The sequence below is a fragment of the Bifidobacterium lemurum genome, assembly GCF_014898175.1.
In the GTDB taxonomy this organism is placed as follows: Bacteria; Actinomycetota; Actinomycetes; order Actinomycetales; family Bifidobacteriaceae; genus Bifidobacterium; species Bifidobacterium lemurum.
In genome coordinates this window covers 1,670,994-1,786,336 of sequence record NZ_CP062948.1, presented here as the reverse complement: position 1 = coordinate 1,786,336, position 115,343 = coordinate 1,670,994, and the positions used below count along the sequence as shown (strand labels likewise).

Here is a 115,343-nt window from a genome sequence, read left to right as displayed (position 1 = left end):
ACCAGCGGCTGTCCTTCCTCATGGGCCTGGCGGAACAGCTCACGCAGATACGGCCGCAACATCTCACGCACGCGAATGTATTTGGTCAGAATCCCCTCGACTTCGTCCCCATAACTCCACGGCTCATTATCCGCACCGGATTGCAGCCGAGATGACCCATCCGCAGCGATGATCGTCTCCTTGCCTTTCACGTCATGCAAGCTACGGTCGCCATGGTTGCGCATCACCGGCAGGAACGTGGAGAATTGACACCAACGAATCAGCAGTTCCCGAAATTCATCTGAGTCGATCACCCCGTTATGGAAGCCTCCCATATCGGTGGTGAACCAGGGAATACCGGCCATGCCCATATGGATCGCGCAGGTGATCTGCGTCTTCAGGTCGTCGAAGGTCGATCCCACGTCACCGGACCACACCAGCGCGCCATACCGCTGTGCCCCGGCCCATGCACACCGCGTGAGGTTCACAATGTCGCCCTCACTGCCCAGGGCAAGCTGCCCTTCATAGAACCCTCGATTGTAATCGACAGGATACAGATTACCGACCGTTTCCACCTCCCCAGCATGGTACGTATAGTTTTCGTAGGAGTAGGTGCTCCATTCGGGTTCCGCCTCGTCCAGCCAGAATGCGTCGATGCCGAGATCGGCGTAGTTGGCGCGGCATTTGTTCCACACGTAGCTCCGCGCCTCCGGATTCGTCGCATCGTAGAACTGGCAAGGCTCCACAAACATCATGCCCACGTCCACTCCATGTCGCGCCTTGACGAGCAGGTTGCGCTGCTTCATATCGAAATAGTTCTCGGAGTCGAGACTTACCTGAGGCCATACGGACACCATCACTTTGATGCCCATATCGTGCAGCTGGCGGCACATATCGGCCGGATCGGGCCAGAACTCCTTCTCGAAGCGGAAATCACCCATATGCGGCCAATGGAAGAAGTCGATGACGATCAAATCGAGAGGAATGCCTCGTTCCTTGAAGCCTCGCGCCACCTCCAGCACCTGATCCTGGTTCCAATATCTCAGCTTGCATTGCCAGAAACCCAGACCCCACTCAGGCATGACGGGCGCATGGCCTGTGGCATCGGCGTATTGACGTTCGATCTGTGCAGGAGTCGCGCCCGCGGTCACCCAATAGTCGATTCCATCCGTCGCGTCCGCGCGCCATGTCGTTCTATCCAAACCGAAGGTCGCCCGGCCAACAGCCGGATTATTCCACAGGAATCCGTACCCGCGTGACGATACGACGAAGGGAACCGACGCTTGGGAGTTGCGATGCGACAACTCGAAGGCATGGCCTTTGAGATCGGTAAGCGCTTGCTGGTATTCGCCCATGCCATGCAGATGCTCGTTCGGGTCGGTGTCGAAGGCCACCTCAACGGCGTATCTTCCTCCGGCGAGGCTGGTGAAATCACGAGCTTTGAGCAGCAGCGAGCCGCCGCGTCCAATCTCTTCGAACATCATTCGACCATCCGCGTCAAGGAAGCGCAGTCGACATGCGCAACGTCCTTCCTCGGGTTCATTGGTCTCGGTGGCCTCCACGGTGATAGCCCCGTTATGCAAAGTGGCCACACCTCCCGAAATATCAACAGTCGGACCATTCTCGATGGACGGAGCAGGCAGCAACGCCCAGTCCGATTCGAGATGGGGACGCATCAGGTGCGACCGCACCCGCACGCTATTGCTTCCCCACGCCTCGATGCGCAGATATTCGCCGTCGCCGGTCCAAATCAGCGTCGAGCCTTGGATGGAGAAACCGGAATATGTCTGATTGGTCATTGATATGTCCTTTACGTGGTGTTGTGTCATTTTCCACTTCCGGCCGCAAGCCCTGAGATGAACTGCTTTTGGAAGAGAAGATATACGATGAGCACTGGAATGATGGCGATGGAAGTCGCCGCGAACAGTCCGCCGTAATCGGTGCCGTACTGTCCGCTGAACAGTTTGAGTCCGACCGCAAGCAGTTGCTTGTCCTGATCATTGATCATGAGGAAAGGCCACAGATAGTCCTCCCAGTTCCACAGGAACACGAAGATGCCGATGGCGGACAGAGCGTTACGGCTCAGCGGCAGCATAATGCGATGAAAGATACGGAAATCGCTCGCGCCATCCACCCGGGCGGCCTCGATAATCTCGTCAGGGATGTCATCCATGGCCTGCTTGAGCATGAACACTCCGAATCCATTGACCATCGCCGGCAGGATCAACGCCCAATAGGAATCGAGCAGACCGAAATTCACCATCATGTCGTACTGGGGAATGATGGTTACCGCCCAAGGAATCATCATGGAGCTCAGAATCATGCCGAACAGAAAGCCACGACCGCGATACTTCAGTTTGGAGAAGATATACCCACCGACCGCACTGGTGTAGAGCACGATGGCCGTCTTCACCACACAGATGAACAGCGAGTTACCGAAGAAGCCCATGAAGTTGAAGGTCGACTGAATGTTCGCATAGTTATCCAGCGTGGAAGGTTTGGGGAACAGACTGTCGCTTATCGACACGATATCGGCGTTGGTCGCGAAAGATGAGATGAACATCCACACGAACGGCACGATGGTAACGACGGCGAACAACAACAGGATGGCGTTGAACACCACTATGGCCAGCGTTTTTTTCATGGCCTAGTCCTTTCTCGACGACAATCGCAGACTGACGAACGACAACACACCGGTGATGACGAACAGTACGACGGACATGGCCGACGCGGTGCCGAAGTCGTAGTTGACGAATGCCCTGTCATAGATCAGATAGCTGATGGTATAGGTCTTGTTGCCCGGGCCGCCCTCGGTCATCATCAGGATCTGCACATAGGCTTGGAAATAGGTGATCAGTGAGGTGATGAACACAAACATCGTTGTGGGCCGTATCAGCGGCATGATGATGTGCCAGAACCGCTGCCATCCGTTCGCCCCATCAATTTGGGACGCCTCGAGCACATCGACGGGAACATTCATCAGCGCGGCGAGATACAGTACGGTGGCGTAGCCGAAATCCTTCCATACCGTCATGATGATGATCGCAGGCAAAGCCCACTGCGGATCATTAAGCCAGTTGATATGCACGCCAAACAGCTTGTCAATCAGACCGAACTGCGGATCGTACATCCACACCCACACCAATGAGACGGCGACCAACGGAGTGATCGTGGGCATATAGAACAACGTACGGAACGCCGTTTTACATTTGGCCAACTGGGACCACAGCATCACGGCGATGCCAAGTCCGAGCGCGATGCGGAAGACCACCGCGAAGAAAGAGAAGTAGAACGTGTTCCACATGGATTGCCAGAACAACGGGTCCGTGAGGATGGATACGAAATTCTCCAGACCGACCCAGTCATAGGCACCGGTCATGGGGTTCCAGTAATGCAGGCTTCCCGCGAAGGCTTTAGCGATCGGATAAGCCAGGAACACCAGGAAATTGGCTACGAAGAAGAATACCGCAATGTTTTTGAAGCTCAGGATTCTTCCCAACCGTGATTTCATTGTCATGGTTCATTCCTTGGAATCATCGGCGCTCCTTAGGATGGAATGTCCGCATCGGCGGACGCCCATCCCAGAGGAGGCGCCAAGGCTCGTCATTTCAGTTCGTCGATGTACGCGTACTGCGACTCGACGGATTCGAAGTTGGATTTCTTCAGATCGCTCTGCATGGTCTTCTGACCACCCGTCACTGCATCATCCACGGACATACCGTTGTTGAACACATTCTGGAATACCGTTTTCGCTGTGTTCTCGATGGTGGAGGGCATCGGCCCAGGCCAAATCAGACGGTCGACGCGCGGTTTGACCAGACTGAAGATCGTCATCTGGGACAGTTCCTCGTCATCATTCAAAGAGATCTTCGCCGGGAAAGAGTTCATATTCTTGGACACCGACTTCACATACGTGTCGTCGGCAAGCATGAACCGCACAAGATCTTGGGCGACCTCTTGCTGTTCAGCACTGGCGTTCGCGTTGATACCGATGGTTGACTCGCCGTTGTAACGGTCATAGGCGAACGGAACCTCGTCGCTTGGAGTTGGCGTCGGGAAAATGCCGTATTCGATATCCGGATACTTGGTCGCCAGATCACCCTCGTAGTAACCCCATCGGTACACCATGGCGCTTTGCCCGTTGCCGAAGCTCTTGTCGCCGTCAGTGCCGAAGTCCGTCGAACATACCTGGTCCTCGGCGTACAGATCATGCAGCCATTCAAGGTTCTCTTTGGTGGTGTCATTATCGAAGTTGGCCTCCGTTCCATCTGATGAGAACAGCAGCTCACCCTTCTGGTAGTTCAGCCCCTCGAACATCGAACTGTAACCCGCATCGCCGTTCATGTTAAACCCGCATTGGGTGAGCGTCTCACCATCACGCTTGGTCAGTTTGATGGCGACCTGACGGAACTCGTCCCAAGTGGTCGGGATATCGTCCTCAGTCAGTCCAGCCTCGGCCCACAGCGTCGTGTTGTAGTAGATGTTGCCGGTATTGATGGCGGCGTCGATGTAACGCACGCTGCCGTCGGACACATGCGCCTCCACACCCACGTAGTCCGCTTTCAGATCGTCGACGTCGATATCGTAGGTGGCCAGATAGGGGCTGAGCACCTCGTCATAGGAGTTATGGATGGCAAACACGGCTGGACCATTCTTACCCTTAAGCAACATAGGTAGTTTGGTGAAGTAGTCGGCCCACGCCACATTGACGATGTCGAAGGTCACATTCGGATGAATCTCAGTGTATGCGTCGAAAGCATCAAGCGCGCCATCCGTATCCGGCATCCACGTGTAGTACTGCACGGTGATGGGTTTTCCTTCGTTGACCAGATGGTTCGGATCATAGGTGACGTTGTCCCCAAGCACCGCCAAACCCTTATCGGCCTGGGTGTCGATGGTCCCTTGCGTCTCGTTTGTTCCCGAACCACAAGCGGCCAATGTCAGCAACGCCGTCGCGGAGAGCAGCGCACACGCTTTACTGGCTTTTCCTGTCATGATGACTTCCTTTCCTCAATGCACCTCACCGTGCTGGTATCGGATCGACTTATTGAGTCGCCTCAAGACGTTGACACCATCGCCAAACGTTCCAATTACTTTATTGGACCGGTCCAATAAAGTCCATTGTATATTAGTTCATTCATTTAAGCAAATTGAGGGATCTCAAAGCCGGGCATCTTGGAAGACGCCCGTCGACATGACAGGCCGCTCAGCTCAGCGAGGCTCGATCACCGGAAACGCCACCAGCCTGCGCACCGGCTCCCGACCAGGATCCTCGATGCGAGACACCAAGGTATCAATAACCTCACCGGACAAGCGATCCACATCGGTCTGGATTGTGGCGAACGGCAGTGACATCGATAGACATATCCAACGTGGAGCCACAGCGATCACACCACGTTCATCACACATGCCACAACCCGACGTTGAGAACAGCCGCGGCGCGGCCATAACGACAGGCTCATTGAACAATGCCACCCCGTTGACGTCGCCATAAGTGCGCATCGCGCGTTCAACGACGGACAACGGGTCGGAATCCACCTGCTCCGGCGCCTCCACATGCACTCTCATGCCCAGCCTGCGCGCTTCACGCACGAACGCATCATTGAACCGTGTCACATATCCCATACGCTGTCGGACCAACTGTTCGGGCTTGGAGAACAACACCACATCGTGCCTCCCCAGCTCGTGCAGATACCTCACAGCATCCACGGCCTCACGTTCGTAATCGGAATCCACCACGTCCAGTCCGAGACAATCGTCGGGGCTGCCGAACACCACCGCAGGAACTCCCAATTCGAGTACCATATCGATGCGCGGGTCGTCATCGGACACGTCCATGACAACGACACCGTCGACCCTCTTGGACGCCACCGCCTCGCGGATAGACCGCGCTCCCCCGGCGGCATCCACGAACAGGGCTTCATAACCACGGTCGGAGGCATGCCTTGCCAGAGCGTACATATGCACGCCGGCAGCGGCCGAATAATAACCGCCGGCATCGGGAGCCACAGAGATGCCGATGGTCCACGTTCTAGAGGAGGACAACGAACGGGCCGCATGATTGACGGAATACCCCAACTCCTCGATCGCCCGGCGGACCTTCGCCTCGGTTGTCGCCGTAATCCGCGGATCGTTGTTAAGCACATAGGAGACCGTGGATTTGGAGACTCCCGCCGCCTTTGCGACATCCCTGATAGTGACCACGCCGCCTCCCGTTCCCGAACATCGTCTTCCCTCTTGAGCACCAGCATATCCTCATTCCCAAAGAGTCAGGAACATGCCGGCGGCGCTGTCCAGTCTTTCGGACGACGACGGGCGATATCACACAACGTCGTGGAAGCACCGAAGAGAGGCCCGCGTCACTCCCCCAGCTGTTCGGCGACCCAATCGACGATATGGGGCGCGACGGCCTCAATCTGGTCGATGGCCACCTCGAACTCGCGCATGCCGCCATACCAAGGATCCACCAGGTCGATGGAGTCCTCATGCCCCGGCTTGGGGGTGGGCAGGTTCGGATCGAAGCTGCGGTACATATGCACGCCGTCGCGCTTGTCGGCGGGCAGCTGGCGCAGCAGCGAACGCATATGCGAGGCGGTCATCGGCAGGAACAGGTCGGTGCGTTCGATCTCCTCGGCGGTGATGCGGTGCGCGAAATGGTCGCGCGGAATCTCGTCGCCGTAGCCGCGCTCACGCAGCACACGCACGGCGCGCGAGTCGATCGGATGGCTCCACTCCTCGTCGCTCACGCCGCTCGACTCCACGACCACGCGGTCGGATAGGCCGCGCTCGTCGAAGAAATGACGCAGGATGATCTCACCCATAGGGGAACGGCAGATATTGCCGGTGCATACGGTCATCACGGTGTAGGGACTGGTTTCGCTCATGGTTGGTCAAGCCTCTCGTTTCGTTGCTCGATGCGAGACGCTCCCCTTGTCGCAGACGAGACGACGGGGAGCGTTGCGATGGATGTCAGCGGTTCTTCGCGAAGATGGCGAATTTGTATCCGCTGATGCCGTTCTCAGGGTTCTTCGGTTCCAGCCACAGCGATTCCTCGACCACATGCCACGCGCCGTCCCCGACCAGCGCGGCCACGTCGGGCGCGTAGGTGTCGGCCTCGACCTGGGCGCGGATTTCCGTGACATACGCCTTGTCGGCGAACGGCAAGGCCTCGGCGAACAGCTGCGCGCCGCCGATGACCCAGATCTCGCTGCGGTCGAGCCCGTCGTCCGGAATGGCCTCCTGACGCGCCAGATCCAGCGCGTCCTCGAGGCTGGGAACGACCGTCGCTCCGGGCGCGTGATATTGCGGATCGTGGGAGACCACGATGTTGTCGCGGTTGGGCAGCGGGCGGTACTTGACCCCCAGCGATTCCCATGTGCGCCGTCCCATAATCACCGGATGGGATACGGTCAGTTCCTTGAAATGCTTCATGTCCTCGGCCAGATGCCAAGGCATGCCGCCTGAAAAGCCGATTGCGCCGGCGCAATCATCCTTGTCGCGGGCCTCGGCCCAGATGAGGTTCACCGAGAAGGTTTTGGGGAAGTCGTCGCCCCAGTCCTCGGTTTCGTCAAGCCCGGCGGATCCGGGCTCGGGTTCGTGATAGCCACTGCGGCTACTGTCATGCTCCATTTCATTCACTCCTTGGGCGTGTTTGCAATGCGTTTCAGTCTATTAGGCGGCGCAGACCTCTCGGGGAGGCCGATCAGACCGCCACCGGCGCCTTGATGGTGGGGTGGTGCCGGTAGTCGACGATTTCGAAATCCTCATAGTCGTAGTCGAACAGGGAGTCGGCCTTGCGGATGGCGATGCGCGGATACGGGTACGGCTCACGCCCCAGCTGTTCGAGCACCTGCTCGATGTGGTTGTCATACACATGGCAGTCGCCGCCGGTCCACACGAACTCCCCCGGCTCCAATCCGGCCTGCTGCGCGAGCATCAGCGTAAGCAGCGAGTAGGAGGCGATGTTGAACGGCACGCCGAGGAACATGTCGCACGAGCGCTGGTACAGCTGGCAGCTCAGGCGTCCGTCGGCCACGTAGAACTGGAACAGCGCGTGGCATGGCGGCAGGGCCATATGCTCCACTTCGGCCGGATTCCATGCGGAGACGACCATGCGGCGCGAGTCGGGGTTGTGCTTGACCAGGTCGACCACGTTGGCGATCTGGTCGATGGTGCGGTTTGGATCCTCGGGCGTGGGTGCGGGCCAGGAGCGCCACTGCGCGCCGTAGACGGGGCCGAGGTCGCCGTTCTCGTCCGCCCACTCGTCCCAGATGTGCACGTTGTGGTCGGTCAGGTATTGGATGTTCGTGGAGCCTTTGAGGAACCACAGCAGCTCGTAGGCCAGTCCTTTGAAGAACACGGTTTTGGTGGTGAGCAGGGGGAAGGATTCGGACAGGTCGAAGCGCATCTGCTGGCCGAACAGCGAGATGGTGCCGGTGCCGGTGCGGTCGGATTTGAGCGTGCCTTCGGTCAGGATCCTGCGCACCAGATCCTCATAGGGCATCGGAATATCGGTGTCGGGCCGCGCGGGGATGCGGGAGCGGACGTCGTCGAGCTGTTCTTGTGTCAAAGCCATGCGCTCCAGTCTAGAGCAGACCCGCGAGTGCCGCCATCCCGCAGTCCCGCAGCCCGCAGCCTTTCGAAACCCGAACGCGGCGGAATCAGGAGGATCCGCGGGGTCCCAAGCGAACACCCGTCTCACCGCAGGGCGGAATGCCGACGATTCTTCGCGAGGATGCGGTTAGATTGGAGAAGCGGCGCGTCCATACGCGCCACACACGCCAACACATCAAGGAGGCATTATGGGCAAGCGACTGTGGGTCGAGCGCAATAAGGACGGCAGCTGGGACGCGTTCAGCGACGACGGCGCGCATATCAAATTCGGCAAGGACCGCGGCCAGTTCACGCCGGGCGATCTGATGAAGATCGCGCTGGCCGGCTGCGCGGCGCTGTCCAGCCAGTTCGCCATCGAACACACGCTGGGCGAGGGCAAGGGCGCGAAAATCGTCGTGGACGGCACCTACGACGCCGACCATGACGCCTACATCAACTTCAACGAACAGCTGGTGGTCGACGCCACCGACGCCGATCTGAGCGACGAGGACGCCGCCAAGCTGGCCGAACGCATCACCCGCCATGTGGACAAGGGCTGCACCGTGAAGCACACCTATGTGCAGGAGACCCCCGTGCGCATGGATGTGACGGTTCGCCGCTAGCGGGATGCGCCCCGCATCCCGCTCGACGTGACCATCGTCATGCCGAGCGAAATCGAGGCATCTCATGACCGGTGGGCCGGTGGGCCGCAGATCCTTGCGCCTCGCCACGCTCCGCTCAGGATGACAGGTGAGGACATACGAGAAAGGGGCTTTCCGAACCACACAGTTCGGAAAGCCCCTTTCGTATGCGTATCGTACAGACTCAGCCCTGACGTTCGGGATCGATGGTGGTCTCGATTTCGACGACCGTCGCCGCATCGGCCTTGGCCACCGGCACCTCCTCGACGCCGGAGATGTCCTCCAGGGCCATCGTCGGAACCTCGGCGGGCGAGCTCGGCACGGTGTCGAGACGGGATTCCGCGGCCTCGACGTACTTGCGCGGCACCACATACACCGGGCCGACCGCATGCTGCAGCAGTCCCTGGCTGGTGGAGCCGAGCAGCAGGCCGGTGAAGCCGCCGCGTCCACGCGAGCCGACGACGACCACGTCATGGTCGTAGCTGGCCTTGGTCAGCGCGTTCACGGCCGGACCGGACACGATCTGCTTGTTGATGGTCAGATTGGGATGGCTCTCCTGCAGCGGCTTCAAGCGCACGGACAGATCCTCCATATAGGAGTCCATCACGCCTTCCTCGCCTTCGACGCCTTTCAGGTTCGGCACGGCGGAGAGCACGTCGAGCTCGGCGCCCCACACGTCGGCGAAGTCCGCGGCGATCTCAAGCGCCTTCAGGCCCCACTTGGATTCGTCGGAGCCCACCGCCACCTTGGTGATGGTGTTGTTCAGGTGCATCAGATTGCCGTCGTCGTCGGTGTAGGGCACGACCACGATCGGGCAGTACGCGTAGGCGGGCAGCGACGACGAGGTGGTGCCCAGCAGACGCTCGGCCAGGCCGCCCTTGCCTCGGTTACCGATCACGATGAGGTTGTAGTTGCGGCTCAGCTCCACGAACACGGAGGCGGGATCGCCGGTGACGATCAATGTGGCGGCTTCGACGCCCTGTTCGTCGGCGATGGCCTTGGCCTTCGAAAGAATCTCCTGCGCGTCGGAATGCGCGGCGTTATCGTCCCCCATGGCGGTATATGTGGCATCGAACGACACCGCTGCATAGCTCGGCAGCGAATACGCGCACACGATCTGCAGCGTCAGCCCGGCATGCTTGGCGTAGTTCGCGGCCCACCACGTGGCCTTATAACTGGCATGCGACCCGTCAACACCGACGAGAATGGCCTTGTCGTTGATCATGACGACCTCCTTCAATTATCGACGGCGAGAATGCCGTCCCCTTAGACAACAACAATACCGCCGATTCGTGGAGAAAAAACGCATATTGCGCTGAAAAAATAACGAGCGCCCTCTTTCGAAGGCGCTCGTCGACGAATATGGCGCGAATCCGCGGGTACCAGCGTGGAATTACAGCACTCGGATGTAATAGTAGCTGCTCGGAGTCACCGAAGCGACCGAGGAGATTCCGGTGCCCATCGAGGCGTTCATCGCGTGGATCATCAGGCCGTTGCCGAGATAGATGCCGGCATGGGACAGATCGGTGGAGATCATCAGGTCGCCGGGCTGCGGATCGGACACATGGGTGCCGGCGTTGACCTGGGCGTATGTGGTGCGGCCGATATCCTTGCCGAACTGGGCGAACACGTACTGCGTGAAGCCGGAGCAATCCCAGCCGGAGGGCGTGTTGCCGCCGTACACATACGGATAGCCGGCGAACTGCGAGGCATAGGAGGCCAGCGCGGAGGCGTCGGCGCTGGCGGGCACGGACGGCGTCGCGACCGTGGTGGTGGTCAGAGACTCACGCTGTTGGGAACGGTCGGCGGCCTGCGCTTGGGCGGCGGCCTCTTCCTCGGCCTGGGCCTGGGCTTCGGCGTCCTTCTCAGCCTGGGACTGGGTCTGCGGCACGTCGAGGGATTCGATGGAACCCCAATCGGAGTCCTCTTCCACAGTGGTGGAAACCGCTTCGGCGTAGAGATTCTTCTTCACCGCGGTGGCCTTCGGGAACGAACGGGCGGAAGTGACGGTTTCCGAATCGTCGGCCGTCGCGCTGGGAGCCACGAAGGCGAAAGAGACGCCGCACATCGCAACGGCGGCGCATATCGCTGCTACTTGTTTACTCTTCATCAGGGCACGACCCTACCACCGAAGGAATACACGGCCCACGCGTCGGAAGCGAAACAGTATGTCGTCACTGGCGACACGCCGAGGTCTACGGAATGCGGACGACGGCGGTCAATTTGTTGGTCATCGCGCTGGCCAACGCCACGGTGGAACCGTTCCAGCCGCCGTGAATGGCCTGCCCGTTGCCCACATACAGCGCCACATGATCGTAATGGGCGCCACCGTTCCAACCGCCGGTGTCGGCGTAGATGAGAATGTCGCCGGCCTGCAGGCTGCCGTCGGTGACCACATAGCCTCCGGGCACATTGAGGTAGTCCTCGGGCCAGCCTTGGAAGCTGATGCCGCGCGCGGCGAGGGCGGCGGTCACCAGAGCGGTGCAGTCCATACTCGCGCCGATCAGCGAATACGCGCGGTCGACCGCGGCAGCGGCACCTGACGAGCTGCTGCTGCCGGCGTCGGTCCACGACGATGAGGACAGCGATTCGCGGGAGCTGTTGCGGCTGGCGGCCTGCGCCTGTTCGGCGGCTTGGGCGGCGGCCTCGGCCTCTTCCTCGGCCTGGGCCTGGGCTTCGGCGTCCTTCTCGGCCTGGGACTGGGTCTGCGGCACGTCAAGGGATTCGATGGAGCCCCAATCGGCGTCCTCATCGACCTGCGTGGATGTGCTTTCCACCGTCAGGTCCTTGCGCACCGTGGTGATGGAGGGGAAGGAACGGGTGGAGGTGACGGTATCGTCCGAGGCGGTGGCCGTCGGCACGTAGGCGAAGAGGCAGGCGGCCGCGGCGCACGCGGCGATGGATGAGGAAATCGCAGAAGACTTCATAGAACCGTCACTCTAGCATGACGCGCCGCGCAAATATCCGGCGTCAGGATGTCGGAACAGCCAATCGCTCCTGTTTTGCCCGGCGTGTCGCGACCGGGGTCTCACGGCGGACCGAAGGCGAATCAGTAGTGGATGTAGGTGAACTGCGCCGCCTGTTCGGCGGTGAAGGTGCGGGTGGAAACCACTCCCAGGCCGTTGGCGTTCGATTCGCTGATCTCGATGGAACCGTCCGCGTTCACCTTCTCCACCACGGCCACATGGCCATAGTAGGAATCGGCGTTTTCCTGCCCCGGGGAGAACACCACGACGTCGCCGGTGTGGCGGGCGGTGTTGTCGACCCAATAGCCCAGCGAGGAGGCGGAGACTCCCCAGCTGCGGGCATCGCCGAAGGTGCCGCTGGTGGGAAGGCCGAGCTCGGCGCGGCGCTGGTAGACATACCAGGTGCACTGGCCCCACGGGTACTGGTTGCTTTCCGTGCCGACCGCATGGTTCGGGTCGAAACCGTCGGGCAGCAGGCCGTAGTCCCCGTCCATCAACGCTGCGACGACCGGATTGTTCGCCTGGGAGCGGGACATCAGACTGGTGTCGAGGGAGGACATGTCGCCTAGCTGCCAGTCGCCCTCATTCGAGGTCTGCTGGGTGGCGGCGGTGTCGGAGGACAGCGATTCACGGGCTTCGGAGCGGGAGACGGTGGACGAGGCGCTGGTGATGCGATTCATCTGCGTGGTGGTGGTCGAAGCGTCGGCCAGCAGGGTGTTGGTCTCGTCCGGGTTGGCGAATGCCATCGCGGTCGCCGCGGTGCCCACGAGAGCCGCCAGAGAGGCGGAGGACAGCATGATGTTGCGGCGTTCGGCGGCGCGGGCCGCCTCACGGATGGAACGACGGGTCAACGGAGCGACCTCGTTGAGCTTCTCCGCCACGGCGGGATCAAGCCCCAGCACCACGCCGCCGTTGGCGGCCTGCGCGGCGCGCACCCTACGCACGCAATGGAATCCCTTGCCGGAAGAGAACAGTGCCTTTGCGAAGCTGAACTGCTGGCGGGAACCTGCAGTTGCTTTATGCGCGGCATGCTTCATAGGTCAATCACTCCTTGGGATTTGGGTTCGGGATGCGCACAGCAGGGCGTCACCAAACTCTCTCAATTGGGTACTGTACAACGACCGTTTGTCATTTGTCTATTTCGCAGGGCCCGTCCACCATACCGCAAGGCCCGCCATACCGCGGCTTTCCGGCCGCCACACGGTTATCCACGACGATGCGGAAAGAGCCGTCCCGGCGGCCGTCCCACTCATCGCGACGCCTCCGCCGCGGACGGTGCGTCATCATCGGATCGGCCCGCGCCGACCGTCGCGCCGATCGCCCCAGACATGGCGGAATCTCGTTTTCCTTCCGCCTATCGAGCATCCTCCGCATTCTTCCGACGCGATGATTACCCTTGTTCGTATGCCTATCACAGTGAACATCCCCCAATCCATGCTTCCCGAGGACGGCCGCTTCGGCGCGGGCCCCAGCAAAATCCGTCCCGATCAGGTGGCGGCGCTCAACGACGGCGCCACCACGCTGCTGGGCACCTCGCATCGTCAAGCGCCGGTGAAGCGCGTCGTCGCCTCCATTCGCGAGGGATTGCAGGAGTTCTTCCAGCTGCCCGACGGCTATGAGATCGCGTTGGGCAACGGCGGTGCCAGCGCGTTCTGGGAGGTGGCCTGCGCTTCGCTGATCACCCGCAAGGCCGCGTTCGGCACCTACGGCTCGTTCAGCTCGAAATTCGCCAAATCCGCGGCTCTGGCACCGTTCCTGGAGAAGCCGGCCGTCTACGCGGGCGAGCCCGGCACCTACCGTCTGCCCGAACTCACCGACGAGGCGGACACCTACTGCTGGGCGCATAACGAAACCTCCACCGGCGTGGCGGCCCCCGTTCTCCACGTACCCGGCAGCCGCGAGCAGGGCGCGATCACCGTGATCGACGGCACCAGCGCCGCGGGCGCCCTGCGCGTCGACGCGAACGAATTCGACGTCTACTATTTCTCCCCGCAGAAAGCGTTCGGTTCCGACGGCGGCCTGTGGGTGGCGCTGCTCTCCCCCGCCGCCGTCGAGCGTGCGGCCTATGTGGAGCAAAGCGCCAAACTGGAGGGCTCCCGCCGCTGGGTGCCGCCTTTCCTTTCGCTCACCCAGGCGTTGGAGAACTCCCGCAAGGACCAGACCTTGAACACGCCGGCCGTGGCCACGCTGGTGATGATGGAGAACCAGATCCGTTGGATGAACGGCAACGGCGGATTGGACTGGTCCGCCACCCGTTGCGCGAAGTCGGCCTCCCTGCTGTATTCGTGGGCGGAACGCAGCGAGTACGCGCGTCCGTTCGTCGCCGATCCCGCGGCGCGTTCCAACGCCGTGGTGACCATCGACCTCGACGATACCGTCAATGCGAATCAGGTGGTGGGGCTGCTGCGCGACAACGGCATCGTGGACACCTCCGGATACCGCAAACTGGGCCGCAACCAGCTGCGCGTCGGCGTGTTCCCGTCCGTGGAGCCCGCGGATGTGATCGCGCTGACTCATTGCGTCGACTACATCGTCGAGCGACTCGTCTGACCGTCTGACTCGTCTGCCCCTGCGAGATAAGCTGTCCGCATGAAATTCGCCCCCATCATCGACCCGGCGGCGCGCAAGCCCGCGCCCAAGCCCGTGCGCGTGGATCTGCGCAAGGCCTTCGGCATCGGCACCGGACTGTGGATACTGGCGCTGCTGATCTGCCTGCTGCTGCGCACGCTCGGCATCGACACGCACGACCTCGTCTACGTGTGCGAGGCGGGCGTGGTGATCGGCATCCTTCTGCTGGTGTGGGAGTTCTTCGACCGTTGGGATTACCGCCGTCTGGGCAAGTAGACGACGGTCGGACTCGCCGACGGCGGCCGGCGACGGCGATCGGAACACCGGCAGCCGTCGGCATATACGCCAAAGCCCGCGTTCCACCCGTGAACCGCTTCCCAGTTCTCGGACGGGTTGATAAGCGGCCTGGGCCGCATGCGAACCGCCTCCCCTTGGACGCAAGAACATGGGGAGGCTCTTTTATAGATGGAAATGCCGTCTACGTGTCGGGTTGAGGAGGCGCGCCGTCGAGCTGTATGAAGAGGGACGTGGGTCTTCCGGCGGACCGGCCGGGCGGCTACCGGGCCAGGGGCAGGCTGAGGGTGAATGTGCTGCCGCTGCCGGGAACGCTCCACACCGCCACATCGCCGTGATGGGTGAGCGCCACATGTTTGACGATCGCCAAGCCCAGACCCACGCCGTTTTCCGTACGACTGGTCTGCTCGGTGCCGCGATAGAACCGCTCGAACACGCGCGACTGGTCCTCCTTGGCGATGCCGCGCCCCTGGTCGAGCACCCGCACCATCGCATGGTCGCCGGTTTTGGCGCGTGAAACCGCCACGGACACCGACTTGCCCTGGGGCGAATAGCCGATGGCGTTCTCCACCAGCTTGGTGATGGCGGTGCGAATCTGATCGACCTCGCCGTTGACTATCACGCCCTCGTCCCCATCGACATGCAGACCCACACCCGCCGCGACGGCTTGCGGACGAAGCTGATCGGCCACGTGGCGGACCTGTTCGAGCAGATCGAGACGGTTCGCCGACGACGGGGTGACAGGCTCCTGCGCTTTGATCAGCAGCAGCAGATCGGCGACCATATGGTTGAGTTTCTCGCATGAGTCGCGCACCTGTCGGGCATCCCGCGCGATCCGCTCCTCATCCGCTCCCCCACGCTCCAGATTGTCGGCCAACACCACCAGCGCCTCGGTGGGCCCCAGCAACTGTTCGGACACATTGGTGATGAAGGAGTCGCGCACCTGTCCGAACCGCACCGCATCGCTCACATCGTCGATCAGAACCACCACGAAACGTTCGTTGATGCGTCCAACCGTGACCTTCAGCCAATTCGGCCGGCGCACCGAAGCGGTCTCCACCACGCCCGTGGAGGCGGCGGCCTCGCTGGGCATGCTGATGAACCGTTCCGGCGTGCTGGTGGTCAGGTCGAACATGCGTCGCCCGCCGGCGGCCCGAACCTCATGGACGGCGCGCATCACCTCGTCGATGGCGATGGCGTCGTCCTGCACCACTCCCAAGCGGTAGGCGTCCGGACTGGAACGCACCACCTCGTCCTGCGCGTCGACCACAATCGAGGCCACCGTCAGCATGGACAGCAGCGTCGCCGTATCATCGGGAAGATCCTCCAGATTGTCCTCGTCATCCGGCCGACGCTGCGCCTTGAACCGGCGCATGCGTTGACTGGCGTATTCCGCGACGGAAGCGCCTTGAAGCGTGCGATCCACCAGCGGGCCGACAAGCTCCCATAGTTTCAGCGCAACGATGGCGAACACAGCCAACGCGAACAACGCGAACACGGCGAAGATCACGATGGACGAAAGCGACTGATCGGGCATGGCCTCCATTCTCCCACACTTCGCGCCCCCGTATGCGCGCACGGACGCGCATGATGCCGACACGCGACGGCCAACGTGAATGACGGGTGAACTTCCCGGTGAATATTGCGATAACTTGCGGTGGCTTTTGCTTTTCGGATTGCCGTGTGGGGCAAACGGCTAATACACTGGTACAGGTTGCATATTTTTCACAGCAGGAAAGGCACAAAAGAAATGCGCGTTATTTTCAACGAGGAGATGAAGCAGGTCGCGGACGACCTCGATCGCATGGCGCAGCGTGTGCGCAGCGCGATCAACGGCGCCGGCGAAGCGCTGCTCAAGCAGGACGTCGAGGCCGCGCAGGCCGTCATCGACGGCGACATCGAAATCGACGCGTTGGAATCCAGCGTGATCGACCAGTGCGTGAAGCTGCTCGCCAAGCAGAATCCCGTCGCCACCGATCTGCGCGTGGTGGTCTCCACGCTGCGTCTGGCCGCCACCTTCGAGCGTATGGGCGATCTGGCCCGCCATCTGGCCGAGGCCGCGCGACGCACCTATCCGGCTTCCCCGCTGCCCGCCGAGGCGCAGGACCTGTTCGCCCAGATGCAGGACTTCCTGAACGTCACCGCGGACCGTATGGTGACCATGCTTTCCGACCGCGACACCAAAACCGCCGAGCAGGTCATTATGGACGACGACCAGCTCGACGTGCTGCATCGCCAGACCTTCGCGCTGGCTTCGGATGAGAACACGCCGATGTCCCGACAGCAGGTGATCGACGTGATCCTGCTCGGCCGTTTCATGGAGCGTCTCGGCGACCATGCCGTCTCCGCCGCGCGTCGCGTGGTGTTCATCGTCTCCGGTTTCGATCCGAGCAAGGAGCCGACCCGCGACGAAGGCACCGACATCGACTGATCTCACCGACCGCTTACGGCACATTCCGACGGGGGTGTCACAGCAGGGCTCGTGAAACACCATCGCGCATAGTGTTTCACGAGCTCTTTTGACGTCTGATGTCGGAATGTGCCGTATGGCTGACGACATACGAAGAGGGCGCTCCCAATCGGGAGCGCCCTCTTATGCGTTGTTGGCTTCAGATCACTTCTGGCCCTGGGCGGCGACGGCGGCGGCACCGGCGGCGGCGGCCTCCGGATCCAGATACTCGCCACGCGGCTTGATCGGCTTGAAGTTCTCGTCCAGCTCGTACAGCAGCGGCATCGCGGTCGGGATGTTGACCTTGGCGATCTCCTCTTCGGTGAGGTCGTCAAGCATCTTCACGATGGCGCGCAGGCTGTTGCCGTGGGCGGCGATCAGCACGGTCTTGCCGGCCTTGAGCTCCGGGATGATGTCGGACTCGAAGTACGGCTTCACGCGCTCGACCACGTCGGCCAGGCACTCGGTCTCCGGAACCGGATCGCCCGCGTAGCGCGGATCGCCGTTCTGGGAGTACTGGTCGTTCGGGTCGATCTCCGGCGGCGGGGTCGCGTAGGAGCGGCGCCACAGCATGAACTTCTCGTCGCCGTACTCCTCGCGGATCTCGGTCTTGTTCTTGCCCTGCAGAGCGCCGTAATGACGCTCGTTGAGACGCCAGTTGCGCTTGACGGGGATCCACAGGCGATCGGCCTCATCCAGCGCGACGTTGGCGGTGTTGATGGCGCGACGCAGCATCGAGGTGAAGACGATGTCGGGAAGGACGTTCTTCTCCTTGAGCAGACGGCCGCCGTTCTTGGCTTCCTCGACACCCTGCTCGGTCAGCGGGACGTCGACCCAGCCGGTGAACTGATTGGTTTTATTCCATGCGCTCTGTCCGTGACGGAGCAGTACTAGTTTGTAAGACATGGCTTTAGTCTAGGCGACCTCGGAGACGAAACGCAACAGAATTCCGCCCTGTGGCGCAACGCATCCGTCGGATTCCATATGACAGGCACGAGCCATAGGGCCGGGCGCGCTCGTCATACCGTCAGGCATGTCAGGGCGTCGGTTCCGCGTCCAGCCGAATCGGCGTGTTCCGCCGCTCCACCAGGTTCACCATGACGCAAGGAATTGCGCGTATCCGATGAACACCACCACCCAGCACAGAGAGGAGAGCAACGCGTACATCCCGACCGCGCCCAAAGCCCTGCGATAGTCGCTTTTGCGCACACACATGCCGACATACACGGCATACGCGAGCGGCACCGCCAGCCATACACCGGACATCGTCACGTCGCCCCACCGCATCCGCATCGAGTTGAACGCCAGCAGACTGAGCAGAACGGACAGCGCCAGCACCATGTACAGCGACGTCGTCGCCTTGCCCAAGCCGACCCGCGCGGCGTAGGTGCGTTTGCCGGCGGCACGGTCGGCGGGGATGTCGCGGATATTGTTGATCATCAGCAGCGCCACCGCGTTCAGCCCGGCGACGATGGCACCGGTCCAGAGATGGTCGGCGACGATCGAGCCCGTAATGGCATAGCGGGTGCCCACCGTGGCGACCAAGCCGAAGAACACGAACACGAAGGCCTCGCCCCATCCGGCATACCCGTAGGGGTGTTTGCCGCCGGTGTAGAACCAGCCGGCGGCCAAGGCGGCGACGCCCACCGCCAGCAGCCACCAGTGCTGGCCCGCGATGATCACCACAAGTCCGGCCACGCAGGCCACGGCGGCGGCGATGCCGGCGGCCGCCAACACATGTTTGGGATTCACTCCCGACGCCACAAGACGGGCGGGGCCGACAGCCGAGGCGTTCCCACCGTTGCGATTGGTGGCGTCGTCCCGACCGTTCGCGTCGTTCCGGATACTCCCGTTATTGCCACCTTTGCCGCCGTTTCGACCATTCCCATCGATTCCGCCGCGCCCCGCATCCGTGCCGCGGATGCCGTCGGAGTAGTCGTTCGCGAAATTCACCGCGATCTGCAACGCCAGCGCCACAATCAGACATGCCACGAAGGCCATCCAGAACCATGCCGAAGGAGCGCCGTCGGCCACCGCGGCCGTATCGCAACCACCGGAGACCTCGACTGCGGCCAGCCCCACCACATCGCAATACCACCGCTGTTCCACCGAGCCCGACCAAGCCGCCGCCGCGCCCACCAGCACCGGTGCGATCGACGCCGGCAACGTGCGCGGCCGCATGCCGCGAATCCATATCGAAACGGCCATCTCTTCTTCCCCTTGTTGCATCGAAGCCATCATATACTTCACCGCAGGTCGGAAGCCGACTTCATTGACGCATCCAGCCTATTCCCAGTGTACTTAGGGGGGGGGATTGAATATCCATCCGCACCCGCATCCGCGTCTGTCATGATGATCGGCCGCGATATCCCGCGTATCGCAGCGGCGACGTTGCCGCGATGGACTTGCGATGGGCTCGCGACGGGCCCGCGATGAACTCGCAATCGGTTCTCGCGACGGGCCCGCAATGGGTCCGCGTTCAGCTTGCGACGGGTCACCGGCACCTCGCCACCCGCATAATCGTTCCGATGGAATATGAAAAAAGAGTTTGGTGTGTCGGATTTGCCTGACAAGGCTAATTCCTCACACCAAACTCGCAAATCAATCGTTGCATGTGAGCAATGCCGTCAGACCCAACACACCAAACTCTTGAGTACCGTGCCTATTGAGGCCGTCTAGGCGGTGGGGCGTTCGTCGGAAGGCTGATCGGACGCGGACTGGGCGGAATCCTCGGGCTGATCGCCAACCGATTGGGCTTGCTGAACCTGCTCGGGCTCAGTCTGGGCGTTCACCGGCTCGCTCTGCTGAACGGACTCGGACTCAGGCCGCTCGGACGCGGACTGGGCATCCTCCCGTTCGCTCTGCTGGGCATCCACGGACTCGGACCGCTCGGATGCAGGCTGCTGGGCGTTCACCTGCTCGGTCCGCTGAACCGATTCAGGCGCGGGCTGGACGTCCACCGGCTGGGCGGGCTGAGGCTGCATGGGCACAGTCTGGGCGAACGGCTGATTGGACTGCGGCTGGGCATACGGCGGTTGGGCCATCGGCTGCCCATACGGCTGCTGGGTGCCCATCGGCTGGACGGGGTATTGCTGACCATACGGCTGGGCGTAGGACTGCTGGGCGTAAGGCTGCTGGCCGTACTGCCGCCCCTGCTGCGGAGCGTACGCCTGCCCAGGCATCGGCTGACCAGGCATCGGCTGACCGGGCATCGGCTGACCATACGGCATAAAAGCCATGGGCGCGGGCTGAGGCTGCGACTTCTTACGCTTATAGTCGATGACGAACGCCGCCACGGTGCCGGCGAGCACGGCGATCGCGCCGATCACCAGCAGGTAGATACCTCCGCTCACATGGCCGAATCCAAGTTCGGAAACCCAGTTCATCACCACTCCGGCCGCATAGACGCTGGTCACGAACGAGACGATGCCGAACAGCATCGCGGCCAGATGCTTCTTGAACACCACCAGAACGGCCACCACCAATGCGAGCACGATAAGCACCCATCCGTCGCCGCCGCTCATCAGATTGAGACTGGCGGAGAATCCGTTCATCCGCAGGGACGCGGCGGGGAGGAAGCAGGCGAGAATCGTCAGCACGCATCCGACGAACGCGACGATGGCCGATACGCCGTACGAACGGCCCGCGATGGTCACCTCGGAGGTCTCCACCTTACGCATGAACGAGGATGCCTTGGAGCGCGCCGAAGACTGCTGGGCGGCACCCTGCGGATAAGGCTGGGCGGATTGATACTGCCGCTGGTCCTGCGCGGGAGACGACTGGGGTTGGGCGGACTGGGGCCGCTGATTCGTCGGCTGCGCGTTTTGCGCCGGCGTTTCAAACGGATTGATATTGGGATTGATATTGGGATCCATAATGACGGCTTCCTGATAGTGATCGTTTCGCTGTCCCCCATCCTACGACGAAAGCCCGGCGGAACCGGGCTTTCCCAGAAAGGTCACAGAAAGCTGACAGCGGTCTGCCATATTCCGAAGGAATATACAAGCAGACCGCGCGAGGCGGCCGAAGAGGAAGCCCAGTGGGCTTCCGCGCCGCCGGAGCCATCCTTATAGCAGAACGCAACCACCGACTGCCGGAATACCCGTGCACGATGGTTGCGTTTGGGTACACCTGCTAGCCGGTGGTTGCGTTTTGTTATAAGGATGGCTCCGGCGGGAAAACAGTCCACTGGACTGTTTTCTTTTCCGCCTCGCGTGAAGCCGATATGAACTAACTTGGCATCCCGCTTAGCGGGATTCCAAGTTAGTTCAGCGGCTTCACCAGCGGGAATGTGATCGTCTCACGGATGGTCGCGCCGGTGAGCGCGATCAGCAGACGGTCGATACCCATACCGGTGCCGCCCGCCGGGGGCATGCCCACGCCAAGCGCCTCCAGGAAGTCCTCGTCGATGTCGCAGGCCTCCTCGTCGCCCGCGAGCGCGGCCTTGGCCTGATCCACGAAGCGTTCGCGCTGCACGATCGGATCGTTGAGCTCGGAGTAGCCGGTGGCCAGCTCGAAGCCACGCACGTACAGATCCCACTTCTCCACCACGCCGGGCTTGGAACGGTGGCCCTTGACCAGCGGCGAGGTCTCCACGGGGAAGTCGCGCACGAAGGTCGGCTCGTAGAGCTTGTCCTCGTAGAAGTGCTCCCACAGGTGTTCGACGAGCTTGCCATGGTTCTCCACATCGTCGCGGTCCACGCCGAGCTTGTCGGCGATGGCACCGAGCTCCTCCACGGAGGTGCCGGGCGCGTCGGGTCCGCCGTTGGGGATGATCTCCTCGCCCAGCGCTTCGGACAGCGAATCGTACATGCTCATGGACTTCCATTCGCCGCCGAAGTCGTATTCGGTGCCGTCGAGCAGGGTCACCGTATACGAGCCGAACACGTCCATGGCCGTCTTCTGCACGAGCTCCTTGACGAGCGCGCCGATGGTGTTGTAGTTGCCGTACGCCTGATAGGCCTCGACCATGGTGAATTCGGGGGCGTGCGTGGCGTCGACGCCCTCGTTGCGGAAGTCGCGGTTGATTTCGAACACGCGGTCGATGCCGCCGACCAGGCAGCGCTTCAAAAACAGTTCCGGAGCGATGCGCAGATACAGGTCGAGGTCGAAGGCGTTCATATGCGTGGTGAACGGGCGTGCCGCGGCGCCGCCGTGCACGGTCTGCAGCATCGGGGTCTCCACCTCGATGAAGTCGTGGTCGTCGAAGGTGCGGCGCAGCGAGGCCACGGCCTTGGAACGGTTGCGCACCATGTTACGGATGTTGTCGTCCGCGATCATGCCGATATACGGCTTGCGGGTGCGGGTGTCTTCGTTCAGCTCCTTATGCAGGGCGGGCAGCGGCTGCAGCGCCTTGGCGGCGATGGCCCACTCGGTGGCGAACACGCTCAACTCGCCCGTCTTGGAGGAGATGACGCGGCCCTTGAGATACAGGTGGTCACCCAAGTCGACGAGCTGCTTGAACCGCTTGAGCGAGTCGGCGCCGACCTCCTTCTTGGAGATCATGCCCTGGATTTTGGTGCCGTCGCCGGCGGCGAGCTGCACGAAGTTCAAGCCGCCCGCGTTGCGGATGAAAAGCACGCGGCCGGCGACGCCCACCACATCCTCGGTTTCGGCGCCGGCTTCCAGCATGCCGTCGTATTTGGCGCGCAGACCCTCGATGGTGGTGGTGACGTCCAGCTCCACCGGATAGGGGTTGAGGCCTTCCTTCATCATGAGGGCGCGCTTGGCCACGCGCATCTGCACCTGCTCGGGATGCGCCAGCGGGCCGAATTCCTTGTTGCCCGGATCGATGGCCTCATCCAAGGTGGCGCCGTCGTCGATGCGCGCGCGAATGGCGGCATCCTGCGCCAGCAGCATTTCGGCGCGTTCGACGGTGGTCATCCGGGGCGCGGCGGATTCGTTCTCGACGCTCTCCAGCCCCTCGACGCCTTCTGTGTTTTCGGTGTTTTCGACAAGTTCAGACATAGAACGACAGTGTACGGCTTCAGGGTGACCGAAGCCGCCCGACGGCGGCCCACGGCGGCGCGGCGCGCCGATTTGTGTTTGTCTTCGGGTTCGTTGTATTATCTACGACGTTGTCTAACGGGCTGTAGCGCAGCTTGGTAGCGCGCTTCGTTCGGGACGAAGAGGCCGCGGGTTCAAATCCCGCCAGCCCGACAACTGGGTCGGATCCTTGCCTAGCAAAGGTCTGGCCCTTTTTCTTATCCCGTTTCGCCGCATACCCACACAATCCCACCCATATAGGAAAAGCCATGAAGAAAAGCCTGCTCGCGCTCGCTTCCGGCGCGTTCATCCTCGGTGCCGCCGAATTCGTGATGATGGGCATTCTGCCCCAGACGGCCGCCACGATGAACGTCGACATCCCCACCGCCGGCAATTACATCTCCGCGTATGCGATCGGCGTGTGCATCGGCACGCTGATGCTCGTGTTCGGCCGCAAGGTGCCGCCGAAGCGTCTGGTGATCCTGTTCATGCTGTTGGCGCTCACCGGCAATCTGCTGAGCACCGTGGCGGTGAACTCCCCGATGCTGCTGGCAGCCCGATTCATCTCCGGTCTGCCGCACGGCGCGTTCTTCGGCACCGCCACGTTGATCGCCAAAACGGTCGCCGACAAGGGCAAGGAGGCGCAGGCCGTCTCGCTGATGGTGACCGGACAGACCGTGGCGAATATGCTCGGCGTTCCCGCGGGCACGCTGATGGCCGAGCATCTCAGCTGGCGCCTGGCGTTCGGAGTGCTCGCCGCATGGGCCGCGATGACCATCGGCCTCGTGCTGGCGTGGGTGCCGAATGTGCCGCCGGTGAAGGACGTCGGTCTGGCCGGCCAGTTCCGCTTCCTGAAACGCCGCGGACCGTGGGTGATCCTCGCCGCCGTGTTCGTGGGCAACACCGGCGTGTTCTGCTGGTGGAGCTACGTCTCCCCCTGGCTGCAGCAGACCGGCGGATGGGGCTCCGACCTGGTGCCCGCGCTGATGATGCTCGCCGGATTCGGCATGGTGTTGGGTGGACTGATCGGCGGCCGCATCTGCGACCGTTGGCGCTCCGCCGGCACCGCCGCCCTCGGACAGTTCTTCTCCTGCATCGGCCTGCTGCTGGTGTTCCTGCTGCCCGGCAACCATGTCACCACATTTATTCTGACGTTCTGGATCGCGTTCGGACTGTTCTTCATCGCCTCCCCGCAGCAGCTGCTCATGGTGGAGGCCGGCCAGGGCGGCGGCGAGCTGATCGCCGGCGCGGCCGTGCAGGTAGCGTTCAACGCGGGCAACGCGGTCGGTTCGGCCGTCGGAGGCATGGCGCTGACCATGTCCGCCATGAACTACCATTCCACCGGTCTGGCCGGCATGCCGTTCGCCGCCGCGGCCGTGGCGCTGCTCGCCTTCTACTCGCTGCGCTGCGAGACGGATACCGACGCCATCCACCGCATGCGCGAAATCCACGTCTGATACGCCTGCATTCCAACATCATCCTGAGCGGAAGTAGGTTTTCCTGTCATCCCGTGGAGATGCTTCGACTCCGTTCCGCTTCGCTCAGCATGACGAATAATCATTATCAACGTCATCCTGAGCGGAGTGAGTGAAGCGAACGCAGTCGAAGGATCCCTAACGGTAATCGGTCTGAGATCCTTCGACTGCGGGCTGCGCCCTCCGCTCAGGATGACGTCGGGGAATCGGCAGATACCTATCGTTTGAGAGCAAGCTCACAGAGTATCGCCGCCTCCTCGCCGAACGAAACCAATAGACTGGTGGAAGTTCGACGAGGAGGTTGTGTTATGGCTGATGAGGAGACGCTGCTGGCCCGGTTCGCCGCGAGTTTCGCGCACGGGCCGGATGACGCGGACGACACCGATCCTCTCGCCGCCGCGGCGAACACCGCATGGCAAGGTACCCAGGCGTTCCTTGCGGGCCTCGACGCGATTTTCGACGCGCATGAGGCCTCCACCAAGGCCGGCCCATACTTGGAACAGGCGATGATCGACGCGGAGAACGCGGGCGACGAGGCCGGACTGCTCACCGTGCTCAACGAGACGATGGGATTCCACCGCTCGCAAGGCAGGCATCGGGAGAACCAATGGATCGTGCAGCGCACGATGGAACTCGCCGCGCGCATGGGCCTGCCGACAAGCAATCCCGAAGCATGGTCCACCACGCTGATCAACTGCGCCACGGCGATGCGCGCCGCCGGAGAATACCTCCAGTCCGAGGAACTGTACCGCATGGCGCTGCAATCCGCCGAAACCGCCTTCTCCCCCACCGACCGCCGGCTCGCCGCCCTGCATAACAATCTGTCGATGCTGTATTCCGAAACCTCGCGAGCGCCCGAGGCGCGACGCGAATTGGAAACGGCGCTGCATATCCTCGAATCCTCCAGCGTGAACCCAAACGAGGATATCGACGTGGCCTCCACCCACACGAACCTCGCACTCGCATTGCTCGCTTTGGCGCGCGACAACGGCGAACCGATTTCGTCCGACGCGCCATCCTCCGCCACCGCCCACATCGGCGATGGAGACTCCCTTCGCGGCACGAACAACGCCGACGTCCCCGACAACGTCGACTCTCGGAATGACACGAGCAACGCCTCCGACGGCCGTATACGGGTTGATGGACTGCTGGACGAGGCGGAGGCGCATGCCGCAACGGCATTGCGCATCTACCGCGACGGGCATCTGGAGCATTCCGCGCATTACGCTTCGGCGTTGGCCGGATACGCGCAGGTCGCTTGCGCGCGCGAACGCTATGGCGACGCGGCGGACCACTATCGCAAGGCGTTGGCGGTGATCGAGGAATGCTACGGCAAAGACACCGACTACTACCGCATCACCGAATCCAACCTGCGCCACACCGAGGATCTGGCCCGCGAACGCGCCGAGGCCGCCTCCGCCGTTCCAAGCACCGCCGCTCCCTCCACGCCGAACGCCGTATCCGTCATCTCGAGCGGCCCTTCCTCCGTCATGCTGAGCGGAGTCGAAGCATCTCAGAGATCCCTCGACTTCGCTCGGGATGACGAGGGGAGACGCAACCACGATGACGAGAGGACGCACATCCACAGTGAAGGAGAAACACACAACCACGATGGCGGCGGAACACGCATCCGCGGCCTCGAGCTCGCCCGCCAATACTGGCTGGCCTACGGCAAGCCGTTGATCGCCGAACGCTACCCCGAATACCAAGGCCGCATCGCCGCAGGACTTGTAGGCCACGGTTCGGAATGCTACGGCTTCGACGACGAACTCTCCCACGACCATGATTTCGGACCACGGTTCTGCCTGTGGCTCACCGACGAGGATTACGACGCCATCGGCGAGCGCCTGCAGGCCGATTACGACGCGCTTCCACAGGAGTTCTTGGGCTATGGCCCGCGCGAATCCACATCTCGCGCACAAGGTGCGGACCGCCGTGACGGCGTGTTCCGTATCGGCGATTTCTTCGAGTCGATCACCGGATACCGTCAGGCGCCGTCCGCCAGCGCCCCGCATGAATGGCTGATGCTCGACGAGGCGACGCTGGCCGCGGCCACCAACGGACAGGTGTTCGCGGACCCGCTGGGCGAATTCTCGAAAACCCGCCAAGGATTCAAGCTCATACCCGAAGATGTGCGGCTGGCGTTGATCTCCAAACGTCTTGGCATGATCGCGCAGGCGGGGCAATACAATCTGCCCCGCAGCTTGGCACGTGGCGATGGCGCGGCGGCGTGGCTGTCGATCCAGGAGTTCGTCGAGGCCGCAAGCTCGCTGGTGTTTTTGCTCAACGAGCCGGTTTCGGCGGGCTATATGCCGTATTACAAATGGCAATTCGCCGCATTACGGCGGCTCTCCTCCCGTATGGCGACACGATTGCCTGATATATGCGAGCAATTGGAATCGATTCTCCGACTTTCCTCCGCCGCTTGTTTCGGCGGCGCGGGATTCGGCGAAGGCGGCAAAGGCGCGGCGCCGGCCATCGAGACCATCAATGCCACGGTCGAACACATCTGCGGTCAGATCGTCGCGCAGCTGCGCCGCGAAGGACTCACCAACAGCGATGAGACCTTCCTGGAATGGCAACGCCCATACGTCGAGGAGCATATCGCCGATTCAAGTCCTTGTCTGCATAGCTTATAAACGGACCGCAGCCCGTGCCGGCTTGCCAATGCCGTCCGGTCAGTTCCCGGACAACAGGATCGGCCGAAGAAAAGGTCCATCATAAAACGTGAATCGCCTTCGCTTCGGCGAATACTCAGCAAACCGATAATCAACGGCCAAGGAGGAACGTTGAAGGAACTTATCGATACCGTTATCCAGCTGGAATGGAATCAGTTCCAACGCACCGACAACGAGGGCGGCCGCGCCGCCTGCCAAGGCAACTGGCCGGTGTTCCGCCAGATGCGCGCCAGCCAGTTCCTCACTTGGGAACTGCCGTTGTTGGAAAGCTACCGCGACGACCTGTTGGAGGCCGACCGCACGGGCCGCAATCTCATCACCGAGAAATACGGCCGCATGATGGCCTCGACCGCGCCCGCGGAATACCGGGAACGTATCGAACCGTATATCCCGCGCCTGTCTGAAGCCCGCGTGGCCACACAGGAGAGGATCATCGCCACGCAGGTGGCGTGGGCTGCCGATTTCCGCGAACGCCACCCCAAACTGGGACGGGCCATGCGCGTGCTCGCCACCGCCGAGGACACGCCTGAGGTCACGTCGTTCGAAACGTATCTGCGCGGCGAACTCGGCACGTACTCCGAACGCACGCTGGAACTCTACGAACGGATGGTCAATGAATACGAAACCGCCGGCCGCAACCTGACCGAGGAGACCATCCTCAATACCGTGCGGCTCGGCGGTTTCGCCGGCCTCGACGAGGCCGAAGCGGCTCAGTAGCGGCTACACGCCCGTCGCCGGGCTGTCGGAGTCTTCGCCGTCTTCCGCGCTCTGACGCTTGGATCGGACCAGTCCCGCCACGCCCCAAATGATGGCGATCAGCACCAATCCACCGCCGACGACGCCGAATATGGCACCGACCATCATGCGTGAATCGGCGACGAAATTCAGACTCAGAATCGGCGTTTCCATACCGAATGCGATGGCGATCACGCCCATTATCGCGAGCAACACGCCCAACACGATGGTGGCGACGCTCGGCCCGGTTTTATAAATCACCGGACGTTCCGCCACCGGCTGCGGCGCCACCTGCACGAAGGGCTGAGGGCCGGGTTGCGCCCAAGGATTGTCGCCCTGCGGCGCGGATCCGCCGCTCGCCGTCGAACCGCCGGACGGCGGCTGGGTGGAGTACAACGGCACCTGCGGAACCGTCTGGGTGTTCTGAGCATCCTGTTCGGATTTCTCCCGAGCCAATTCGTCAAGCGGCTTCGTCATATCGAGGTCGTCCACCTCAGCAGATTCCTCGACCGACTGAGATTCGTCAACCATATCGGCGGGCACGGCGTCGATGGCCTGCGTGCGCTCGCCATCCGAAGGGATCGGCATGGCTGTGGTTTCGGTTTCGTCGTTCATAGTCAGCTCTCCTTGGTATTGCTCGACGCCGCCGCGGCACCGGCCAGCGTGCTGTCGGATTCGTAGACGACGCGCACCTGCGCTTCGGTCGCGTTTTCCACATTGACGTGCAGATCGATCTCGTTCGCGACATAGCCCCCGTCGGACCGCAGCCACTGGTATTCGGAGTCGTAGCCGTCGATCCAGTATCCGGTGGAGGAGAAGCCGATGGACGCGCCCGTGCCGATGTCGGTCACGGCGGTGTATTTGCCGCCGAGCGCCGAAGTGCCGAGATGGTAGTAGTCGTCGCTCTCTCCCCACGTCCAGGTGCATCCGTCCGGAATCGTCACCTGCACCTGCGCTTTTTGGGCGCTGATGTTCAGCTGGCCCGTCGGACATCCCGACTCCACGGTGCGGCGTTCGCCGTCGACGTCCTGCGTCAGATCATGCGTGCCGTAGCGCTCCTCCCAGTCGGTCAGGTCGATGTTCACGACGCTGCTGTCATAGTCCTCGCCGCGGAACACCACGCCGTTGCGCAAGGCGCTCAGCTGCCGTTCACTGGAATCGAGAGTGCGCACGTCGGAGCCGAGATTCACGATTTCGTAGCCGTCCCTCGCCCACAACAGGCGCAGGTCGTCGTAGACGTACGAGTAGGCGGCGGAGAGGCACACCATGCAGAAGGCCAGGAACGCGGCGATCCACACGAATGGGTGCAGGCCTCCGGTGCGACGTCCGATCAGGCCGAGCGCGACGATCACCACGCCCAGCAGCGCGCACACCGCGCCGATCCAGATGGTGCCATAGCGGACCAGCTGTTCCAGACCGTCGACTCCGAAGGGAGCGACGAATCCGCCCATCAGCAGTGCCGCGGAGATGAGAATCAGTCCGAACAAGGTCAGCACCACGACGGGTCCGGCCGGCTTGCGGCGGGCGATACGCGGTTTGACCGGATGTGGCGCGACAGAGAGCGGCACGGCATAAGTCGCCGCCTGAGCCGGCGCATAGGCCGCGGCCGCGGGGCGTGGATCCGTCTGCGGTTGGTTCCGATATGCCGCCCCGCCCTGCGGCTGCGCTGGCATGCCGGACTGCGCTGGCATGCCAGGCTGCGTCGCATATCCGAATGATGCCGTAGGGGCAGGCTGCGTCGATGAGTCGGATTGAACCGGCGGCTCATAGTGATTCGATTGCGCCGACATAGGTCGCGTCGCAGGCTCGGCGGGACCATAGCCCATCGTCGAAGGACTGCCGGAATCGGCATAGGCGGTCCCTTGGGCGGCAGGTGCCGTGAATTGCGATGCGGTTCCGGCTACGCCAGATGGAGCGCCCATACCGGAAGCGCCCGCCGCGGATGGCGCGGAGGCACCGGGAGCACCCGCCTGCGGTGCGGGACCGTGATGGGCGAAGCCGTATCCCTCCTGCTGGCGGATGCCGCCTTGGGCGAGGATCCACAGTACCGCCAGAGCGATGGCCAGCCATCCCGCGCCGGGAATGCAGATCGCGAGCGCCAGGCAGGCGAACGCGCCAGCGCAGCTCCAATCCCAACGTCCGGCGATGAGTTCCTCGGCCAGGATGCGTCCGTCGCGATCGTCCGGCATCAGCATCCAGCCGATGGCGTACAGCGCCGCGCCGAAGCCGAAGAGCAGCACGGAGGCGAGCACCAGAGCCCGCACGAGGGTGGGGCTCCAGCCTAGGCGTCGGGCAAGTCCGCTGCACACGCCGCCGATCCAGCGGTCGTCGCCGCGCGTGATGGCGCTGGAGCGCGCCCATACGAAGAAGCGTTCGTCCACGCGCGGTCGGTGTTGGCCCGACTGGTTCGGGCCGTACTGGGCATACTGGCCGGCGTGGCCAGCCTGACCGGTGTGACTGGATTGGCCGGTCTGGCCCGATTGGCCGTACGGTCCCGATTGGCTCGACTGACCGGTTTGCCCGTACTGGCCGGCCGGTCCGTACTGGCCGGCTTGCCAGGTCTGGCCGGTCGGTCCGGACGCTCCGGCCTGGCCGCCTTGCGCGTATTGGGATTGACCGGAGCTCCCGCCTTGGCCGTTCGCTTCGGAAGAGTGATAAGGCCCGGCCTGCGGGCCGCCATACATATCGTTCATGCTTCCATTACACCAAGCCGGCGTGCGGAAAAGCGTCGGGGAACACCCTGATTGTTCCCTGAACCTTGGGGAAAAGCCCCGATTCCATCCCCGCAAGACGGCACAATGGAACCATGACCCGACCTGCGAACCCCATGCGACGATTCGGCGCGCGCCCCGACCGCATCGACCATGCGTCCCGATACGCCGACCGGTCGTATGCGGCACCCGAAACGACGGCACCTGAGACGGCATCGCTTGGCGCACCTCCGTATGCCGCGGCCACCGCCGATGGCCGGCAGTATCACGCCCCATACGCTCCCACTGCGATGGCACCGGCCAAACTGCCGCTGATGCGTCCCAAGCGGGGACGTTGGCTGACCGGCGTCTGCAAAGGCGTCAGCCTGCATCTGGGCGTTTCGGTCGTCTGGGTGCGTCTGGCGTTCCTTGCGGCCGCCTGCCTGTGGGGCACCGGCGTGGTCGCCTATCTGTTCTTATGGATTTTCACTCCGGTGGGCGATCCGGTCGAGGCCGCGCGCCGCCAGACGCGCGACGCGACGACGGAGGCACCGCTTTCGCGCGGCAATGCGGCGTTCCCCACCGGCCCCGCGCATGCGCCAGACGACGCCGATACCGCAGACGAGGATAACGCCCGATCCCCCGACGCCGGCTCGCAGGAAACCGTGGTCGACGCGTTGCGCCGCGCTCCCAAACCCGCTTTGGTGGCCTCGGTTGGCATGGTCCTGCTGATGCTGGCGGTGGTGATGTCGTACGCGCATCACCAGGAGCTGATTCTGCCGCTGCTGTTCGGCATATCCGGACTTCTGGTGGCGTGGGCGCGCTACGACGCCAGGGAGGGGCAGATGCCGACGATGGTCGGCGGCATCGCTTTGATCTTCCTCGCCTATGCGGCCTATGTGATCAACGTCATGTATGCCGATTGGGGTTCCGACCCGTTGAGCCTGATCGCCGCCGGATTGGCGATGCTCATCGGCGTGGGATTGGCGATCGTGCCGTGGGCCAATGCGATGATCCGCTCGCTCGCCGCCGAACGTGCGATGAAGGAACGCGAGGAGGAGCGCGCCGATATGACCGCGCATCTGCACGACGGCGTGCTGCAGACGCTGGCGCTGATCCAACTGCACGCCAAGGAGCCTGATACGGTGTTCACCCTGGCCCGCGGACAGGAGCGCGAGTTGCGCGAGTGGCTGTATCAGACGCGTTCCACCTCGGACCGTTCGGTGAACGCCGGATTGAAGCAGATCGCCGCAGCGATCGAAGACGAACATGGCAAGCCGATCGACGTGGTCACCGTGGGTGACGCGCGGCCCAGCGCGCAGACGGACGCGTTGCTCGACGCGACGCGCCAGGCGCTGGTGAACGCGGTCACGCACGGCGGCGAGCCCGTTTCCGTCTACTGCGAGGCGGGCGAAACCCAGGTGGAGGTGTTCGTGCGCGACCATGGCGACGGATTCGATATGGACGCGGTGCCCGCGGACCGATTGGGCATCCGCGAGTCGATCATCGGCCGCGTCCGCCGCCGCGGCGGTACAGTGGAGGTGGTGTCGAGGCCCGACTGGGGCACCGAAGTCCGTATGCGCATCCCGATCACCGGCGATACGCCACACACCGCCGCCGCGCCGAACACGAACGCCGGCCAGCGGCAAAGCGACCCCGCCGCCTGACATGAAGAAAACGCGCAAGAAGAACGCATAAGACGAACAGCGGCCCGCCACCGCTTTTGAGATGAGAAAGAACGCATTATGACCACGACGAAGCCCGAACCGCACACCGCCGCCGTTCCGCAACTCTCGCCTGGCCATGCGGACACGCCGGTCCGGGTGGCGGTCGTCGACGACCACGAGATGTTCCGCGCGGGAGTGATCGCCACCCTGCAGCCGCATTTCCGCATCGTCGGCCAGGCGGCCGATGTGGAGGGCTCGGTGGCGATGATCGCCGACACCCAGCCCGATGTGGTGCTGCTCGACGTGCATGTGCCCGGCGGCGAGGGTGGCGGCGGCGCGGAGATTCTGATGAGGTCGCGCGCCCTGGCCCCCGCGTCGGTGTTCCTCGCGCTTTCCGTCTCCGATTCCCCGCAGGATGTGGGTTCGGTGATCCGCGCCGGCGCGCGGGGCTATGTGACCAAAACGATCACCGGAGAGGATCTGATCTCCTCGATCAAACAGGTCAACGAGGGTTATGCGGTGTTCTCGCCCAAACTGGCGGGATTCGTGCTCTCCGCCTTCCAGGGTGCACCGTTGGCCGAGGATACGGGAGCGCCCGCGCGAGACGAGGAATTGGATCGGCTCTCGGCGCGCGAGCAGGAAGTGATGCGGCTGATCGCCCGCGGATACACCTATAAGGAGGTGGCGGCCGAATTGTTCATCTCCATCAAAACCGTGGAGACGCACGTCAGTTCGGTGCTGCGCAAACTCCAGCTGTCGAACCGCACCGAACTGACCCGATGGGCCGCCGACCGCCGCATCGTATGAGAAAGCCCCTCCCGTGGGAGGGGCTTCGCGGTAGCGCGACGATCAGGCGGTGCGGAACCCGTTGGGGTTCTTGGTCTGCCAGTTGAGCGACGAGGAGGCCATATCCTCCATGGTCAGCTCGGCCTTCCACTCCAGCTCCTTGGCGGCCTTGGAGGCGTCGGCGTAGCAGGCGTCGATGTCGCCGGGGCGGCGGTCCTTGAGCTCGTAGGGAATCGGGTGGCCGGCGGCCTGCTCGTAGGCCTTGATGACCTCCAGCACGGAGTAGCCGTGGCCGGTGCCGAGATTGTACACGTGCACGCCCGGCTCGTCGATGTGGTCCACGACGGCCACATGGCCCTTGGCCAGATCGACCACGTGGATGTAGTCGCGCACGCCGGTGCCGTCCGGAGTGTTGTAGTCGGTGCCGTACACCTGCACGGCGGCGAGCTCGCCGACCGCGACCTTGGCCACATACGGCGTGAGGTTCGCGGGGATGCCCTTGGGGTCCTCGCCCAGCAGGCCGGACTCGTGCGCGCCCACCGGGTTGAAGTAGCGCAGCAGCACCATGGTCCATTCCGGATCGGAGACGACCACGTCGCGCAGGATCTGCTCCTGGAAGAGCTTGGAGGTGCCGTAGGGGTTCGTGGTGCCGCCGGTGGGGGTGGTCTCCAGAATCGGCAGCTCCGCCGGATCGCCGTACACGGTGGCGGAGGACGAGAAGATGAGCTTCTTCACGTTGTGGGCGCGCATCACCTTGAGCAGCACCAGCGTCGAATAGAGGTTGTTGTCGTAGTATTCGATCGGCTTGGCCACGGATTCGCCCACGGCCTTGAGGCCTGCGAAGTGGATCACCCAGTCGATCGGGTTCTCGTCGAAGATGCGGTTCATCAGCGCCTCGTCGCGCACGTCGCCGTCGTAGCGCTTCACCGTTTTGCCGGTGATCTCCTCGACGCGCCGCAGCGCCTCGGGCGAGGAATTGCCGTAGTTGTCGACCGACACCACGTCATAGCCCTTGTTGAGCAGTTCGATGTCGGTATGGGTGGCGATGTAGCCGGCGCCGCCGGTCACCAGAATTGTGGTCATGATATTCTCCTTTTCCAGTCTGTATTATCCTCTTCCTCACCGCGGAAGGGAAGCGCGAACCGTAACGGTGGAGTGAACAATCGTCGACGATCGCCCTCCACCGCCACGGTCCGCTTGGTTTCGCACGGTACGTATCTGTTGCCGAAGCCGCGTGTCGGGCCCGTACGCCACGACACGCGGCCCGCCCGTCATGCGGCGCGCATTCCGAGCGAGGCGAGGAATTCGAACGTGAGTTCGGGGGTTTTGAACACGGCCGTGTTGCGCAGGATGCGGTAGCAGACGCTGCCGAGCTCGTCTTGGATGGCGGCACGGATGTCGTCGCGGTCGCGCGAGCCGTCGAGCTGCTTCGTCAGCTCGTCCCATTCCAGGGTGAACTCGCGTTCCGCTTCGGGCAGGTCTTCGCCCGCCGCCAGCGCGTCCTCGATATGCCCCAGCTGCTCGACCAGACGGCCGGGCAGGATGAACAGGCCCTGCGCCTCGATCAGGCCGATCGGCTCCTGCTTGACCGGATAGAACTCCGGATGCGCGTGGAAGATGCCGTCCGGATATTCCTCGCTGACACCGTTGTTGCGGAAGATCAGGCTCATCTCGTAGCCGCGTTCGGTGACGATCGCGCTGGGCGAGAGGGCCGAGCGCCTGCCGTCCTCGCCTTCGCACACGATGTCGAGGTCGGGATTCGAATAGTTCACCCAGCCTTCGCGGATCAGATCGCATACGTCGATCAGGCTCTGGCGCGACTTGGAGACGACGCGCACCGCGGTGCCGGGCCAGTCGAGCATCTCCACGGCCACGTCGGGGAACGCCTCCAGGCGCAGTTCGCGCAGCACGGGCGCGGTGTGCATCGGCAGCAGTTCGCCGCCGCCCTGGAAGTGGTCGTGGGCGAGCACGGAGCCGCCGATGCGGGGCAGGGCGGCGTTGCATCCGAGGAAGTATCCGGGGAAGCGGTCCACGAAGTCGAGCAGCATGCCGAAGGTGTCGCGGTCGACGTGCATCGGCGTGTGCGTGGTGTTCACGCAGATACCGTGCTGGTCGAAGTAGCCGTATGGCGAGAACTGCCAGAACCACGACTCGTCGCCGAGTTCGACAGGCAGGGTCCGCAGCGTGCGCTTGTTTCGCCCGGCGAAGCCCTCGTTCTCATGGCAGATGGTGCACTGCGGATATCCTCCGGCCACGGCGTTGCCGGCCGCCGCCTTCTTCATATCCTTGAATTCGGGTTTGGCGAGGTTGATGGTCACGACCAGGCCGTGCGAATCGAAGCGCGGGTTGGCGTCGAGCTGCGCGCGCTTGACGTAGGTGTTGGCCACGCAGTAGTCGTACAGCCAGCGCATGGCGGCCATGCCGCCCCAGTCGCGTTCCACTTCGAGGAACCGGTCCTGCAGCGCGGAGGGGTTCGCGGAGAGGATGCCCATCACGATATCGGCCCAGACGGGCCCCTCCTCGGCCTCGAACAGACCGGCTTCGACCGCGGCCGCGCGGAATTCGCCCAACAGCTCGTCCGCGGAACGACCGTCGGCCACGGCGCCGGTCGGCGCGTACGAGTTGAGGTCGAAGAGCTCGAAGATGCGGTTGCGCGTCCAGTCGGCGTCGCGCCGATCCAACGCGAGGCGGTCGCAGGCGTAGTCGACCAGCGCATCGACGCCGGCGTACACCGGTTCCAGCTTGTCCTGTTCGACCATGTCAGCGCGCCTCGTTCATGATCTCGTCGACGATGGCGTCGGTTTCGCCGGCCTTCTGCTCCATCTCCTGCACGAGTTTGATCTGCGTGCGGGCGCGGACCAGATTGTGCTCGGGATACTTGGTGGCGAAATAGGTGTCGCCCACGAGATAGTCGGCCAGGAAGCGCATGCCGCATTCCATGGTCATCATCTTGCCGCCCATCGGCAGCAGCTCGGCCTCGCGCGCGGTGATGCTGTCGCGCAGCTCGCCCACGAATCCTTGCGCGTACGCGCGGAACAGCTCGGTGCTGAAATGCACCTTGTCGAGGTCCTTCTCGTCCTCGAGCGCCGTGGAGGCGCCGAAGCGGATGGAGTCGCCGAAGTCGAACAGCATGGAGCCCGGCATCACGGTGTCGAGGTCGATGATGGCGCGCGCCTTGTGCGTGTCCGCGTCCATCAGGATGTTGTTGAGCTTGGTGTCGTTATGCGTCACGCGCAGCGGGATCGAGCCGTCCGCCAGACCGTCCATGATCACCGAGTATTCGTCGGCGTGGTTCATGAAGAAGTCGATCTCGTCGCGGCAGCCGGCGGCGCGGCCCATCGAGTCCGCCTCCACCGCGGCCTGGAAGTCGCGGAAACGGCTCGGGGTGTTGTGGAAGTTGGCGATGGTCTCGGTCAGCTGCGAGGCGTCGAAGCGCGCCAGCTGGTTCTGGAACTGGCCGAACGCCGCGCCGGCGTCGCGGAACACGTCCGCGTCGGGCACGAGGTTGTACGAGATGGTGTTCTCGATGAACACGAACACGCGGTACGGGCCGTCCGGGGCCTCATAGTAGGAGGCGCCGTCGCTGGTGCGGATGATGTCCAGCGTCTCCTGGCCCTGCGAGCGCAGGAAGTCGGTGACGAGCTCGATGTTGCGCATCAGGTTCGCCGTGTCGGGGAAGATGTCGGTGTTCATCCTCTGCAGGATGTACCGGCGGACGCCGGTCGTGACCAGGTAGGTGGTGTTGATGTGGCCGTCGCCGTAGGGGGCGATGCTTTCGACGGTTCCCTCGAGGGGGAAGTTCTCGACGACCGCGTCGAGGTGGGCGTCATGCTGAGCCATGGGACTCTTCTTTCTTCGGGCCCCTCGGGCGGGCGGAAGGCTGGCCGTCCGCCGTCGAAGCGATATGGATTGCTCCTCCGGTGGGCGTTGTTGGAGGAATGGACCGAGCGGGCTGCGTCCGGAGGAGGAAGGCGCAGCCCTGGTCCCGTATGTCACACCTCGCGCCAGGCGATGGCGCTGGAGGCGAGTTCAAAGCGTTCCGACGTGCCGTCGCCGAGACGGACCTCGGTGGTCTGCGGCTGGTCGGTGTTGTTGATCACGCAGTAGACATGCGACTGGGGGAAGTACGCGACCTCGCACTCGGGGTTGGTCGAGCTCCACGCGTCGTATTTGTCCTCGTTGCGGCTGGCGTAGAAGAGGATGCGCTCCAGCAGTCGGGCGTTGGCCGCGGAGTACGGCAGGCCGGACAGGTAGACGCCGCGTCCCTCGCCGTATTCGTTGACCGCGAGCTGGACCTGGCCGTTGTCGGCGCGGATCAGCGTCACGTCCTCGTTGATGGGATAGGTGTTGGGGATGGGCTCGCCGAAGTCGATGCCGCCCACGACGCCGCCCTGGCCGCCGCCGCAGCCGGACAGAGGAATCGCGCGGGCCGCGTTGGCCGCCTCGATCACGCCGTCGGCCACGTCCACGTCCTCGGTGATGAAGTGGCGCTCGACGACCGGCGGGAAGTACTTGTCGACGGACAGCGTCTGGTAGCGCTCCTCGTCCACGCCGAACACATCGGCCAGCTGGAAGAAGCGTCCGGCTTGGAAGCGGGCCAGCGAGCTCGGCTCGCCCACGCCCACCAACGCGCCGCCGCCGCGCACCCAGGCGCGCAGGGTTTCGACCAGTTTCGGATCGGTCCACGCGTCGCCGCCGGAATAGGCGGTGTCGACAGGGCCGCCGGTGATGATCACGTCGATGTCGTCGTCCACACCGCCCGAGACCACGTCGTCGAAGCTGATGAAGCGCACGTTGACGCGCATGCCGGAGAGGGCCTCGAGGATGCCGTAGTAGGAGTAGGTCTGCTTGTTGGGCAGCGCGTGCGCCACGGTGTAGGCCATCCAGGAGCGCATCTTGCCCCAGCTGTTGAGGATCGCCACGTTGAGCTCGCCTTCGGCGGCGACTCCCCCGGTGCGCTCGTGCAGATCGCGGAATTCGTCGGCGATGTGGGTCACGGTGTCGACGAACTTGGGGAATTTGGCGGCCAGGCTCAGGTAGCCGCCGTAGCCCATGCGCGAGATGGGGCTGCGCATGATGGCGCGGCGGGCCTTGCGCCAGTTGTCGAGGCCTTCGACGCTCGGGTCGTTGCCTTCGTAGAAGGTGTCGGGGAAGAAGTACGGCAGGAAGCGGCCCTCGGTGTACTTGACGCCGGGGATGTCCGCGATCATGCGGGTGGTGGTGCCGTCGCCGATGGAGCCGACCACCGCGTCGAGACCGAGCTCCTCGAAGCCCTCCTTGTAGGGCTCGGTGCCGATCCACTGGTCACCGAGGAACATCATGGCCTCTTTGCCGGCGGCGTGGGTCATGTCGACGAGTTCCTTGACGTTGCGGCGCACGAAGCCGGAGAGGAAGTCGATCCAATCGCGCTGGGCCTTGCGGGGCACGCGCCAGGCGGAGTTGTAGGCGCCGCCGTCCACGAAGTCCTCGGGACGCTGGCGGTAGCCGTATTCGGCCTCGAAATCGTCGAGGGCCTTGGGGCTCACGGTGCAGGAGCAGCCGAACCAGTCGACGATCTTCTCGCGGTGCTTCTCGTCGAACAGCAGCGTGAACTGGTAGAAGAAGGTGGTGAAGCGCACCACGTCGACCTGCGGGTTGTCCTTGAGCCAGTCACGGAAGGTGTCGAGCACGAAGCCGCGGGTGGCGTCGTGGTAGATGTCGAAGGGGATCTCGTGTTCCTTGTCGCCCCAGTCGTTGGTCAGATGGTTGTACATCTCGACCGGGTCCCAGATGATGTAGGCGAGGAAGGTGACCGTGTACTCGTGCATCGGCGTCGCGTTCGCGATATGCACCGTGTCCGTCTCGGCGTCGAGCGTCCAATCGGAGGCGTCCACGACCTGGCCGGTGGTGCGGTCGATGACCTCCCAGTACTTGTGCGGGTCGGCGTCGCGGTTCGGCTGGAGCTGCTCCTCGTAGAAGCTGTCCATCAGCGGCACGTCCACCGTGGAGTCCTGGGCCAGCACACGGCCGGTGAGCAGGAAGACCTGCGGGGTCTCGTCCATATGCAGGGTGATCCACTCGTTGTGCGCGCGGGTCGGGAAGTAGGCGCTGTACACCTTCTTGCCGAGGGCGAGCACGGCCTCGTCCAGATGGGTGCCGTCGGAGTTGCGGATGGCGTCGGCGCCCCACAGTTCGGCGAGTTCCTTGGTTTTCTCGGCGAAGTTCTCTTCGCTGGGAAGGGTGAAACGACCAGTAGTGGTCATGGTTGTGTCTCCTTGGGATGTGGGAGGGGAAATACGATGCCATGCCGGGCGGCGCGTCGGCCTCCCTGACTGCACAAGACACCGATGCGGCGCCCGGCACGACAAGTTGCGGGGTTTTGAAGGATCAGCCCTTGACCGCGCCGGCGGCGAGGCCGGCCTGCCAGTAGCGCTGCAGGCCGAGGAAGAGCACGATCACCGGAAGCACGCCGAGCAGCGCGCCCATCATCAAGGCTCCTCGATCGTTGAACGTGGCCAGGGAGACCATGCCGTACAAACCGAGCGTGACCGGCTTGAGCGTGTCGGAGGAGAGCATCATCAACGGCAGCAGGAAGTTGTTCCAGGTGGCCACGAACAGGAAGAGGAAGATCGTCACCATGGCGGGGGCGAGGATCCTCAGCACGATCGTGAAGAAGATGCGGGCTTCGCCGGCGCCGTCGATGCGGGCGGCCTCCAGCAGTTCGTTCGGCACGGAGCTCTGCGCGTACACGCGGCCCAGGAAGAATCCGAAGGGCGAGACCGAGCAGGGGATGATCACGGCGAGCATGGTGTTGGTCAGGTGCACCGCGTGGAAGATCGAGTACTGCGGGATGGTCAGCAGGGCGGCGGGCATGAGCATGCAGCCCATGATGATGCCGATGGCGGCGTTCTTGCCGCGGAAGTTGAACTTCGCGGTGGCATAGCCGGCCATGACGGCCACGATGGTGCCGACGGCGGCGGAGACGCCCGAGTAGATCAGCGAGTTGAGCACCCAGCGCCAGAACTGGCCGCGGGTCCACCCCAACAGCTTGGAGTAGTTGGTGGCGATGGCGTCGGGCAGCTGGTCGATGCCGACCGCGAACCACAGACCGTTGCTGCCGGTCATCTGCGAGGGGGTCTTCGTCGAGGCGATGATCGCCCAGTAGATCGGGAAGAGGAAGTAGATCAGGGCCGCGACCAGCACCACGATGGTGATGACCTTGACGACCGGGGACGGACGCATCGAGCGGGGCAGGTCGTTGGCCGCCTTCGCCTGGAGCTTCTCGGCTTTCCTGCGGGCGCGCGCCTGTGAGGACATGGCGATCATTCCGCGTTCACATTCCTTTCGACGAGGGCGTAGGCCATGGCGAGCACGCCCGCGATCAGCGCCATCACGATGGCGATGGCCGAGGCCGGGCCGTCACCGCCGGGGGTGAGGGTGCCCTGCGAGGTGTTCATGGCCATCATCATCGGCGTATACGATTTGGAGATGCCGGGGTCGGCGGTCTGCATGATCTGCGGCTCGTTGAACAGCTGGATGGTGCCGACGATGGACAGCAGCATGGCGAGCAGGGCGGCGGAGCGCACGTTCGGCAGCTTGATCTTCATCGCGATCTGGAAGCCGTTCGCGCCGTCGATGCGCGCCGCCTCGTACAGCTCGTGCGGGATGGCCTGCAATGCGGCCAGGAAGATCAGCATGTTGTAGCCGGTGAAGGTCCAGGTGGTGATGTTGGCCATGGAGGCGAGCACGATGTTGTCGGCGAAGAAGTCGACGTTGATGCCCAGGGCCGCCAGACCTTTGACGATCGGGGAGATCTGGCCGTTGTAGAGGTACACCCAGATGATCGAGGCCACGACGCCGGGGATGGCGTAGGGCAGGAAGTAGCCCAGACGGAAACCGGTGATGTGCTTGACGACGAAGGAGTCGATGACCATGGCCAGCGCGAGGGCGGCGATGATCATGATGGGCACTTGGATGAGGGTGTAGATGAGCACGCGGCCGATGCCGCCCCAGAAGTTGGATGAGGTGAGCACGTACTGGAAGTTCTCGAAGCCGACGAACTTGTTGACGAGTTCGCCGCCGCCGTACGCGCCGCCGCCTTCGGACACCTGGCGGAAGAAGCTGGAATAGATGGCCCAGATGATGGGCAGGATGAATACGAGGGCGAACAGGATGCCGAACGGCGCCATAAACGCCCAGCCGGTGCGATTCTCGCGTTTCGCGGCGTTCGACCGCTTCGGCTTGGCCGCGCGACGCGCGCCGCCCGCCTTCGCGGATTGTGTGGTTGCAGTCATTGCACTACCTTGTCTTTCAAGGAAACTGAGGACAACATTGGCCTGAACAACAAAAGGCCGGAGGGTTTGAAGCTCCGGCCTTTCGGTTGTGAGGTGGGACGGATCACGCTCGCCGGGAAAGGCCCCGGCGGCTCATCGATCCGCTTACTCGGCTACGGTCAGTCCGAGGTTCTTGAGGGTCTCGATGGAGGTGGACTGGGCCGTGGCGAAGACGTCCGCGACCTTGCCGGAACCGTCCACCGCCTTGGCGGCGGTTTCCTTCATCGCGGCGCCCACCGCGGAGTAGCCGGGCATGTAGGTGAACTCGCCCATGTTGTCGTTGGCGGTGGCGAGCTCGGCCATCACGTCCTGGCCACCGTAGAACTCGGCCCAATCGGACGGGGTTTCGGCGGCTTCGGTGCTGGCGGCCACGACCAGGCCCTGGGAGACCAGATCGGCGACCTGGGTGTTGAACCAGTCGAGGAACTCCATGGCCTCGGCCGGATGCTCGGAGCCCTTGAGGACGGCCACGCCGGAGCCACCGTCGGGGCCGGACTTGCCGTCGTTCTCGAACCAATCGCCGAGCTGGGCGACGCGCCACTGGCCCTTCTGGGCATCACCGATGGAATCCATGAGCAGCGGGGCTTCCCAGCCGGCGCCGATGGTGCCGATCAGGGAGCCGTCCTGCAGGGAGGCGTCGAAGGAGGGATCCCAACGCGGGCTGGTGGCCACGGCGCTGCTGTCGATCAGCTCCTGGAACACGGAGGCCACGGCGTCGGAGCCGGCGGTTTCGGTGTTGACGACCCAGGCGTCATCCTCGACGGTGTACCACGCCTCGGAGGCTCCGGCCAGACTGGGGAACATGTTGCCGGCTTCGTCGGCCTGGTAGGACAGGATGTACTTGCCCTGCTCGGCGGCCTTCTTGGCGGACTCGATGAGCTCCTCCTGGGTGGTGGGCACGCTCAGGCCCAGCTCCTCGAAGGCGGTGGCGTTGTAGTAGTAGACCAGCGGGCCGGTGTCCTGCGGCAGGCCGTAGGTCTTGCCGCCGACCTGCATCAGATTGAAGGGTCCTTCGGCGAAGTGGTCCTGATACTTGGCGGCCTCTTCGGTGACGTCCTCCAGCAGGCCCTTGGTGAAGACCTCGGGCAGCTCGGAGTAGCCGATCTGCGCCAGGTCGGGCGCCTCGCCGGACTTGACGTCGGTCTCGAGCTTCTTGATCATGTCGGAGGCGTTGCCGTCGAACTTGGTGGCGGTGACCTGGATGTCCGGATGCTCGTCGTTCCACTTCTTGACGATGTCGTTCACCTGGGTCATGCCCTCGCTATCGGGCAGACGGTGCATGTAGGTGATCTCGACGGGCTCACCCGAGGTCGCGCCATCGCTGGCGGTGTCGCCACCGGCGCTGCCGCAGCCGGACAGGGCGATGCCCATCGCGGCGACGGAGGCCAGAGCGGCTATGAAGCGTTTGTTGTGCGAAACCATATCTCTAACTCCTTGTGAATGTTCACCATCACTCCTCTGTGATAGCTGAGTATCAATATACGGTGCCCGAGAATAAATGTCAACTTCGCTAACAATATTGCGTGTCCAAATTAGAAAAAGCCTAAAAACCTTTATTTTTCAAGCTTTTTACCATTTCCGTATTTTGTTAATGCTCCTTTTGCTGTAAAAAATCCCTACGTAATTGATCGGCGTCGGCGAAGAGGACGCCCCTCAGCCCCTCCGAAGTCGCCACGTCGGCGTTGCGCCGCTTGTCGTCCACGAACGCCGTGCGCGCGGGATCGACGCCGAAGCGCGCGACGGCACGACGGAAGATCCGCGGATCCGGCTTGATCATGCCCTCTTCGGACGAGACCACCACATCCGTCAGCAACCGCAGTTCGGGGAACCGCTCGCGGGCGGCCTCGACATAGCCGGTCGTGAAATTCGTCAGCCCCCACATGCGGATCCCCGACGCGTCCAGATCGCGCAGCAACTCCCCCATGCCGGGCATCATGCCGGCGAGGGCCATCCCCTGCCGCTCGAGCAGCACCCGGAACACCCACGCGACCGCGGGACCGTGCTGAGCCTCGTAATCGGCGAGCACCCGCTCCTCGCTCCATCCCAGATTGGCCTTCCGCTCGTAGTAGCGATAGCCGAAACGGTCCGCCGGGTCGAAGAACATATCGACCACGCCGGGCGGATACTGCCCCTCCAACGCGAGCCTCGGCTGGAAATCGACCAACACGCCGCCGAAATCGAATATCACATCGGTGATGACGGACCGTCCCACATCCCCTCCTTCGTCGCCGCGCCGCATTCCCGGCCACCGAACGCGCGGCGCCGTCCTGCCCCAAGACCATCCAAGACTATCGCTGGGTGGCCGACAACCGCACGTATCCGGAATGGTGCATGGTGAACCGCATCCGCGAGGCGACGTACACGTCCGTGGCGCGTTCGAACGGAGTCCCCTCCCCGCTCCGGGCGACGCGCCGTATGCGCACCAGCGGGTCCGAATCCCGCACGCCGAGGCTTGCGGCCTGATCCGGATCGGCGAGCACGGTTTCCAGGGTTTCGTCGACGCATGCGGGCCGCACGCCGTAATCCCGCTCGAACAGCGTGTAGAACGGCTCCGTCAGGTCCAAGGTGAGCAGTCCGGGGAACAGCGCGGCCGGAAGCCGGCTGATCTCCAACGACAGCGGCGTCCCTTCGATCAGGCGCAACCGGGTGATGTCGTACACCATCGGATGGGGTCCGTCCAATTCGAGCAGGCGGATGTCGGAGGGAGAGGCGGGCGCGATCACCGCGCGCAGCACCCGGGAGCGCAGCACCCTCCCCTGCCGTCTGGCGATGGCGGGCAGCGACTCGACGGTGTTGATGTTGCGTTCCAGCCGGCCGTCCGACACGAAGACGCCGCCTCCGCGCCCGATGGTGCGGCGGATCTCGTGATCGGCCTCCATCCGCTCCAGCGCCGAACGCAGATCGGCGCGGCTGACGCCGAGGGATTCGGCCAAGGCGCGTTCGACGCCCAGCCGCTCCCCCGGCATCAGCTCCCGCGCGCGAATCAGAGCGCGCAGGCGGCGGACGGTCTCGTCGCTCACAATCCCAGTTCCTTGAGCGTGGCGCTGAAGCCGTCCATGAACCAGTCCACGTCGGATTCGCTGAACACCAGCGGCGGGCGCAGCTTGAGGATGTTGCCGTAACGCCCGCACACCGAGGTGAGGATGCGGTGGGATCGCAGGGTTTCGAGGATGTCGAGCGCGGTCGCCTGATCGGGTTCCTTGGTGCCGGGCTTGACGATCTCGCAGCCGATGTACAGACCGGCGCCGCGCACGTCGCCGATGCAGGGATGCGCGTCCATCAGACCGGACACCGCCTGCCTGAATATCGCGCCGACGCGTTTGGCGTTGCCCATCGTGTCCTCGTCGCGCATCACGTCGAGCACCGCCTGGGCCGCCGCCATGCACACCGGATTGCCGCCGAAGGTGTTGAAATACGGGATGGACGAGGCGAACGGCTCGAGCACCTCGTGGCGGGCGGCCATCATCGAGGTGGGCAGCCCGTTGGCCATCGGCTTGCCGGAGGTGACCAAATCGGGCACGATCCCCTGTCTGCCGAATCCCCAGAACGAGTCTCCCGTGCGGGTGAATCCCGGCTGCACCTCGTCGGCGATCCACACGCCGCCCAACTCGTGCACGGCGTCGATCACCGGCTTGAGATACCCCACCGGGTCCGGATAGACGCCGTCGGACGAGAAAATCGAATCGGCCAGCAGCGCGGCGAACCGGATGCCGTGGCGTTCCATGTCGGCCACGGCCCTGCGCACCTCGCCCGCCATCCACGCTCCGAACTCCTCGGGGGAGCATGCGGCCGCGGGCCTGCCATCGATGGCCACGCGGTAGGTGTCCGGCGTGGGGATCATACGCATCGTCAGCCCCAACGTCTGCGCGGTGCCCAACGCCGGCGAGAGTTTCGAGGTGAGATCGGAGTTGCCGTGATAGGCCTCGGCGGTGACGATCACCCCTTCGCCGCCGGTGTACGCCTGGGCCACGCGCACCGCGAGGTCGTTCGCCTCGGAGCCCGTGCACTGGAACATGACGCGGTCGAGCTCGTCGGGCATCGTCGAGAGGATGTCCTCGGCGTACCGCAGCACGTTCTCATGCAGATAGCGGGTGTGCGTGTTCAGCGACGCCGCCTGCTTGGAGAGGGCCTCCACCACGCGGGGATGGCAGTGCCCGACCGACGCCACGTTGTTGTAGACGTCGAGGTATTCCACACCGTCCGCGTCCCACAGGTGGGATCCACGGCCGGTGACCAGATGCACCGGCTTGCGGTAGAACAGCCGGTAGGCGGGCCCCAGCACCTCTCGCTCCTCGGTGAGGGCGCGCGTGCGCGGGTCGAGCGCCGCCGCCATCTGGGGGCGGAAGCTGTTGGTGTCCATAATCGTTGAACGTGTTGCCATGATGTCCTTCTTCATACCCGCCCGATGGGCGGACGGAGCCGGCGCCCGGCCGCGTGCGCGTCCGGAACGCCGGCATCCGTTGTGGTCGATGTTGTTGGGTCCCGCCGGATATCAGTCGTCGGTGCGGTAGGTCGCCCGGCCGCCGGACGCCGCGAACTCCTCCTCCGGGGAGAGCACGAGATGCTTGCGCCCGTAGACGGCGAAGAACACCGTGGCGAGCGCGTAGATGCCCACCATCGCGTATACGGCGAGACGGTAGTCCGGGTTGAGCAGCACCGCCACGAAGATGCAGAAGGCCAGCGCGCCGGCGATCACCGCGCCCGGCACGCCGAAACGGCTGACGAACGGACGCTTGATGTCGGGCATGTTCCTCTTCAGCAGCACATAGGAGACCATCTGCAGCAGATAGGCCAGCACCGCGCCCCACACGGCGATGTTGAGCACCACGGATCCCGCGCCGTCGCCGCCGTAGGCGATGAGGAACAGGGCCGCGAAGCCGATGACCGCGCCCACGATCAGACCCCAGTACGGCGTCTTCTTCTTGCCGGTGAGCGACAGGAACGCCGGATAGTAGCCGGCGCGCGACAGCGAGTAGAGGTTGCGGCCGTACGCGAACATGATGCCCTGGATGGAGGCGAGCAGGCCGATCAGCGCGAAGGCGGAGAGCACCGCGGCGAGATTGCCCGGCAGAATCGCGCGGTAGCCGTCGAGCAACGGCTCATCGGAGCCCGCCAGCGCCGCAGAACCCATCACCGCGGGGTTGAGGAACACGATGATGACGGCGGAGATGCCCAGCGTGAAGATGCACAGACGGGACGCCTTGGGGATGTTGCGTTCCGGATCGCGCACCTCCTCGGCGGCCAGCGGAAGCTGCTCGATGCCGAGGAACAGCCACATGGCGAACGGCATGGCGAAGAAGATCGCGCCCACGCCGAACGGCAGGAACGCGGAGCCGCCCTCCTCGGGGGCGATGTCGAGCAGGGAGCCGAAATCGACGCTGCCCGTCGCGAACGCGCCGATGCCGAACAGGGCGACGATGGCGAGCGCGGCGATGGACACCACTTCGGCGAAACGGAACGAGGTCTCCGCGCCCACCCAGTTGACGACCACGAAAATCGCGTAGAGCAGCAGCCACCAGATCCACACCAGTCCGGCGTCGTCCAGCGAGAATCCGGTCAGGTCGGCGAGGATGGCGTCCGCGTAGGCGCTGGAGAAGTAGACGATGGTGGCGGCGGTCATCACATATTCGACCGTCTCCGCCAGGCCGGTGAAGAATCCTCCCCACGGGCCCATCGCCGCGCGGGCGAAGGAGTAGGCGCCGCCCGTGTGCGGCATGGCGGACGCCATCTCGCTGATGGAATTGAGCATCAGCACGTACATGACGTAGACGACGATGGCGGCGATCAGCATGCCGCCCCATCCGGCTTGGGCGATGCCGCCGTTCCAGCCGGAGAAGTCGCCGGAGACGACCGCGGAGACGCCGATGGCCCACAGGCCGAACGCCCCGGCGGTGCGTTTGAGCTGCCGCTTCTTGAAATACTCCTTGTCCGTCGCAACGTAGGTGACACTGCTCAGGCCTACGCCTGATGTGGTCGATGCCGTCATCGTAACCACCGTTCCTCTCTATGGTGTGTCGTGGGTTCGGGTTGCCTGGTTCAGTTATCGGGTTCAGTTATGAAATCTTGGATTCGCGCGCCGGGCTCAGCGCAGCAGCCAGAGCGGATCGCGCAGATAGCGTTCGGCGCATTCCACGCTGCCGGGCGCCTCTTCGGCGGACAGACCGTCGGGCAGCGCGTCCTCGCGGTGGCTGACCGTCCAGCCGAGCATCTGCATTCTGCGGATCATCGACAGCGCGGACATCATCTCCAACTGCTCGTCGTCGAACGCGCCGGCGACCTCCTGGTATCCCGCGACCCAGGCCTGGGCGAGTTCGGGAGCGTAGGGCTTGTGTTCGACGAAGCTCAGCGAGGCGGCGTAGTCGTAGAGGTACCAGCTGTATCCGGCGTCGTCGAAGTCGATGATGGTCAACGTGCCGTCGTCCCCTCTGATGACGTTCGACGGACGCAGATCGGCGTGGATCAGTCCCCAGGTCTCATTGGTGCGGGGCGCCTTCATCATCACGTCCAGAGCTTTCCACAACGCCTTGTCGCACAGCTCCCGTTCGGCCGGTTCCAGCGGCGCGGTCTCCCATCGTCCCCATCGCGGCGAGGGACCGACCATATTGGAGATGTCCCAATTGAAACGGACGAAGCCGTACGGCGGGTCCCACCGGCGGGACTGCTCGTGGAACCGGGCCGCCCAGCTTCCGATGGTGCGGTAGTAGGGAGCGGGATTGTCGAGGTCCTCCAGAACGGTGCCCTCGACGAATTTGGTGGAGATCACCGTCCAACCCACGCCGTTCAGATCGCGGATCGTGGTGATGAACGTGCCGCGCACGGTAGGCACGGGATTGATGAGGGTGACGCCGTCGATATCATGCAGCGCATTGAGCCAGCTGATCTCCGAGGCCACCGCTTCGGGACCGCCGACATATCCCGGTTGCGAGACGCGCACCACGCCTTCGGCCACGCCGTCGAGCAGCAGCACGAATGTGGCGTTCTCCGAGACGGTGATGAGGTTGAGCTCGGCGCGTTCGTGGTTGATGCCCCACGCTCCGCAGACGCCCTGAAACAGCCAGAACGGTGCCGGATCGCCTTTGTTCAATCCGCTGAAGGTGTCCAGACTCACCGTCTGGACGGGATCGTCGAGCAGACTTGCCAATTGCAGTGCCATCTCAGCTCCAATCGTCGCCTTGCGTTATCCGATGGCGACGGCGCGACGACCGGGGAGGCCATCGCGCCGTCGCGTATGGCTTCGATTCTGGCGCATGCGGTTTGCGCAACCGCCCTACGGCTGTTACGCAACCGTAAAAAGAACGGGCCGAGTATTAATGGTTGGTTACTTGCCTCGCCCGCGTGGAACCCCCGACCCCCACGGGAACGGGTCCGGGCCCGGGCCCGCATCGGCATACGAAAACCCGGCGACCGTTGGATTCCAACGATCACCGGGCCTTGATGGCGGATAGGGCGAGATTCGAACTCGCGGAGGGTCGCCCCTCAACGGTTTTCAAGACCGTCTCCTTAGACCGCTCGGACACCTATCCTCGGGTTCATTATGCTAACCGCACCCCTCGATCAGCATGCGTCCCGGCAAAAAGGCGTAATGCCGTCGCCCGGACATGGGCGGCGGCATTACGCGTTGCAAACGTCGGCTGGTCAGGCCTCCCACGCGGTGGGCTCGATCACTTCCTTGCCGCCCATATACGGACGCATGGCCTTGGGAATGACGATGGAGCCGTCGGCCTGCTGGTGGTTCTCGAGGATCGCGACCAGCCAGCGGGTGGTGGCCAGCGTGCCGTTCAACGTGGAGACCGGACGGGTGCCGCCCTCGACGCGTTCGCGGATGTTCAGACGACGGGCCTGGTATTCGGTGCAGTTCGAGGTGGAGGTCAGCTCGCGGTACTTGCCCTGGGTGGGCACCCAAGCCTCGCAGTCGAACTTGCGGGCGGCCGAGGATCCCAAATCGCCGGCGGCGGTGTCGATCACGCGGTACGGCAGTTCGACCTTGCCGAGCATCTCCTCCTCCATGGCGAGCAGATGCTTGTGCTCCTCGCGGGCGTTCTCCTGCTGGGCGTAGACGAACATCTCCACCTTGTCGAACTGGTGCACGCGGATGATGCCGGAGGTGTCCTTGCCGGCGGCGCCGGCCTCGCGGCGGTAGCAGGAGGACCAGCCGCAGTAGCGCAGCGGACCGCCCGACAGGTCGAGGATCTCGTCCTCGTGCATGCCGGCGAGCGCCACTTCGGAGGTGCCGACGAGATACTGGTCGTCGGGTTCGCGCAGACGGTAGATCTCGTCGGCGTGGGAGTTGAGGAAACCGGTGCCGCGCATGACCTCGGGACGCACCAGCGTGGGGGTGATGGCGAGCGTGAAGCCGTTCGCCTCGGCCTGGTCGACGGCCATGGTGAGCATCGCGATCTGCATGCGGGCCACGGCGCCGCGCAGGAAGTAGAAGCGGGAGCCTCCGACCTTCGCGCCGCGGCGCGTGTCGATGCCGGCCACGCCGGTGCCCAGGGTCATATGGTCCTTCGGCTCGAAGCCCTCGGCCGCGAAGTCGCGGATCTGGCCGACCTTCTTGACGACGACGTAATCGTCCTCGCCGCCGGCGGGGGCCTCGTCCTCGACGATGTTGGAAAGCTTCCACATCGCGGTGGTGTACTCCTCGGAGGCGGAGTCGGCAGCGGCCTTGAACTCTGCCACCTTGTTGGACAGCTCCTTGGTCTGCGCGATCAGCGCGGCCTTCTCGTCGGCCGAGGCGGCGGCGACCTTCTTGCCGATCTCCTTCTGCTGGGCGCGGGCGGCCTCGAATTCCTTGAGGGCGTCACGGCGCGCCTCGTCGGAGGAGAGCACCTCGTCCACCAGCTCCACGGATTCGCCGCGCTTGCGCTGCGATTCCTTGACGATGTCGGCGTGTTCGCGAATGAATTGAATATCAAGCATGAGCCCTAAGCCTAGTCCTGCAAGCCGACACTCCGGCCGTGTCGTCCGTTATCCGCGACGCGGGCGACGTGCAGCGCCAGATAGGCGATCTCGTCCTCGGTGATGTCCGCGTCGAAACGCAGCTCCAGCACCGTCGCGATATACGAGGCGCAGCGCACCGCCTTCGCGTAGGAATCGCGGATCGCGCCGACGATCGATTCGGGTTCGTCGACGAGCTGCCGATGCTGGTTGATGCGCACGAACAGGTAGCGCAGATGCGTGATGAAACGCCCCACGTTCACCGACGAACGGTCCAGCTCGACCTCGTATGTCTCTTCGATGATGGTGATGATCTGTTGGATCACGCCGGTCATCTGATAGGTATAGGTCAGGTCTCCCGTGGAGAATCCGGCGTTCACCAGATGCAGAGCCAGGGCGATGGCCTCCCCTTGCGGCAGCGCGCGGTCCAGCCTCCGGTTCAACGCCCGCACCAGCAGACGACCTTGTTCGTATTCCTTCGGATAGAGGTTGGACACCTCGCCCACCAGCGGATAGTCGACCTCGATGCCGCGCTCCAGCCGCAACAGCGCGTTGTCCACATGGTCGGCGACCGCCATCACCAGCGTGGCGCTGCCCTGCATGTCGGCGTCCAGTCCGGCCTCCCCCATCGCCTCGCAGACCGCGCGGATCGTCTCCGGGCGGATATCGGACAGCAATTGCGCCATATGGTCGGGGTCGCGTCCGTCCGCCGGCACGAAGGTGCGCACCACTTTGCTCTCATCGACGCGCATGCCGGGCCTGGCTTGGAATCCGATGCCCCGACCGGTGAGGATCACCTCGCCGTCGCGCCCCTGGGCCAACACCACGTTGTTGTTGAACACGCGCAGGATTTTCATGGAGTTCCTTTCGTCGGCCACACTTTAGCGCCGCACGTCGATCACCGGGTCGCCGGCCCGCACGTCGATGCCCACGCGCGGCACGACGGCGGCGAATTTCGCGGTGTTGATCACCGTCATCATAACGGTGGCGGCATGCCCGGCCGCGCGAATCCGGTTCTCATCGACCGTGACGAGCAGGTCGCCGGCGTGGACGCGCTGTTTTTTGGCCACGGCCACGGCGAATCCCTCCCCGCCCATCCTCACGGTGTCAAGGCCGACATGCACCAGCACCTCGACGCCGTCATCCGTTTTGATGCCGAACACGTGACCGGTCGCGGCCACGGTGGTGAGCACGCCGTCGACCGGCGCCACCACACGCGATTCGGCGGGTTCCACCCCCACGCCTTCACCGAGGGCCCGGGATGCGAACACCTTGTCGCCGGCGTCGTCGAGGGCGATCACATGGCCCGAGACCGGTGCGAGCACGGACTCGGTCGGCTGCGGGCCGGCGGCGGCCGCATCGCCTGAGGATTCCGCATCATCCAAGACTCCCGCATCGCCCGGTACTTCCGCACCACCATGGGGATGGAATATCGACGCAAGCGCCGTCGGAGAGCCGTCACGCGACGGCGTCGCCCGCTCCCCGTCGACATCGCGACTCCCGCCCGTCTCCGGCTCGCGATAGTCGAGCATGACGATCAACACCATGGGCAGAACGAACGCCACCGCGATGGATACGCCGTACACCCACATGCGCTGGAACGCCGGAATGGTCAGCAGCGAGGTGAAGGCGAACGCCGTGGTGGTGACCCCGGGCACGGATCCGCCGGAGACGGCGGAGGGGAACAGCCATCCCAGCACGGCGATGGTGAGGCCGCCCACAGCGCAGCCGGCGAGCATACGCGGGTAGATGCGCCTGTACCGCAGATGGATGCCGTACAGACTCGGTTCGGACACGCCGCCGAGCAGTCCGGCCGCAAGCGCGCTCACGCATGTCTGGCGCATCTGCGTGTCATGTTCGCGCAACGCGAGCACCAGAACGCCGGCGGTGGCGCCGAAGCAGGCGAAATTCCACACGCCCATCGGCCCCTGGATGAAGTCGTAGCCCAGCGATTGGATGTTCAGCAGTATCAGGGCGTTCACGGGCCAATGCAGGCCAAGCGGCACCAGGAACGGATACATCAGCGGCACCAGCAGCGCGAAGACGAACGGCGCGTGGCCGTTCAGCCAGGCGAACGCCACGCCCAGTCCGTTGCCGACCCATACGCCCAAGGGGCCGATGACGAACGCCGTCAGCGAGCCCACGACGATCAGCGAAAGAAACGGCACGAACACCAGCCGCATCGAGGGCGGTACCACGCGCCGCAGGCCGCGGTAGACCAGCCCCAGCACGGCGGCCATCATCAGCGGCACGCACACATTGCCGGAGTAGTCGTTCAGCTGCATGGGCAGTCCGAACACGCTCACGGAGCAGGACGCGGTGCCCAACGCCGCGTTGTCTACGCAGGCCACGGCGTCGCCCCAGCGCGAGGAGTCGGCGAGCGACGCGAACTGCGGGGTCATCAGCGCCGCCATGATCGCCCCGCCCACCCATGGGTCCACGGCGAGTTTTCTGGCGGCGTTGTAGGCCACCATAATCGGCATGAAGTAGAACACGCCCTCCCACAGCGCCTTGACGAACATCAGTCCGGCGCTCGCTTCGTCATCCGCGACAAGCCCCAGCGAAATCAGCAGGTTGACGGTGGCGATGATGATCGAGGCCGCCAGCAGCACGCCCAGAATCGGGCGGAACGAGTCGGCCAGATAGTCGAAGAAGGCGTCCAGCCAGGCGATGTTCACGCGCGTCGCCGACTTGGACTCCGGAGAGGAACCGCCCACCCCGGCTTCCGTCTTGCCGCGTCGGGCGGCGTGCGTGGCGTCCGCGATGGCGTCGGCGGCGTCGTGGGCACGCACGCCGCGCATATCCGGCAATGCCAGACAGGCCTCGTACAAAGCCTCCACGCCGCCGCCGACCACCACCTGGCAACGGTCGCCGCTTTGGGGAAGGGCGACCAGCACCGACTCGATGGCCTCAAGCCCGGCCAGGTCGACTTTGCCGCCGTCGTTGAGTTCGAAACGCAGCCGCATGGCGCAGTGCGACAGTCCGCGCACATTCGCCCCGCCGCCGACGGCCGCGACGATGGCGGCGGCGACCTCGCCGTTTGCGGACATCCGCGCTCCTTCCTCCGGGTTGGTTCCATAGTGTCCGACGAACACCGCCCGCGCAAGCCCAGGCGTGGCATCCGATCGGACCCGCGTCACTTCGACGCGCCGCGCCCCACCAATTCCGCCTCGATCTGCTCCAGCGACTTGCCTTTGGTCTCGGGGACGAACCTGAGCACGAACGGGATGGACAGCACCGCGAACACCGCGAAGATCGCGAACGGGCCGCCCACGTTGTTGCCGAACGCGGCCAGCAGCATCAGGAAGAACTGAGAGACGACGAAGTTTCCGATCCAGTTGGCCGCCGAACCGATCGACGTGCCGATGCCGCGCACCGACAGAGGGAAGATCTCGCCGATCATCACCCAGGCCAGCGGACCCCACGAGACGGCGAAGCCGAGGATATACACGGCGATCAGCACCATGGTGGGCACGGCGGCGGCGCTCACATCGCCGAGGAGGTTCAGCAGCGCGAGCGCGACCAGCGAGACGGCCATCACCACGGAGCCGAACACCAGCACGGTTTTGCGGTTGAAACGGTCCATGAACAGCGTGGCGACGATGGTGGAGAGGAAGTTGACCACGCCGATGCCGACGGACACCCAGATCGCCTGATCCTCCGGGAAGCCGAAGCCCTTGATGAACACCTGCGGCAGGAAGTAGATCACCGAGTTGATGCCCACAAGCTGCTGGAACAGCATGATGCCGACGGCCGCGACGATGGCCGGACGCGCGGTGGTGAACAGCTCCTTGACGCCGCCCTGGCGCTGCGCGCGCTCGGATGAGGCGACGCGCTCGATCTCGTCGAGTTCGACCGTGACTTCGGCGGCGTCCATATCCTTGCGGATCAGCTGCAGCACCTTGAACGCGTTGCGCATATCGCCCTGCTTGACCAGGTAGCGCGGCGATTCGGGCAGCAGCAGGCCGCCGAGGAACAGCAGCGAGGACGGGATCAGCGCGGAGGCCAGCATCCACCGCCAGTCGTCCCACCCCAGCAGATCGCGGTCGAGGAATCCGAGATTGGACAGGTACGCCAGCAGAATGCCGAGCGTCACCATAAGCTGGAACAGCGTGGACAGCGATCCGCGGCGCTCCTTGGGCGCCAATTCCGCCAGATAGGCCGGGGTGAGCGCGGAGGCGGCGCCGACGGCGAGGCCGAGCAGGATGCGGGCCGCGACCATCCACACGAAGCCCGTGGCGGTGGCGGATAACGCGGACCCCGCCAGGAAGAGCAGGGACGATACGATCAGCAGCTTCTTGCGCCCGTATTTATCGGACAGGCCGCCGATGGTGAGCGCGCCGATCATCGAACCGATCAGCACCGACGAGGTGATGAATCCGGTCTGCGCGGCGTTGAGTTGGAAGTCGCTTTCGATCAGCGGCGACGCGCCGGAGATGATGCCCGTGTCGAAGCCGAACAGCATGCCGCCAAGCGCGCCGAAGAGGAAGATGAACGTGTTGTTCAAGGGGAATCGCACCGGTACTCCTTTGTCTCGTGTGGCCGCCGGGCACCCGCTGTGCCAGGCGTCGGGATTCTCGTCTTCGTTCGTTTCCTGACGCCGGGCCGCCCGGGCGATGCCCTTCCCCGAACAACAAAAAAAAGACCTGAGACATGGCTTCCGCCAGGTCTCAGGTCTTGCCTCGTTGTCGAGTAGCAACCCTGCTAATCAAGTAACTAGCGGATAAGTATAAGCGCCGCCCACGCCAAGACACGCCGGCGTGTTGGCGAGAGGCGGGAGCGGAGGCGTGGGCGACGCGTCGCGGCGGACCGCGCCGCCCACGCCACACGTTCAGGCTTCGTGCAGAATTGGAGGAATTCGACGCGCCTCGCACGGACGGACGCTTCGCGCAGGCAAGAATGGACAGCATGCCTTCCGCACTGCACATCACACTCGTCGTCATCGCCGTCTGCATCGTCGTCGCCGCCATCGGCGTCGTCGGCGTGCGGCTGCACCGCAGGCGCGTCCTCGCCGCCTCCCTGGACAAACGCCGGGACGACGAAGTGCACTACGCGTTCATCATCAACCCCTCGAAGCCGCAGGCCGAGGCCCGGCGCGCGCATATCGAACGCTTCTGCCAGGCGAAGGGCCTGACGCAGGTGCAGTTCATCGAAACGCAGCTCGACAAGGACGGCCGCGCCTGCGCGTTGGAGGCGTTGGACAACGGCGCCGACGTGGTGGTGGCGGTCGGCGGGGACGGCACCGTGCGCACGGTGGCGAGCGCCGTCTCGGGCACCGGGCACGCGCTGGGCATCGTGCCGATCGGCACGGGCAACCTGTTCGCCCGCAATATGGGAATTCCGATCGACGACATCGACGCGGCCCTCACCGTGGCCACCTCGCACGGCTCCCGTCTGGTGGATATGGGGCGCGCCATGCTTCTGGACCGTCCCGGCGAGGACCACGGCCACGCCTTCCTCATCATCGCGGGAATGGGGTTCGACGCCGCGATGATCGACGACACCGATCCGGAGCTGAAGAAGAACATCAGTTGGCTCGCCTACTTCGTGGGCGGCGTGAAGAACCTGTTCGCGCCGAAATACCGCGGCAGCGTGACCATCACCCGCGCCGACGGCTCCAGCCATACGACGCGCGAGCTCACCTTCCGCACCCTGATGGCGGGCAACTGCGGGCAGATCCCCGTCTTCTCGCTGATGCCGAACGCCTCCTTCGACGACGGCCTGCTGGATTTCGAACTCATCGACACCACGGGCGGCATCCTCGGATGGGCGAACCTGTTCGGCGACGTGCTGCACCAGACCATCACCGGGCGCGCGGAGCAGAATCCGCTGTCGACCAACTCCACGGTCGACCAGATCCAGGGCGTCAGCGCCGAGGTCGTATTGGAGAAGCCGGCGTTGGCGCAGGTGGACGGCGATATGCTCGGCGAGACCGCGCACATCCGATTCTCCGTGGAGCATCAGTCGCTGATCGTGCGCGTGCCCGAAAGCGCGGCGGCGGACAAAACCGCGCAGAACGCGCAGGCGAACGCCACCGCCCCGTTCGCGGAGATGACCGGCACGATCAGGCCCATCCGGGATTAGGACTGGTCCGGCGCGCGCCGTCCGCGGGACGGACACGACACAGACCGGACTCCGACGCGTTCCGGCGCTCATCCTCGCGTACAATCGTTGGGTATGGTAGCAAACAACGCGGGCATGCCCGCCACCCCAGCAGATCTGATCAATGTCGACGAGGTCATTGGCAAGTACTACGACGTCGTCCCCGACCCAGCGGTTCCCGAGCAGCGCGTCATCTTCGGCACCTCCGGCCACCGCGGATCGTCCCTGAAGACCTCGTTCAACGAGGCCCACATCGTCGCCATCACCCAGGCCATCGCGGAATACCGCAAGGCCGCGGGCGTGACCGGCCCGCTGTACATCGGCCGCGACACGCACGCGCTGAGCGAGCCGGCCGAGAAAACCGCCATCGAGGTGCTGGTCGCCAACGGCGTGCATGTGCGCGTCGACTCCCGCGGCGACTTCGTGCCCACGCCGGTCGTCTCCCAGGCGATCCTGACCCACAACCGCGCCGCCGACGGCACCCAGCGCTTCGAAGGCGAAGGCCTGGCCGACGGCATCGTGGTCACCCCGAGCCACAATCCCCCCACCGACGGCGGCTTCAAATACGACCCGGTCACCGGCGGCCCCGCGCCTGCCGAGGTGACGAACGCCATCGCCGCGCGTGCCAACGAACTGCTCGGCGACTACAAGTCCATCAAGCGCGTGCCCTACGAGCAGGCCATCAAGTCCGAGTTCGTGGAGGGCTTCGACTTCCGCGACCACTACGTGTCCGATCTGGCCAATGTGATCGACTTCGACCTGATCCGCTCCTCCGGCGTGCGTCTGGGCATCGACCCGCTCGGCGGCGCGTCGGTGAACTACTGGCCGCTGATGAACGAGAAGTACGGCACCGACATCGGCGTGGTGCGTCCCGAGGTCGATCCGACCTGGCGTTTCATGACCCTCGACCACGACGGCAAGATCCGTATGGATCCGAGCTCGCCGCATGCGATGAAGGGTCTGGTGGACCAGCTCAACGCCGGCGCGTGGGACAAGTACGATCTGGTGGGCGGCACCGATCCGGACGCCGACCGCCACGGCATCGTATGCCCGGACTGGGGCGTGATGAACCCGAACCACTACATCGCCGTGTGCGTGGAGTATCTGTTCGGCGGCGCGCGTCCCGACTGGCCGGCCGGCGCGGGCATCGGCAAGACGCTGGTGAGCTCCTCGCTGATCGACCGCGTGGCCGCCTCCATCGGCGCCAAGCTGATCGAGGTGCCGGTGGGATTCAAGTGGTTCGTCGACCCGCTGTTCAAGGGCGAGGTGGCCTTCGGCGGCGAGGAGAGCTCCGGCATGAGCTTCCTGCGCAAGGACGGCCGCGTGTGGACCACCGACAAGGACGGTCTGATCCCCGACCTGCTCGCCGCCGAGATCACCGCCAAGACGGGCAAGAACCCGGCCCAGCTGCATGTCGAGCAGGTGGAGCGTTTCGGCGAAAGCTGGTACAAGCGCGTCGACACCCCCACCACGCTGGAGCAGAAGCAGAAGTTCGCCGCCCTCTCCGGCGAGGATGTGACCGCCGCCACGCTGGCCGGCGAGGACATCACCGCCAAGCTCACCGAGGCGCCGGGCAACGGCGCGAAGATCGGCGGCCTGAAGGTCACCACCGAGAACAACTGGTTCGCGGCGCGTCCCTCCGGCACCGAGAACATCTACAAGGTGTACGCCGAATCCTTCGTCTCCCCCGAGGCGTTGGACAAGGTGCTCGACGAGGCCACGGTCGTCGTCGACAAGGCCTTGGGCGAGTGACGCGGACCTGACGCGACACGCGACGCACGATAAGGCGAGGGGCGGATGGCTTGGATCTCCAAGCCATCCGCCCCTCGCCGTTGAACCATAATAACCAGCAAAGAGTAGTGGAATCCGTCAGGGATTGAGGCGGAACACCTCGCGCGGCTGCGTTTGGATCATGCCGCGCATCACCTCGTATCCCTCGTCCAAAGACAGACGGTGGTCGGCCACCAGGGAGGACACATAACGCGCCGTGACGCGGCGGTTGGTGTCGTGCCTTGAGGGGATCGAGCACAGCGCGCGGGTGTCGTCGATGAAGCCGGACAGTTTGCCGAAACCGCAGATCGGCACCGTGTCTTCGAAGTAGCGCAGCATCGCCTCCGGCTGGTCGAGGAACCACCACGGCGCGCCCACGAACACGGACGGATAGTAGCCGGCCAGCGGTGCCAGCGAGCGCGAGAACACCGTCTCGTCCATGGTGAACAGCACCAGACGGAACTTGGAATCGTTGCCATAGGCGTTCAGGATGGGCTTGAGCGCGCGGGTGAACTCCGACCGGGCGGGGATGTCCGCGCCGATGTCGCGCCCGTAGGTCTCCAGGCCGTATTGGTCGTAGCTGCGGTGCACGGCGGGGTGCAGCGTCATGATCAGCCCGTCCTCCTGGGCCAGCCGCGCCTGGTCGTTGAACAGATGCGCGCGCAGACGGGCGGCGTCGGCCGCCGTGATGCTCCCCGCATACGCGAGGGCGAACAGACGGGCGGCCTCGTCGTCGGCGAGACGTTCGCAGGACACGTCCATATGCGAATGGTCGGAAAGCACCGCGCCATGCTCCTTGAAGAAGCGGCGGCGACGGCGCATCGCCTCATGGAAGCCCTCGTAGCCGGAGGCGTCCACGCCGGCGGATCGGCCCAGCGCGTCGACCAGCGAGGCCCATTCGGGCGCGGCCGGTTCCAGATAGCGGTCGGGGCGGAAGGCCGGGGCGAGCAGGGCGCCGAAGTCGGGATCGGCGATCACCTGGTCGTGCAGACGCAGGTCGTCCACCGGGTCGTCCGTGGTGGAGATGGATTCGATGTTGAAGCGGCGCACCAACGCTCTGGTGGAGAATTCCGGCGAGGCGAGCATCTCGTTGACCTGGTCGTAGATGCGGCCGGCGCTGTCCGGACCGAAAGGCTCGGTGATGGAGAACACGCGCTCCAGCGAATCCTCGAACCAGTAGCGCATCGGCGTGCCGGCGTAGCGACGCCAGCAGCGGCCGAACGTCAGGAAGGCCTCACGGGCCTGGCTTTCGCTGAAATCGCTCTGGTTCACGCCCAGGTCGGCGAGTTCCACGCCATGCGCGTGCATAAGGCGGGTGACGTAATGGTCCGGGGTGATGAACAGTTCGGTCGGGTTCCTGAAGTGGTAATCCGTGGCGAACCATTCGATGGGCACATGCCCGTGGGGCGAGATGATCGGCATGTCCTTCACCGAGTCGTACAGGTCGCGCGCGATGCGCCGCTGCGTCGGCTCGGCAGGAAACAGGCGGTCGGGGTTCAGGGTCTGCATGATGGATCCTCTTCGGCTCGTTCGGATGGGTGGGGATGGGCCACCGGTGGCGGGATGGTCGGGCCGTCCGCCGATGGCGCGATTGACGTTGGCGGACGGCCCGACGCACGTCGGGAATCAGTTGGTTTTGCCCGCGATGATGGGGTCGACGATGGCGCGGCTGTCGCGACAGGCCTGGGCGATCGCGTCCCAGTCGCCGGCGGCCTGCGCGGCCGCGGGCACGGGGAACGAGCCGCCGATGGCGAACACGTTCTTCAGCGCGATGTATTCCTGCGCGTTCTTCAGGCTCACGCCGCCGGTGGGCAGGAAGCTCATCTCGGAGAACGGGCCGGCGAGGGCTTTGAGCGTCTTCACGCCGCCATAGGCTTCGGCGGGGAAGAACTTCGCGTGGCGCAGACCACGGTCGTAGGCCTTCTCCACATCCGAGGGGACGGCGGTGCCGGGAAGGATCAGCACGTCGTGCTCCAGCGCCCAGTCGACCACGGGCTCGTCGAAGCTGGGCGTCACCAGTCCCACGCAGCCGGCGTCGACCGCGGCCTTCGCCTGGTCCACGGTGTGCACGGTGCCGGCGACCAGCGTCACGCCGGGCACATGGTCGCGGATGCGCTTCATGCCCTCGATGGCGCATTCCGAGCGGAAAGTGACCTCGGCCACCGGAACGCCTCCGCGTTCCAAGGCCTCGGCCAGCGGAACGGCCTCGTCCACGGTGTTCAGAGTGACCAGCGGAACGATGCCCAGCCGCGCCAGCTGCGCGATGATTTCGGTGTTGTGTGTTGTGCTCATCGGTGTTCTTTTCTTCCCCATATGGGGATTGTCATGGGGATTGTCGTATGGATGGTTATGCGCTTGCCGTGCGGCCGCAGCCCGCGCGGGACGGGCCTACAGGGCGACCCGCGTGTGGGAGGCGGTGAATTCGGCGAGCTCCTGCGGGTTCGGCAGCCCCTCGTTGTCCGAGATGTGCTGCGTTTGGATGGCGCCCAACGCGCAGCCGCGCTCCACGGCGGCCTCGACGGTCAGTCCCTCGAGCAGGCCGGACAGCACGCCGGCCGCGAAGCCGTCGCCGCAGCCGACGGTGTCGACCACATGGTCGACCACGAAGCCCGGCACGTACGCGCTCTGGTTGCCGTCGCTGACGTAGGCGCCGCGCGGGCCGTCCTTGACGACCACGACGCGCGATCCGTTGTCGAGGAAGGCCTGGGCGATGTCCTCCACGCGTTCCACGCCGAACAGTTCGACGCCTTCGCCGATGCCGGGCAGCACGAGGTCGGCGTGCGAGGCGAGGGAGCGCAGGGTGGAGCGCATCGTCTCGGGGTCACGCCACAGGACGGGGCGCAGATTCGGGTCGAAGGAGATGAACATGTGGTTCGCGCGGGCCGCGCACAGCAGCTCCTTGCTCGCCGCCAGGCAGGAGTCCGACAGCGGCGGCAGGATGCCGGTCAGATGCAGCACGCTCACCCCGGTCAGGTCCAGGGCGCGCACGTCGCCCGCGCCGATGGTCGAGGCCGCGGAATCCTTGCGGAAGTAATAGGTTTTCGGATCTCCCGCGCTTTCCTTCGTCTTCATCATGAAGCCGGTGTGGCGTTCGCGGCTCAGCTCGACCAGCGAGGTGTCCAGCTGGTTGGCCTCCATGAACAGGCGGATGCGTTCGCCCAGCGGATCGTCGCCGATTTTGGTCATATACAGCGGATCCTGCCCCAGACGGCGCAAACCGATCGCCACGTTCAGCTCGGCGCCGGCCACGGACGCGCCGAACGCGCCCACCTGGCTGCACGGACCTTCCTCGCCGGCGGTGAACAATCCCATCGCCTCGCCGACGAGCAGCACCTTGCCCGGGCGGATGTCGTTCACCAGCCAGCTCATCGTTCGTCTCCGTAGGTGAAGGAATCCCACACGCCGAGCAGATACTGGATGCCCAGCGCGCGGTCGTACAGGCCGTATCCGGGGCGGGGACGCCCCTCTTCGGTGTTCTCGCCCCACAGGTGGCGGCCGTGGTCGGGGCGGATGTAGCCCTCATAGCCGGCTTCGGCGTAGGCCTTCATAATGCCCACGGTGTCCACGTCGCCCTCCGAGGCGCGGTGGCCGACCTCGCTGAACGAACCGGCCGCGTCGAGGAATTTGATGTTGCGCACATGCGAGAAGTGGATGCGGTCCATGAAGGTCTTCACGGCGTCGACCGGATCGTTGCCGCGGCGCGAGGAGAAGGATCCCAGGCACAGGCACAGGCCGTTGTAGGGGCTGGGGTTCAGGTCGAGCACGCGCTGGATGCCTTCCTTGGAGCTGACCACGCGCGGCCAGCCGAACAGGTCGAAGGCCGGATCGTCGGGATGCACGGCGAGTTTGACGTCGTACTTCTCGCAGGTGGGGATCACCGCGTCGAGGAAGACCTTGTAGTTCTCGTAGTATTCGTCGTGTCCGATGCCCTGGTACGCCTCGATGAATTCGGGCAGGTGGGCGAGACGTTCGGGCTCCCAGCCGGGCATGGTCAGGTCGCCGGCGCCGTTCAGCGTCTCGTCGACCAGGGCCTGCGGATCGGTGAGCTGGGCCACCACGTTCGCGTCGTAGTACAGGGCGGTGGAGCCGTCCGGGCAGGGGTGGAACATCTCCGTGCGCAGCCAGTCGAACACGGGCATGAAGTTGTAGGTCACGACCTTCACGCCGGCGCGGCCGAGGTTCTCGATCGTCTTGATGTAGTTGTCGAGCGCCTCGTCGCGGCTCATGCCCAGCAGGGTGGTGCCGGTTTTGATGGATTCGTGCACGTTGACGGATTCGACCACGTCCGCGTTGAAGGTTTTGGTCACGCCGGCCTTGCGCTCGGCTTCGGACAGGCCGGTGATGAGCGCCATCTCGCGCTCGATCTCCTCCGGCTCCCACAATTCGCCGGCCTGCTTGTGGTGCAGGGACCATACGATGGTCTCCACGCCGGGGATCTGGCGGATATCGTTCAGCGAGACGGTGTCGTTGCCCTCGCCGTACCAGCGGAATGACATATGCATGGGTGTGGTTCCTTTCGTTAAAGATCGGGTTCGGGGCTCTTAGAGTCCCAGCGCTTCGTTGATGACGGTGTGGACGGTGTTGGTGCCGGCCGCGAACCGGACGAGATAGTCCGTGATCGCGGGGGCCAAGGCGGTGTCGGTCAGGTCGGCGCCGAACAGGCTCGCGTCCTCGAGGATGGGCGCGATGGCCGAGGACACGGCCTCATGGCTGTGGCGTTCGCCGACGCTCAGCCCGGCCAGGTCGCGCTGCAGTTCGCCCAGACGGGGATCGGGGCTGATGGCCACCGGGGTGCCGTCGTCGCGCGTGCCCTTGCCATCGGCGCCGATGAGCAGGCGCAGCCAGCCTGCGATGGCCAGCGGGATCGCGATCAGATCGGACACGTCGAGGTCGGAATCGGCGAGGTATTTCTTGATGGTCTCGCCGTATCGGACCGGGATCTTCTGCGAGGTGTCGGTGCTGATGCGCGCCGGGGTGTCGGGGATGTTCGGATTCGGGATGCGCACCTCGACCACTTGGCGCAGGAACTCGCGCGGCGAGAAGATGCCCGGATCGGCCACCACCGGCAGTCCCTCGTCGTAGCCGAGACGCTCCGCCAGGGCCGTGAGCGAGGGGTCGGCGATCGCCTGGGACATGGATTCGTAGCCCAGCAGCATGCCGAAGGTCGCCACCGCCGTGTGCAGGGGATTCAGGCAGGTGGTCACCTTCATCTCGTCGGCCAGGTTCACCGTGTCGCGGTCGGCCACGTACACGCCCGCCTTCTCCAGCGCGGGACGCCCGTTCGGGAACGCGTCCTCCACGACCAGATACCAGGTCTCCTCCGCGTTGGCGAAGGGCGCGATATTCGTGCCGCGTTCGCCGCGGATCAGCTGGGTGTCCTCGAAGCCGCGCTCCTGAAGCATCGCGGCCACCGACGCGGCCGGATTGGGGGTGATGCGGTCGATCATGGACAGCGGGAAGCTCACCTTGGCGGGGTCGGACAGCCAGTCGACGAAGTCCTGGCCGACGAATCCGCGCTCGCGCCACAGCTCGGCGAAGCGGCGGATAGACGCGCCGAACCGGTCGCCGTTCTGCGAGAAGTTGTCCGTGCTCACCATCGCGATCGGCGTGCCGCCCGCGTTGAATCGGGCGAACAGCAGCGCGGTCATCGCGCCCATCGCGCTCACCGCCGCATCGGGCCCGTTCTCGACCTCCGGCGCGATCCACGGCAGGGGCTTGCCGTCCGCGCCTTCGACCGCATAGCCCTTCTCCGTGATGGTGACGGTGACGAACTGCAGTTCGGGATGCGTGAACACCTGCTCCAGCGCGTTCCACTGCTCGTCATGCGCGCGCACGCCGAAGGCGCCGGCCACCGAGGCGATCAGCGTGGATTCCACGGAGCCGTCGGCCTTCAGCACCACCTGCAGGCAGCGGTCGGCGAAGGGATGATACGCCTTGTCGATGATGTCGGGGTCGAAGGTTTCGGCCGCGAGCACGCCGGAGCCGGTCTCCCCCGTCTCGATCAGCGTCTGGGCGATCGGCGCGTGCACCGCACGGAACAGGTTGCCCGCGCCGAAATGCAGCCAGTAGGGATGGGCGGCCGTCGTCTCGCGCATCGCGTCGACGTCGAATGAGGGAACCGCGATTCCGGCCTGCCGCCACTGATCCGCGTGAAGCGTGAAATCATCGTTGAGATGCACCATTGGATCCTTCTTTCAAAGAATAAGCGATGGCTTTATTATGTGGTTTTCGCGATGCCCGCCGTGTGGCTTTGCCATGGTTTTCCTCGCCTTACGCCGTCCGCGGTGTAGGCTGGGCGGTATGAGCGCACCAGATCCCGAGAGCACCGTCACCATCCGCGACGTGGCCGAAGCCGCCGGCGTGTCCATATCCACGGTGTCGCGGGCTTTCGCGAGGCCCGGCCGGGTGAGCGCGAGCACCGCCAAACGGGTGTTCGCCGCGGCCGACGCCTTGGGGTACCGCGCGCGTGCCGTCGACACCCCCGCCCCCGCCGACGGCGGGCGGCTGCATGGCATATTGGCGATCAGCGTGGCGGATATCGCCAATCCGGTGTTCGCCGACTATGTGAAAAGCGCGCAGCATCAATGCATGCGCAAAGGGTTCGGGCTGATGGTCATCGACGCGGAGGAGACCGGCGCCATCGAACGCAACGCGCTGCAACTGGCCCACGCGCATGTGGACGGCTTCATCCTCGCCTCATCGCGGGCCTCGGACGTCACCATCCGCAAAATCGCCGAAATCAAACCGGCGGTGACCATCAACCGACCGGTGCGCGGACTGCAATCCATCAGCGGAGACCCCACTCCCGGCCTGACCGACGCGATCGAACGGCTGATCGCCTTGGGCCATGATTCACTGACGTATCTCTCCGGCCCCGTGGCCTCCTGGCAGGACGGCATCCGCTGGCGGACGATCAGCGAACTGTGCGCGCGGCGTCACATCACCCTGAAGCGCATTCCCGGCGCCGAGCCCACCTACGCCGGCGGATACGGAGTCGCCGCCAAGTTCCTCGGCAATCCGACCACCGCCGTCATCGCCTACAACGACGTCGTCGCCATCGGGTTCATGGCGGCGTTGCGGGCCCGCGGATATAGCGTGCCCGACGACGTTTCGGTGATCGGCGTCGACGACCTGCCCGTCAGCCTGCTGGTCGATCCGCGGCTCAGCTCCGTGCGTCTGCCCCGCAAACAATTGGCCCAGCATGCCGTGGACGCGTTGATCGGGCGGTTGCACCACACCGTGCTCCACCCGAACCTCGAGCCGGTGATGCTGCCCTCCGCATTCGTCGAACGCGTCAGCATCGGCCCCGCGCATCCGTGTCGGTGACGTCCCGGAAGCCGGCCACGGCCGATTTCGCACCCCGTCCGTAGGCTGGAGCGCATGACTATCACGGTATCCACAGACGGTTCGGCGCTCGCCAACCCCAACGGCCCCATGGGATGGGCATGGGCCGACCACACGCCTCATGCGGGCGGCACGCCCGGGCATGAGCATCCGGGCGACTGCGACGCGGGCGGCGCCACCAACGGCACGAATCAGATCGGCGAATTATGCGCGGTGCTGGAGGCGCTGCGCGCGCATCCGGGCGCGGAGCCGCTGGTGATCGAAACGGATTCGCAGTACGCGATCAACTGTTCGACCACCTGGGTCAAAGGCTGGAAGAAGAACGGCTGGAAGAACTCGCAGAAGAAGCCGGTGAAGAACGCTCAGATCATCAAGGCCATCGACGAGGAGATCGGCGCGCGCGAGGGTTCGGTGCGCTTCGTATGGGTGAAGGGCCACGCGGGCAACGCCGGCAATGAGAAGGTCGACGAATTGGCGCGCACCTTCGCCGAGGACTGCCGCTCCGGCGTGCGTGACGGCTATCTGCCGCGCGAGGGATGGCAGTCGCTGATCGCCTCGGAATATTCCAAAGGCTTGGACATCCCCTCCGACGCGCGGATGCTGCTCGACGGCGCGATCACGCCCGAGGACTACCATCTGGGCCGCGGCGCCGACTCCCCGGGCGAAAGCGATTCCCCGAACGGCGGCGAATCCGCCGAACGCCATCCCCGCGCGATCCTCGAGCCGGAGCCCGAAGGCGTGCCGGATCTGCCGGATTACGGGCGGTCGAAGGAAGACAAGGAGAACGACGCATCTCCGACGGACGCCTTTGGCACCGGACCCGACGGGTTCGCCGAGGAACCGCGCACCGGCGAGCCCTCAATCGGAAACGACGGGGAACCGACCGGCGACCATGCCGAATCAACGGCGGGCGCGGAAGGCGAAGCCAATGGCGAGGAAGCGTCCATTCCATCCGAAGATACCGACGCGAGCACGGACGCGAACGCATCCGAGGAGGCCACCGCGTCTCAGGAGGCCGCCGTGACCGGGGCACCGGCGCAGCCGCGCCTCCTGCCGACCGGACTGATGGTGTCGGGAGCCCTCCGCTTCTCCCCCGCGCCCAAAACCAGCCCCTTCTTCACCGGCCGCCCCCTGCCGGTGCGCGGCGTGATCGAAATCGAAGGACTGGTGGACGGCGACGGCAATCTCGTCATCACCAACGCCCCCTTCCTGCGCGAGAACCCGGGCGGCGCATCGTAAGCCGCAAGACATGGAGGCATACATCGCGAGCCATGCGCGTGTGCGCGAACGCACGCATCCGCACACGCGACGGACGCCGCCACGCCACCGACGCAAGTGGAGCCGAGTATCACGCATCCGCGCGCTACGGACACGACGTCGCGCCACCGCGCGATCGCGCCGGGATACGCGTTAGGATAGGAGAGGTCTCCAACCATTGGCAATACGCGTTCCTTCGGGAACAGAACAAGGAGAGAACCCATGGATAAGGCGCAACAGGACGCTCTGAAGAAGGCGGCCGGCATCGAAGCCGCCAAGCTGATCGAAGACGGCATGGTCGCGGGCCTCGGAACCGGCTCGACCGTCCGCTTCCTCGTCGACGAGCTCGGCCGTCGAGTGCAGGAGGAGGGACTGAAGTTCACCGGCGTGACCACCTCCCGCCGCACGCAGGAGCAGGCCGAAAGCTACGGCATCACCATCGTGGACGTCGACGAGGTGGACCATATCGACGTGACCATCGACGGCGCGGACGAGGTGGACAAGAACTTCGACGGCATCAAAGGCGGCGGCGCCGCCCTGCTGTGGGAGAAGATCGTGGCGACCAACTCCGACAGGATCGTGTGGATCGTAGACGAATCCAAGGTGGTCGACACCATCGGCAAGTTCCCGCTGCCGGTCGAGGTGATCCCCTTCGGCGCGGGCCAGGTCGTCAAGAAGTTCGAAGCCCGCGGATACAAGCCCGTGCTGCGTCTCGACGCCGAGGGACAGCCGGTGCGCACCGACGAGAACAACTATGTGGTGGACCTGCATTTGGAGAAGATCGAGCATCCGCAGGCGTTGGCCGAGGATCTCATCACCACCGTGGGCGTGGTGGAGCACGGCCTGTTCCTCAACATGGTCGACACGGTGATTGTGGGCGACCCGAACGGCCCGCGCGTGATGACCAACTCCAACAAGTGATTGTTGGCCTCGGCGCACCGAGGCCATCTGTCATTCCGAACGACACCCTCTCGTCATCCCGAGCGAAGTCGAGGGATCCCAGCCTCTGGCGGCAACGAGATTCCTCGACTCCGCTTGCGCTCCGCTCGGAATGACGAGGGAACGGATACACGAAACCCCGGCCAGCTTGACTGACCGGGGTTTCTTCATGCCTTGATTGCAGGTAAGACTACTTGCGCTGGTGGCGGGTCTTACGCAGCAGTTTGCGGTGCTTCTTCTTGCTCATCCGCTTGCGGCGCTTCTTGATGACGGAACCCATCTGAAGCCTCCATTCCGATTAATCGTGAAAGTTGCAACTTGCCCAATAGTACACGCATTGGGCGACCGACGACACCATGCCACCCGTTCTGCGGGTCGCGCCCGCGCCGCGAGCCGGTGTCGGCAGGGTTTTCGGCGGGAACTCCATGCGCCCGCTCGACCTTGCGTTTCCGCCCGGCAGTCGGTGTCGGCTTGGGTTTACAGCGGGAACTCCTGGTAGAAACGCATCACGGCGTCCTTCGATCCGGTGACCTGGAACACCACGGTGTCGTTCTGCCACAGAGCCACGGCCTTGGTCTCGTCCGACGCGTCGGTTTTCACCACATAGCTGCCGGTGGTGTCGCCGGAGACCTTCACGTTGCCGGAGGCGAGCTCCTCACCGGTCAGTGTGGCGGCGAGGGCGTCGTACTGCGTCTTCGCGGAATCGGCGGACGACCACTGCGCGGTGATCATCGTCAGATCCTGGGAGTCCTCGGACACCGCATAGGTCACGGTGTATTCCTCCAGCGGCGAGGCCGAGCTCCAGTTCGTGGAGGCTTCGGCGTTGACGCGCGCGTAGTTGAGCACGCTGTCGGGCATCGCCTTGAGCAGTTCGGTGGCGTCTTCGGGAAGCGCGACCGCGTCGATGCTGGGTGTGGTGGGCTCCTCCGTCTGCTGTTCGGACTGAGTCGGCTCGTCGGCGCTTTTGATCGCCCAGCCGGGCCAGACGAAGGCGGACAGCACCGCCAGAATGATCACGAGCGCGGCGGCGACCACCACGGCGATAAGCTTGCCATGCGAAGAGGATGTCTGTTGAGTATTCGGCATGCCCCGATTCTCTCACACCAACCCGACGCTTCACGGAATCGCCGCCCTCCCACCATCCCAAACGTTCCTCTTTCGCCCACCCTCTCTCGTCATCCCATGGAGATGCTTCGACTTCGTTGCACTCCGCTCAGCATGACGAATAATCATTATCAACGTCATCCCGAGCCTCCCTCCCGTCATCCCGAGCGAAGTCGAGGGATCTCCCCAACGGCCGCGTCTTGTCGGCGAACACCGATAGCGTCGGCATCATGGCAAAGTCGTCCGTGCAGTATGTGTGTTCCGAATGCGGCTGGAATGGCGCGAAATGGTTCGGAAAATGTCCCGAATGCGGACAATGGGGCACCGTCGGGGAGTTCCATGAGGCCCGCGCGGCCGCGGGAACCCGCACCGCCGCGCCCGGACGCACCTCGCGCACCCAACCGGCCGCGCCCTCCCCCGCGGGAAGCAAAGGTTCGGCCACGCCCATCACCCAGGTCGGCACGGAACAGGTCACCCGCGTGCCCACCGGATTCGGCGAATTCGACCGCGTGCTCGGCGGCGGCATCGTGCCCGGATCCGTGGTGCTGATCGCCGGCGAGCCCGGCGTGGGCAAGTCCACCCTTCTGCTGGAGACCGCGGGCAACATCGCCCGAAGCCATGCCGGCGACGGATCGGTGCTGTACGTCTCCGGCGAGGAATCGCAAGCGCAGGTGCGTCTTCGCGCCACCCGCATCAACGCGGTGGAGCCGAATCTGCTGCTGGCCTCCACCACCGATCTGGCCACCGTACTGGGCCTGATCGAACAGGAGCGGCCCACGCTTGCCATCGTCGATTCCGCGCAGACCATCGTCTCGCAGGAGGTCGATGGCATCTCCGGCGGCTCCACGCAGGTGCGCGAGGTGGCGAGCGCGCTGATCGACACGGCGAAAACCCTGGATATTCCGGTGCTGCTGGTGGGGCATGTGACCAAGGACGGTTCGATCGCGGGCCCGCGCACGCTGGAGCATCTGGTCGACGTGGTCTGCCAGTTCGAGGGCGACAGCGAAACCGCGCTGCGCATGCTGCGCGCGGTGAAGAACCGTTTCGGACCGACCGACGAGGTTGGCTGTTTCGACATGAGCGGCGAAGGCATCGAGGAGGTGCGCGACCCGGCCGGCCTGTTCCTGTCCGCGGGCGATGGGCAGGAGGCGCCGGTGGAGGGCACCTGCGTGACCTTCACGCTGGACGGGCACCGCAGCCTGCCCATCGAGGTGCAGGCGCTGGTCACCAATTCCGTGCTGCCCACGCCCAGACGCGCGGTGAACGGCGTGGACTCGAACCGCATCGCCATGCTCACCGCGGTGCTCTACCGCCACGGCCATATCAATCTGCTGGCCAACGACCTGTACGTCTCCACCATCGCCGGAGGTCTTGCCAAGGAGCCGGCCTGCGATCTGGCCATCGTGGCCGCGCTGGCGAGCGCCGCACACCGCACGCCGATCGCGCGCGCCACCTGCGCCATCGGCGAGATCTCCCTGACCGGCCAGGTGCGTCCCGCCCCGCGTCTGGAGCACCGTCTGCGCGAGGCCGCGCGGCTGGGATTCACCATCGCCGTGGTGCCCACGCCCCGCAAGCCGATCGAAATACCCGGCCTGACCCTGATCGAGGTGCGATCCCTGGCCGAAGCCCTCACCGCCCTGGGCCTGTCGCGCCGCTGATCTCCCAAGCACTATCAACGCCATCCCGAGCACCCCGTCATCCCGAGCGTCCCACCCGTCATCCAGAGCTCCCCTCCCGTCATCCCGAGCGAAGTCGAGGGATCTCCAATGTCACGAATGGGACGCTTCGACTCCGTCCGCGCCTGCGCCCAGGCATGACGGGAACGCTTGACGCTATGGGTTGACATGCACGGCTTATGATGGGCGTATGACCGAGCAGCAGACAGCATACGATTTCGCCTCATGGGCGCGCGCGTATTCGCAACGCACGAACCGTTCGCTGGCGGGCGCGCGTTTCACGCCGCCGAAAGACGCCGATTCCGGATTCGCCGCACAGGCCAGCCAATGGGGCATGGTTCCCGATGACGATGCGCCCGGACTGCCCGCAAATCACGGCGGACAAACCTCGTATACGGAGTTCCCCGGCATCACGGATCCGCGGAGCATCCCCGACGCACGCGAGCTGACCGGGCTGGAGGCGATGGAGCACGCGCACCGCCATATGCCTGTGCTGCGCGAGCTGATGCGTCGGATCATCGCCGACGGCGTGGATTTCACCGGCGTGAGGATCGCCGTATGCCTGATTCTGGAGCCGAAAACCGCGGTGCTGCTGCGCGAGCTCAAAGCGGCCGGCGCCATCGTGGGCGTGTTCGCCGAGCCTTCCGACACCGACCAACGCGTGGCCGACCAGCTTGCCGCCGAAGGCGTCATCGTCGAAGCCGACGTGGCATGGACCGCCGAGCAGACGCATCGGGGCGCGCTGCGGCTGCTGGACGAAATCCGCCCGCAGATCATCATCGACGACGGCGCAAGCTTCGCCCGGCTGGCCGCCACGGAACGCCCCGAACTCATGGCCGACCTGATCGGCGTGGCCGAGGAGACCACCAGCGGCGTGCGCGCCTTCCAGGCGATGCAGGACGCCGGCGCGCTGGATTTCCCCGTCATCGCCGTGAACGACAGTATCCTCAAAACCGGATTCGACAACGCCCACGGCACCGGCGAAAGCTGCGTGACGACCATGCAGGAGCTCCTCGGCAGCCACGCCTTCGACGGCGCGCGGGTCGCCGTGGTCGGCTACGGACCGGTCGGCAAAGGCTTCGCGCTGCGCGTGCGGGCGTTGGGCGCGCGGGTCACGGTATGCGACACGGATCCGGTGGCCGCGCTGCAGGCGGTGTTCGACGGATTCGCCGCCCACGACATCGACGAGGCGCTGGAATACGCCGATATGGTCGTCTCCGCCACCGGCGTGCGCCACACCATCACCGTGGAGCATATGCGCCGCATGCGTGACGGGACCGTATTGGCGGTGATCGGCGGCATCGCCAACGAAATCGCCCTCGACCGAATCCCCGGCTTCCGTCCGCGAACCGGCCTCGACCGGTGCGAACTGGCCGTGCCCGACGGCCCCACGCTCACCCTGCTCGCCCAGGGCGACGGCGTGAACTACACGGCCGGCGGCGGCAACCCAATCGAAATCATGGACTTAAGCTTCGCCGTGCAGGCGAGCGCGGTGGCCCACCTGCTGACCCACCGCGGCACGCTCGCCCCCGGCCTGCACCGGCTGGATAAGGCGACCGACCGGCGCATCGCCGCCGCCGCGCTCGAGACACGCGGATACCGGACCAGCCATGCCGTGGACGACAACGGCTACGATTGGACGCTCACCAGATTCAAGGAGGCGCGATGACCACCGACTCGTTCGACCAGCTGTACGCGGCCGCGCATCCCGCGCCCCTGAATGAGGTGACGCTGTACAGCGCGCCGTTGATCATCCCCGTCACCGGACCGGTGCTGCTCGACGGCGCCGTGGCGGTCAGCGGCAGCCGCGTGGTGCACGCCGGCACCCGACGCTGGGTGCTGGAGGCTCTCAAACAGGATATGGCCGCCGGTGCGCGTTTCGAGGAGCGTCACTGGCATGGCGTGATCATGCCCGGTCTGATCGACGCGCACACACATCTGCAGTACACGAATATGGCCGAGGTGGGCCGCGGCGACTACGACAGTTTCCAAGCGTGGGAGCGGGCGTTCGACCCCGTGTACGAGCGCCTGTGCGAAACGGGCTCGTGGAAGGACTCCGCCGAGGAGGGCGCGCGCATGCTGGTGCGTCACGGCACCACGGCCGCCGCCGACATCGTCACCGATCCGGAGGCGGTCGGCGCGCTCGCCTCGCAGGGCATGCACGGCGTGGCCTATTGGGAGGTGATGAACTGGCGCAACAGCGATTGGAAAACCGAGGGCATCGCCGAACTGGTGACCCATCTGGGGCGTATGCGCCAAGAGGGGCTGCCCAGCATCGGCATCAGCCCGCACGCGCCCTACACGTTGGAGACCGCGCCCTTCGTTGATCTGCCCGACATCGCCCGCCAGCTCGACATGCGCCTGCACATCCATCTGGCGGAGACGCCGATGGAGGCCGGAAGGCGCGACACGATCCTGTCCACGTATTCGGCGGCCGAATGGCGCGATGAGAATTGGACGAGCTATCAGGAGCTCAAGGAAGCGGGCAAGGGCGCGTCGGCCATCCAGTTCCTCGACCAGCTCGGCTCGCTCGGCCCCGACGTGCATATCGCGCACGGCGTGTGGGCCGACAAGGAGGACCGCCGCATCCTGCGCCAGCGCGGCGTGGGCGTGGCCTTGTGCCCGCGTTCGAACCGCATCACGGTGACCGGCCGCGACGCGCCGATCCGCGAATATCTCGAGGAGGGCAACCTTCTGGCCGTGGGCACCGACTCGCTGTCCAGCTCCCCCAGCCTCGACGTGCTGGAGGATGTGGCCATGCTCTACGATCTGGCGCGCGAGCAGGGCTATGCGGGCGACGACCTGACCCACCGGCTGATCCGCATGATGACGATCGGCGGCGCCGAGGTGCTGGGCATGCATGTGGGCGCGGGCCGCATCGGCCAGATCAACGCGGGCGCGACCGCAGACCTCGCGTTCTTCGACGTGCCGGTGTATGTGGCCACGCCGCGCGGCATCGAAGACACGTTGGAGACGTTGGTGCGCCACGGCGCCGGCACGAACCGGGCCACGGTGATCTCCGGCCGCGTGGTCTACAACGACGGCGCGTTCTGAGAGTACGGGTGTGTTGCGTATGGGATCCTTCGACTCCGGGCTTCGCCCTGCGCTCAGGATGACAAGAATATTTTCCGTCATCCCGAACGAAACATCCTCGCCATCCCGAACGAAACACCCTCGCCATCCCGAGCGAAACACCCTCGTCATCCCGAGCGCAGTCGAGGGATCTCCATCCGCCACAATCGAAAGGAATCAATAATGAGCATCGCATTGGAGGACATGAGCCCCTACGCCCGTTCCGTCGTGGAGAGGCTGGGACTCGAGGCGCATCCCGAAGGCGGCTGGTACACGCGCGACTGGCAGTCGCCGCTCGACTACCGCGCCGACGACCCGGAAGACGGTCTGCACGGCCGTCCGCTGGCCTCGCTGATCTACTTCCTGCTTCCGCAGGGCGACGTGAGCGCCTGGCATAAAGTGGATGCGGACGAGATCTGGCTGTGGCACGGCCCCGCGCCGGTGACGCTGGAATTCGGCGGCGACGGCGACGCCCCCGAACCAGAAGAGGCCAAGCGCGAGCGATTCACGCTGGGCTCGGGCGTCAACGGCGAGGCCGATTCCAAAACTCCCGTCGTGGGACATGCGGTGGTGCCCGCCGGCGTATGGCAGCGCACCGTGCCGGGCCCGGGCGACGCGCTGGTCTCCTGCGTGGTCAGCCCCGGCTTCACCTTTGACGGATTCACCCTCGAATAATCCGGCGAACCGGACCACAAGCCGACCCCCACACCGGCGGCCACGGCGATGGGCATCGTGACGCATCCGCGATGTCACAGCGTTATAATCACCCGTGTCAGCCGACCACACGCATCATCCGCTTTGACCCAGGAAGAGAAGATATGACACAGCACCACTTCCCGCCGCGCACACCGGTCGCGCATGCCGCCGATCTGAACGAACCCGCCTGACCCACCGATGCCGATGAACACTCAGCCAACCATCACCAATTCCGACGGCCCCGCCCACGATTCCGCGGCCGTCAGCGAGGTCGAGCTTTCCCGCCGCGACTGGCGGCGCAAGCAACAGCTCAAATCGGTGGCCACCAGTCTCGTCAGCACCATCGTGCTGGCGGCCATCGTGGTCGCGGGACTCAAGCTCTCCCCCGGCTGGCCTCGCGTCAAGCAGACCTTCTTCTCCGCCGAATACTTCGCCTCGTCGTTCCCCGAGATTCTGGACGGCCTGTGGCTCAACATCAGAGTGCTGGTCGTCGCGGTGATCGGCGTGGCCATCTTCGCCACCCTGATCGCGTTGGTGCGCACCAGCACCAATCCGGTGCTGTTCCCGCTGCGTGTGCTGGCCGCCGTCTACACCACCGTGATGCGCGGCATCCCGATGATCGTGATCCTCTACCTCATCGGCTTCGGCATCCCCGGACTCGGCCTGTTCGGACGCATCGACCCCTCGATCCTCGGCACCATCGCCGTGGTCATGGGGTACTCCGCCTATGTGGCCGAGGTGTTGCGCGCCGGCTTCAACGACGTGCATCCCTCGCAGCGCGCCTCCGCGCGTTCCCTGGGTCTGACCGCCGGGCAGACCACGCGTATGATCGTCATCCCGCAGGCGCTGCGCAAGGTCGCACCCGCGCTGATGAACGACTTCATCTCCATGCAGAAGGATGTCGGCCTCATCTCCGTGCTCGGCGCGGTGGATGCGGTGCGCGCCGCCCAGATCGAGGTGGCCAGCAGCTACAACTTCACCCCGTATGTGGTGGCAAGCCTGCTGTTCATTCTGATGAGCGTGCCGTTCATCCTGCTCAACGACTGGTATGCGGCGCGACTGCGCAAACGTGAGCTGAGTGGAGGCACGGTATGAGCGAGACCATGAATTCCATAACGACCGATCGTCCCGTCTCAAGCGCGTCCGAGTCCGAACAGACCGACGCCCCCGCGGTGCTGCGTTTGGACGGCATCCGCAAGTCCTTCGGCGCCACGCAGGTGCTCAAGGGCATCTCCTTCGAGGTGCGCCGGCATGAGGTCGTGGCGTTGCTCGGCCCTTCGGGTTCGGGCAAATCCACGCTGATGAAATGCGTGAATCTGCTGGAGCGCGTCGACGACGGCCAGATCTGGCTGGGCGACACCGACATCACCGATCCCCGCGCCGACCAGGACAAGCTGCGCGCGCGCATCGGCGTGGTGTTCCAGCAGTTCAACCTGTTCCCGCATATGTCGGTGATCAAGAACGTGACGTTGGCCGCGCGCAAAGTGCACCATTGGAGCAAAGACCGCGCCGAATCCCGCGCGCTGGAACTGCTCGACCGCATCGGCATGCGCGCCAAGGCCGGAGCCTACCCCGACCAGCTCTCCGGCGGACAGCAGCAGCGTGTGGCCATCGCCCGCGCGCTGATGACCGATCCCGAGCTGCTGCTGCTTGACGAGATCACCTCGGCGCTCGACCCGATGCTCGTGGGCGAGGTGCTCACCATGGTGGCCGAACTCAAAAGCCAAGGCACCACGATTCTGATGGCCACGCACGAAATGAGCTTCGCCCATGACGCGGCCGACAGGGTGGTGCTGCTGCGCGGCGGCGTCATCGCCGAAAACGGCACTCCGCGCGAGGTGATGGACGAATCGCAGGATCCGCAGACCAAGGAGTTCTTCTCCCACTTCCGCCACTGATATCTTCCGATATCATCCTCGTCATGCTGGGCAGAGATGCTTGCGTCTGCGCTCCGCTGCGCTCAGCATGACGGGAAACTCATCCCGAACGGAACCTCCCCTCGTCATCCCAAGCGTGGTGTTCCTTCCATCATCGCGAGCGCAATGCCTCCTCCGTCATCCCGAGCGAAGCGCAGCGCAGTCGAGGGATCTCCACTCAGCAACACGTAAAAGGGCCGTCATCTCAATATCGGATGACGGCCCTTTACGTTCAACGTCGTTCGCGAATCATGCGGTGAGACGTCTGGTCTCCTCGACGTTGCGCTTCAACTCGGCGGCCAGCTCGTCCGGTCCGTCGAATCTGACCTGAGGGCGCAGGAATCCCACGAATTCCACGCGCACATGGTGCCCGTAGAGGTCCAGCCACTCGTCGGCGAGCGCATAGGCTTCGACCACACGCTCATGCAATCCGGTTTTCTCACTGAAGGTGGGCTTGGTACCGATGGAGATGGCAGCGGGCCAACGACGGTCCCCGTCCACCAGCCATCCGGCGTACACGCCGTCCACCGGCAGATAGCCCGTCACGTCATCGCCCAGATTCGCGGTGGGGAATCCTATGGAGCGTCCACGCTCCTCGCCATGCACCACGGTGCCTTCGACGGCGTGCGCATGCCCCAGAATCGCGTTGGCGTCCTTGATTCGCCCCTGCGAGAGCAGATACCGCACGTTGGTGGAACTCCACACACGCACGGCCTTGGCCTGGTGCTTTTTGCTCCATGCGCGGCGTTCGGCCTTGCTCATGGCCTCGAACGGATCGGCGGGCTCTCCCCAACCTTCGGGGGCAATCGGCCGGGCGTTCGGCGGCACGCGGGTCTCGCCCGGTCCGCGGTCGTCCACCACCTCCAGTTCGAACACTCCGGTGGCGGCCGCGAGATTGGCGATCGCCCGCACGTCGCCTTCGCGGTTGTTGCCCATGGCGGCGTCGGAGCCGAGCACCAGCGCGCGCATGCCGAGCTTGCCGACCATCTGGCCGAGGAAGAAACGATAGGATTTCGAGGCGAAGGCCAACGTGTAGCGCACGACCATCGCATGGTCGACGCCGAGTTCCTCCATGAAACGCAGCCGTTCGTCCGCATCGGTCAATGCTTCAACGTCGGGAACGTCGGCGGCGGGTTCCTCGCCATTATGGGTTTTGGCGTAGCGGTGCACCAGGCCGGGTCGCGGATCGAACATCACCACCACGGCGAAGGCGTCGTTCTGCCGGGCCAGTTCCACCACGCGCGAGATGACGGCACGGTGGCCGAGGTGGAAGCCGTCGAACACACCGACGCTGACCACGGCCTTGCGGTCCTCGCTTAAGGTGGGCCATTCGACCATGCCCTGCTCATCCGGCGTCAATCTGGTGATATTCATAACGTTTCCTCGTGTCGTGCGTGTTCTACCGTCTCACAAAACCGCCGTCCACTGTAGCAGCAGCCGGCTATCGACATCGGCGGGGAATCGGATACAGGCCGATCACCCGCTTTCGTCATGGTCACCGCAATCCAGTTGGCACTTGTGCCCTCCAGTTGGCACTGCGGCAACCGCTATACGAAAATCCATTGGCGGTATTTCGCCATTCCTTCGAAGAGCGTCCGCAAGGGGTGTGCCAACTGGAGGCCCAGGTGCCAACGGATATCGACATGGATTTCAAGGGTCGGCATCGCGCCTCATACCCGGCGCTAGGCGGCGGCGAATACGGTGACGGGTTTGATCTGGGAGCCGTTGGCCGGGGCGACCAACGCGACCACGTCCTGGGTGTCGGCCACCACTGCGGCGGCCTGGTCCACCTCGAGACGGCGGACGATACGACGGCCGAAACGCAGTTCGGCGGCTTCTTCGACGCTGACCTCGACCACCGGCATGGCACCGCGCACGGCCTCGACCATGCTCAGCGCGTGATGCAGCAGCCATTCGCGGCGTTGGTCACCGGAGAGTCCGGACGTGTCGAGCATGCACTTGTTCCGCGTGATGGTTTCGCCCTCACGGTTGGTGAAGCTGTACGATTCGGCATGCGCGCCGATGGCGCGCCGTGCGACGGCCTCGTCGGCGAAATCGAAACGCCCGACGCGGGTGCGCCGCAAACGGGTCAGATGGCCTCCCACGCCGAGCCGTTCCCCGAGGTCGCGGGCCAACGCGCGGATATAGGTGCCGGACGAGCAGCTCACGCGCACGTCCACATCGGCCACGGGCATCGAAGCGTCGGAGCCTCCGTCGGCGGCGGTGCGACGCATGTCGAGCACGGTGAATTCGCCGATGGTGACGGGACGGGCTTTGAGCTCGACCGTCTTGCCTTCGCGGGCCAGATCGTAGGCGCGTTGGCCATTGATTTTGATGGCGGAGAAACTGTTGGGCACCTGTTCGATGTCACCGGTGAAATACTCGCGGATGGCCCCCTCGACCAGCTCTCGGGTCAGTCGGTCAACTCGACTCGCCGCGTCGACCACTCCCGTCGTGCCACTCTCCGGCGCGATGAGTTCGCCTTCGGCGTCGTCGGTGGTGGTGCGCTGTCCGAGGCGGATCGTGGCCTCATAGCTTTTGTCGTGTTCGACGATCGCAGTCAGCAGTCTGGTGGCGTTGCCGAATCCGATGACGAGCATGCCGGTGGCCATCGGATCAAGCGTGCCCGCATGGCCGACTTTCTTGGTATGCAGGGCGGCGCGCACGGCGGCGACCGCGTCGAAGCTGGTCACGCCTTGCGGCTTGTCGATGATGAGCAGGCCGCCGGCCGTGGTGCGGGCGTCACTCGTTGCCATCGGCATCACTCGGCACGGTCTGAGAGACCGGAGTCGTCCGCGTCATCGGAGTCGTCCGCGTCGAAGTCCTCGACCTCGAAATCCTCCTCGTCGTCCCAATCGTCATCGTCGTCGGCGTATTCCGCGTCGTCGTCCTCAGATTCATCCGCATGCTTGTACGGATCGGCGTCGCCGGCGTACTGGGCGGTGGCACGCGCCTTGGCGAGCTCCTCGTCGCGCTTGCGCGCGATGGCGAGGATGTCCTCGATCTCATGCGCCTCGCCGGGCACCTCGTCGTAGACGAACTGCAGCTGCGGGGTCAGACGCAGGCCTGCCTTGACGCCGACCAGCGAGCGCAGACGGCCGCTGGCCTGGTTGAGGGCCTGCTGGGCGCGTTTGCGCTCGCCCTCCTCTTTGCCGGCGTGGCCGAGTTGGGTCCAATACACTTTGGCGATCTGCAGATCGTTGGTGACGCGCACTTCGGTGATGGTGACGTTCGCCAGACGCTTGTCGTGCAGCTGCGCCTCCATCGACGAGGCGATCACGCGCTGGATCAGGGCGGCGATGCGCGCCGCGCGGGGGTTCGTTCCTGCCATAAGTCCATTCCTTGGGTCTTGTTCGTGTCGCGGGGCGTTCCCGGAGACGCATGTCCGCCGCTGAGTCGCGGAGGTTCGCATACGACGGTCCGTTCCGTGGTGGAAGGTGTCCGCGTCACTATCCGTTGCTATCCGTTATTGTGCCATAGACGCGGGAACGCCCGCCTCCGAAAGCCGGTGGCGGGCGTTGGCGTCATATCCCACGTGGTCGGTCGCGCTACTTGCGTTCGACCTCGCGCATCTCGAAGGTCTCGATGATGTCGCCGATTTCGATGTCGTTGAAGGAGCCGAGGTTGATGCCGGCCTCGTAACCTTCCTTGACGGAGGTGACGTCGTCCTTGAAACGGCGCAGCGAGGAGATCTCCAGATCGTTGACCGTGGCCACGCCGTTGCGCAGGATGCGGCACTTCGTTCCGCGCTTGACCTCGCCGTCCTGCACCAGCACGCCGGCGATGTTGCCGAACTTGGAGGAGCGGAAGATCTCGCGGATCTCGGAGTGCGAGGTAGTGACCTCTTCGTATTCCGGCTTGAGCATGCCCTTGAGGGAGGCTTCGATGTCTTCGATGGCCTTGTAGATGATCGAGTAGTACTTGATCTCCACGCCCTCGCGCTCGGCCAGGTCGGCGACCTGACGGTTCGGGCGCACGTTGAAGCCGATGATGACGGCCTTGTCGACCGTGGCGAGGTTGACGTCGTTCTGGGTGATCGCGCCGACGCCGCGGTGGATGACCTGGATGCCGACCTCGTCGGACACCTCGATCTTCATCAGGGAGTCCTCGAGCGCCTCAACGGAGCCGGAGGAATCGCCCTTGATGACGATGTTGAGCATATCGACCTCGGACTCGGCGAGCTTCTTCTTGAAGTCCTCGAGCGAGACGACCTTGCGGCGCTTGGCCAGCTGGGCGGCGCGCTCGGTGGCCTGACGCTTCTCGGCGATCTGGCGGGCGGCGCGGTCGTCCGAAGCCACGAGGAACAGGTCGCCCGCGGTCGGCACGGAGGTCAGACCGAGCACCTGCACCGGGCTGGAGGGCACGGCCTCCTTCATCGGGTTGCCGTTCTCGTCGAGCATGGCGCGCACGCGGCCATACGAGGTGCCAGCCACGATGGCGTCGCCCACGTGGAGCGTTCCGGACTGCACGAGCACGGTGGCCACGGCACCGCGGCCCTTGTCGAGGCGGGCCTCCACGGTGGCGCCGCGGGCGTCCATATCCGGGTTGGCCCTCAGGTCGAGTTCGGCGTCGGCGGTGAGCAGCACCGCTTCGAGCAGCTTGTCGACGTTCAGCCCCTGCTTGGCGGAGATGTCGACGAACATGGTGTCGCCGCCGTACTCCTCCGGCACGAGGCCGAATTCGGTGAGCTGGCCGCGCACCTTGTCGGGGTTGGCGCCTTCCTTGTCGATCTTGTTGACGGCCACGACGATCGGCACATGGGCCGCCTGCGCGTGGTTGATGGCCTCCACGGTCTGGGGCATCACGCCGTCGTCGGCGGCGACCACGAGGATCGCGACGTCGGTGAGCTCGGCGCCGCGGGCACGCATGGCGGTGAACGCCTCGTGGCCCGGGGTGTCGAGGAAGGTGATCTTGCGCGGCTCGCCCTCCAGCTCCACCGTCACCTGGTAGGCGCCGATGCGCTGGGTGATGCCGCCGGCCTCGCGTGCGATGACGTTGGTGCTGCGGATGGTGTCGAGTAGTCGGGTCTTACCGTGGTCGACATGGCCCATGACGGTGACGACCGGCGGACGGGGCTGAAGATCCTCGTCGTCCTGCAGTTCTTCCTCGTCGAGGTTGATGTCGAACTGCTGGAGCAGCTCCTTGTCCTCCTCCTCGGCGGAGACGAGCTTGATGTTCCAGCCGATCTCGTCGCCCAGAATCTGGAAGGTCGCCTCGTCGAGGGACTGCGTGGCCGTGGCCATCTCGCCCAGGTGGAAGAGCACGGTCACCAGCGCGGCCTGATTGACGTTGATCTTCTCGGCCAGATCGGCCAACGTGGCGCCCTGACGCAGACGCACGGTCTGACCGCCGCCGTTGGGGATGCGCACGCCGCCGATGGTCGGCGCTTTCAGCTCCTCGAACTCCTGACGCTTCGCCAGACGGTTCTTACGCGCCTTCGAGGACTTGCCGCCCTGACGGCCGAACGCGCCCGCGGCACCGCCGCGACCGCGGCCGCCGCCACGTGCGGGACCGTTGCTCGGCGCGCCGCCGCCTTGGAAATTGTTACCGCCCTGGGCGCCGCCTCCCTGACCGGGACGACCGCCGCGGAAGCCGCCTTGGGCGCCGCCCTGCTGGCCTCCCTGACCGGGACGGTTGTGGCCCCACTGGCCCGGACGCGCGCCCTGCGCGCCTCCCTGACCGGGACGACCGCCGCGGAAGCCTCCGCGAGCGCCGCCGCCCTGCTGGCCTCCCTGACCGGGACGACCCGGACGGCCGCCACGGCCGCCCTCGACATTCGGTCGGGCCATCGGATGCGGGCGCGGAATATCGCCGGGGGTCGGCGTGCGCATGCCCTGCTTGCGGCTGAACGGATTGTTGCCCGGACGAGGACCGGGGGTGTGGGGACGCGCGGCGGAACCCGCCGCGCCGGCAGCGCCGTTAGCGCCTGCGGCACCGGCATTGGGCGTGGGGCGGGCGGCGGGATTTTGCGGACGGGCGTTGGGAGCGCCGCCGTTGCGAGGCTGCGCCGGACGCGCGGCGCGCGGCTGCGCGGGATCCTGCTGCGGTTTGGCGGCGGGCTTGGCCGGAGCCGCCGGGCTCGGAGCCGGAGCGGACGGAGTCGGAGACTGCGCCGCGGGCTTAGGCGCCGCCGGAGCGGGTGCGGCCGGCTTCGCCACCGGCTTGGCGGCCGGGGCGGGCGCCTGGGTCTTCGGCGCGGCCTTGGCCTCGCCGGATTCGGACTTGGCGAATGCGGCCCGAAGACGGCGGGCCACCGGGGGCTCCACCGTCGAGGAAGCGGATTTCACGAACTCGCCCATGTCCTTGAGCTTTTCGAGAACGGCCTTGCTGTCGACGTTCAAATCCTTGGCCAATTCGTATACGCGTGGTTTCGCCACTAATTACTCCTATCTGAGACCACGCGTGATTGGGCGTGGTCAGTCTGTGATGATGGCAAGCCTACCCTGTCTCATCGTGCGACCATGATCGTGTTACCTCGTCTCTTCGCGGGGCATGACGGCGCGTCGTGCGCCTGCCCGCATCGAAAATCAAGCATACTCGTGCCGCTGGATGTCGCCGCTCGAAGCGAGCCGCGCGCCATCCAGCGGCACGATGTCAGTTGTCGGTCATTCCGCGCTCGACGCCGCTTCGGTGTTCTCCGCGGTCTTGAGCGCATGGGCTTCGGCGGATTCGATGCCGATCTTCCAGCCGGTGAGCTTGGCGGCCAGACGAGCGTTCTGTCCCTCCTTGCCGATGGCCAGCGACAGCTGGTCGTCGTGGATGAACGCGATGGCGGTCTTGTTCTTCTCGCTGATCACCTGCACGCCGGTCGCCACGGCCGGGCTGAGCGCGGCGGCCACGAACTTGGCGGGGTCCTCGGACCAGTCGACGATATCGATCTTCTCCGGCCCCAGATTCTCCATCACCGCACGCACGCGCGCGCCGCCGGGACCGATCAGCGCGCCCTTGGGGTTCACGCCTTCGGTGTTGGCCTTCACCGCGAGCTTCGTGCGCGCGCCGGCCTCGCGGGCGATGGCCATAATCGACACCGCGCCCGACACCAGCTCCGGCACCTCGCGCTCGAACAGCCTGCGCACCAATTCGGGATGGGAACGGGAGACGACGATCTCCGGGCCCTTCAATCCGCGGGCCACGTTCACCACATACACGCGCAGACGCTCGCCGTGGCGGTAGCGTTCGCCCGGCACCTGCTCACGACGCGGCAGAATGGCCTCGACATCGCCGATGGCCACGTGCACGTTCGTCGGATCGGAGACGTCCTGCTGGATGATGCCGGTGATGAGCTTGCCCTTCTGGCCGGAGAACGCGCCGAACACCTTGTCGTCCTCGGCCTTGCGGAACAGCTGGCTGATGACCTGGCGCGCGGTGGCGGCGGCGAGACGGCCGAAATCGTGCGGAGTGTCGTCATATTCCTCGCTGAACGTGGGCGCGGGGTGCGGATCGTCCTCGGTGGGCTCCTGACGGATCTCGTCCACGGCCCATACGGTGAAGCTGCCCGAACGCTCGTCCAGCTCGACGCGGGCGTGCTTGGCGGCGTGTGGGGTTTTCAGATAGGCGAGACGCAAGGCCTCGGCCAGTGCGTCATCCAGCGTCTCGGGATCGATCCCCTGCTCGGCGGCGAGCTTGTGCATTCCAGTCAGATCCAGTTCCATCGTCCGACCTCCTATGAAGTTATTTCCGAGCGCTTGGCCCATATGGTCACAGTCAACTATTAGTGTAGTTTCGTATGCAGACACGTCATCGGTTCCAGCATGCCCACTCCCCTCGCGCGACTTGGGCCACGCGCGCCCTCGCGCTGCTGGCGGCCGCGGGATTGACGGTGTCGCTCGCCGCGTGCGATGCGCCGCGCCTTGCGGGCCGGGCCGAAGCGGAACGGGAGATGAGCGCGTGCGAAAGCGCGTACGTGGACGCGCGTTCACGCTCCTCGATGATGGCCGCGGACAGCGGCGAGCCCCTGTTGGTGCGCTATATCGCCTCGCTCTCCCAGCCCGACGACTGGCTTGAGGTGGCCGCGCAATGCTCGGAACGATTCGGCGAGGGCGCGCTGTCGAGCGCGCGCGCCGAACTGGTCCAAGCGTCTCTGGCCGCGAAGCTGGGGCAGAGCGCCGCGCAGCGGACGCGGTACGCCCGCCTTGACGGCGTGGAGTCCTTGGATGCGGATCCGCAGGCGCTGCTCGACATGGCGCTGGCGGAGGACCGCGCCGGATTCGCCATCGAGGTGCTCGCCGCGCGTGGCGTGCCGTATGCGGATCTCGACACCGGCGACGACCATAAGGCCACGGCGCAGCAGTTGGTGTCCTTGGCGGGCGTGGAGCCGGATTCCGAAGACGATCCCCGGCAGAAAGTGTATGCCGTCGACACGCTGATCGCAGATGCCGACACCGTGACGGACACCGCCACCGGCCTGAGGGTCCAAATGGTCGCCGCGATCGAAATGGATTGCGCGCGCGCCGAAGCCGCGTCCTGGTCCGGCACGGATGCCGAAAGCGCGGCCATACTGGCGGATCTGGTGGCCCAACACGCCTATCAGGCCTTCCGACTCGGCTACCCCACCAGCGACGCCGCCCTCTTCGAATAATCCACGGCGATGTCTCCGTCGGCGTGGGCGGATTGACGGATAATAACCAGTCATCCACGGTGCCATCTTCGTCAGCGTGGATGAACTGACACATATTGACGATTCATCCACGATGATGGCCACGCCAACGTGGTTGAGTTGGCAGATAGTGACCAATCATCCACGCTTAGTGCGCTCAGTGTGGATGACTCGACGGTATGTAGCGATTCGTCCACGGTCAGGCTTCCGTGCATCGTGATATGCTTCATATCGCAACCTTAGTGATAAGCCGACGTAAGCCGACAATCACACAGAAGGCCCGGTATTGCTAGTGCCGGGCCTTTTGCTTATCGGCTCACGCCGGTAAACGGCCCGTCATATCAACGAGGATGCCGCATGTGACGGCATCGAGTATCAGCGATAGCAACATCAAGACCGCCGTGTGACCCGTATGACGGGACCGTTCCGTAGGCGTGATGCATACCGTGCGTCGAAATGGGCAAAACGTAAAAGCACCGGAATTCGGCATGAAAAAGGGTTTTGGGCGGAACCCAAAACCCTTGGTGGCGGATGAGGCGAGATTCGAACTCGCGGAGGGGTTCGCCCTCACACGCTTTCGAGGCGTGCTCCTTAGACCGCTCGGACACTCATCCATGCTGCTTCGAAAAGCAACTTGTCCATTATGCCACATTTTTTCGCCCGTGCAACCGGCGTGCCGCGCCGGGCCGCCCGCGCGATCACAGCTCCTGTTCGTGCACGGAGGCGTTCACCCATTGGGTCTGGCGCACGTCGTCGCCGGAGAATATGCCGATGTCGAGCATGCAGTCGCGGTAGTCTCGCCCATGGGCGATGGTGATGTAGTTGTCGTCGACCATGCGGTTGTGCGTGGGGTCGAGTCCGATCCAACGCCGGTCGTGGTAGACCTCGACCCATGCGTGGGTGGCGCCCTCGCCGCCGAGCAGTCCGGCGATATAGCGCGCCCCCAGTCCCAGATGACGGCAGACGGCGAGCATGACGTGGGCGTAGTCCTGGCAGACGCCTTTGCGCTGCGTGAACGCCTCTTCGGCCGTGGTGCGGATGGTGGTGGCGCCGGGCGTGTAGACGAAGGCGCGGTACACCTCGTCCATCACCTCGCGGGCGCGTTCGATCGGCGTCGCGTCGGACGGCAGCGCCTCCACCCGCGCGCGGCACACCTCGATCAGTGCCGTGACGGCGGGGCCGGGGATGGTCAGCGCGGAATCGAAACGGTACAGCGGCTTGTCGATCTCCGGCTTGATATGGGCGTTGTCCACGAAGGCGATGCCCGTCACCCGGTAGTTGAACACCGTGTGCGCCTGCGGAATATACCCCGTGTTGACCACCGAACCGAACGAATCGACGGTGGTCTCCAACTCCACGTCGGGCTCCATCGCGATCTGCACGTCCACAATCTGCTGGCGCGGACCCGTCGCGGGAACGCAACGCAGCTGGAAACGGTGGTCGGTGACCGGCGAGCTGAAGCTGAGCCTCATCTCATAGTCAAACACCAGTTTCTTCATGGAATATCGAACTCCTCAAAGGATGCGCGAAACGTCCCGTCCACCTTACCAGCTCCGCCGGCCCACAGGACGGGGACGTCTTACCGATCTCACCCGTTTCGCCGCGCCGGGCCCGTCCCAAACCGGCCAAACCGACCAAACCGGCCAAACCGGATCCGGAAGCGGCCGGGCAGGCCCGGTCCCGGTCGAGCCAGTCCAAACCCCGCGGACTCGCGGCCGGACCGGCTCGACCGGACCTGTCCAGCCCGCTCAGGGCCGTTCCGCGTCCATGTTCATGGCGTTGAGCTGTCCCATATCCTTGGCTTCGGAAGCGATGGACCGCCCGCCGAAGTCGTCGAGGAACATCCGCAGCCGCTCCACCAGTTCGGGGTATCCGCGTTCGGGAAGCTGGGCGAGCAGCCAGCGCACGCCGTCCGCGAAGCATTGCGGCAGCGGCATGCCGTCCAACGTGCGCGAGTAGGTCTCGAGTTTGCCCATCGGCGCCGCCATCTCACTGGCCGGTAGGTTCAGCCGCGTGTACAGGTCGATGCGTTCGACGTATTTGCCGATGAAGATGAAGGCCTTGAGGCTGGGATCGACCGTCGAGTTCTCGACGCCTCCCCAGAAGGCGAGTATGTTGTCGGCGATGTCGCGCTGCTTGTAGATGTCCTCCGCGTTGGCGAAGCGGCTGGCAGCGTCGGTGATGTTCGTCACCGCCAGTTCGATGTATTGCAGCAGGCGCGAACTGAGTTCCGGCCGCAGGATCACCGCGTTGTTGAACGCGGCGACGATGGCGCTGCGCACCGAATCGGGCTGGTCGCCGTCGTACAGGAAGCTGCGGATGAACGCGTCGAAATCCTCGAAATCCTGCGGCAGGTCGAGCGCCCGGGCGAAGGGACGGAACGCGTCCACGTCCGTGTCCATCACGCGGTCATAGAAGGGCAGGAACTGGACCAACGTGGTGAACGCGCGTTCGGTGTACCGCCCCAGCCAGAACAGGTTGTCGGCCTTCGAGGCGGTGACCAAGGCCAGCGCGTGCGAGCGAGAATGCGGCATCAGGTTCACCGATTCGATATGCTCGTCGCGTCGGATGGGCTTGTGGTTGGGATCGTCGGGCGCGAGCACCCACGTGTCTTTGAATCCGCCTCCCTGCGATGAATTGACGATCATCTGCCCCGGCACCGAGGAGTAGCGGGTGAGTCCCGAATACCATACGTGCGTGTTCTGCCCGGTGACGACGAACGCGCGCAGGTCGGCCTTGCGCGGGGTTTCCCTGCCGGTGAGCGGATCGACCACGTCGAGGTCCTTGAACTGGATCACCTCCTGGGCGATGAAGCGGCGCGGCTCGGCGGCGATGCGTTCGGCCAGCTCGGCGCGGGCCGCGCGGTCGAGGTCGCGTCCGAACACCACGCCGTAGCCGCCCGCCTCGGCCACGTCCTTGATCACGAGCTCGCCGAGCCTGTCGAGCACGACGGCGCGGTCGTCCTCGAACATCGGCATGTAGGTGGGGGCGTTGTTCAGCAACGGCTCCTCGCCGAGGTAGTACCGGATCATCCGCGGCACGAAATAGTAGATCGCCTTGTCGTCGGCCGCGCCGTTGCCCGGCGCGTTGACGATCGCCACATTGCCGGCGCGGTAGGCGGAAAGCAGCCCCGGCACGCCGATCACGGAATCGGGATTGAAGGCGAAGGGGTCGAGGTATTCGTCGGAGAGCCTGCGGTAGACCACGCCCACGCGATGCCTGTTGCCCGCGTAGTCGAGGAAGAACAGCTGGTTGTTCATCACCTCGAGGTCTTCGGGGAAGGCGAGCGTCGCGCCGGTTTTCTCCGCCAGATAGGCGTGTTCGAAGAACGCGGAGTTGTATCGTCCGGGCGTGAGCACCACGGCGATGCCCTCGGTGGAGACGAAATCCATGGCCTTGCGCAGCAGCCGCGGATAGTCGCGGTTGTCGCGCACGCGCACCTCGCGGAACAGTTTGGGGTTGATGCGCCGTTCGATATCGCGCGCGAACAGCGGATAACTGGCGCCGGAGGGAATGCGCAGATTGTCCTCCAGCACCCACCAGCGGCCGTCCTCGCCCTGCACCAGATCCTCGCCCGCGATGTGCGCGAACACCCCGCCCGGCGGCGTCACGCCGTTGACCTGCGGAAAATAGCCGGCGGAGGTGTAGACGAATTCCTCAGGTATCACGCCGTCATGGATGATGCGCTTGTCGGAGTAGATGTCGGCAAGGTAGGCGTTCAACGCGTTGACGCGCTGCTTCAGGCCCGCCTCCAGCCGGTCGTATTCGTCGGATTCGATGATCCGCGGAATCGGATCGTAGGGGAACAGCCGGTCGTGATATTCGCCGCCGCTGGTCACGCCGAAGCGCACGCCGTTGCGGCTGAGCTCCCGGTTGATGTCCTCGCGTCGGTTGATCAGCTCGTTCGCGAGTGTACGCGCCGCACGTTCAATCATCGTCTCCGCTCCCTGGGTGGATGCCTGTGGGTCGGCCCGGCGTCGCCCCGTTTGGAACGTATGATGCCGGGCATGCCGATCAGCCTAGAACGGTGCGGTTTCCGCCAGCGTGCGATTATGTTACGGGCGCGATAATAAGTCGGGTGGACGAAGCGGGCGCATACGCTTCGCCGAGGCGTTCCTCCATGCCGCATCTTCCACCCGCCGCATTCGCCGCGACGCGCGGACGGCACGCGTCCCGACCCAAGCGAAACGGGCGGGAGTCCAGGACCCGCTACAGCGTGCGCACGGCACGGATGGCTTCGGCGCGGGCGGCGAGCTGGTCGTCGGCCGGATAGGCGATATGTTCCAGCGTCAGGCCCTGGGGGGCGATGGGGCCGGTGGATCCCTCGCGCAGGGGCACGGCCATTTTGCCGGCGAACCAATCGAGGTCGCGTTTGCCGAGGCCCACTTGCACGCATCCGTTGACCAGGGAGCGCACCATATTGCGCGCGAAGGCGTCGGCCACGATGGTGAGGCACGCCAGGCCGGACTCCACGGCGGGGGTTTCGTAGGCCAGACCGGTCTTGTCGATCAGAGGACGGACGGGCACGCGCTCCCATCGCGCGTATTTCACCTCGCGAATGGTGGTGCCGCCCGGATTCGGTGTGGCGAAGGATCCGAAATCATGCAGGCCGATGGTCATCGCCGCGGCCTCGTTCATGGCGTCCAGATCGAGCCGGTCGTCGATCCGCAGCACGAAACCGCGCAGTCTGGGGTCGACTTCGCTCCCCCGGTCGGCGATGCGATAGACGTAGGTGCGTTCCAGCGCGGAGAAGCGCGCGTCGAAGCCGTTGGGAGCGCGGCCGACGCGGTGGAGGGTGATGTCGTCGGGCAGCATGCGGGAGAGCCTGCGATGCAACGCCTCGACGCCGGAGACGTTCATATGCCCGACCGCGCGCTCCAGCAGCGCCTCGTCGAGATCGATATGGCACACCTGATGGCTGGCGTGCACGCCGGTGTCGGTCCGGCCCGCCACGGTCAGACGCAGCCGTTGGTCGGGATCGTCTTGCGGGACGCGCAGCACGGTGTGCAACGCCGACTCGATGGTGCCCTGCACGGTGCGCAATGCCGGCTGCGTCGCCCAACCGTAGAATCCGCCGCCGTCGTACGCCAAGTCAATGCGAAGTCGTGTCATGGCTTCCATACTACGGCCACGCCGCCGACGCCCGACACCGAACACGGTGCGAGGCACGCGATACGATGCGAAAAGGGCCGGAAACCCTTTACGGATTTCCGACCCTTGTCAATGCGTTGTGAAGCTAGCTCACTCGGCCTTCTCGGCCTCATCAGCGGCGGCCTCGGTGTTCTCCACCTCGGCGGCCTCAACGGCCTCGGTCTCAACAGCCTCAGCAACCTCGGTGGCTTCGGCTTCGACCTTGGTCTCCTCGACCTCGACCGGGGCTTCCTCGGCGACCTTGACGGCGGCTTCGGCTTCCTTGACCACGGCCTTCTTCGCGCTCACCGGCTCGGTGACGAGCTCGATGATCGCGGCGGGGGCGTTGTCGCCGACGCGCGGGGCGATCTTCACGATGCGGGTGTAGCCGCCTTCGCGCTGCTCCATCTGCTCGGCGATCTGGGTGAACAGGATGTGCACCACGGACTTGTTGCGGATGACGCGCATCACACGACGGCGGGAGTGCAGATCACCGCGCTTGGCGAAGGTGATCAGGCGCTCGGCCAGCGGACGGAGGCGCTTGGCCTTCGGCAGCGTGGTGACGATGCGGCCGTTCTGGAACAGGCTGGTGGCCATGTTCGCCAGCATGAGGCGCTCATGCGCGGGGCTGGACGCCAGGCGCGGGCCCTTCTTCGGTGTAGGCATGGGTTTTCTCCTTATTGTCCGGCCGGGTCGCAGGTGGGCATATGCCCGAACGTCCGCGACCCGTCTTCCGAACGGTTATGCAAAAGCGGCTGTTCTCACTCGTCTTCCGGGGAGAAGAAGGTGCCGCCTTCGAGGTTGGTGGTGTCGAAGGCAATCGGCGAGGTCTTCAGCGCCAGACCCAGGGTCTGCAGCTTGTCCTTGACCTCATCGATGGACTTCATACCGAAATTGCGGATGTCGAGCAGGTCCTGCTCGGTGTGGGAGACGAGCTCGCCGATGGTGTGGATGCCCTCACGCTTGAGGCAGTTGTAGCTGCGCTGGGTGAGGTTGAGGTCCTCGATCGGCACGGCCATCTCGGGGTTGGTCTCTTCGGCCACGGGAGCCGGACCGACCTCGACGCCCTCGGCCTGGATGTTGAGCTCGCGGCACAGGCCGAAGAGCTCCACCAGGGTCGAGCCGGCGGAAGCCACCGCGTCACGCGGGGAGATGGCGGGCTTGGTCTCCACGTCCAGAATGAGCTTGTCGAAGTCCGTGCGCTGTTCCACACGGGTGGCCTCGACCTTGTAGCTCACCTTGAGCACCGGGGAGTAGATGGAATCGACCGGGATGCGGCCGATCTCATCGCTGTCCTGCTTGTTCATCTGAGCCGGCACATAGCCGCGGCCGCGCTCGACGGTGAACTCGATCTCGAGTTCGCCGTCCTCGGCGAGGGTGGCGATGTGCAGATCGGGGTTGGCGATGGTCACGCCGGCCGGAGGGGTGATGTCCCCCGCGGTGGCCTCGCCCTTGCCGCTCTTGCGCAGATACATGACCACCGGCTCATCGTATTCGCTGGTGAGCACGATGCCCTTGATGTTGAGCAGAATCTCGGTCACATCCTCCTGCACGCCAGGCAGCGTGGTGAACTCGTGCAGTGCGCCGGAAACGCGCACAGAGGTCACCGCGGCACCCGGAATGGAGCTCAGGAGCGTACGACGAAGCGAGTTGCCGAGCGTGTAGCCGAAGCCAGGCTCGAGCGGCTCGATGATGAAACGCGAACGCTGCGGGTTCAGGGACTCCTCGGTCAGTGTCGGACGCTGTGCAATAAGCACTATGGTATCCTTTCAGCTTTTGGTCGGCGGTGCACTCACCGGTCAAAGCGGGTTGGATGGATTGATATTCTGAGTGCTCAGACGCGGCGGCGCTTCGGAGGACGAACGCCGTTGTGTGCTTGCGGGGTCACATCGGTGATGGAACCGACCTCGAGACCCGCGGACTGCAGGGAGCGGATGGCGGTTTCACGGCCGGAACCCGGGCCCTTGACGAACACGTCGACCTTCTTGACGCCGTGCTCCATCGCCTTGCGGGCGGCGGACTCGGCGGCCAGACCAGCGGCGAACGGCGTGGACTTACGGGAGCCCTTGAATCCGACATCGCCACCGGACGCCCAGGACACCACGGCGCCGGACGGATCGGTGATCGAGATGATCGTGTTGTTGAAAGTGGACTTGATATGCGCCTGCCCGACCGGCACCGACTTGCGGTCCCGGCGACGAGGCTTGCGCGCGGCCTGCTTGGGAGCTGCCATTGACCCTCGTTTCCTAGTAACGAACTTATTTGATGATGTCCAGACGATGGAATGAGCTCATCCCGTGGCCTGGAGCGTGCCACCGACTACTTGGTGGCCTTCTTCTTTCCGGCGACCGTGCGCTTCGGGCCCTTGCGGGTGCGGGCGTTGGTCTTGGTGCGCTGACCGCGCACGGGAAGTCCCTTACGGTGACGCTGGCCTTGGTAGCAGTTGATCTGAATCTTACGACGGATGTCCGCGTCGATCTCACGACGCAGATCGCCCTCGATCTTGTAGTTGGCCTCGAGGTAGTCACGCAGCGTGATCAGCTGCTCATCGGTAAGATCCTTGACGCGGATATCCGGATTGATACCGGTCGCGGCAAGCGTTTCCTTGGCACGAGTGCGACCCACACCGAAAATGTAGGTGAGGGCGATCTCGATGCGCTTCTCATTGGGGATGTCGACTCCGGCAAGACGTGCCATTGCGATTCCTTCTGTGCTCCGCAGGTCTTGCACCAAATCGTCCGGATTCCCGGCCCGGGCCTGCGTACCCGGGGTTCAGTCCCGAAGGACTGTGATTCAGTGCCTTATTCTCTTATGCCGCTGGAATCTGCTCTCAGCCCTGACGCTGCTTGTGGCGCGGGTTGATGCAGATCACCATGACGCGGCCGTGACGACGGATCACGCGGCAGTTCTCGCAGATCCTCTTCACACTAGGGCTGACCTTCATGGTTTTCCTTTACTTGTACCTTTACTTGTAGCGGTACGTAATACGTCCGCGGTTCAGGTCGTACGGGCTCATCTCAAGCACGACACGATCCTGCGGCAGGATGCGGATATAGTTCTTGCGCATTTTGCCGGAGATCGTGGCGAGCACGATGTGCTTGTTCTCGAGTTCAACGCGGAACATCGCGTTCGGCAGCGCTTCCACCACCTGTCCTTCGACTTCAATCACACCGTCTTTTGCCATGTGTCTGCAGTTCCTGTCCTTTGGATGATTACTACGGCGCATCCGAAGACACACCAAATTGCAAGACTAGCCGAAATAGAAAAACGACACGCCGTAGCGTGTCGTTTCCCAGCCTTTTGAAGTGACGATGGTAAGGGTCAGGCGACCTTGGCGTCCAAAGCGGCCACGATATCGGCCTGAATGGCGTCGATCTCGCCCACGCCGTCGATGGCGACCAGCAGGCCGCGCTCACCATAGGTGTCCAGCAGCGGAGCGGTCTCCTGGGCGTAGGTCTCCAGACGCTTGGCGATCACCTCGGGGGTGTCGTCGGCGCGCCCCTGCTCGGCGGCGCGCTTGGCCATACGCTCCATCAGCACGTCCCGGTCGGCGTCGAGCGCGACCACGGCGTCGAGCGGCGTGTCAAGCTCGGCCAGCATGGCGTCCAGCGCCTCGACCTGGGAGGCGTTGCGCGGGTATCCGTCGAGGATCCACCCGTTCTTGGCGTCGTCCATGGCCAGACGGTCCTTGACGATCTTGTTGGTCAGCTCGTCCGGCACCAATTCGCCCTTGTCGGTGTAGCTCATGGCCTCAAGACCCAGTTCGGTCTTGTTCTTGATGTTGTAGCGGAAGATGTCGCCGGTGGAGATGGCGGGGATTCCGTAGTGCTCGGCGAGCTTGGCAGCCTGGGTGCCTTTGCCCACACCCTGCGGGCCCATGATCAGCAGACGCATGTTGGTTCCTTATGCGATGGTTGGGTTGATGGTTACGTTCTGTTATAAGGATGGCTCCGTCGTCGGAAAGCCCACTGGGCTTTCCGACTCCTCGCGCGCGATGCTGCTTAGCGGCATCACGCTTCGACCTTATCCGTGTTCTCGAACAGGAAGCCGGTGTACTGGTACTGTTCGGTCTGGGCCTTGGCCTGACGCAGGGTGTCGAGGCCGACGCCCGCGATGATCAGAATGGTGGTGCCGCCGAAGGGCAGCTGGGTGTTGAGTCCCAGCGCCATGATGAGCACGGTCGGGATCAGCGCCACGAAAAGCAGGTAGATGGCGCCGACGGTGTTGAGTCGGTTCATCACGTAGCTCAGGTAGCGGCTGGTGGCGTTGCCGGCGCGGATGCCGGGGATGAAGCCGCCGTACTGCTTCATGTTGTCCGCGGTCTCGTCCGGGTTGAACGTGATCGAGGTGTAGAAGAAGCAGAAGAACACGATCATCACCGCGTACAGCGCGATGTACCACACGGAGGTGGTGTCGGCGAGGTTGTTGTTGATCCACTCAGCCCAGTCGGCGTCGGAGTCGAACTGCGCGATCAGGGTCGGGATCGCGAGGATGGAGGAGGCGAAGATCGGCGGGATGACGCCGGACATGTTCACCTTCAGCGGCAGGTAGGTGGAGGAGCCGCCGTACATCTTGCGGCCGATCATGCGGCGGGTGTACTGCACCGGGATGCGGCGCTGGCACAGCTCCACGTAGTCGACGAAGACGAGAATGACGAGCAGCACGGCCACGACGATGGCGAACTTGGTCCAATCGCCGTCCGTGCCGTCGGTGCCCCAGCCGATCTCCCACAGCTGCGGCAGGAAGCCGGAGCAGATGGACATGAAGATGAGCACGGACATGCCCTGTCCGATGCCCTTTTCGGTGACGAGCTCGGCCATCCACATGATCAGGCCGGTGCCGCCGGTCATGATGAGCACCATCACGACGAGGTTCCACACGGAGCCGTCGGGGATGACCTGCGAGCACTGGTAGTTGAACAGCGCGCCGGAGCGGGCGGTCACCAGAATGGTGGTGGACTGCAGCACGGCCAGACCGATGGTGAGGTATCGGGTGTACTGGGTGAGCTTGGCCTCGCCTGACTGGCCCTCCTTATGCAGCGCCTCGAAGCGCGGGATGACCACGCGCAGCAGCTGCACCACGATGGAGGCGGTGATATAGGGCATCACGCCCAGCGCGAAGATGGACAGCTGGAGCATGGCGCCGCCGGAGAACAGGTTCACCAGTCCGATGAAGTTCTCGGAGGTCGTGCTCATGTCCCCCACGCATTCCTGCACCACACCGTAGTCCACACCCGGCGTCGGGATGAAGGAGCCAATGCGGTAGATAATGATGATGAACAGGACGAAGAGGATCTTCTTCCTCAACTCCTTGGTCTTTAGGGCCTGGATTAGCGTCCTCACCTGGGTTCCTCCCTATCGCATGCCGAAGCATGCATGAAAAATCAAACTCTAACGCACGAGTGTAACCTAGAGTATCTACCTGAAAACAGACTGGGCAAGTTCTGTCGTATACGTGCCGCATATGAGATGACCCTCATCCGCGCCAAGGCGGAAGAGGGTCATCTCATATTCATGCCTTTTCAGCGGGTTCCGTCAAAGGCCTCAGCCCTCGACGATGGAACCGCCGGCGGCTTCGATCTTGGACTTGGCGGAAGCCGAAGCCTTCACACCCTTGAGGGTGAACGCCACGGTGGTCTCGCCGTCGCCCAGAACCTTGACCGGATGGCCGCCGCGCACGGCGCCCTTGGCCACCAGATCCTCAGCGGTCACCTCGCCGCCGGCCGGATACAGCTCGGCGAGCTTGGAGATGTTGACGACCTGATACTCGGTCTTGAAGGGGCTCTTGAAGCCGCGCAGCTTCGGCAGGCGCATGTACAGCGGCAGCTGGCCGCCTTCGAAGCCGGGACGCACATGGGTGCGCTTGGTCTGGCCCTTGAAGCCGCGACCGGAGGTCTTACCCTTGGAGCCTTCGCCTCGACCCACGCGGGTACGGGACTTCTTGGCACCCGGGGCGGGCCTGAGGTCGTGCATCTGCAGGATTTCGTTATCTGCCATAATCAGTCAACCTCCTCGACGGTAACCAGGTGGCGAACCACGTTCACCAGGCCACGGTTGGCCGGGGTGTCCGGGCGGACCACGGTCTGGCCGATCTTGCGCAGGCCCAGCGTGTGCGCGGTGGCGCGCTGCTTGGGCGTGCGGTTCACGAGACCGTGATGCAGCGTAATCTTCAGGTTAGCCATGCTCACTCACCATCCTTTTCAGCCTGGGCGGCCTTGGCCTGAGCCTCTTCGCGAGCCTTGCGGGCCTCGGCGATGCCGGTGGCGCGGGCGCGCAGCAGGGCGTCGGGGGCGACCTCCTCGAGGGAGAGGCCACGACGGGCGGCGATCTCCTCGGGCTCTTCGAGCTGCTTGAGGGCGGCGACGGTCGCACGGACCATGTTCACGGCGGTGGCCGAACCCATCGACTTGGTCAGCACGTCGGTGATACCGGCGCACTCCATGACGGCGCGCACCGGGCCGCCGGCGATAACGCCGGTACCGGGGGCGGCCGGACGCAGCAGGACGGTGCCCGCGGCGTCATGACCGATCACCGGGTGGGTGACGGTGCCACGGATGCGCGGCACGCTGAACATGTGCTTCTTGGCGTCCAGCTGGCCCTTGGCGATGGCCGCGGGGACCTCACGGGACTTGCCGTAGCCGACGCCCACGGTGCCGTTGCCGTCGCCCACCACCACGAGAGCGGCGAAGCTGAAGGTACGGCCGCCCTTGTGGGTCTTGGACACACGGTTGATGGTCACCACGCGATCGAGCAGCTCGTCGCCGCGGTTCTCCTCGCGACGGTTGCGACGCTCGCCGCGACGGCCTTCGCCGCGCTGGCCGCGGCGGGACTTGCGATCCGCGTTGTTGGACTCGGGAGCCGCAGTGTTCTGAGTTTCTTCAGCCACTTGGGTTTCCTTCTGGGTTTCGATGTCGCTCACAGTGCCAGACCTCCCTCGCGGGCGCCTTCAGCGACAGCTGCGACGCGACCGGTGTACTTGTTGCCACCGCGGTCGAAGACGACCTCGGTGATGCCGGCGGCCTTGGCCTTGTCAGCGATGAGCTCGCCGACCTTCTTGGCGGCCTCGACCTTGGTGCCTTCGAAGCCCTGGAAGTCGGCGGTCAGAGTGGAGGCGCTCACCAGAGTGATGCCCTTGGTGTCGTCGACGACCTGGGCGACCATATGACGGTTGGAGCGGGTGACCACCAGGCGCGGACGCTCCGGGGTGCCAGTGATGTGCTTCCTGATGCGGGCGTGGCGGCGCAGACGCGCAACCTTCTTGCCTTTTCCGAAAATCGTGACGCTCATATCACTTACCAGCCTTTCCAGCCTTGCGCAGGATACGCTCGTCGGCGTACTTGACGCCCTTGCCCTTGTAGGGTTCGGGAGCGCGCAGCTTGCGGATGTTCGCAGCCACCTGGCCAACGGCCTGCTTGTCGGTGCCCTTGACGATCACCTGGTTGGGGTTCGGCACTTCGAACTCGATGCCTTCCGGCGGGTTCACCGTGATGGTGTGGGAGTAGCCGAGGAAGAACTCGATGCCCTTGCCCTTGACGACGGCGCGGTAACCGGTGCCGACGATGTCGAGGGTCTTGGCGTAGCCTTCGTGCACGCCCTTGACCATGCCGGCCATGATGGAACGGGCCAGACCGTGCTTGGCACGGGTCGGACGCAGGTCATCGGCGGGGGTCAGCACGATGTCGGTGCCTTCGACGGAGGCGGTGATGCCTTCGGGAATCTCGTAGGTGGCGGTGCCCTTCGGGCCCTTGGCCTCGAAGTTCTGTCCGTCGATCTTGACTTCCACGCCGGCCGGGATGGCGACGGGGAGCTTACCAATATGCGATGCCATGATCTAGCTCTCCTTTCTCACCACACGTAGGCGACGATTTCGCCGCCAATGCCCCGGTCGAGGCATTCCTTCTGAGTCAGCAATCCCGAGGAAGTCGAGATGATGGCGATGCCAAGGCCACCGAGCGGCATCGGCAGGGAGTCGGACTTCGCGTAGCGGCGGAGGCCCGGCTTCGAGATGCGCTTGATGCCCTGGATGGAACGCTCGCCGTTCGGACCGTACTTGAGGGTGACCTCAAGAGTCTGGCCGACCTTGGCCTCCTTGGCGGCGAAGTCCTTGATGAAGCCTTCGCGCTTGAGGATCTCGGCGATGTTCGCCTTGAACTTGGAGTACGGCATATCCACGGTCTCGTGCTTCGCCGCGCTCGCGTTACGCAGACGCGTAAGCATGTCTGCAATCGGATCTGTCATTGTCATTGTGGGCTTCACGCCCTTTCTCGCCGTGGTTTCCGCCGCCCCGCCCTCGTATGAGAGCCGGGCCACGGACCTTCAGCGTCGATGTTTACCAACTGGACTTCGTAACTCCGGGCAGCTCGCCGCGGTGGGCCTTCTCACGAAGGCAGATGCGGCACAGGCCGAACTTGCGGTAGACGGAGTGGGGACGACCGCAGACCTGGCAGCGCGTGTAGGCGCGCACAGCGAACTTCGGCTTAGCGGCCGCCTTGTTCTTCAGAGCGGTTTTTGCCATATCAGTTCTCCTTGAAGGGGAAGCCAAGGTGCTTGAGCAGCGAGTAAGCTTCCTTGTCGTCCTTGGTGGAGGTCACCACGGTGATGTCCATACCGCGCTGGTGATCGATCGAATCGGGATCGATCTCGTGGAACATGGACTGCTCGGTGAGACCAAAGTTGTAGTTGCCCTGACCATCGAACTGATGGCCGTTGATGCCGCGGAAATCGCGGATGCGGGGCAGCGCGAGGGTCAGCAGACGGTCGAGGAACTCCCACATGCGGTCGCCACGCAGGGTGACGTACGCGCCGATGGCCTGGCCCTCACGCAGGTGGAACTGCGCGACGGACTTCTTGGCCTTGGTGATCTTCGGCTTCTGGCCGGTGATCAGGGTGAGGTCCTTGACGGCGCCCTCGATGAGCTTGGAGTCACGAGCCGCGGCGCCGACGCCCATGGAGACGACGACCTTCTCGACACGGGCCACCTGCATCGGGTTGGAGTGGTTGAACTCCTTGATGAGCGCGGGGGCGATCTCTTCCTGGTACTGCACCTTCAAGCGCGGAGTTGCCGGCGCTTCGATAGCGGTGGTATCGGTCATGCCAGCTCCTTTCCGGACTTCTTGGCGACGCGCACGCGCACGGTCTTGACCTTGCCGTCACGCGCCTCTTCCTTGACGTTCACGCCCACGCGGGTCGGCTGCTTGGTCTCCGGGTCGATGACCATCACGTTGGAGCGATGGATCGGCGCCTCGGTGGAGACGATGCCGGACTGCTGGCCCTGCTGGGTGGCGCGCACGTGCTTCTTGACGATCTGCACGCCTTCGACGATCAGTCGGTCGTTGGAGAGCACACGGGTCACGGTGCCTTCCTTGCCGCGGTCCTTACCGCGGATGACCTTCACCAGGTCGCCGCTCTTGATCTTGGCTACCATGTCAGATCACCTCCGGGGCGAGGGACACGATCTTCATGAAGCGCTTATCGCGCAGTTCACGACCAACCGGTCCGAAGATACGAGTGCCCTTCGGTTCACGGCCGGAGCCGAGAATGACGGCGGCGTTCTCGTCGAACTTGATGTAGGAGCCGTCGGCACGACGGTGCTCCTTGACGGTACGGACGACGACGGCCTTGACCACGTCGCCCTTCTTGACCGACCCGCCAGGAATGGCGTCCTTGACGGAGGCGACGATGATGTCGCCGATGCCGGCATAGCGTCGCTTCGATCCGCCGAGCACTCGGATGGCCAGGATCTCCTTGGCACCCGTGTTGTCGGCGACATGAAGCCGCGTTTCCTGCTGAATCATTGATTCTCCTTAGCCGAGCTGGTTCTCCCCGCACACCGGGAACGGCGCTCCCGTAAGGGAACCGCCGTGCCCGGTGTGCGCGGAGCCTTGCCGAACTTATGTTACTTGGCGCGCTCGATGATGCTTTCGAGACGCCAGCGCTTGGTCTTGCTCAGAGGCCGAGTCTCCATAATACTCACGAGGTCGCCAATTTTCGCCTCGTTGTGTTCATCATGGACCTTGACCTTCTTGGTGGTGCGGACGACCTTGCCGTACAGGGGGTGGGTCGAACGCTTTTCGAGCTCGACAGCGATCGTCTTGTCCATAGCGTCGGACACGACGTAGCCGCGACGAACCTTGCGGAAGTTACGCTCTTGCGCCATGATCACTTCTCCTTAGTTTCCGTTGCGGCCGGCTCCTGGCTGATGCCAAGCTCGCGTTCGCGCAGCACGGTGTACATGCGGGCGATATCGTGCTTGACGGCCTTGAGACGAGCGGTGTTCTCGAGCTGACCGGTCGCATGCTGGAAGCGCAGGTTGAACAGCTCTTCCTTGGACTTCTTCAGGAAGCCCTCGATCTCCTCGTTGGTCTTCTCGTTGAGATTCTTGATGGAGTATTCAGCGGTTCCGACTGCCATCAGATGTCACCACCTTCACGCGCAATAACACGGCACTTCATGGGGAGCTTGTCGATGGCGCGGCGCAGGGCCTCGCGAGCGACTTCCTCGGACACGCCGCCGATCTCGAACATGACGCGACCGGGACGGACGTTGGCGATCCAGAATTCGGGCGTGCCCTTACCGGAACCCATTCGGGTGCCGAGCGGCTTCTTGGTCAACGGGCGATCCGGGAAGACCGTGATCCACACGCGGCCACCACGCTTGATGTAGCGGGTCATGGCGATACGGGCGGCCTCGATCTGGCGGTTCGTCACGTAAGCCGGGGCGAGCGCCTGGATACCGAAATCACCGAAATTGATCTCGTTGCCACCCTTGGACATGCCAAAACGGGTGGGGCGATGCTGCTTGCGGTACTTAGTCCTCTTTGGGATAAGCATTCTTGCTCACTCCTTCGTTTCTGCTGCCTGGGGAGCTTCGGCGGCGGCCTCGGCCTTGGGGGCCTCGGCGCCGGCCTGCTGCTGGGCGGCGGGACGGTTGCCACGGCGCGGACGGCGATCGCCGCGACGGCCGGGACGGTTGTTCTGCTGGGCCTGCTGCTCCTCGAACTCGGCCTCGGTCATGTCGCCCTTGTAAATCCACACCTTCACGCCGATGCGGCCGTAGGTGGTCTTGGCCTCGAAGAAGCCATAGTCGATCAGGGCGCGGAGGGTCTGCAGCGGGACACGGCCTTCGCGGTAGAACTCGGAACGGCTCATTTCCGCGCCGCCGAGACGGCCGGAGAGCTTGATGCGGATACCCTTGGCGCCGGCGTGCATGGCATCCTGCTGAGCCTTGCGCATCGCGCGACGGAAGGTCACGCGGTTGGCGAGCTGCTCGGCGATGCCCTGGGCGACGAGCTGGGCGTCGAGGGCGGCGTTCTTCACCTCGAAGATGTTGAGCTGGACCTGCTTGCCGGTGATCTTCTCCAGCTTCGCGCGCACGCGCTCGGCCTCGGCGCCGCGGCGGCCGATCACGATGCCCGGACGGGCGGTGTGGATGTCGACGCGGACGCGGTCACGGGTACGCTCGATGACGATACGGGACACACCCGCACGCTCGAGGTCCTTGCTCATCTCCTTGCGGATCTGATCGTCTTCAAGGACGAAGTCGCGGTAACGTTCGCCGACCTTGTTGGAATCAGAGAACCACTTGGAACGGTGGTTTTCGGTGATGCCCAGACGGTAGCCAAACGGATTGATCTTCTGACCCATCTTTAGCGGGCTCCTTCCTTGTTAGCGACGACGACCGTGATGTGGGAGGTGCGCTTGTTGATACGAGCGGCACGGCCCTGGGCGCGAGCGCGGAAGCGCTTCATGGTCACGCCCTCATCGACGTAGGTCTCCTTGATGACCAGATCGTTCTCGCGGAACGGCTCGCCGGCCCTTTCGGCCTTGACGCGGGCGTTGGCGATGGCGCTCTCCAGAACCTTGCGGACCGGCAGGGCCGCGGACTGGGGGGCGAACTTGAGGATGGTAACGGCTTCGGTCGCCTGCTTGCCTCGGATGAGGTCGACCATGCGGCGAGCCTTGCGCGGCGTCACGCGGACGTGACGAGCAATTGCTTTAGCTTCCATGTGTCATTCTCTCCTTTAGCGGCGGGACTTCTTGTCGTCCTTCACGTGACCCTTGAAGGTCTTCGTGGGGGCGAACTCACCGAGCTTGTGGCCGACCATGGATTCGGTGACGAACACCGGAACATGCTTGCGGCCGTCATGAACAGCGAAGGTGTGTCCGATGAAGTCCGGGGTGATCATCGAACGGCGCGACCACGTCTTGATGACGTTGTGCGTGCCCTTCTCGTTCTGATCGTCGACTTTCTTCTGCAAGTGGGCGTCGACGAAGGGGCCCTTCTTGATGCTACGAGTCATCTTCTCGATACTCCCTTACTTGCGGTTCTTGCCATTCGGACGACGACGAACAATCATCTTGTTCGAAGCCTTCTTCGGACGACGAGTACGGACTTCGCCCTTGCCCCACGGGGAGACCGGCGGCTTGCCGCCGCGGGTACGACCGCCGTGCGGGTGGTCGACCGGGTTCATGGACTCACCACGGGTGATCGGGCGCTTGCCCATCCAACGGGCGCGACCGGCCTTGCCGAGCTGCACGTTGGCGTGCTCTTCGTTGCCGACCTCGCCGACGGTGGCGCGGCAGCGCGCGTCGACGTTGCGGATTTCGCCGGACGGCATACGCAGCTGGGCGAGGTTTCCGTCCTTGGCGACGAGCTGCACCGAGGTGCCGGCGGAGCGGGCGATCTTGGCGCCGCCCAGCGGGCGGAGCTCGATCGCGTGCACGACGGTACCGGTCGGGATGTTGCGCAGCGGCAGGTTGTTGCCCGGCTTGATGTCGGCCTGGGCGCCGGTCTCGATGACGTCGCCCTGCTTGACGCCCTTCGGCGCGATGATGTAGCGCTTCTCGCCATCGGCGTAGTGCAGGAGGGCGATGCGGGCGGAGCGGTTCGGATCGTACTCGATCTCGGCGACCTTGGCGGGCACGCCGTCCTTGTCCCAACGCTTGAAGTCGATGAGACGGTACTGGCGCTTGTGACCGCCGCCGCGATGGCGGGAGGTCATACGGCCGTAGGAGTTGCGACCGCCGGTCTTGGACAGCTTGCGAACCAGCGACTTCTCAGGCGTGGAGCGCGTGATCTCGGAGAAATCCGAGACGGACGCGTTGCGGCGGCCTGCAGTCGTCGGCTTATAAACGCGGATAGCCATAATGTAGTTCTTCCTTTGACTTTCTCGGCTAGCCTTCAGTTACCAAAGATGTCGATGGTCTGGCCCTCGGCGACGGTCACGATCGCGCGCTTCTGGGAAACACGCTGGCCGAAACCGGTGCGGGTGCGCTGACGCTTGCCGGCGCGGTTGAGGGTGTTGACCTTCGTCACCTTGACCTTGAAGATCTCTTCGATTGCCTGCTTGATCTGCACCTTGTTCGCGTCAGGGGCCACCACGAAGGTGTACTGTCCCTGGTCGGAAGCGGCGTAGCTCTTCTCGGAGACGACGGGCTTGAGAATCACGTCGTGTGCGGGCTTGTGAATAGCGACCATCTAAATCAGGCCTCCTTCGGCTCGGTCTTGGCGGCGACGAAAGCCTCGAGGGCTTCCTTCGTGAAGACCACGTACTGCGCGGTGACCACGTCGTACGTATTGAGCTGATCAACGAAAATCGGGTGAACGGTCGGGATGTTGCGCACGGACAGCCACTCGTTGATGTTGTCACGAGTGAAGACCACCGTGGTGAACTTGTTCTCGGTGATCGGGGTCAGCGCGGCGACGGCGGCCTTGGTGGACGGCTCGGTGATGCCGAAGTCCACGACGGCGATGCGACCGGCGTTGGCGCGATCGGAGAGGACGTAGCGCAGGGCCGCGGCCTTCATCTTCTTCGGGGTGCGCTGGTCGTACTTGCGCGGATGCGGGCCGAACACGACGCCACCGTGGTACCACTGCGGAGCGCGGGTCGAGCCCTGACGGGCGCGGCCGGTGCCCTTCTGCTTCCACGGCTTCTTGCCGCCGCCGGAAACGTTGGCGCGGGTCTTGGTGGAGTGGGTGCCCTGACGGGCCGCGGCCAGCTGGGCCACGACGACCTGGTGCACCAGCGGCACGTGGGACTGGATGTCCTCGGCGGAGATGCCGAACAGTTCGGCCGGCGCCTCGACGGTGCCGGAGGCCTTGCCCTTGGCGTCGGTGACGTTCAGAGTAACGTTTGCCATGATCTATCAGGCTCCCTTCACTGCCGAACGGACGAGAACGATACCGCCCTTGGGGCCGGGAACGGCGCCCTTGACGGCGATAACACCGTTCTCAACATCCGCGGAAACGATGGTGAGGTTCTGCACGGTGGAAGTGACGTGGCCCATACGGCCGGCCATCTTCTTGCCCTTGAGAATGCGACCCGGGGTGGCGCAGGCGCCGACGGAGCCGGGACGACGTTCGTTCTTGTGCGAACCGTGGGTACGGCGGTAGGACTTGAAGCCCCAGCGCTTGATGGTGCCGGCGAAGCCCTTGCCCTTGGTGGTGCCGGTGATATCGACCTCGGTGCCCTCGTCGAACACCTCGGCGGTCAGCTCCTGGCCCACCTCATACTCGGTGGCGTTGTCCTCGCGCACCTCAACGAGGTGGCGGCGAGGGGTGACGCCGGCCTTGGCGAAGTGGCCGGCCAGCGGCTTGGTCACCTTGGTCGGGTCGATCGCGCCATAGCCGATCTGCACCGCGGTGTAACCGTCGGTCTCATCGGTCTTGATGGCGGTGACCACGTTGGTGGACACGTCGATCAGGGTGACGGGAACGAAGAAGCCGTTCTCATCCCACACCTGGGACATGCCGAGCTTCTTGCCCAGCAGCGCCTTGCGATCTGCTCGTTGCGACATAGCGGTTCCTCCTCCCCTTACAGCTTGATCTCGATGTTGACGTCCGCGGGCAGATCAATGTGCATCAGGGAATCCACGGCCTTGGGGGTCGGGTCCACGATGTCGATGAGACGCTTGTGCGTGCGCATCTCGAAATGCTCGCGAGAATCCTTGTACTTGTGAGGAGAACGGATAACACAGAAAACGTTCTTCTCGGTCGGCAGCGGAACGGGGCCAACAACAGTTGCGCCCGCGTTCGTCACCGTTTCGACGATCTTCTTCGCCGATTGGTCGATGACCTCGTGGTCATAGGACTTAAGCCTGATGCGGATTTTCTGTCCCGCCATTGCCGTCCGCCCTTTCTAGCGATTCGTGTACTGTTTACCAATCCTGCTTCGTTAAGGGCACCGGCGCGCATGGCCTCCCTTGGACATACGTCCACTGGCGGTCATCCGTCATCAGTGCGCGGCCTCCAAGAACCACTGGTGGTTATTCTTGGTCCGCGCTCGCTTTTTTGATTCCAATATGCGAGCCCAAAACAGGCAACTTCTCAATTAAAGCATCAGGTACGGATTAAGGAATATGGGCGTGTCGCCGCGCAGTCTGCCGCATTTCGAAGAAATGCACAAGCAGACTGCGCGAGGCGGATCAGTGAAAGCCCCAGTGGGGCTTTCACCCGCCGGAGCCATCCTTATAACAAAACTGTTCCACCTCATTACGCAATGCTGCCCATACCTATATATATACACACACACATACGCAAAAGGACCCGACTCCGAATGGAGCCGGGTCCTTCAGTCAGTTCAATGCCAAGGCGTTATCAGCGCTCGGAGGCTTCCTCCGTGGCGGCTTCGCCTTCGCGCTCGACGCGCAGCTTGTGGCCTTCGGCCTGGCTGACGCCGTAGTAGGCGGCGATGGCGATGTCCTTCATGTCCTCGATCTGCGGGATGCGCGGGTTCGCGGGGGCGCACTGGTCCTCGTAGGCGCGCATGCCGATCTGGTCGAGCACGCTCCAGAAGTAGTCCTCGTCCACACCGCAGTCCTGGAAGCTCTTGTTCATACCGAGCTTGTTGTCGCGGTAGTCCTCGACCGCCTTCGCCAGGTTCTCGACGGCTTCGGCCGGGGTCTTGCCCGGGTCGATGCCGAGGTTGCGGGCGATGTCCTGGTAGCGCTCCGGGGCGATGTACTTGTTGTACTTCGGCCAGGAGGTGGGCTCCTCCGGAACGGATCCGTTGTAGCGGATCACGTACGGCAGCAGGATGGAGTTGGTGCGGCCGTGGGCGATGTGGCACAGCGCGCCGATGGTGTGGCTCATGCCGTGGCACATGCCGAGGAACGCGGAGCCGAAGGCCATGCCGGCCATGGTGGCGGCGTTGTGCATCTTCTCCTGGGCGCGGGTCTTGTCCTCACCGGGCTCGCCGTTGACGGATTCGGCCAGGTTGTCCCAGATGAGCTTGGCCGCGTGCAGCGCCATGCCGTCGGTGAAGTCGTTCGCGTACACGGACACGTAGGCTTCCATCGAGTGGGTCAGGGCGTCGAAGCCGGCGTCGGAGGCGAGACGGCGCGGCTGGGTGCGGGCCAGCACCGGATCGACGATGGCGACCGACGGGGTCAGCGCGTAATCGGTGATCGGGTACTTGTAGCCGGTCTTGTGGTCGGAGATCACGGCGAACGGGGTCACCTCGGAGCCGGTGCCCGACGAGGTCGGGATGCACACGAGCTTGGCCTTCTTGCCCAGCGGCGGGATCTTGAACGCGCGCTTGCGGATGTCGAAGAACTTCTCGCGCACGTCGGAGAAGGAGATTTCCGGGTGCTCGTAGAGCAGCCACATGATCTTGGCCGCGTCCATCGGGGAGCCGCCGCCGACCGCGATGATCGTGTCGGGCTCGAACTCCTCGCGCATCATCTCGGCGCCCTTCTCGACGGTCTCGACCGAGGGCTCCGGCTCGACGTAGTCGATGATGCGGAAGGTGACGCGGTTGGCGCGGGCGCGCAGCTGGTCGATGATCTTATCGACGATGCCGAGCTGCTCCATCACCTTGTCGCACACGATGACGGCCTTCTCGATGCCGTACATGTCGCGCAGGTACTTGACGGAGTTCGGCTCGAAGTAGGTCTTCGGCGGGATCTTGAACCACTGCATGTTGTTGTTCCTCCGGGCGATGCGCTTGACGTTGATGAGATTCACGGCCTGCACGTTGCCGGACACGCTGTTGCCGCCGTAGGAGCCGCAGCCCAGGGTCAGGGACGGGGCGACCGCGTTGTAGATGTCGCCCACGCCGCCCAGGGAGCTCGGGGAGTTCCAGATGATGCGGCAGGCGTGCATCCTGAGGCCGTACTCACGCACCAGATCCTGGTTGTTGGTGTGGATGGCGGCGGTGTGGCCCGCGCCGTGCACGAGCATCTGCTCGCACATCACGAAGGCCTCGTCCTTGTCCTTGGCCTTGAGCACGGCCTGCACGGGGCCGAGCTTCTCCATGGTCAGGGGCTCGTTCTCGCCGACCTCCTTGCATTCGGCGGCCAGGATGGTCGCGTCGGCCGGGATCTCGAAGCCGGACTGGCGGGCGATCCACTGCGGGGACTTGCCCGGCACCTTGGAGTTGAGGACCGGCTTGTTGCCCGAGAAGGCGGTGCAGCCGAACATGAACTGCTCGAGCTTGGCCTTCTCCTCGTCGTTCACGAAGTAGGCCTTGCGGCGCTTGAGTTCCTTGACCAGCGGCGCGTAGACGTCCTTGTGGGCGATGATGGCCTGTTCGGTGGCGCAGATCATGCCGTAGTCGAAATGCTTGGAGAGGATCAGATCGTTCGCGGCGCGCACGATGTCCACGTCCGAGTCGACGTAGGCCGGGGCGTTGCCGGCGCCCACGCCGAGGGCGGGCTTGCCGGAGGAGTACGCGGCCTTGACCATGCCCGGGCCGCCGGTGGCCAGGATGGTGGCGATGCCGGGGTGCTTCATCAGCGCGCCGGTCGCCTCGATGGAGGGATGCTCGATCCACTGGATGCAGTCCGCGGGAGCGCCGGCCTCGACGGCCGCGTCGCGCACGATGCGCGCGGCCTCAGAGGAGCACTTCTGGGCGAACGGGTGGAAGCCGAACACGATCGGGCAGCGGGTCTTCAGGGCGATCAGCGACTTGAAGATCGCGGTGGAGGTCGGGTTGGTGACCGGGGTCACGCCCGCGACCACACCCACGGGCTCGGCGATCTCGTCGATGCCCATGACGTCGTCCTCGCGGATGATGCCGACGGTCTTCTGCCCGGCCAGGTAATTGGTGACGTGCTCGCACGCGAAGATGTTCTTGGTGGCCTTGTCTTCCACGAGACCGCGGCCGGTCTCGTCGACGGCCATCTTCGCCAGCACGAGGTGCTTGTTCAAAGCGGCGATCGAAGCCTTGGCGACGATGCGGTCGACCTGCTCCTGATCCAGCTTCTCGAACTCCTCAAGGGCCTTCAGGCCCTTCTTGACGAGAGCGTCGACCTCGGCCTCGGCCGCGGCCTGCTTCTCTTCGGGGCTCGGCTTGGTAGCCTCGATGTTCTTCTTTGCTTCTGCCACTTTCGGTCCTCCTCGATCTAGGATGTCGCAAAGGGTGGTTGTTGTCGCAGAATCTATCTGTGACCCAAGTCACAGATTACCGGAGAATGGCCCCTTTTGCACATTTGCCGTGTTGCACACTTGATATCATATTATGTGTGTTTCACGTTCTATTTCTGTTCATATTTGCAATTTATTCAGCTATTTTCGAACATTTGAGTGGTTTTGTCCGTTTCAATGTGCAAAACCGAACATCACTTCGGACAAACTTTGTGAAATATATTTTCTATAAGTTTTTCCACACAAAACCATTCTTTAAAATCATTTTATAAAAGTTGAACGCCTCTCCCCGAGAAACCATTGCCATTACGCCATTTTCATGCCTCATCCACAATCGCCAACGCGACAAAGCCAGTCGATTCATCCCCACATTCGGCAACCACTTTTGATAAAGTGATGTGAGATATCGTCGAATACGGCCTAGGGGTCAAGGAGCCGACAATGAAGACAGCATCCGTCACCGCGCTGAAGGAACAGAACCGCCGCGCCATCACCGACTACCTCTACCGGCACCATGACGTCACCAAACAGACGCTGGAACGCGAGCTGGAACTCAGTCTGCCGACCATCACCGCCAACCTGCGGGCCTTGGAGCAGGAGGGACTGATCGTCCGCGGCGCGCCGCAGGAATCCACCGGCGGACGCAAGGCGCAGACCTACGAGTTCTCCCCCGCATCCCACGCCGCCATCGGTGTGGCCGCCTGCGCCGGAGGCATCACCATGTGCGCCGTGGACCTGCGCGGCAGCGTCATCGCCCGCAGGCACAAAACCACCCAATACCGCGACAGCGACGCCTACTATCGCAAACTCGGCGCGATGGTCACCGAATTCGCCGACGCCGTGGCCAAACAGGGCAGCGCCATCCTCGGCGTCGCCTTCTCCATCCAAGGCATCGTCTCTCCCGACGGGCGGACCATCACCTTCGGCAATATCGTGGGAAACACCGGACTGACGCTGGAAACGCTGGCGCAGGGCGTCGACTATCCCGCGCTGATGATCCACGACTCGGACGCCTCCGCCATGGCCGAGCTATGGTTCGATTCCACCATCACCGACGCGGTCTGCGTGTATCTGGAACGCCGGCCGGGCGGCGCGGTGATCGTGGGCGGGCAGCTCTACCAGGGGCCGAACCAATGCAACGGCACCATCGAGCATATGCGCCTCGTGCCCGGCGGCGCGGAATGCTGTTGCGGGCAGCGCGGATGCATGGATGTCTACTGCTCGCCGGAGACGCTGATGGAGGACGGCGAAAGCCTGCCGGGCTTCTTCAGCGTGCTGGAACAGGGCGAACGCGATCATCGCGAACGCTTCGACGAATGGTTGGGCAATGTGGCGCAGGCGGTGGCGAACATCCGCACCGTGCTCGCCGGCGACATCATCATCGGCGGCGAGGCGGCGCGCTATCTCGACGACGCGGACATCATCGACCTCAAACGCCGTGTGGACGCGCTCAGCCCCTTCGCCTCGGAGCGTTTCGAGCTGCGCAAAAGCAGCTGCGCCGATGACCAGAACATCATCGGCGCAGCCCTACGCTTCGTCCAAACCTACATCGACGAGATCTGCGGCGAGTAGGCTCGCCGGGCATGCCGCCGAACCAGATCCATCCGTCTGGGTTCGGACATCGCCATCAGCCCAGCCACCACAGGAGCGACTTCCACAAGGCCGACCACCACTGGCGCAGCGACTGCAGCCAGGATCCGCCGTTGCCGTCCGGTTCGGGTTCGGGAGAGGGTTCCGGCTCGGGCTCAGGCTCGGGTTCGGGAGCTGGTTCGGGTTCGGGAGCGGATTCCAACGCCCCATATGCCTCGTTCAGCGCGGCGAGGGCGGCGTCCACAGCCTCCTGGGTGGCGGAACCGTCCGCGGACGCCGTCTTCGCGTCGGCCAACGCCTCGGTGAACACCGCCCACGATTCGGCCGTGTACTCCGATTCGACCAGGCCCGCGGCGTCCATCCGAGCGATCGCCTCGTCCAATGCGGCCTTGTCGACCGGCTCGGGTTCGGGCTCGGGTTCCGGCTCCGGGTCGGCGATGGGAGTGAACACCGTGAAGTTCCTGACCGTCTGGATGGCGGTGTTGTAGTAGTTCACCGCGTACAGGCGGTCCAGCGATGTGGCTGTGGTGGAGACGGATTCGGAAGCGATGACCGCACCGGACCGCTTGTCGGTGATGGTATACGTCACCGTGCCCGCATTCGTCGCCTTCGTATCGTCCGCCGCCGGCGTCTCGGCGGCAAAGTCCACTTCCAGCGCCACATGGACCGTTTCGGCGGCACTCCGCTTGGCGCTGCTCCACCGCGGCTCGTATTGCGTGAGCACCGAATCCGTCACGGAACCGAGAGTCTCGTACAGCACGTCGCCCTTGGCTTCGGTGGCCCACCGAAGTTCCTCGGTTTTCTTGCCTCCGATGGCGAACACCAGCGTTCCGTCGGCATCGCGGAACTCAAAGCCGCCCTTGTTGTTGATCGTCGCGCTCCAATCGAATTCCACTATGGCCTTCGTCACGGCGCTTACCGATTCAGGCAGCGTGGCTTTGGCGTGCTTATAGGCTCCCATACCCTCGCCAAGCGTGAGCGTACCGTTTTCCGCGCTCGCATACTCAGTGAAGCCGAGCGTTTCGCCGAGATCCTCGACGGTCGTCCAACCTTCCGGAGCGGTCGGCGGCGCGGAGGCGCGGGTGAGGGTGATGATGTAGTCGCTGGCCTCACCGGTGTAGGAGTCGGCGTTCACCGTGATGGTGTTCTCGCCTTCGACGAGCGGCACGACCACGGCGTTGACGTCGGCGGCGACGAGTTCGCCGTTCACCTTGATTCCTTGCCCGGGATCGGTCGTCCATCCGCGCTCGAACGTCACGGTGACGGATTCCACGTCGGACGCGACCTCACCGTTCACCACGTTCGGATGATCCTCACCCTGCTTGGTGCGGTCGAAGGTGGCGGTGAACTCGTGGCCTTCCACGGCCAGACTCTTCAGATAGGTGGTCTGGCTGGGGTTGGTGCGGGAGACGACGACCGTGTATTCACGCGTGGTCGCCCCGTCCGCGGCGGTGACGGTCACGGGAATCGTGGTCTCGACCGTCGCGGCGTCGCTGTTGGACGGCGCGGCGAGCGCGACCTCGACGGTGCCGTCGGCCGCAACGCTCTGGCCGTTGATCGCCACCGTGGCGGCGCCGCTCAGCGCGCCCGCCGACAGGACCACCTTCTCGTCGAAGGTGTCCACAGTGCCGGTGAAGGAGTCGCCGCTGCGGGAGAGCGCCACGGAGTCGCCTGCGGCGGAGGTCACGTCGAGTGTGGCGAGCGTGGCGTCGTTCTCGGCCAGCGCCACGCCTTGGGTCACCTTGAAGGAATCCACCAGCAGGTCGCCGACGTTGGTGCCGTTGATGAAGAACAGGAGACGGTCGAGCGTTTCCACCGCGGTTCGGCCAACCCCTTGGAATTTCGATTCGCCGTCGACGAACACCTCCCAGGCGTTGGTCTCCGTGTCGTACACGCCCTTGACGTCGATCCAGTTGCCGCCGTTCGCCGCATCGGCCAGATTGGTGGGGTTCTTGTCGTCCAGTCCTTTATGGGTGAACACCTTGCCGTTGGCGATGCCGAAGGTCGCGGTCGGACCGGCGGAGCCGGCCGGATCGCTCGTCTTCCAGCCGCTTTCCGTATAGGAGTAGAGGGCGATCTGGTTGCCTGCCGTTCCTTGCACGGCACGTTTGATACGCGCTTCGATGGTCACGACGCCGCTGAGGTTCAGCGCCCCGGCGTTGTACACGCCCAGTGTGCCCTTGGAGCCCGAGGTCTTGTTGATGTGCAGGTATTTATTGCCAGGATTGTCGGCATCCTCCTCCACGGTGACGGTGCCCACCTTGCTGTTGGTCGCCGCGACCAGCGCGCCGTCGGCGCTTGCGGTGAAGTCGCCGGTCGTCTCATCGTCGAAGTTCTCGTCGATGACGACCTTCACCTCGGGCTCCACCTGGGTGAGCGCGAAGTCCGCTTTGGCGGCGGTGTTCTTCGCCACGGACACGCCTTCCGCCGCGCCCGCGCTGTATCCGCTCTTGGAGACGGCGAGTTTATAGCCGTCGGCGACTTCGGCCCTGATCGAGTACCTGCCGTCGGCGTCTGTGGTCGCGGTGCCTTCGATGACGTCGTCGGCACCGGTCGCGGTGACGGTCGCGCCTTCCACAGGCAGTCCGAGCGCGGTGACCGTGCCTGCGATGGTGCCGTAGGCCGTCAGCGTCGCGCCAAGCTTGAGATCCTGGACGGCCAGTTCGCCGGATGCCAACACCACCGAGGTTTCGCCGCCGTTTTCATAGCCGTCGGCCGCGGTGGTGAAGGTGTATTCTCCCGGATCGACGGTCGCGCCGTAATGGCCGTTCTCGTCGGCGGTCAGAGTCTCGCCGTTCCCGATGGTCACGGTCGCGCCCGGTACGGCGTTGCCGTCCTGGTCGCGCACCATGCCGGCGATGGCGGCCTTGCCTTCCGGCACCTCATAGGTGGCGGCGCCGATGTTGGCGGTGGTGGTGACCGCGTTGCCGAAGAAGTCGACGCTCGCCTCGGTGAGGTCCGCGGTTCCGTTGCCGGTCACGTGGATGCTCGGAGCGATTTCGGACAGCCTCACATCCTTGCCGGAGGCGAGCAACGGAGAATCCGCCGAGGCGAGTTTCGCGTTGGCCAGATTCTCGGACACGCTGCCGGAAAGCTTGAGATCTCCGGTGATGGCGTTCGTCTCGGTTTCGGGCGCCGTCATCTTCACGCCGTAGTAGGCGTTGGTGTCGTAGGTGACGCCGTCGCCCGTCTGGAATGTGGTGGCCGTGGCGCTTTCGTAGGTGTTGACGAAGGCGTTGTTGAACATCAGATGCGTGTTGTTGGTCTTCAACACGGAGCCGCTGCTGCCGGACGTGTTGAAGAAGCGGATATTGCCGCCGGAGTTGCCTTTGATGGTGTTGATCATCAGGTTGTTGTAGATGACGTTCACGCCGTAGGTGCCGTGCGGATTGATGTAGTTGCGTTCGATGTCTCGGATGATGTTGTATCGCACCACGGCGGACGAGCCCATGGAGAAGCCGCATAGCAGAATGCCTTCGCCGGAGTCGTGCACGTAGTTGTGCTGGATGAGGATGTTGGTGGTGGAGCTGTCCGGGTCGATGCCGTTGGTGTCGGCCGCGCCGGTGCGATGCTGCATCTCGCCCACGTCGTTGTTCTGCACCACGACGTTGTCGGAGTAGTACATCTCCATACCGGACACGCCGGAGGCGTCGATGACGTTGTTCTCGACGGTGGCGTCCTGCACGGAGGTGAGGTACAGCGAATCCCAGCCGTACTGTGTGTCGGGTTGGTCATATAGTTGTCATGCACGGTGATGTCGGTATGCGGCGCCCACGACGCGTCTTCCTTGAAGCTGCCGTCCGTGCTTACGCGCCCCGCGCCGATGCGGTCGCCCCAGCCCACGCCGGTTTTCTTGGATCGGTTCCAATTGCCGGAATACTGCTTGAACACGATGTTGCCGAACGAGGTGTTGGCGATGATGTTGTCGTAGATATCGATCTCGGACAGCTGGGTGGCCGTGGTCTCGTCTCCCGCGGTGCCTTCGAACATGATGCCGCCGGTGCGCTTCGAACGGTCGATGCCCGACTTGGACACGGACCAGGTCACGCCGGAGACGTCGTGGACGAACATGTTGTGGATGGAGAAGCCCTTGAGGCTGGCCGTGTTCTCGCCCGAGACGTGCACGCCGCGCAGGTCGCCCGTTTTGGGATTCTCGGTGCCGGGCACTTGGCCGTTGTCGGAGACGACCTCGAACGTGGAGGCGTCGAATCCGTCGGTGACGTTGGTGACTTCGATATTGGAGATATCCCAATACTGCTGGTTGGTCAGCTGGATCACGTCGTTGACCACGCCGCGGCCGTTGAGCTCGGGCGCCGCGCCGTCTCCGTAGCTGGAGAGCACGATCGGAGCGTCGGCGGTGCCGGAGCCTTGCGGGGCGAGCATCGCGGTCGGCGCCGATTCGGCTTTGTTCAAGCCGGCATCGCCTTCGCCGCTGCGCCAGGTGTAGGCAAGCTGCGCCACTTCCGTGCCTTCGGCATCCCATACGCTGCCCGCCTTGAGCAGGATGCGGTCGCCGGGTTGGAAAACGGTCTCGTTCACCTTGCCCAGCGACTGCCAGGCCGTGTTCTCGGACGTGCCGTCGTTGGCGTCGTCGCCGCCTTCGGAATCGACGTAATAGGTGGTGCCGCTGCCGGAAGGGGCCGAACCGTCCGTCACGATCAGCTCTCCCGCGTCCACGACGGCACGGCCTTCGGATTTCATCGCGCTTTTATCCGTATAGCCGGACAGACTCGCGCTCGCCGTCGCATCGTTGGCGTATGCCATGGGAGCGAATCCCACCAACATCGCGACACTGGCCGCCATCGCCACGATCCGGGCGAAACCATTGCCTGCGTTATGCATCGTTTGCCTTTCATCATTGAACCACTGTGATAAATGTAAACGATTCCAAAGAAGCAAGCTTCTTTGCCTGATTTGCAGAAATCGCTTCCACTTTGTCATTGTACGAATATCGGCAACATATTGCAAATCCAATGAAACAATAATGGAACATAATGAAAAAGGCTTGGCTTCATTTCAAAGCCAAGCCCGCATT

At 64.3% G+C, this 115,343-nt stretch carries 105 protein-coding genes and 3 tRNA genes (1 of these 108 only partly in view); 24 read left to right on the top strand and 84 right to left on the bottom strand.

From position 1 onward, the window contains the following. Positions 1-1,334 carry the 5' portion of a glycoside hydrolase family 31 protein gene (locus BL8807_RS06795; protein WP_226847291.1) on the bottom strand. Its footprint begins 277 nt before the window's first position, so the window shows 1,334 of its 1,611 coding nt (coding positions 1-1,334); the start codon lies at positions 1,332-1,334; its stop codon lies beyond the left edge, outside the window. On the opposite strand from BL8807_RS06795, the gene BL8807_RS12255 reads away from it, so the two are divergent. Next, a complete protein-coding gene (locus tag BL8807_RS12255) occupies positions 1,275-1,781 on the top strand; it encodes a hypothetical protein (RefSeq protein ID WP_226847289.1) in 507 nt (168 codons plus the stop codon). The two genes, BL8807_RS06795 and BL8807_RS12255, sit on opposite strands and share 60 nt — an antisense overlap. A 23-nt stretch (positions 1,782-1,804) precedes the next feature. Here BL8807_RS12255 and BL8807_RS06790 read toward each other — a convergent pair whose 3' ends face one another. From BL8807_RS06790 to BL8807_RS06760, 7 genes are all read right to left on the bottom strand, one after another. Continuing rightward, positions 1,805-2,623 carry a carbohydrate ABC transporter permease gene (locus BL8807_RS06790; RefSeq protein WP_072725022.1) on the bottom strand — a complete coding sequence of 273 codons (819 nt, stop codon included), beginning with the start codon at positions 2,621-2,623 and terminating at the stop codon, positions 1,805-1,807. A 3-nt stretch (positions 2,624-2,626) separates the two neighbouring features. Beyond that, positions 2,627-3,496: a carbohydrate ABC transporter permease gene (locus BL8807_RS06785; protein WP_370737545.1), complete on the bottom strand. Its 870-nt coding sequence runs from the start codon at positions 3,494-3,496 to the stop codon at positions 2,627-2,629. 86 nt (positions 3,497-3,582) lie between these two features. Next, entirely contained in the window at positions 3,583-4,974 is a 1,392-nt protein-coding gene (locus BL8807_RS06780) for an extracellular solute-binding protein (RefSeq protein WP_072725019.1), read from the bottom strand. Positions 4,975-5,190: 216 nt separating this feature from the next. Continuing rightward, a complete protein-coding gene (locus tag BL8807_RS06775; protein WP_072725017.1) occupies positions 5,191-6,183 on the bottom strand; it encodes a LacI family DNA-binding transcriptional regulator in 993 nt (330 codons plus the stop codon). Positions 6,184-6,338: 155 nt separating this feature from the next. Further along, positions 6,339-6,863, bottom strand: coding sequence for a low molecular weight protein-tyrosine-phosphatase (locus BL8807_RS06770; protein ID WP_072725015.1), 525 nt, complete (start codon positions 6,861-6,863; stop codon positions 6,339-6,341). A gap of 85 nt (positions 6,864-6,948) precedes the next feature. After that, positions 6,949-7,608, bottom strand: coding sequence for a dihydrofolate reductase (locus BL8807_RS06765; protein WP_072725013.1), 660 nt, complete (start codon positions 7,606-7,608; stop codon positions 6,949-6,951). A gap of 73 nt (positions 7,609-7,681) precedes the next feature. Then, positions 7,682-8,482, bottom strand: coding sequence for a thymidylate synthase (locus BL8807_RS06760; RefSeq protein WP_193057510.1), 801 nt, complete (start codon positions 8,480-8,482; stop codon positions 7,682-7,684). A 298-nt stretch (positions 8,483-8,780) separates the two neighbouring features. Here BL8807_RS06760 and BL8807_RS06755 point away from each other — a divergent pair, with 298 nt between their 5' ends. Then, positions 8,781-9,194 (top strand): OsmC family protein, encoded by a 414-nt coding sequence (locus tag BL8807_RS06755; protein ID WP_072725009.1) that lies wholly within the window; start codon positions 8,781-8,783, stop codon positions 9,192-9,194. Between the two features lie 202 nt (positions 9,195-9,396). Here the strand turns inward: BL8807_RS06755 and BL8807_RS06750 are convergent, their stop codons facing one another. The 4 genes from BL8807_RS06750 to BL8807_RS06735 all read right to left on the bottom strand — a co-directional run bounded on the left by BL8807_RS06750 (position 9,397) and on the right by BL8807_RS06735 (position 13,215). Next, entirely contained in the window at positions 9,397-10,437 is a 1,041-nt protein-coding gene (locus BL8807_RS06750; protein WP_072725007.1) for a universal stress protein, read from the bottom strand. A gap of 168 nt (positions 10,438-10,605) precedes the next feature. After that, positions 10,606-11,322 carry a C40 family peptidase gene (locus BL8807_RS06745; protein ID WP_072725005.1) on the bottom strand — a complete coding sequence of 239 codons (717 nt, stop codon included), beginning with the start codon at positions 11,320-11,322 and terminating at the stop codon, positions 10,606-10,608. An 85-nt stretch (positions 11,323-11,407) separates the two neighbouring features. Next, a complete protein-coding gene (locus BL8807_RS06740; protein ID WP_072725003.1) occupies positions 11,408-12,139 on the bottom strand; it encodes an NlpC/P60 family protein in 732 nt (243 codons plus the stop codon). A gap of 122 nt (positions 12,140-12,261) precedes the next feature. Continuing rightward, entirely contained in the window at positions 12,262-13,215 is a 954-nt protein-coding gene (locus BL8807_RS06735) for a CHAP domain-containing protein (protein ID WP_072725002.1), read from the bottom strand. Between the two features lie 367 nt (positions 13,216-13,582). Between BL8807_RS06735 and serC the strand changes: the two genes are divergently transcribed. After that, positions 13,583-14,728 (top strand): phosphoserine transaminase, encoded by a 1,146-nt coding sequence (serC, locus tag BL8807_RS06730; RefSeq protein ID WP_072725001.1) that lies wholly within the window; start codon positions 13,583-13,585, stop codon positions 14,726-14,728. A 39-nt stretch (positions 14,729-14,767) separates the two neighbouring features. Beyond that, positions 14,768-15,022 (top strand): DUF2530 domain-containing protein, encoded by a 255-nt coding sequence (locus tag BL8807_RS06725; RefSeq protein WP_072725000.1) that lies wholly within the window; start codon positions 14,768-14,770, stop codon positions 15,020-15,022. Positions 15,023-15,302: 280 nt separating this feature from the next. Here the strand turns inward: BL8807_RS06725 and BL8807_RS06720 are convergent, their stop codons facing one another. Then, complete coding sequence (locus BL8807_RS06720; RefSeq protein WP_226847520.1) at positions 15,303-16,415, bottom strand: sensor histidine kinase; 1,113 nt, start codon at positions 16,413-16,415, stop codon at positions 15,303-15,305. A 375-nt stretch (positions 16,416-16,790) separates the two neighbouring features. On the opposite strand from BL8807_RS06720, the gene phoU reads away from it, so the two are divergent. Next, the gene (phoU, locus tag BL8807_RS06715; protein WP_072724998.1) at positions 16,791-17,471 is read left to right on the top strand and encodes a phosphate signaling complex protein PhoU; all 681 of its coding nucleotides are present in this window, start codon (positions 16,791-16,793) and stop codon (positions 17,469-17,471) included. Positions 17,472-17,654: 183 nt separating this feature from the next. On the opposite strand, the gene BL8807_RS06710 is transcribed toward phoU, so the two are convergent. The 4 genes from BL8807_RS06710 to lysS form a co-directional block, all read right to left on the bottom strand. After that, a complete protein-coding gene (locus tag BL8807_RS06710) occupies positions 17,655-18,395 on the bottom strand; it encodes a phosphoglyceromutase (RefSeq protein WP_072724996.1) in 741 nt (246 codons plus the stop codon). 186 nt (positions 18,396-18,581) lie between these two features. Next, positions 18,582-19,697, bottom strand: coding sequence for a 1,4-dihydroxy-2-naphthoate octaprenyltransferase (menA, locus tag BL8807_RS06705; RefSeq protein ID WP_072724995.1), 1,116 nt, complete (start codon positions 19,695-19,697; stop codon positions 18,582-18,584). Positions 19,698-20,164: 467 nt separating this feature from the next. After that, entirely contained in the window at positions 20,165-21,364 is a 1,200-nt protein-coding gene (locus tag BL8807_RS06700; protein ID WP_072724992.1) for a hypothetical protein, read from the bottom strand. Positions 21,365-21,752: 388 nt separating this feature from the next. Then, a complete protein-coding gene (gene lysS, locus BL8807_RS06695) occupies positions 21,753-23,456 on the bottom strand; it encodes a lysine--tRNA ligase (protein ID WP_072724990.1) in 1,704 nt (567 codons plus the stop codon). Positions 23,457-23,574: 118 nt separating this feature from the next. Here lysS and BL8807_RS06690 point away from each other — a divergent pair. From BL8807_RS06690 to BL8807_RS06675, 4 genes are all read left to right on the top strand, one after another. Beyond that, positions 23,575-23,648: transfer RNA gene (locus BL8807_RS06690), tRNA-Pro, on the top strand. 95 nt (positions 23,649-23,743) lie between these two features. Further along, on the top strand, positions 23,744-24,931 hold the full coding sequence (locus tag BL8807_RS06685) for an MFS transporter (protein ID WP_072724987.1): 1,188 nt from the start codon (positions 23,744-23,746) through the stop codon (positions 24,929-24,931). A gap of 326 nt (positions 24,932-25,257) precedes the next feature. After that, entirely contained in the window at positions 25,258-27,588 is a 2,331-nt protein-coding gene (locus BL8807_RS06680) for a DUF4037 domain-containing protein (RefSeq protein WP_072724985.1), read from the top strand. 150 nt (positions 27,589-27,738) lie between these two features. Further along, entirely contained in the window at positions 27,739-28,344 is a 606-nt protein-coding gene (locus BL8807_RS06675; RefSeq protein WP_094725201.1) for a DUF4125 family protein, read from the top strand. Between the two features lie 3 nt (positions 28,345-28,347). Here BL8807_RS06675 and BL8807_RS06670 read toward each other — a convergent pair whose 3' ends face one another. After that, positions 28,348-28,977 (bottom strand): DUF308 domain-containing protein, encoded by a 630-nt coding sequence (locus tag BL8807_RS06670; RefSeq protein ID WP_072724979.1) that lies wholly within the window; start codon positions 28,975-28,977, stop codon positions 28,348-28,350. A gap of 2 nt (positions 28,978-28,979) precedes the next feature. Next, complete coding sequence (locus BL8807_RS06665) at positions 28,980-31,055, bottom strand: PspC domain-containing protein (protein WP_072724976.1); 2,076 nt, start codon at positions 31,053-31,055, stop codon at positions 28,980-28,982. A gap of 308 nt (positions 31,056-31,363) precedes the next feature. On the opposite strand from BL8807_RS06665, the gene BL8807_RS06660 reads away from it, so the two are divergent. Further along, positions 31,364-32,719: an ATP-binding protein gene (locus tag BL8807_RS06660; RefSeq protein WP_226847518.1), complete on the top strand. Its 1,356-nt coding sequence runs from the start codon at positions 31,364-31,366 to the stop codon at positions 32,717-32,719. Between the two features lie 78 nt (positions 32,720-32,797). Then, positions 32,798-33,526 (top strand): LuxR C-terminal-related transcriptional regulator, encoded by a 729-nt coding sequence (locus BL8807_RS06655; RefSeq protein ID WP_072724971.1) that lies wholly within the window; start codon positions 32,798-32,800, stop codon positions 33,524-33,526. A 42-nt stretch (positions 33,527-33,568) separates the two neighbouring features. Here BL8807_RS06655 and galE read toward each other — a convergent pair whose 3' ends face one another. From galE to BL8807_RS06570, 17 genes are all read right to left on the bottom strand, one after another. Then, positions 33,569-34,588, bottom strand: coding sequence for a UDP-glucose 4-epimerase GalE (gene galE, locus BL8807_RS06650; RefSeq protein WP_072724968.1), 1,020 nt, complete (start codon positions 34,586-34,588; stop codon positions 33,569-33,571). Positions 34,589-34,776: 188 nt separating this feature from the next. Further along, entirely contained in the window at positions 34,777-36,264 is a 1,488-nt protein-coding gene (locus tag BL8807_RS06645) for a UDP-glucose--hexose-1-phosphate uridylyltransferase (protein WP_072724965.1), read from the bottom strand. A 1-nt stretch (position 36,265) separates the two neighbouring features. Then, on the bottom strand, positions 36,266-37,345 hold the full coding sequence (locus BL8807_RS06640; RefSeq protein WP_072724963.1) for a phosphotransferase enzyme family protein: 1,080 nt from the start codon (positions 37,343-37,345) through the stop codon (positions 36,266-36,268). A gap of 152 nt (positions 37,346-37,497) precedes the next feature. After that, on the bottom strand, positions 37,498-39,747 hold the full coding sequence (gene gnpA, locus BL8807_RS06635; RefSeq protein ID WP_072724961.1) for a 1,3-beta-galactosyl-N-acetylhexosamine phosphorylase: 2,250 nt from the start codon (positions 39,745-39,747) through the stop codon (positions 37,498-37,500). A gap of 124 nt (positions 39,748-39,871) precedes the next feature. Beyond that, a complete protein-coding gene (locus BL8807_RS06630) occupies positions 39,872-40,810 on the bottom strand; it encodes a carbohydrate ABC transporter permease (protein ID WP_072724959.1) in 939 nt (312 codons plus the stop codon). Next, the gene (locus BL8807_RS06625) at positions 40,807-41,778 is read right to left on the bottom strand and encodes a carbohydrate ABC transporter permease (protein ID WP_072724957.1); all 972 of its coding nucleotides are present in this window, start codon (positions 41,776-41,778) and stop codon (positions 40,807-40,809) included. The genes BL8807_RS06630 and BL8807_RS06625 overlap by 4 nt, the downstream gene beginning before the upstream one ends. A 144-nt stretch (positions 41,779-41,922) precedes the next feature. Further along, a complete protein-coding gene (locus tag BL8807_RS06620) occupies positions 41,923-43,239 on the bottom strand; it encodes an ABC transporter substrate-binding protein (protein ID WP_072724955.1) in 1,317 nt (438 codons plus the stop codon). Positions 43,240-43,405: 166 nt separating this feature from the next. Next, a complete protein-coding gene (locus BL8807_RS06615; RefSeq protein WP_083570155.1) occupies positions 43,406-44,029 on the bottom strand; it encodes an HAD family hydrolase in 624 nt (207 codons plus the stop codon). Positions 44,030-44,105: 76 nt separating this feature from the next. Beyond that, the gene (locus BL8807_RS06610) at positions 44,106-44,837 is read right to left on the bottom strand and encodes a GntR family transcriptional regulator (protein ID WP_226847287.1); all 732 of its coding nucleotides are present in this window, start codon (positions 44,835-44,837) and stop codon (positions 44,106-44,108) included. Next, positions 44,834-46,198 carry an aspartate aminotransferase family protein gene (locus BL8807_RS06605; RefSeq protein WP_072725100.1) on the bottom strand — a complete coding sequence of 455 codons (1,365 nt, stop codon included), beginning with the start codon at positions 46,196-46,198 and terminating at the stop codon, positions 44,834-44,836. The genes BL8807_RS06610 and BL8807_RS06605 overlap by 4 nt, the downstream gene beginning before the upstream one ends. A 111-nt stretch (positions 46,199-46,309) precedes the next feature. Further along, positions 46,310-47,803 (bottom strand): amino acid permease, encoded by a 1,494-nt coding sequence (locus BL8807_RS06600; protein WP_072724951.1) that lies wholly within the window; start codon positions 47,801-47,803, stop codon positions 46,310-46,312. A gap of 96 nt (positions 47,804-47,899) precedes the next feature. Beyond that, positions 47,900-48,970: a phosphotransferase enzyme family protein gene (locus BL8807_RS06595; protein WP_072724950.1), complete on the bottom strand. Its 1,071-nt coding sequence runs from the start codon at positions 48,968-48,970 to the stop codon at positions 47,900-47,902. Positions 48,971-49,252: 282 nt separating this feature from the next. Then, positions 49,253-49,340 (bottom strand) — tRNA-Ser (locus tag BL8807_RS06590). Positions 49,341-49,452: 112 nt separating this feature from the next. After that, positions 49,453-50,736 (bottom strand): serine--tRNA ligase, encoded by a 1,284-nt coding sequence (gene serS, locus BL8807_RS06585; protein ID WP_072724948.1) that lies wholly within the window; start codon positions 50,734-50,736, stop codon positions 49,453-49,455. Positions 50,737-50,747: 11 nt separating this feature from the next. Further along, positions 50,748-51,611, bottom strand: coding sequence for a PRD domain-containing protein (locus tag BL8807_RS06580; protein ID WP_072724946.1), 864 nt, complete (start codon positions 51,609-51,611; stop codon positions 50,748-50,750). A 24-nt stretch (positions 51,612-51,635) separates the two neighbouring features. Further along, positions 51,636-53,804, bottom strand: a complete 2,169-nt coding sequence (locus tag BL8807_RS06575; protein ID WP_072724944.1) for a glucose PTS transporter subunit IIA — start codon at positions 53,802-53,804, stop codon at positions 51,636-51,638. 86 nt (positions 53,805-53,890) lie between these two features. Beyond that, positions 53,891-55,372: a sugar porter family MFS transporter gene (locus tag BL8807_RS06570; RefSeq protein WP_083570164.1), complete on the bottom strand. Its 1,482-nt coding sequence runs from the start codon at positions 55,370-55,372 to the stop codon at positions 53,891-53,893. 290 nt (positions 55,373-55,662) lie between these two features. Here BL8807_RS06570 and BL8807_RS06565 point away from each other — a divergent pair, with 290 nt between their 5' ends. Next, on the top strand, positions 55,663-56,838 hold the full coding sequence (locus BL8807_RS06565) for a diacylglycerol/lipid kinase family protein (RefSeq protein WP_083570154.1): 1,176 nt from the start codon (positions 55,663-55,665) through the stop codon (positions 56,836-56,838). Positions 56,839-56,931: 93 nt separating this feature from the next. Continuing rightward, positions 56,932-58,608 (top strand): phosphoglucomutase (alpha-D-glucose-1,6-bisphosphate-dependent), encoded by a 1,677-nt coding sequence (gene pgm, locus BL8807_RS06560; RefSeq protein WP_072724938.1) that lies wholly within the window; start codon positions 56,932-56,934, stop codon positions 58,606-58,608. 117 nt (positions 58,609-58,725) lie between these two features. Here pgm and uxaC read toward each other — a convergent pair whose 3' ends face one another. The 5 genes from uxaC to BL8807_RS06535 all read right to left on the bottom strand — a co-directional run bounded on the left by uxaC (position 58,726) and on the right by BL8807_RS06535 (position 64,808). After that, a complete protein-coding gene (gene uxaC / locus BL8807_RS06555; RefSeq protein WP_193057461.1) occupies positions 58,726-60,135 on the bottom strand; it encodes a glucuronate isomerase in 1,410 nt (469 codons plus the stop codon). A gap of 117 nt (positions 60,136-60,252) precedes the next feature. Next, the gene (eda, locus tag BL8807_RS06550) at positions 60,253-60,918 is read right to left on the bottom strand and encodes a bifunctional 4-hydroxy-2-oxoglutarate aldolase/2-dehydro-3-deoxy-phosphogluconate aldolase (RefSeq protein WP_072724933.1); all 666 of its coding nucleotides are present in this window, start codon (positions 60,916-60,918) and stop codon (positions 60,253-60,255) included. Positions 60,919-61,014: 96 nt separating this feature from the next. After that, positions 61,015-61,995 carry a sugar kinase gene (locus BL8807_RS06545; protein ID WP_072724931.1) on the bottom strand — a complete coding sequence of 327 codons (981 nt, stop codon included), beginning with the start codon at positions 61,993-61,995 and terminating at the stop codon, positions 61,015-61,017. Next, positions 61,992-63,128, bottom strand: coding sequence for a mannonate dehydratase (uxuA, locus tag BL8807_RS06540; protein ID WP_072724929.1), 1,137 nt, complete (start codon positions 63,126-63,128; stop codon positions 61,992-61,994). Before uxuA ends, BL8807_RS06545 begins: the two co-directional genes overlap by 4 nt. A 39-nt stretch (positions 63,129-63,167) precedes the next feature. Then, positions 63,168-64,808 carry a mannitol dehydrogenase family protein gene (locus tag BL8807_RS06535; RefSeq protein WP_072724927.1) on the bottom strand — a complete coding sequence of 547 codons (1,641 nt, stop codon included), beginning with the start codon at positions 64,806-64,808 and terminating at the stop codon, positions 63,168-63,170. Positions 64,809-64,926: 118 nt separating this feature from the next. Between BL8807_RS06535 and BL8807_RS06530 the strand changes: the two genes are divergently transcribed. The 3 genes from BL8807_RS06530 (at position 64,927) to rpiA (ending at position 68,148) form a co-directional block, all read left to right on the top strand. Then, positions 64,927-65,952, top strand: a complete 1,026-nt coding sequence (locus tag BL8807_RS06530) for a LacI family DNA-binding transcriptional regulator (RefSeq protein WP_072724925.1) — start codon at positions 64,927-64,929, stop codon at positions 65,950-65,952. 54 nt (positions 65,953-66,006) lie between these two features. Then, positions 66,007-67,209 carry a ribonuclease H family protein gene (locus BL8807_RS06525; protein ID WP_072724923.1) on the top strand — a complete coding sequence of 401 codons (1,203 nt, stop codon included), beginning with the start codon at positions 66,007-66,009 and terminating at the stop codon, positions 67,207-67,209. A 240-nt stretch (positions 67,210-67,449) separates the two neighbouring features. Continuing rightward, positions 67,450-68,148: a ribose-5-phosphate isomerase RpiA gene (gene rpiA / locus BL8807_RS06520; protein ID WP_072724920.1), complete on the top strand. Its 699-nt coding sequence runs from the start codon at positions 67,450-67,452 to the stop codon at positions 68,146-68,148. A gap of 208 nt (positions 68,149-68,356) precedes the next feature. Here rpiA and BL8807_RS06515 read toward each other — a convergent pair whose 3' ends face one another. Further along, a complete protein-coding gene (locus BL8807_RS06515; RefSeq protein WP_004268639.1) occupies positions 68,357-68,446 on the bottom strand; it encodes a 30S ribosomal protein bS22 in 90 nt (29 codons plus the stop codon). A gap of 197 nt (positions 68,447-68,643) precedes the next feature. Next, a complete protein-coding gene (locus BL8807_RS06510; RefSeq protein ID WP_072724918.1) occupies positions 68,644-69,252 on the bottom strand; it encodes a hypothetical protein in 609 nt (202 codons plus the stop codon). Between the two features lie 248 nt (positions 69,253-69,500). Here BL8807_RS06510 and radA point away from each other — a divergent pair, with 248 nt between their 5' ends. The 6 genes from radA to BL8807_RS06480 all read left to right on the top strand — a co-directional run bounded on the left by radA (position 69,501) and on the right by BL8807_RS06480 (position 76,612). Further along, on the top strand, positions 69,501-70,928 hold the full coding sequence (radA, locus tag BL8807_RS06505) for a DNA repair protein RadA (RefSeq protein ID WP_072725098.1): 1,428 nt from the start codon (positions 69,501-69,503) through the stop codon (positions 70,926-70,928). A gap of 208 nt (positions 70,929-71,136) precedes the next feature. Continuing rightward, positions 71,137-72,615, top strand: a complete 1,479-nt coding sequence (locus BL8807_RS06500; protein WP_072724916.1) for an adenosylhomocysteinase — start codon at positions 71,137-71,139, stop codon at positions 72,613-72,615. After that, positions 72,612-74,000 (top strand): amidohydrolase family protein, encoded by a 1,389-nt coding sequence (locus BL8807_RS06495; RefSeq protein WP_072724914.1) that lies wholly within the window; start codon positions 72,612-72,614, stop codon positions 73,998-74,000. Before BL8807_RS06500 ends, BL8807_RS06495 begins: the two co-directional genes overlap by 4 nt. Positions 74,001-74,201: 201 nt before the next feature. Then, on the top strand, positions 74,202-74,693 hold the full coding sequence (locus tag BL8807_RS06490; protein ID WP_072724912.1) for a cupin domain-containing protein: 492 nt from the start codon (positions 74,202-74,204) through the stop codon (positions 74,691-74,693). Between the two features lie 225 nt (positions 74,694-74,918). Beyond that, positions 74,919-75,809 carry an amino acid ABC transporter permease gene (locus BL8807_RS06485; RefSeq protein ID WP_072725096.1) on the top strand — a complete coding sequence of 297 codons (891 nt, stop codon included), beginning with the start codon at positions 74,919-74,921 and terminating at the stop codon, positions 75,807-75,809. Next, a complete protein-coding gene (locus BL8807_RS06480; RefSeq protein ID WP_072724910.1) occupies positions 75,806-76,612 on the top strand; it encodes an amino acid ABC transporter ATP-binding protein in 807 nt (268 codons plus the stop codon). The genes BL8807_RS06485 and BL8807_RS06480 overlap by 4 nt, the downstream gene beginning before the upstream one ends. 267 nt (positions 76,613-76,879) lie before the next feature. Here the strand turns inward: BL8807_RS06480 and ribF are convergent, their stop codons facing one another. The 5 genes from ribF to nusA form a co-directional block, all read right to left on the bottom strand. Beyond that, on the bottom strand, positions 76,880-78,004 hold the full coding sequence (ribF, locus tag BL8807_RS06475; protein WP_072724908.1) for a bifunctional riboflavin kinase/FMN adenylyltransferase: 1,125 nt from the start codon (positions 78,002-78,004) through the stop codon (positions 76,880-76,882). 308 nt (positions 78,005-78,312) lie between these two features. Continuing rightward, complete coding sequence (gene truB / locus BL8807_RS06470; protein ID WP_072725094.1) at positions 78,313-79,386, bottom strand: tRNA pseudouridine(55) synthase TruB; 1,074 nt, start codon at positions 79,384-79,386, stop codon at positions 78,313-78,315. A 5-nt stretch (positions 79,387-79,391) separates the two neighbouring features. Further along, positions 79,392-79,961, bottom strand: a complete 570-nt coding sequence (gene rbfA, locus BL8807_RS06465; protein ID WP_072724906.1) for a 30S ribosome-binding factor RbfA — start codon at positions 79,959-79,961, stop codon at positions 79,392-79,394. A 217-nt stretch (positions 79,962-80,178) separates the two neighbouring features. Next, a complete protein-coding gene (gene infB, locus BL8807_RS06460) occupies positions 80,179-83,007 on the bottom strand; it encodes a translation initiation factor IF-2 (RefSeq protein WP_072724904.1) in 2,829 nt (942 codons plus the stop codon). Positions 83,008-83,235: 228 nt separating this feature from the next. After that, a complete protein-coding gene (gene nusA / locus BL8807_RS06455; RefSeq protein ID WP_072724902.1) occupies positions 83,236-84,282 on the bottom strand; it encodes a transcription termination factor NusA in 1,047 nt (348 codons plus the stop codon). Between the two features lie 227 nt (positions 84,283-84,509). Between nusA and BL8807_RS06450 the strand changes: the two genes are divergently transcribed. Next, positions 84,510-85,208: a hypothetical protein gene (locus tag BL8807_RS06450; protein WP_072724899.1), complete on the top strand. Its 699-nt coding sequence runs from the start codon at positions 84,510-84,512 to the stop codon at positions 85,206-85,208. Between the two features lie 543 nt (positions 85,209-85,751). Here BL8807_RS06450 and BL8807_RS06445 read toward each other — a convergent pair. The 34 genes from BL8807_RS06445 to adhE form a co-directional block, all read right to left on the bottom strand. Continuing rightward, positions 85,752-85,840 (bottom strand) — tRNA-Ser (locus BL8807_RS06445). Between the two features lie 84 nt (positions 85,841-85,924). Continuing rightward, the gene (locus BL8807_RS06440) at positions 85,925-86,725 is read right to left on the bottom strand and encodes a transglutaminase family protein (protein WP_072724897.1); all 801 of its coding nucleotides are present in this window, start codon (positions 86,723-86,725) and stop codon (positions 85,925-85,927) included. Positions 86,726-86,974: 249 nt separating this feature from the next. Further along, positions 86,975-89,161: a circularly permuted type 2 ATP-grasp protein gene (locus BL8807_RS06435; protein WP_072724895.1), complete on the bottom strand. Its 2,187-nt coding sequence runs from the start codon at positions 89,159-89,161 to the stop codon at positions 86,975-86,977. A gap of 274 nt (positions 89,162-89,435) precedes the next feature. Continuing rightward, the gene (locus BL8807_RS06430) at positions 89,436-90,347 is read right to left on the bottom strand and encodes a tRNA pseudouridine synthase A (RefSeq protein WP_072724893.1); all 912 of its coding nucleotides are present in this window, start codon (positions 90,345-90,347) and stop codon (positions 89,436-89,438) included. Positions 90,348-90,467: 120 nt separating this feature from the next. Beyond that, a complete protein-coding gene (gene rplQ, locus BL8807_RS06425; protein ID WP_072724891.1) occupies positions 90,468-91,022 on the bottom strand; it encodes a 50S ribosomal protein L17 in 555 nt (184 codons plus the stop codon). A 95-nt stretch (positions 91,023-91,117) separates the two neighbouring features. Continuing rightward, a complete protein-coding gene (locus tag BL8807_RS06420; RefSeq protein WP_072724889.1) occupies positions 91,118-92,113 on the bottom strand; it encodes a DNA-directed RNA polymerase subunit alpha in 996 nt (331 codons plus the stop codon). 77 nt (positions 92,114-92,190) lie between these two features. Then, entirely contained in the window at positions 92,191-92,589 is a 399-nt protein-coding gene (rpsK, locus tag BL8807_RS06415; protein ID WP_072724886.1) for a 30S ribosomal protein S11, read from the bottom strand. Positions 92,590-92,675: 86 nt separating this feature from the next. Further along, positions 92,676-93,053 carry a 30S ribosomal protein S13 gene (gene rpsM, locus BL8807_RS06410; RefSeq protein ID WP_014484255.1) on the bottom strand — a complete coding sequence of 126 codons (378 nt, stop codon included), beginning with the start codon at positions 93,051-93,053 and terminating at the stop codon, positions 92,676-92,678. A gap of 133 nt (positions 93,054-93,186) precedes the next feature. After that, positions 93,187-93,300: a 50S ribosomal protein L36 gene (rpmJ, locus tag BL8807_RS06405; protein WP_003842636.1), complete on the bottom strand. Its 114-nt coding sequence runs from the start codon at positions 93,298-93,300 to the stop codon at positions 93,187-93,189. A 21-nt stretch (positions 93,301-93,321) separates the two neighbouring features. Beyond that, positions 93,322-93,540, bottom strand: coding sequence for a translation initiation factor IF-1 (infA, locus tag BL8807_RS06400; protein WP_003808114.1), 219 nt, complete (start codon positions 93,538-93,540; stop codon positions 93,322-93,324). Between the two features lie 137 nt (positions 93,541-93,677). Further along, the gene (locus BL8807_RS06395) at positions 93,678-94,250 is read right to left on the bottom strand and encodes an adenylate kinase (RefSeq protein WP_072724884.1); all 573 of its coding nucleotides are present in this window, start codon (positions 94,248-94,250) and stop codon (positions 93,678-93,680) included. Positions 94,251-94,366: 116 nt separating this feature from the next. Then, positions 94,367-95,698: a preprotein translocase subunit SecY gene (gene secY, locus BL8807_RS06390; RefSeq protein ID WP_072724881.1), complete on the bottom strand. Its 1,332-nt coding sequence runs from the start codon at positions 95,696-95,698 to the stop codon at positions 94,367-94,369. 201 nt (positions 95,699-95,899) lie between these two features. Next, positions 95,900-96,352, bottom strand: coding sequence for a 50S ribosomal protein L15 (gene rplO, locus BL8807_RS06385; protein ID WP_072724878.1), 453 nt, complete (start codon positions 96,350-96,352; stop codon positions 95,900-95,902). 2 nt (positions 96,353-96,354) lie between these two features. Further along, the gene (gene rpmD / locus BL8807_RS06380) at positions 96,355-96,537 is read right to left on the bottom strand and encodes a 50S ribosomal protein L30 (RefSeq protein WP_072724875.1); all 183 of its coding nucleotides are present in this window, start codon (positions 96,535-96,537) and stop codon (positions 96,355-96,357) included. A gap of 2 nt (positions 96,538-96,539) precedes the next feature. Beyond that, entirely contained in the window at positions 96,540-97,274 is a 735-nt protein-coding gene (gene rpsE / locus BL8807_RS06375; RefSeq protein ID WP_072724873.1) for a 30S ribosomal protein S5, read from the bottom strand. Further along, entirely contained in the window at positions 97,271-97,642 is a 372-nt protein-coding gene (rplR, locus tag BL8807_RS06370; RefSeq protein WP_072724871.1) for a 50S ribosomal protein L18, read from the bottom strand. The genes rpsE and rplR overlap by 4 nt, the downstream gene beginning before the upstream one ends. 1 nt (position 97,643) lies before the next feature. Continuing rightward, entirely contained in the window at positions 97,644-98,183 is a 540-nt protein-coding gene (gene rplF / locus BL8807_RS06365; RefSeq protein ID WP_072724869.1) for a 50S ribosomal protein L6, read from the bottom strand. Between the two features lie 17 nt (positions 98,184-98,200). Beyond that, positions 98,201-98,599: a 30S ribosomal protein S8 gene (gene rpsH, locus BL8807_RS06360; RefSeq protein WP_072724867.1), complete on the bottom strand. Its 399-nt coding sequence runs from the start codon at positions 98,597-98,599 to the stop codon at positions 98,201-98,203. An 85-nt stretch (positions 98,600-98,684) separates the two neighbouring features. Next, positions 98,685-98,870, bottom strand: coding sequence for a type Z 30S ribosomal protein S14 (locus BL8807_RS06355; protein ID WP_072724865.1), 186 nt, complete (start codon positions 98,868-98,870; stop codon positions 98,685-98,687). A gap of 1 nt (position 98,871) precedes the next feature. Next, positions 98,872-99,447 carry a 50S ribosomal protein L5 gene (gene rplE, locus BL8807_RS06350; protein WP_072724863.1) on the bottom strand — a complete coding sequence of 192 codons (576 nt, stop codon included), beginning with the start codon at positions 99,445-99,447 and terminating at the stop codon, positions 98,872-98,874. After that, the gene (gene rplX / locus BL8807_RS06345) at positions 99,444-99,779 is read right to left on the bottom strand and encodes a 50S ribosomal protein L24 (RefSeq protein WP_072724861.1); all 336 of its coding nucleotides are present in this window, start codon (positions 99,777-99,779) and stop codon (positions 99,444-99,446) included. The genes rplE and rplX overlap by 4 nt, the downstream gene beginning before the upstream one ends. Position 99,780: 1 nt before the next feature. Beyond that, on the bottom strand, positions 99,781-100,149 hold the full coding sequence (gene rplN / locus BL8807_RS06340; RefSeq protein WP_072724859.1) for a 50S ribosomal protein L14: 369 nt from the start codon (positions 100,147-100,149) through the stop codon (positions 99,781-99,783). Between the two features lie 101 nt (positions 100,150-100,250). Then, complete coding sequence (gene rpsQ / locus BL8807_RS06335; protein ID WP_072724857.1) at positions 100,251-100,511, bottom strand: 30S ribosomal protein S17; 261 nt, start codon at positions 100,509-100,511, stop codon at positions 100,251-100,253. Between the two features lie 2 nt (positions 100,512-100,513). Further along, positions 100,514-100,765, bottom strand: coding sequence for a 50S ribosomal protein L29 (rpmC, locus tag BL8807_RS06330; protein ID WP_072724855.1), 252 nt, complete (start codon positions 100,763-100,765; stop codon positions 100,514-100,516). Continuing rightward, entirely contained in the window at positions 100,765-101,184 is a 420-nt protein-coding gene (gene rplP / locus BL8807_RS06325; protein ID WP_072724853.1) for a 50S ribosomal protein L16, read from the bottom strand. The genes rpmC and rplP overlap by 1 nt, the downstream gene beginning before the upstream one ends. Before the next feature lie 6 nt (positions 101,185-101,190). Then, positions 101,191-101,997, bottom strand: a complete 807-nt coding sequence (gene rpsC, locus BL8807_RS06320) for a 30S ribosomal protein S3 (RefSeq protein ID WP_072724851.1) — start codon at positions 101,995-101,997, stop codon at positions 101,191-101,193. 2 nt (positions 101,998-101,999) lie between these two features. After that, positions 102,000-102,359, bottom strand: coding sequence for a 50S ribosomal protein L22 (gene rplV / locus BL8807_RS06315; protein WP_072724849.1), 360 nt, complete (start codon positions 102,357-102,359; stop codon positions 102,000-102,002). Between the two features lie 15 nt (positions 102,360-102,374). Next, positions 102,375-102,653 carry a 30S ribosomal protein S19 gene (rpsS, locus tag BL8807_RS06310; RefSeq protein WP_072724847.1) on the bottom strand — a complete coding sequence of 93 codons (279 nt, stop codon included), beginning with the start codon at positions 102,651-102,653 and terminating at the stop codon, positions 102,375-102,377. A gap of 15 nt (positions 102,654-102,668) precedes the next feature. Beyond that, positions 102,669-103,499 carry a 50S ribosomal protein L2 gene (rplB, locus tag BL8807_RS06305; RefSeq protein ID WP_072724845.1) on the bottom strand — a complete coding sequence of 277 codons (831 nt, stop codon included), beginning with the start codon at positions 103,497-103,499 and terminating at the stop codon, positions 102,669-102,671. A 35-nt stretch (positions 103,500-103,534) separates the two neighbouring features. Continuing rightward, a complete protein-coding gene (rplW, locus tag BL8807_RS06300; protein ID WP_072724843.1) occupies positions 103,535-103,831 on the bottom strand; it encodes a 50S ribosomal protein L23 in 297 nt (98 codons plus the stop codon). A gap of 5 nt (positions 103,832-103,836) precedes the next feature. Next, entirely contained in the window at positions 103,837-104,493 is a 657-nt protein-coding gene (rplD, locus tag BL8807_RS06295) for a 50S ribosomal protein L4 (protein WP_072724841.1), read from the bottom strand. 6 nt (positions 104,494-104,499) lie between these two features. After that, the gene (gene rplC / locus BL8807_RS06290; RefSeq protein WP_072724839.1) at positions 104,500-105,150 is read right to left on the bottom strand and encodes a 50S ribosomal protein L3; all 651 of its coding nucleotides are present in this window, start codon (positions 105,148-105,150) and stop codon (positions 104,500-104,502) included. A 17-nt stretch (positions 105,151-105,167) separates the two neighbouring features. After that, on the bottom strand, positions 105,168-105,476 hold the full coding sequence (gene rpsJ / locus BL8807_RS06285) for a 30S ribosomal protein S10 (protein WP_003827292.1): 309 nt from the start codon (positions 105,474-105,476) through the stop codon (positions 105,168-105,170). A 473-nt stretch (positions 105,477-105,949) separates the two neighbouring features. Then, positions 105,950-108,679, bottom strand: a complete 2,730-nt coding sequence (gene adhE, locus BL8807_RS06280; protein WP_072724837.1) for a bifunctional acetaldehyde-CoA/alcohol dehydrogenase — start codon at positions 108,677-108,679, stop codon at positions 105,950-105,952. A 480-nt stretch (positions 108,680-109,159) separates the two neighbouring features. Between adhE and BL8807_RS06275 the strand changes: the two genes are divergently transcribed. Beyond that, positions 109,160-110,290, top strand: coding sequence for an ROK family transcriptional regulator (locus BL8807_RS06275; protein ID WP_072724835.1), 1,131 nt, complete (start codon positions 109,160-109,162; stop codon positions 110,288-110,290). A 55-nt stretch (positions 110,291-110,345) separates the two neighbouring features. Here the strand turns inward: BL8807_RS06275 and BL8807_RS06270 are convergent, their stop codons facing one another. Beyond that, complete coding sequence (locus tag BL8807_RS06270; RefSeq protein ID WP_226847516.1) at positions 110,346-113,159, bottom strand: carboxypeptidase regulatory-like domain-containing protein; 2,814 nt, start codon at positions 113,157-113,159, stop codon at positions 110,346-110,348. 515 nt (positions 113,160-113,674) lie between these two features. After that, positions 113,675-115,150 carry a hypothetical protein gene (locus BL8807_RS11990; RefSeq protein WP_226847284.1) on the bottom strand — a complete coding sequence of 492 codons (1,476 nt, stop codon included), beginning with the start codon at positions 115,148-115,150 and terminating at the stop codon, positions 113,675-113,677. Between the last annotated feature and the right edge of the window lie 193 nt (positions 115,151-115,343).

Excerpts from the sequence above, each read along its gene's own strand:
- BL8807_RS06545 (WP_072724931.1), bottom strand. The coding sequence starts at position 61,995 with ATGAGCTGGCTGGTGAACGACATCCGCCCGGGCAAGGTGCTGCTCGTC.
- BL8807_RS06625 (WP_072724957.1), bottom strand. The coding sequence starts at position 41,778 with ATGACTGCAACCACACAATCCGCGAAGGCGGGCGGCGCGCGTCGCGCG.
- BL8807_RS06785 (WP_370737545.1), bottom strand. The coding sequence starts at position 3,496 with ATGACAATGAAATCACGGTTGGGAAGAATCCTGAGCTTCAAAAACATT.
- rplC (WP_072724839.1), bottom strand. The coding sequence starts at position 105,150 with ATGTCGCAACGAGCAGATCGCAAGGCGCTGCTGGGCAAGAAGCTCGGC.
- lysS (WP_072724990.1), bottom strand. The coding sequence starts at position 23,456 with ATGTCTGAACTTGTCGAAAACACCGAAAACACAGAAGGCGTCGAGGGG.
- rplW (WP_072724843.1), bottom strand. The coding sequence starts at position 103,831 with ATGGTCGCTATTCACAAGCCCGCACACGACGTGATTCTCAAGCCCGTC.
- BL8807_RS11990 (WP_226847284.1), bottom strand. The coding sequence starts at position 115,150 with ATGCATAACGCAGGCAATGGTTTCGCCCGGATCGTGGCGATGGCGGCC.
- BL8807_RS06665 (WP_072724976.1), bottom strand. The coding sequence starts at position 31,055 with ATGAACGATATGTATGGCGGCCCGCAGGCCGGGCCTTATCACTCTTCC.
- BL8807_RS06720 (WP_226847520.1), bottom strand. The coding sequence starts at position 16,415 with ATGCGCCGGTTCAAGGCGCAGCGTCGGCCGGATGACGAGGACAATCTG.
- BL8807_RS06595 (WP_072724950.1), bottom strand. The coding sequence starts at position 48,970 with ATGGCACTGCAATTGGCAAGTCTGCTCGACGATCCCGTCCAGACGGTG.
- BL8807_RS06275 (WP_072724835.1), top strand. The coding sequence starts at position 109,160 with ATGAAGACAGCATCCGTCACCGCGCTGAAGGAACAGAACCGCCGCGCC.
- rplQ (WP_072724891.1), bottom strand. The coding sequence starts at position 91,022 with ATGCCTACACCGAAGAAGGGCCCGCGCCTGGCGTCCAGCCCCGCGCAT.
- BL8807_RS06790 (WP_072725022.1), bottom strand. The coding sequence starts at position 2,623 with ATGAAAAAAACGCTGGCCATAGTGGTGTTCAACGCCATCCTGTTGTTG.
- rpsJ (WP_003827292.1), bottom strand. The coding sequence starts at position 105,476 with ATGGCGGGACAGAAAATCCGCATCAGGCTTAAGTCCTATGACCACGAG.
- rpmD (WP_072724875.1), bottom strand. The coding sequence starts at position 96,537 with ATGGCTAACCTGAAGATTACGCTGCATCACGGTCTCGTGAACCGCACG.
- BL8807_RS06780 (WP_072725019.1), bottom strand. The coding sequence starts at position 4,974 with ATGACAGGAAAAGCCAGTAAAGCGTGTGCGCTGCTCTCCGCGACGGCG.
- BL8807_RS06395 (WP_072724884.1), bottom strand. The coding sequence starts at position 94,250 with ATGCGTCTGCTGATCATGGGCCCGCAGGGTGTGGGCAAAGGCACCCAG.
- rplV (WP_072724849.1), bottom strand. The coding sequence starts at position 102,359 with ATGGAAGCTAAAGCAATTGCTCGTCACGTCCGCGTGACGCCGCGCAAG.
- rplF (WP_072724869.1), bottom strand. The coding sequence starts at position 98,183 with ATGGCATCGCATATTGGTAAGCTCCCCGTCGCCATCCCGGCCGGCGTG.
- BL8807_RS06355 (WP_072724865.1), bottom strand. The coding sequence starts at position 98,870 with ATGGCAAAAACCGCTCTGAAGAACAAGGCGGCCGCTAAGCCGAAGTTC.
- rbfA (WP_072724906.1), bottom strand. The coding sequence starts at position 79,961 with ATGGCAGGAACGAACCCCCGCGCGGCGCGCATCGCCGCCCTGATCCAG.
- radA (WP_072725098.1), top strand. The coding sequence starts at position 69,501 with ATGGCAAAGTCGTCCGTGCAGTATGTGTGTTCCGAATGCGGCTGGAAT.
- BL8807_RS06490 (WP_072724912.1), top strand. The coding sequence starts at position 74,202 with ATGAGCATCGCATTGGAGGACATGAGCCCCTACGCCCGTTCCGTCGTG.
- BL8807_RS06760 (WP_193057510.1), bottom strand. The coding sequence starts at position 8,482 with ATGCCCTATGAGGATCTGGTGCGCAGGATCCTGACCGAAGGCACGCTC.
- BL8807_RS06645 (WP_072724965.1), bottom strand. The coding sequence starts at position 36,264 with ATGGTCGAACAGGACAAGCTGGAACCGGTGTACGCCGGCGTCGATGCG.
- serC (WP_072725001.1), top strand. The coding sequence starts at position 13,583 with ATGCCTATCACAGTGAACATCCCCCAATCCATGCTTCCCGAGGACGGC.
- BL8807_RS06600 (WP_072724951.1), bottom strand. The coding sequence starts at position 47,803 with ATGACGGCATCGACCACATCAGGCGTAGGCCTGAGCAGTGTCACCTAC.
- BL8807_RS06485 (WP_072725096.1), top strand. The coding sequence starts at position 74,919 with ATGAACACTCAGCCAACCATCACCAATTCCGACGGCCCCGCCCACGAT.
- BL8807_RS06630 (WP_072724959.1), bottom strand. The coding sequence starts at position 40,810 with ATGATCGCCATGTCCTCACAGGCGCGCGCCCGCAGGAAAGCCGAGAAG.
- serS (WP_072724948.1), bottom strand. The coding sequence starts at position 50,736 with ATGCTTGATATTCAATTCATTCGCGAACACGCCGACATCGTCAAGGAA.
- BL8807_RS06755 (WP_072725009.1), top strand. The coding sequence starts at position 8,781 with ATGGGCAAGCGACTGTGGGTCGAGCGCAATAAGGACGGCAGCTGGGAC.
- BL8807_RS06655 (WP_072724971.1), top strand. The coding sequence starts at position 32,798 with ATGACCACGACGAAGCCCGAACCGCACACCGCCGCCGTTCCGCAACTC.
- BL8807_RS06620 (WP_072724955.1), bottom strand. The coding sequence starts at position 43,239 with ATGGTTTCGCACAACAAACGCTTCATAGCCGCTCTGGCCTCCGTCGCC.
- gnpA (WP_072724961.1), bottom strand. The coding sequence starts at position 39,747 with ATGACCACTACTGGTCGTTTCACCCTTCCCAGCGAAGAGAACTTCGCC.
- rplN (WP_072724859.1), bottom strand. The coding sequence starts at position 100,149 with ATGATTCAGCAGGAAACGCGGCTTCATGTCGCCGACAACACGGGTGCC.
- infA (WP_003808114.1), bottom strand. The coding sequence starts at position 93,540 with ATGGCAAAAGACGGTGTGATTGAAGTCGAAGGACAGGTGGTGGAAGCG.
- BL8807_RS06680 (WP_072724985.1), top strand. The coding sequence starts at position 25,258 with ATGGCTGATGAGGAGACGCTGCTGGCCCGGTTCGCCGCGAGTTTCGCG.
- BL8807_RS06430 (WP_072724893.1), bottom strand. The coding sequence starts at position 90,347 with ATGGAAGCCATGACACGACTTCGCATTGACTTGGCGTACGACGGCGGC.
- BL8807_RS06700 (WP_072724992.1), bottom strand. The coding sequence starts at position 21,364 with ATGGATCCCAATATCAATCCCAATATCAATCCGTTTGAAACGCCGGCG.
- BL8807_RS06530 (WP_072724925.1), top strand. The coding sequence starts at position 64,927 with ATGAGCGCACCAGATCCCGAGAGCACCGTCACCATCCGCGACGTGGCC.
- BL8807_RS06685 (WP_072724987.1), top strand. The coding sequence starts at position 23,744 with ATGAAGAAAAGCCTGCTCGCGCTCGCTTCCGGCGCGTTCATCCTCGGT.
- BL8807_RS06745 (WP_072725005.1), bottom strand. The coding sequence starts at position 11,322 with ATGAAGAGTAAACAAGTAGCAGCGATATGCGCCGCCGTTGCGATGTGC.
- BL8807_RS06575 (WP_072724944.1), bottom strand. The coding sequence starts at position 53,804 with ATGTCCGCAAACGGCGAGGTCGCCGCCGCCATCGTCGCGGCCGTCGGC.
- BL8807_RS06510 (WP_072724918.1), bottom strand. The coding sequence starts at position 69,252 with ATGCCGAATACTCAACAGACATCCTCTTCGCATGGCAAGCTTATCGCC.
- BL8807_RS06565 (WP_083570154.1), top strand. The coding sequence starts at position 55,663 with ATGCCTTCCGCACTGCACATCACACTCGTCGTCATCGCCGTCTGCATC.
- uxuA (WP_072724929.1), bottom strand. The coding sequence starts at position 63,128 with ATGCATATGTCATTCCGCTGGTACGGCGAGGGCAACGACACCGTCTCG.
- nusA (WP_072724902.1), bottom strand. The coding sequence starts at position 84,282 with ATGGAACTGGATCTGACTGGAATGCACAAGCTCGCCGCCGAGCAGGGG.
- BL8807_RS06580 (WP_072724946.1), bottom strand. The coding sequence starts at position 51,611 with ATGAAAATCCTGCGCGTGTTCAACAACAACGTGGTGTTGGCCCAGGGG.
- BL8807_RS06765 (WP_072725013.1), bottom strand. The coding sequence starts at position 7,608 with ATGGAGCATGACAGTAGCCGCAGTGGCTATCACGAACCCGAGCCCGGA.
- uxaC (WP_193057461.1), bottom strand. The coding sequence starts at position 60,135 with ATGCAGACCCTGAACCCCGACCGCCTGTTTCCTGCCGAGCCGACGCAG.
- BL8807_RS12255 (WP_226847289.1), top strand. The coding sequence starts at position 1,275 with ATGCGACAACTCGAAGGCATGGCCTTTGAGATCGGTAAGCGCTTGCTG.
- rpiA (WP_072724920.1), top strand. The coding sequence starts at position 67,450 with ATGGATAAGGCGCAACAGGACGCTCTGAAGAAGGCGGCCGGCATCGAA.
- BL8807_RS06605 (WP_072725100.1), bottom strand. The coding sequence starts at position 46,198 with ATGGCAACACGTTCAACGATTATGGACACCAACAGCTTCCGCCCCCAG.
- BL8807_RS06710 (WP_072724996.1), bottom strand. The coding sequence starts at position 18,395 with ATGTCTTACAAACTAGTACTGCTCCGTCACGGACAGAGCGCATGGAAT.
- rpsM (WP_014484255.1), bottom strand. The coding sequence starts at position 93,053 with ATGGCACGTCTTGCCGGAGTCGACATCCCCAATGAGAAGCGCATCGAG.
- BL8807_RS06660 (WP_226847518.1), top strand. The coding sequence starts at position 31,364 with ATGGCACCGGCCAAACTGCCGCTGATGCGTCCCAAGCGGGGACGTTGG.
- BL8807_RS06640 (WP_072724963.1), bottom strand. The coding sequence starts at position 37,345 with ATGGCTCAGCATGACGCCCACCTCGACGCGGTCGTCGAGAACTTCCCC.
- BL8807_RS06725 (WP_072725000.1), top strand. The coding sequence starts at position 14,768 with ATGAAATTCGCCCCCATCATCGACCCGGCGGCGCGCAAGCCCGCGCCC.
- BL8807_RS06440 (WP_072724897.1), bottom strand. The coding sequence starts at position 86,725 with ATGAAGAAACTGGTGTTTGACTATGAGATGAGGCTCAGCTTCAGCTCG.
- BL8807_RS06270 (WP_226847516.1), bottom strand. The coding sequence starts at position 113,159 with ATGGTGCGCGACCAGGACGGCAACGCCGTACCGGGCGCGACCGTGACC.
- rpsK (WP_072724886.1), bottom strand. The coding sequence starts at position 92,589 with ATGGCAGCTCCCAAGCAGGCCGCGCGCAAGCCTCGTCGCCGGGACCGC.
- phoU (WP_072724998.1), top strand. The coding sequence starts at position 16,791 with ATGCGCGTTATTTTCAACGAGGAGATGAAGCAGGTCGCGGACGACCTC.
- pgm (WP_072724938.1), top strand. The coding sequence starts at position 56,932 with ATGGTAGCAAACAACGCGGGCATGCCCGCCACCCCAGCAGATCTGATC.
- BL8807_RS06435 (WP_072724895.1), bottom strand. The coding sequence starts at position 89,161 with ATGATTGAACGTGCGGCGCGTACACTCGCGAACGAGCTGATCAACCGA.
- BL8807_RS06450 (WP_072724899.1), top strand. The coding sequence starts at position 84,510 with ATGAGCGCGTGCGAAAGCGCGTACGTGGACGCGCGTTCACGCTCCTCG.
- BL8807_RS06770 (WP_072725015.1), bottom strand. The coding sequence starts at position 6,863 with ATGAGCGAAACCAGTCCCTACACCGTGATGACCGTATGCACCGGCAAT.
- rplR (WP_072724871.1), bottom strand. The coding sequence starts at position 97,642 with ATGAGCGTCACGATTTTCGGAAAAGGCAAGAAGGTTGCGCGTCTGCGC.
- BL8807_RS06670 (WP_072724979.1), bottom strand. The coding sequence starts at position 28,977 with ATGAACGACGAAACCGAAACCACAGCCATGCCGATCCCTTCGGATGGC.
- rpmJ (WP_003842636.1), bottom strand. The coding sequence starts at position 93,300 with ATGAAGGTCAGCCCTAGTGTGAAGAGGATCTGCGAGAACTGCCGCGTG.
- rplO (WP_072724878.1), bottom strand. The coding sequence starts at position 96,352 with ATGGCAGATAACGAAATCCTGCAGATGCACGACCTCAGGCCCGCCCCG.
- rplP (WP_072724853.1), bottom strand. The coding sequence starts at position 101,184 with ATGCTTATCCCAAAGAGGACTAAGTACCGCAAGCAGCATCGCCCCACC.
- rplD (WP_072724841.1), bottom strand. The coding sequence starts at position 104,493 with ATGGCAAACGTTACTCTGAACGTCACCGACGCCAAGGGCAAGGCCTCC.
- ribF (WP_072724908.1), bottom strand. The coding sequence starts at position 78,004 with ATGAATATCACCAGATTGACGCCGGATGAGCAGGGCATGGTCGAATGG.
- rpsQ (WP_072724857.1), bottom strand. The coding sequence starts at position 100,511 with ATGGCGCAAGAGCGTAACTTCCGCAAGGTTCGTCGCGGCTACGTCGTG.
- BL8807_RS06535 (WP_072724927.1), bottom strand. The coding sequence starts at position 64,808 with ATGGTGCATCTCAACGATGATTTCACGCTTCACGCGGATCAGTGGCGG.
- BL8807_RS06740 (WP_072725003.1), bottom strand. The coding sequence starts at position 12,139 with ATGAAGTCTTCTGCGATTTCCTCATCCATCGCCGCGTGCGCCGCGGCC.
- rplE (WP_072724863.1), bottom strand. The coding sequence starts at position 99,447 with ATGACCGATACCACCGCTATCGAAGCGCCGGCAACTCCGCGCTTGAAG.
- galE (WP_072724968.1), bottom strand. The coding sequence starts at position 34,588 with ATGACCACAATTCTGGTGACCGGCGGCGCCGGCTACATCGCCACCCAT.
- BL8807_RS06750 (WP_072725007.1), bottom strand. The coding sequence starts at position 10,437 with ATGATCAACGACAAGGCCATTCTCGTCGGTGTTGACGGGTCGCATGCC.
- rplX (WP_072724861.1), bottom strand. The coding sequence starts at position 99,779 with ATGGTAGCCAAGATCAAGAGCGGCGACCTGGTGAAGGTCATCCGCGGT.
- truB (WP_072725094.1), bottom strand. The coding sequence starts at position 79,386 with ATGGCAACGAGTGACGCCCGCACCACGGCCGGCGGCCTGCTCATCATC.
- BL8807_RS06515 (WP_004268639.1), bottom strand. The coding sequence starts at position 68,446 with ATGGGTTCCGTCATCAAGAAGCGCCGCAAGCGGATGAGCAAGAAGAAG.
- BL8807_RS06525 (WP_072724923.1), top strand. The coding sequence starts at position 66,007 with ATGACTATCACGGTATCCACAGACGGTTCGGCGCTCGCCAACCCCAAC.
- rpsS (WP_072724847.1), bottom strand. The coding sequence starts at position 102,653 with ATGACTCGTAGCATCAAGAAGGGCCCCTTCGTCGACGCCCACTTGCAG.
- BL8807_RS06495 (WP_072724914.1), top strand. The coding sequence starts at position 72,612 with ATGACCACCGACTCGTTCGACCAGCTGTACGCGGCCGCGCATCCCGCG.
- BL8807_RS06735 (WP_072725002.1), bottom strand. The coding sequence starts at position 13,215 with ATGAAGCATGCCGCGCATAAAGCAACTGCAGGTTCCCGCCAGCAGTTC.
- rplB (WP_072724845.1), bottom strand. The coding sequence starts at position 103,499 with ATGGCTATCCGCGTTTATAAGCCGACGACTGCAGGCCGCCGCAACGCG.
- BL8807_RS06500 (WP_072724916.1), top strand. The coding sequence starts at position 71,137 with ATGACCGAGCAGCAGACAGCATACGATTTCGCCTCATGGGCGCGCGCG.
- rpmC (WP_072724855.1), bottom strand. The coding sequence starts at position 100,765 with ATGGCAGTCGGAACCGCTGAATACTCCATCAAGAATCTCAACGAGAAG.
- eda (WP_072724933.1), bottom strand. The coding sequence starts at position 60,918 with ATGAGCACAACACACAACACCGAAATCATCGCGCAGCTGGCGCGGCTG.
- menA (WP_072724995.1), bottom strand. The coding sequence starts at position 19,697 with ATGGCCGTTTCGATATGGATTCGCGGCATGCGGCCGCGCACGTTGCCG.
- rpsH (WP_072724867.1), bottom strand. The coding sequence starts at position 98,599 with ATGACAATGACAGATCCGATTGCAGACATGCTTACGCGTCTGCGTAAC.
- rpsC (WP_072724851.1), bottom strand. The coding sequence starts at position 101,997 with ATGGGTCAGAAGATCAATCCGTTTGGCTACCGTCTGGGCATCACCGAA.
- BL8807_RS06480 (WP_072724910.1), top strand. The coding sequence starts at position 75,806 with ATGAGCGAGACCATGAATTCCATAACGACCGATCGTCCCGTCTCAAGC.